The organism is Streptomyces sp. NBC_00376 (assembly GCF_036077095.1).
Classification (GTDB): Bacteria; Actinomycetota; Actinomycetes; order Streptomycetales; family Streptomycetaceae; genus Streptomyces.
In genome coordinates this window covers 748,028-860,537 of the sequence record NZ_CP107960.1, presented here as the reverse complement: position 1 = coordinate 860,537, position 112,510 = coordinate 748,028, and the positions used below count along the sequence as shown (strand labels likewise).

Below are 112,510 nucleotides of genomic sequence, written 5' to 3'. Positions count from 1 at the left end.
TCGGACTGGCCCGTGTGCCGGCTCGCGGCGACGTACGAGGAGGTCGTCGACACGGCACGCACCCTGACCGACGCCCTCACCGGGGACGAACGGGCCCGGGTCCTCGCCACCACGGCCGAGCGGGTCTACGGCCTCTGAGAGCCACCACGGCCGAGCGGGTCCACGGCCTCTGAGAGCCACCACGGCCGAGCGCGTCCACGGCCTCCGACAGGCACCGGACCGACGCTTTTGGCAGGCTGGGACCATGCCCGAACTGCCGGAAGTCGAAGCCCTGCGGGTCTTCCTCGACGACCACCTGGTCGGCAAGGAGATCGACCGAGTCCTGCCGCTCAACGTGAGCGTCCTCAAGACGTACGACCCGCCGCTGTCCGCCCTTCACGGTGGTGCGGTCACCGGCATCGCCCGGCACGGCAAGTTCCTGGACATCGGCGCCGGGCCGCTGCACCTGATCACCCATCTCGCGCGGACCGGCTGGCTGCGCTGGAAGGACGCCTTCCCCGCCGATCCGCCGCGCCCCGGCAAGGGGCCCCTGGCGCTGCGCACCGTGCTGACCGGCGGCGACGGCTTCGACCTCACCGAGGCGGGCACCACCAAGCGCCTCGCCGTGTACCTGGTGCACGACCCGGCCCAGGTGCCGGGCATCGCCCGGCTGGGCCCCGACCCCCTCGCCGACTCCTTCGACCGCGACGCGTTCGCCGCGCTGCTCGCCGGGGAACGCCGCCGGATCAAGGGCGCGCTGCGCGACCAGTCGCTGATCGCCGGCATCGGCAACGCATACAGCGACGAGATCCTGCACGTCGCGAAGATGTCGCCGTACCTGCTCACCGCGAACCTCACCGACGAGCAGATCACCGCGCTCCACACGGCGATGCGCACCACCCTCCAGGACGCGGTGGCCCGCTCCAGCGGACTCGCGGCCGGGAGGCTCAAGGCCGAGAAGAAGAGCGGGATGCGGGTCCACGGGCGCACCGGCGAGCCCTGCCCGGTCTGCGGGGACACCATCCGCGAGGTGTCGTTCAGCGACTCCTCGCTCCAGTACTGCCCGACCTGCCAGACCGGCGGCAAGCCGCTGGCCGACCGCCGCCTGTCCAGGCTGCTGAAATGACCCGCCGCGGGGTGCGCGGGCGGGCCGGTACGCGAAGAAGCGGTGAATCACCAGGCCCCGCACCCCCGTGCGCGCTCTACACTCCGGCCCATGCTGCGCGTACTCGCCGTCGACGACGAAGAACCCGCCCTGGAGGAACTCCTGTACCTCCTGCGCGCCGATCCCCGGATCCGCAGCGCCGAGGGGGCCACCGGGGCCACCGAGGCGCTGCGCCGCATCGGCGCCGCCGTCGAGGCGGGCCCGGACGACCCGGCCGCCATCGACGTCGTGTTCCTGGACATCCACATGGCGGGCCTCACCGGTCTCGACGTCGCCCAGCTGCTGGCCGGCTTCGCCGCGCCTCCCCTCATCGTCTTCGTCACCGCCCACGAGGGCTTCGCCGTCCAGGCGTTCGACCTGAAGGCCGTCGACTACGTCCTCAAACCCGTACGCCGCGAGCGGCTGGCCGAGGCGGTGCGCCGGGTCGCCGAACAGGTGGGCGACCGCTCCGCGCCCGTGCTCGACACCGCGGGCGACCAGATCCCGGTGGAGCTCGGCGGAGTCATCCGGTTCGTCCCGATCGACGACATCGCCTACGCCGAGGCTCAGGGCGACTACGCCCGGCTGCACACCGCCACCGGCAGCCACCTCGTCCGCGTCCCCCTCACCACACTGGAGGAGCGCTGGCGCTCCCGGGGCTTCGTGCGCATCCACCGGCGCCACCTCGTCGCCCTGGGCCGGATCGACGAACTCCGCCTCGACGCGGGCAGCATGAGCGTCCGCATCGGCACCGCGGAGCTCGCGGTGAGCCGCCGCCACACGCGGGCGCTGCGTGATCTGCTGATGCGCCAGACCGGCCGCTGACCAGCGCCGACCAGGATCCGGCCCTTCCCACGGCGGTCCGGCGCCGCATACACTCCGGGCCCATGTCCGCAGAGCCAGCGCCCCGGCGCGAAGTGGTGACGGGGGAGCCCCGGCGGGTGCGCCCGCTGCCGCGCTACCGCACCCAGTCGGAGATCGACGAGCAGACTGCGCTCGGCGGCGCCTACGTCCGTTCGCTGATGCGCAGCCAACTGCGGGCCGGGCTCACCGCGTTCACCGTCCTCGCCGTGGTCGTCGGGACGCTGCCGCTGGTCTTCGAGGCCCTGCACAGCGCCGCGCTCGTCTGGGCGGTCCTCGGCTTCGCCGCCTACCCGCCGCTCACCCTGATCGCCTGGTGGTACGTGCGACGGGCCGAGCGCAACGAACGCGACTTCGCCCGGCTCGTGGAAGGCCGCCCCGCACAGTGAGCCGTACGTACGCGGTGGCGGCGGTCGCCGCCGTCGTCCTCGCGACTGTCCTCGTCGGCGGCTTCGGACTGCGCATCTCCCGCACCACCTCCGACTTCTACGTCGCCTCGCGCACCGTACGGCCCCGGCTCAACGCCGCCGCCATCAGCGGCGAATACCTCTCCGCCGCCTCCTTCCTCGGCATCGCCGGCCTGGTGCTGGTGCACGGCCCGGACATGCTCTGGTACCCGGTCGGCTACACCGCGGGCTATCTGGTGCTGCTGGTCTTCGTCGCCGCACCACTGCGCCGCTCGGGGGCGTACACACTGCCCGACTTCGCCGAAGGAAGGCTGGAATCACGGCAGGTGCGCAGACTGGTCAGCGTCTTCGTGGTCGCGGCGGGCTGGCTCTACCTCGTACCGCAGCTCCAGGGCGCGGGGCTGACGCTCAAGATCCTCACCGGGGCGCCCGGCTGGCTCGGCGACGTGCTCGTGGCTTCCGTCGTCGTCATCGCCGTCGCCGCGGGCGGCATGCGCTCCATCACCTTCGTCCAGGTCTTCCAGTACTGGCTGAAACTGACCGCGCTCCTGGTCCCCGCGATCTTCCTGGTGCTCGCCTGGCAGGGCGACGGGCGCCCCCGCGTCAGCTTCGACGAGCAGCTCTCCGTCTTCCGCGCCGACCACCCGCTGTACGCCACCTACGGGCTGATCGTCGCGACCTTCCTCGGCACCATGGGGCTGCCGCACGTCGTGGTCCGCTTCTACACCAGCCCCAACGGCCGCGACGCCCGGCGCACCACGGTCGCCGTCCTCGCCCTCATCGGCGTGTTCTACCTGCTGCCCCCGGTCTACGGAGCCCTGGGCAGGCTGTACGCCCCCGAGCTGATCCACGGCGGGGACGCGGACGCCGCCGTGCTGCTGCTCCCCGGCCGGATCGTCGGCGGACTCGGCGGGGACCTGCTCGGCGCGCTCATCGCGGGCGGCGCGTTCGCCGCGTTCCTGTCGACCGCCTCCGGGCTCACCATGGCCGTCGCCGGGGTCATCACCCAGGACGTCCTGCCCTCGCGCGGGGTACGGCACTTCCGGCTGGCCACCGTCCTCGCCATGTGCGTACCGCTGGCCGGTTCGCTGATCGTCAGCCGGGTGCCGGTGGCCGACTCCGTGGGCATGGCGTTCGCCGTCTCCGCATCCTCCTTCTGCCCGCTGCTGGTCCTCGGTATCTGGTGGCGGCGGCTCACCCCGCCCGGCGCCATCGCCGGACTGCTGCTCGGCGGCGGCTCCGCGTTCCTGTCCGTCGCCATCACCGTCAGCGGCGCGGTCCGCCCGCCGGGCTGGCCGCACTCCCTGCTCGCCTGGCCCGCAGTCTGGTCGGTGCCGGTCGGCTTCCTCGCGATGATCCTGGTGTCCCTCGCCACCCCCGGCCGGATACCCCCGGGCACCAACGCCGCCATGACCCGCTTCCACCTGCCCGAAGCACTGACGTCGGGGAGGCACCGATGACGAGCGCCGGATACGCCGCACTCGTCCTGCTCGCCCTGCTGCTGCTCGGCGCGGGTTTCCTGCTCGGCCGCCGCACCGCCCGGCCCCTGCGCACCAGCGACGTCGGGACCCCCGTCGAGCACGCCACCTTCGAGACCCTGCACACCGCCTCGCTCGCCGCGCCCCCGCTGCGCGCCGGGCTCACCGAGGAGAGCGCCCGCAGGTCCGCCCGCCGGCTGCGCTCCCTGCTCGGCACGGAGGCGCTCTGCCTCACCGACCGCGACCGGGTCCTCGTCTGGGACGGCGAGGGCGAGCACCACGGCCGCCACGTCATGGACCAGGTGCGCGACCTGCTCGCCAGCGGCCGGGACACCGCCTTCCGCAGCGACTGCGACGACCTGGACTGCCCGCTGCGCTGGGCCGTCGCCGTGCCGCTCACCGTCGACAACCGGGTACTGGGCACCCTGATCGCCTACGCCCCGCGCGAATCCGCGGTGCTGGCGCGCGCCGCCGGAGAGGTGGCCCGCTGGGTCTGCGTACAGCTGGAACTTGCCGAGCTCGACCGCTCCCGCACTCAGCTCATCGAGGCCGAGATCAGAGCGCTGCGGGCCCAGATCTCCCCGCACTTCATCTTCAACTCGCTCGCCGCCATAGCCTCGTTCGTCCGCACGGACCCGGAACGGGCCCGCGAACTCCTGCTGGAATTCGCCGACTTCACCCGCTACTCGTTCCGCAGCCACGGCGACTTCACCACCCTCGCCGACGAACTCCACTCCATCGACCAGTACCTGGCACTGGTACGCGCCCGCTTCGGCGAACGGCTCCTGGTCACCCTCCAGGTCGCCCCCGAGGTACTGCCCGTCGCCCTGCCGTTCCTCTGTCTCCAGCCGCTCGTCGAGAACGCCGTCAAGCACGGCCTCGAAGGGGCCGTCACCTCCAGCCGCATCACCATCAGCGCCCTGGACGCCGGCTCCGAGGCCGAGGTCGTCATCGAGGACGACGGCACCGGAATGGACCCGGAGCGCCTGCGCCACATCCTGCGGGGCGAGGGCGGCCACTCCACCGGAATCGGGCTGCTCAACGTCGACGAACGGCTGCGCCAGGTGTACGGGGACGACTACGGCCTCGTCATCGAGACGGGCATCGGCGCCGGGATGAAGATCACCGTACGACTGCCGAAGTACCGTGCCGGGGTGCACGGTTCCTGACCGGCCGACCGGGTCCCTGTCAGTGGAGATGGATCGCCAGATGCCCCAGCGGCAGCCCCAGTTGCCAGGCCGGCGTCCACACCTGGGCCGCCTCCTCCGCGTCCGGCCCGTCTCCCGCCGGCTCCCAGGGCGGCGGCGCGATGGCGTCGAGGTCGGCCGCGAGCAGCTCGGTCTCCTCCAGCCAGCGCCAGGCCGCGCGGGCCAGGGCCAGATCGGGATCCGGGCCCGCCGTGCCGGACACCGGGGCCGCGTCGAGCGCGTCCAGCCGCTCACGGACCCAGCCGCACCACGTCGCTCCGTAGGCCGTCAGCAGGCGCAGCTCGTCCAGCCGGGCCGCGGGCAGCGCATCGGCCACCGCGCCGTCCGAGAGGAATATGGTGAGAGCGAGGGCATCGCGCCCCGCTCGGTACTCCAGTGTGGACGGCTCCATCAGATCGCCGGTCCGCAGCAGTTCATCGGCGATGTACTCCGCGTACATCCAGGCCATCGGGACCTGCAGCCCGGCCCCACCGGTTCCATCCTGACGCTCCGGGCACATCCCGTCTCGCCTCTTTCTCTGTTCGGTACCGCGCTTCACGGAGCATTGAACCGGGGGAGCGCGCCCCGCGTGGCCAGAAGGACAGGATCCGTCACCACCGGATGCGTCGACGACACGAGGATGCGATGACCGCCGATCCCGGGGAGGGCCCGCACGTGCGCCATGCGCTGGGCGCCTACGTACTCGACGCGCTCCCGGCGGGCGAGACCCGCACGGTCTCCCGCCATCTGCAGTCCTGCGACCGCTGCGCCGCCGACTACGTGGAGGCCGCGGAGGCCGTCTCGCTGCTCGCCCTGCTGCGCGAGGAGGACCTGCTGGAGTAGCCGGGGAGGTTGTGGGAGAGCCGGCGCAGCGCGTAGTAGGAACGCGACTTGACCGTGCCCACCGGAATGCCGAGAACCCGGGCCGTCTCGTCCACGGTGAGCCCGCGGAAGTACATCTGGACGAGGACCGCGCGGTGCTCCGGACCGAGGGTGCGTACCGCGTCGCGTACGTCGAGTGCCGAGACCGTGGCGTCGGCGGGGTCCTCGCCGGCCGGGGTGGTCTCCAGCACGGCGTCGCCGACCTCGGTCGGCCGGGCCTGCCTGGAGCGGCGCGCGTCGATCGCGAGCCGCCGCGCGACCGTGAAGAGCCAGGGCCTCATCGAGTCGTACGGGGCGTCGAAGGCCTCCGGATGCTGCCAGGCCCGGACCAGGGTCTCCTGGAGCAGGTCCTCGGCGCGCTGCCGGTCGCCGAAGGTCAGACCGAGCAGGAAATGCAGGAGGGCGGGCCCGTGTTCCCGCTGCAGATCCGCGAGGGTCCGCTCATCGGTCGTCGTGATGGTCATCGTGAACGCCCTTTCCACCGAGGCCCTGCGGCTTCGCTGCCGACTGGCGTATACGAACGCATCGGGGCGCCGAGGAACAGGCGGTGGGCGGCCTCGTGCGACGAGCGGTCGCACAGTGCGGCGAATGGTGCGGTGAACGGTCGGGCGGCGGCCCGGCAGCCGGCGCCCGATCACCCGATCAGCCCGTCCCCGTCCCCGTTGCGGAGGTGTTCGCCATGTTCGACTTCCGGTACGAGTAGCCGAAGTAGATGACCAGACCGATCAGGAACCAGACCACGAAACGCACCCAGGTCTGCCACTGGAGGAAGGTGATCAGCCAGATCGAGAACACCACCCCGAGCGCCGGGACGAACGGCATCCCGGGGGTGCGGAACGTGCGCGGCAGCTCCGGCTGCTTGTAGCGCAGCACGATCACCGCGATGCACACCACGACGAACGCCAGCAGAATGCCGATGTTGGTCAGCTCGGCGGCCTCGCCGATCGGCAGGAACCCGGCGATCAGGGCCGAGGCGCCACCGACGATCCAGGTCACCCGGGTCGGCACGTGCCGGGTCGGGTGGGTCTTGGCGAACCACTTCGGCAGCAGCCCGTCACGGCTCATCGAGAACCACACCCGGGTCACGCCGAGCATGAAGGTGAACATCACCGTGAGGATGCCGATGATCGCGCCCACCGCGATCACATCGGCGAGCCGGTCGAGCCCCACCGACTTGAAGGCCGTGGAGAACCCGGACTCCGGGTCGATGTCCTTGTAGCTCTGCATTCCCGTCAGTACCAGGCACGCCGCCACGTAGAGCACCATGGAGATCCCGAGGGAGTACAGGATCGCCTTCGGCATGTGGCGCTGGGCGTCCTTGGACTCCTCGGCCGCCGTCGACATGGCGTCGTACCCGAACACCGCGAAGAACACCGTGGCCGCACCGGTGAAGGCTCCGCTGATCCCGAACGGGAAGAACGGGGTGTAGTTGGCGGTGTTGATGTGGAACACACCGACGCCGATGACCAGCAGGACGACGAGGACCTTCAGGACGACCACGACCGTCTCGAAGCGGGCCGCGTTCTTGATGCCGAGGGTGAGCAGGTACGCGACGAGCAGACAGAGCAGCGCGGCGAACAGGTCCACCTTGTGGCCGTCGCCGGTGCCGGGCGCGCCCAGCATCCACTTCGGCACTTCGAGCCCCATCTCCCCGAGCAGGAAGCTGAAGTAGCCGGAGATGCCGATCGCGACCACCGCCACGATCGCCGTGTACTCCAGCAGCAGGTCCCAGCCGATGAACCAGCCCACCAGCTCGCCGAGCACCGCGTACCCGTAGGTGTAGGCGGAGCCGGCCTTCGGGATGAGGCCCGCGAACTCCGCGTAGCTGAACGCGGCCGCGGCACTCGCCACACCCGCGATCAGGAACGAGACCAGGACGGCGGGACCGGCGGTACCGTTCGCCACCGTGCCGGCGAGGGTGAAGATGCCCGCGCCGATGATGCCGCCCACGCCGATGGCCGTGAGCTGCCACAGCCCGAGCGTTCTGGTGAGCTGAGTGGTGGCTTCCCCCGCAGGCCCTTTTTCGTCGATCCGCTCGATCGGCTTGCGGCGCAGCACACCCTCGCCCACTCGGAGCCTTGCCATGAGTCACCTCTCCGCTGACGGCTGTCCCTGACGGGCGCTCATGATGGCCCAGGCGGAGCCGGTGCGGAGGAAGGCGTGCCGTCCGTCGGAGTGAAGGATTCCGCGGCGCCTACGGGACCACCGTGACGGGCCAACGGCCCGCCTTCACCAGCCGGATCGCGACCGAGCCGATGAACCTGTGTCCGGCCGATTCCGACGCGCCCACGACCACGGCGTCCGCCTTCAGTTCGTCCGCCGCGGTCACGAGCCCGTTGTAGGGGTCGCCGCGGAAGGTGTGGAACTCCCAGCGCACGTCCCATATTTCCTTCACCCGTCGGGTCGACTCCCGGATCTCGCTCACCAGTCCCTCCGCGACCTCGCCGGTCGTATCGGCGATCGGTGCACCCAGCGCGGCCCCTGCGGGCAGCACCGGCTGGACGTAGACGAGGGCGAGCATGGCGCCCTGGCGGCGGGCGAGCCCCGCAGCGTAGGCCGCGGCACGCATGGAGGAATCGGACCCGTCGAGGCCTGCGACGATCACTTTCGGGCCGTCTGTGCCACGTTCGAACTTATGAGGCTGCGGTTCTGTCACGGCAGTGAGGCTATCCGCTGCTCGGGCCCACTTTGGAGCGGGCTGCGGCACGGCCTCGGCCGGGGCTGCCGGATGCCCCGCCGGGGATCCCTCCATCGGGTGCAGAACCGTCCGGGGCCGGGCGCTTCGGCCCCGGCGTCGGGACCGGCCCGAAACGCCCGTCGCCCCGGGTCCCGCGACGGGACCCGGGGCGACTTCTCGGTCGGCACCTACCCTGCTGTCAGTGCGAGCGGCGCTCCCTGCGACGGCGTACCACCAGGACGGAGCCGGCGACCGCTGCCACCGCCGACGCCGCCCCGGCGGCGATCTCCACCGTGTTCATCGTGCCGATGCCGCCGCCGAGCCCGCCCTGCGCACCGGCCGGGGCCACCGCGGGACGGGTGGCCGGTGCGGGAGCCGCGGCGATCGTGAGACCGGACTTCGCCGTGGGGTCGGGCGACGTGCTGCAGATGAACGTCACTTCGTAGGAGGCGCCGGGTCTCGCGTCCCAGTCGACCGTGGCCGCTCCTGTGCCACCCGCGGGGATGGTGACGGTGTCGAAGACGGCCGAGCCGGCGGTTGCGGTTGTGGAGCACCCCCGGGCGGCCAGGGTGACCCGGCTTCCCGGCGTGATCACCGACGGGGTGACGGTGAATCCGGTCGCGGAGGACGCGCCTCCCGACGTCGTTCCGTACGCGGCTGCGGACGGAGCGGTCAGGGCGAGAGCGGCGGCGCCTAGCAGGGCGACGGGTGCGACGCCTATTGCGCGCATGGGTGAGCCTCCGGATCCCCGAGGAGCACTTGCGGAACGAGTTTCCACAAAGCGTCAGAAATGCACCTCGACGTGCCAAACGCTAGGAGCCGTGCATACCGCCCGCGATCGGAGTGCGCCACTCGGGCTCCGGGTTCGCCCGAGCGGCGCACTCCGGCCGCGTTCTGACGGACCGCTAGCCGCCCGCGGCGCGGGGGAACAGATCGAGGAACGGTGCCGCGGTGGCCGAGATGCCCCGCCCGAAGGGGGAGTCGAAGTCCCAGATCAGGAACAGCAGAAAGGCGATCAGAACACTGAAGAGGCCGGCCAGCAGGAGTTCGCGGAACGTTCTGCGGATCTGCAACGTGAACATCAGCCCGATGGTCACCAGGGCTCCGATGATCAGGCCGAACCAGACCACGCCCGGCATGGTCGCACCGGCGCTCTGCCCGCGTGCGCTGCGCGAGTCGTCGGCCGCGGCCACCTCGTCGACCAGTGGCTGATATGCCTGCCCCTCGTGGTCGTTCCTCGGCCGGTACTGGGTGACATCGGCGCGCACCTTGGCCAGCAGGCGGGTCCCTTCGGGGGTGAGGCTGCCGTGCTCGCTCATCGCCCGCCACTCGTCGTTGACGACGTGGTGGACGTAGGCGTCGACATCGGCGCGGATGCGGGAGCGCACCTCGGCCGGGTAGACGGCGGAGCGGACACTCACCTCGTGCAGTGCCTGGGCCTCCTGACGTACGTATTCCTGCGCGGCGCCACGTCCCTCCCAGACGCCCGCGATGGCGAGGCCCAGCACGATCGCGTAGACCACGCCGATCATCATCGTCATGTACTCGATGACGTCAGGAGTCTCGGACGGGTCGTCGTCCTCCCCGATCCGGCGGTTGTTGAGTACGGCGATGGTCAGCACGACGGCGCTGGCCGCGACCATGGCGAGGGCGAGAACAAGCCATTCCGACATTGTGATCCTCCGGGGGTCAGCGGGAGCGGGGACGCAGTACGGCGACGGCGAACACCGCGGGCGCCGTGATCAGCAGGGTGAGGTTGACCAGGGAGGTGCCGTGCCGCACGGCCTTGCGCGGCGGCTTGCGGTAGGTGGGCAGCGCCACGGGCCGGGGTGTGGGGCGTACGGACGGCGAGGGGGACGGCGTCGGTGTGGGTGACGGCGTGGGTGTGGGCGCCGGTGCGGGGGGTGGCGGCACGGGCACCGGCTTCGCCCGCGTCGGTGCGGGTGGCGGCGGAGGTGGCGGAGGCGGAGGTGGCGGGGGAGGCGGTGGCGGTGGCGGAGGTGCCGGCCGTGGCGTGGGTGGTGGCGTCGGCTCGGGAACCGGGCCCGCGTGGCAACTGCCGTCGCCCGAGGTGGCGACCGACGAACTGCCGCCGCTCTCACCGATGGAGGCGTACGCGCAGCTGTCCGCGACCGCGGGCACCGGAGCGCCGAGCAGCCAGAGAAGGGCGACGGCTGCCGTGAGCCGTCCTATGAGTGATCCGTACACGACCGGGAGCATGTTCCGGCAGCTCACGGGACACGCGGAGCGAGGGCGGGATTCGCCTGATGGTGGGGACCTGGAGCGGCGGGTGTTTGCCGTCGGGGGAGGGGCCGGGACCAGGCATAACCCGGCAGGGACGGGGCCGGTGCCCGACGTCATGGGTGGTGCGAGTGTCCTTGGCAACTGGGACGAGCCGTACGGAAGTTGACGCGTCCGGCCGGGCCGCCCAGTGAAGTGGCGGTGAAGCGGCCGAACATTGCCTCATTGGTAAAGAATGCTTCCAAAGGCGTCACCGCCAAGGCATTTGTCACCGCCAATCGATCCGGCGGACTCAACTGCCGGTACATCGCCGGCCATCCGGTCCGGAACTGAATCCGCCGATGCGAAACCGGCGCCGTCGCCGGATTCATCAACAACCAAGGCCGCAACGGCGCATGGGGCTGCAGACGCGTCGCAGGGACCGTCCGGCATCGAATGTCACCCGCAGCGACGGCCCGGTTGCACATGCCACTGGTGTGTGACCAATAACGGACGGCTAATTTCCGTTTCCGCTCGCTCTCTTGGCAGTCGATCAGTAGCCTCTGGACAACACTGACCATGAACATGGCCGGATCGCCGTGGCGACTTGTTGGAGACATCGATGGAGCGTCCCGCCTGGGCACCGCGAGGCATTGACATTTCAGTGCCGAGCGTGTCTCGAATGTACGATTTCTATCTGGGCGGATCGCACAATTTCGAGGTGGACCGGGAAGCGGCACGCAAGGCCATGGAGTTCATGCCGGGACTCCCCAAGATCATGCAGGCGAATCGCGCCTTTATGCGGCGAGCCGTGCGTTACGCGGTGAGCGAGGGCATCAGTCAGTTTCTGGACATCGGTTCCGGAATACCGACCTTCGGCAATGTGCACGAAGTCGCCCAGGCGGCCGACCCCGAGGCCCGGGTGGCGTACGTCGACCACGACCCGGTCGCGGTCGCGCACAGCCGGGCCGTGCTCGAAGGAAACGACCGGGCGGTGATCGCCGCCGCCGATCTGCGCAGTCCGCGGGAGATCGTGAAAAGCCCGGAGATCTCCGGACTGCTCGACCTGGACCGCCCGGTGGCCCTGCTGCTGGTCGCGGTGCTCCACTTCATCGAGGACTCCGACGACCCGCAGACCGCGGTCGCCGAACTGCGCGAAGCGCTCGCCCCCGGCAGCATCGTCGTCGTGACCCACGCCTCGTACGAGGGCCTTCCGCTCACCCGGGATGAGGCGGGCGGCGCGGTCGACGTCTACAACAACATCCGCAACCCCCTGGTCATGCGGTCCCGCGACGAGATCGCCCGCTTCTTCGAGGGGTACGAGATGGTGGAGCCCGGCCTCGTGTCGATGCCGAACTGGCGCCCGGACGCCCCGGTGGTGACGGAGCAGGAGGACCCATACACGTTCTCGGGCTTCGCGGGAGTGGGACGCAAGGCGTGAGCATCCCCGCCCAGTCGTCCGGTGCGCCGGACACGGATCCCGACGGCCCCGAGGATCGGCTCCGGCGATTCGCCACGATCTGGAGCCGGGCCATCTTCCCCTCGACGGCCACCTCCTTGACGCGCACCGAGTTCGAACAGCATCTGCTGCCGCTGGCCCGCGAGCTCAGCGACATCCTGCACGCCCGGCCCTTCGACGCGGCGCCCGCGGTCGAGGTGGGGGCCGCCCTGGTCACCGCGCACTGCACCGATCCGGACGCGCTGAGCAGCACGCTCGGCGTCATCGACTCGTACCTGGTGCTCTACTGCGGAAACAACGGCGCCACGGCGTTGTCGACCGAGGACGGCAGAGCCCGCTGCGCGCGGATCCAGCACACCCTCGCGGGCGGCTTCACCCAGGCGCTGCGCGAGCGCACCCTGGCCGAGCAGGAGGCCATCGCCCGATCGGCGCTGACCGCCCGCACCGACGCCGAACACGCGCTGCACGCCACCGAGGCGCGCTTCCGCGCCGTCTTCAAGGACGCGGCCATCGGCATCGGCATCGCCGACCTGGACGGCAAGGTGCTGGAGGTCAACGACACCCTCACCCGGATGTTCGGCGGGCTCGACCACCATGTGCGCAGCCACAGGCTCAACGAGTGGGTCCACCCGGAGGACTCGCCGCACGTGTGGAAGTACTACGACGAGCTGGTGCGCGGCGAACGCGAGCACTACCGGGTCGAGAAGCCGTACTACCGCAACGACGGGACCGTGCTGTGGACCAATCTGACGGTGTCGCTGCTGCGTGACGCCGACGGCAAGCCGCAGTACCAGCTCGCGCTGATGGAGGACACCACCGAGCGCCGGCTGCTCAATCTCCGGCTGCGGTACGAGGCCACCCATGACGCGCTCACCGGCCTGCCCAACCGGACGCTGTTCTTCGAACGGCTGGAGAAGGCGCTGTCCGCCGCCGACAGCAGCCGGTTCGGCCTGTGCTACCTCGACCTGGACGGCTTCAAGGCGATCAACGACAGCCTCGGCCACGCGTCGGGGGACCGGCTGCTGGTCGAGGTGGCCGACCGGCTGCAGAGCTGTGCGACCGCGCCCGGCGAGATGGTCGCCCGGCTCGGCGGCGACGAGTTCGTGGCCCTGACCACCGGACCCGACACCGAGACGGAGGTCGCCGAACTCGCCTGCCGCATCCTCGGCGTGCTCGGCACCCCGATCCGTCTGGACGGCCGCGAGCTGACCGTACGCGGATCCATCGGGGTCGTCGAAGGACCGGCCCGCGAGCGCAACGCCGCCGAGGTGCTGCGCAGCGCCGACATCACGATGTACCGGGCCAAGTCGGCGGGCGGCAATCGCTTCGAGCTCGCCGACGACGAGGCCGACGCACGGGCCATCACCCGGCACGGGCTGACCACCGCGCTGCCCGCCGCCCTGGAGCGCGGCGAGTTCTTCATCGAGTACCAGCCGCTCGTGCACCTCGACGACGGCACGGTGCACGGTGCGGAGGCGCTGGTGCGCTGGTGCCACCCGCAGCACGGGGTGCTCGGCCCGGACCGCTTCATCCCGCTCGCCGAGCACACCGGGCTGATCGTGCCGCTGGGCCGCTGGGTGCTGGAGGAGTCCGTACGCCAGGCCAACTTCTGGCAGGAGAGGCACACCGACGGCGGTCCGCTGCGGATCAACGTCAATCTCTCACCGACCCAGCTGCACCATCCGCGGCTGGTCGCCGAGACGGTCGACGTGCTGGAGCGCTCGGGGCTCGAACCCGGGGCGCTCTGCCTGGAGGTCACCGAGTCCGCGCTCATCGGCGCGGACGACGACCTGCTCAAGCCGCTGCGGCAACTGGCCGAAATGGGCGTGGACATAGCGCTCGACGACTTCGGCACCGGGTACTCGAACCTGGCGAACCTGCGCCGGCTGCCGGTGAGCGTGCTCAAGCTGGACCGTTCCTTCACCATGGGCATGCAGCAGCACCCGGCGGACCCGGTCGATCTGAAGATCGTCGAGGGGATCGTCTCGCTGGCGCACAGCCTGGACCTCGCGGTCACGGTGGAGGGCGTGGAGACCGGCGCCCAGGCGGAGCAGCTGCGCAAGCTGGGCTGCGACACGGCACAGGGCTGGTACTACGCCCGGCCGGGTGCGCCCGACCGGATCCACTCGCTGCGGCTGGCCGACGCCGTGTGAGGCGGCGGGTACGGGGCCTCCGGCCGGCCCCGTACCCGCCCTCGGCGCTCAGGCCCGTCCGGCGGCGAGCAGCACCTTCTGGAGCTCGCGTGCCGCGCGCGGCGGAGCCACGTCGCTGCGGTGCGCGAGCGCGATCGTGCGCCGCAGCCCGGGGCGGGCCAGCGGTGTGGTCCGCAGGTCGTGGCCGGAGCGGACGGCGACCATGCTCGGCACCACGGCGATCCCGAGCCCCGCCCGTACGAAGCCGAGCACGGCGTCCATCTCGCCGCCCTCCACCGTGAACGACGGCTCGAAACCCTCCGCCCGGCAGGCGGCGACCGTCAGCTCCCGCAGGTCGTAGCCGTGCCGGAACATCACCAGGGGCTCGCCCTGGAGGTCGGCGATCCGTACGCTCCCGCCCCGGCCGGGCCGCGGCTCCCGCGCCGAGGACACCACGACCAGGTCCTCCCGGAGCAGCTCCACCGTGGTCAGCGCGGGCGACGCGGCGGGCAGCGGCAGCACCACCAGCGCGAGATCGAGCGCGCCCCGCGCCAGCTCCCGCACCAGGTCGAGCGAGCCGCCCTCCTCCAGCAGCAGCCGGATCCCCGGATGCCGGTCGTGGAAGGCGCGCAGCACGTCGGGGAGCAGGCCGGTGCAGAGGCTGGGCGTCGCACCCAGCCGGACCCGGCCCCGGCGCAGCTGCGCGAGCTCCTGCACCTCGTGGCGTGCGGTGTCCGCGTCAGCGAGGATCCGGCGGGCCAGCGGCAGCAGGGCCTCGCCCGCGTCGGTCAGCGTGATGTTTCCGCGCGCCCGGCTGAACAGCTCCGCCCCCAGCTCGCTCTCCAGCGCCCGGATCTGCTGGGAGAGCGAGGGCTGCGAGACATGCACCTCCTCGGCGGCCCGGGTGAAGTGCCGGGTCTCGGCCACGGCCACGAAATACATCAGCTGCTGGAACTGCATACACCCACCCTACCGAGGTCGATAGCCTCAGCCTATGAACATGAGCTGTTCCATGTCTTGGACTGATGAGGTGGATCGGTTCTAGCGTCGTGTCCATGGCATTGGCAACCCGGACGGACCGACGGCCGTCCATGACGCGTACGCTCTGGGACTCGTCCCTCGGCAAGAAGACGGTCATGGCCGTGAGCGGCCTGATCATGCTCCTCTACTTGGTCGTCCACATGATCGGCAACCTGAAGATCTTCTTCGGGGCCGGCGAGTTCAACCACTACGCGCACTGGCTGCGGACCATGGGCGAGCCCTTCCTGCACTACGAGTGGGCCCTGTGGATCGTCCGCGTCGTGCTCGTCGCGGCGGTGGTGCTGCACGCCGTCTCCGCGTACCAGCTCAGCCGCCGCGACATCAGGGCGCGCCCCGCCAAGTACGTGCACCGCAAGCCGCGTGCCACCTATGCCACCCGCACCATGCGCTGGGGCGGGATCATCCTCGCCCTGTTCATCGTCTGGCACATCCTCGACCTGACGACGGGCACCGTGCACTCCGGCGGATTCCAGTCCGGCCACCCGTACCAGAACGTCATCGACACCTTCTCCACCTGGTACGGCAACACGATCTACATCGTCGCCATGCTCGCCCTCGGGCTCCACGTCCAGCACGGCTTCTGGAGCGCCGCCCAGACACTCGGCGCGGGGAACGCGACCCGTGACCGCGTCCTCAAGACCATCGCCAACGCCCTCGCCGCGGTGCTGACGCTGGGCTTCATCTCCGTACCCGTCGCCGTCATGACCGGAGTCGTGAGCTGACATGACCGACTACTCGCACTACGAGACCGGCGCGCCCGTCGTCGACACCAAGGCCCCCGAGGGCCCCGTCGCCGAACGCTGGGACACCCGCCGCTTCCAGGCCAGGCTGGTCAACCCGGCCAACCGCCGCAAGCACACCGTCATCGTCGTCGGCACCGGCCTGGCCGGCGGCTCGGCCGGCGCGACGCTGGCCGAACAGGGCTACCACGTCGTCCAGTTCTGCTTCCAGGACTCGCCCCGCCGCGCCCACTCGGTCGCCGCCCAGGGCGGCATCAACGCGGCGAAGAACTACCGCAACGACGGCGACTCGATCCACCGGCTCTTCTACGACACCGTCAAGGGCGGCGACTTCCGGGCCCGCGAGTCCAATGTCCACCGGCTCGCCCAGATCTCCGTCGAGATCATCGACCAGTGCGTCGCCCAGGGCGTGCCCTTCGCCCGCGAGTACGGCGGCCTCCTCGACAACCGCTCCTTCGGCGGCGTCCAGGTCTCCCGCACCTTCTACGCCCGGGGCCAGACCGGACAGCAGCTCCTGCTCGGCGCCTACCAGGCGCTGTCCCGGCAGATCGCCGCGGGCAACGTCGAACTGCACGCCCGTACCGAGATGCTCGACCTGATCGTCGTCGACGGCAAGGCCCGCGGGATCGTCGCCCGCGACCTCGTCACCGGGAAGATCGACACCTACTTCGCCGACGCGGTCGTCCTGGCCAGCGGCGGCTACGGCAACGTCTTCTACCTGTCGACGAACGCCATGAACTCCAACGCCACCGCCGTCTGGCGCGCCCACCGCCGCGGCGCCTACTTCGCCAACCCCTGCTTCACTCAGATCCACCCCACCTGCATCCCGCGCACCGGCGACCACCAGTCCAAGCTGACGCTGATGAGCGAGTCGCTGCGCAACGACGGCCGGATCTGGGTCCCGAAGGCCAAGGGCGACGACCGTCCCGCCAACGAGATCCCCGAGGACGAGCGCGACTACTACCTGGAGCGCATCTACCCCGCCTTCGGCAACCTCGTCCCCAGGGACATCGCCTCCCGCGCCGCGAAGAACGTCTGCGACGAGGGGCGCGGCGTCGGCCCCGGCGGCCAGGGCGTCTACCTGGACTTCGCCGAGGCCATCCAGCGGATGGGCCGGGACAAGGTCGAGGAGAAGTACGGCAACCTCTTCGACATGTACGCACGGATCACGGCGGAGAACCCGTACGAGACCCCGATGCGGATCTACCCCGCCGTGCACTACACGATGGGCGGCCTCTGGGTCGACTACGACCTCCAGACCACCATCCCCGGCCTCTTCGCCATCGGCGAGGCCAACTTCTCCGACCACGGTGCCAACCGGCTCGGCGCGTCCGCGCTGATGCAGGGCCTCGCCGACGGCTACTTCGTCCTCCCGTCGACGATCAACGACTACCTGGCCCGCAATCCGCACCATGAGGCGGTCGACGCCTCGCACCCCGCGGTCGAGGAGGCCGTCGCCGACACCGAGGACCGGCTCAACCTGCTGCTCTCCGTCGACGGCGACCGCACCCCCGACTCCTTCCACCGCGAGATCGGTGAACTCATGTGGGAGTACTGCGGAATGGCCCGCACCGAGGACGGGCTGCGCACCGCGCTCGAACGCATCCCGCAGATCCGCGAGGAGTTCTGGCGCCGCATCAAGGTCCCCGGCATCGGCGAGGAGTTCAACCAGTCGCTGGAGAAGGCCAACCGCATCGTCGACTACCTGGAGCTCGCCGAGCTCATGTGCCTCGACGCACTGCACCGCGCCGAATCCTGCGGAGGCCACTTCCGCGAGGAGTCGCAGACCCCGGACGGCGAAGCCGCCCGCCGGGACGAGGAGTTCTCCTATGCCGCCGCCTGGGAGTTCTCCGGCACCGGCGAGGCCCCCGTCCTGCACAAGGAAGACCTCGTCTTCGAGTACGTCCACCCCACTCAGCGGAGCTACGCATGAAGCTCACCCTGCGCGTCTGGCGCCAGAAGAACGCCGACGCACCCGGCGCCATGTCCACCTACGAGGTGGACGGCATCTCGCAGGACATGTCGTTCCTGGAGATGCTCGACACCCTCAACGAGGAACTGATCCTCGCCGGCGACGACCCCGTCGCCTTCGACCACGACTGCCGCGAGGGCATCTGCGGCGCGTGCAGTCTCGTCATCAACGGCGATGCGCACGGCCCCGAGCGCACCACCACGTGCCAGCTCCACATGCGGTCCTTCGAGGACGGCGACACGATCGACATCGAACCGTGGCGCGCCTCCGCCTTCCCGGTCGTCAAGGACCTGGTCGTGGACCGCTCGGCCTTCGACCGGATCATCCAGGCGGGCGGATACATCTCCGCCCCGACCGGCACCGCCCCCGAGGCGCACGCCACCCCGGTGCCCAAGCCGGACGCGGACTTCGCCTTCGAGCACGCCGAGTGCATCGGCTGCGGCGCCTGCGTCGCGGCCTGCCCCAACGGCTCGGCGATGCTCTTCACCTCGGCGAAGATCAACCACCTCAACGTGCTGCCGCAGGGCGCCCCGGAGCGCGAGACCCGGGTCCTGGACATGGTCGGCCAGATGGACAGCGAGGGCTTCGGCGGCTGCACCCTCACCGGGGAGTGCGCCACCGCCTGCCCCAAGGGCATCCCGCTGCCGTCGATCTCGGCCATGAACAGGGAGTGGCTGCGGGCGACCCGTAAGGTCCGCCGCTGAGCGAAGCGCGAGTTCCTGGTCCCGGAGGCCGCCCGCCTCCCGGACCGGGAAGTCTCATCCGCTCCGGCGGATCAGGACGTCACGGAGATGTCGTCGCCGTAGACCGTGCCCTGTCCGTACCAGCCGTGCAGATAGACGGTCACCGTGCCGGACGAACCGGTGGTGAACGTCACCGACTGCTTCGCGTAGCCGCTCGACGAACCCCAGGTGCTCGCCGTCGCGTCGCCGCGCACCCCGAGGTATCCGTAGCTGCCCTGCACCCAACCGCTCAGCGTGTACTTGGTGTTGGGGGACAGGGTGAGGGTCTGCGCACACTCACCGGTCTGCGACGCGGTGGCCGCCGCGGCGAGCGCGTGCGAACCGCCGTGCACCGGTGTGGAGACGACCGCGCCACCGGACTCGCACGTCCAGGGGCTCAGCGAACCCGACTCGAAGTCACCGTTCACCAGGGCGCCGGTGCCGCCGCCCGGGCCCGACACCGTCAGGGTGAAGGCGGCCGCGTGGCTGAGCGTGCCCGAGGCACCGGTCACCTCGATTTGGTACGTGCCCGGTGCCGCGGACGCCGACGCGGCGAGCGTCAGCTTCGCCGTGCCGCCCGCGGTGACCGAGGTGGGGCTGAGCGTCGCCGTCACACCGGCGGGCGCCCCGCTCGTCGTCAGCGCGACGGTCTTCGCGCTGCCGGAGGTGACCGCGGTGTTCACGGTCGCCGTCGTGGAGCCACCGGGGGCGACCGTCGCCGAACCGGGAGCCACCGTCACCGAGTAGTCGTCCGTCACCGGACCCCCGCCGCCCGTGAACGGCGCGAAGGTGTGGCTGAAGTACCACGTGTCCTGTGCGATGCCGGAACAGGTGTCGCTCCCGCCGGTCCCGGGGCAGCCGCCGTTGTCGCGCTGGAGCGCCCAGAACGACAGGGTGCTCAGGCCCTTGGCGACGGCCCAGTTGTAGACCGAGGTGGCGTCGGCCGTGGTGAACGTCTCGGCCGGGCCGTAGTCGTCGATGCCCGGCATCTCGATGACGCCGGTCATGGACCACAGCTGGGCGTCGGTCTTCGACGGGTACAGATCGGCCAGCTGGTCCTTGAGGCCCGTGATCGCCGTCTTGGTGTCCTCGGCCATGTTGTGCGTGGCGCCGTCGTAGTAGTCGAAGGTCATGAGGTTCACCACATCGACCTTGGCGCCGTTGGACACGGCGTTCTCCAGCACCGCGAGACCGCTGTCGGCCAGACCGCTCGTGGTGGTGGGCAGGGTGTACGAGATCTGCACCGAGCGCCCGTTGGCGGCGGCCCAGTCCTGGACCTTCTTGATCGCCTTGTTGCGGCGGTCGATCCCGGCGCTGTTCTCCAGGGAGTTGTCCTCGATGTCCATGTCGAGGCGGGACACGTCGTACGTCGTGATGACCTTCTCGTAGGCCGCCGCGATGGAGTCGACGCTGGTACAGCTGTCGGCGATCTCGGTGCCGCCGTTGTCGGCGGTGTATCCGCCGAACGACGGGATCACGTCGCCGCCGCGCGACCGCATGGTGGTGAAGTCGGCGCCGAACTCGGACTGGGCGATGGGTGTGCTCGAATCACCGTTCCAGTAAGGGGTGCAGGAACCGCGGGCCTCCGTCTGGATGAAGGCCATGGTCAGGTACTTGGCACCGGACGCCTGCGAGAGCGCGGCCGGGCTGTCGCCGTTCCACGCCTCGAAGTACGGGGCGAAGACGTGCGCGGGCAGGGGGGTGGCGGCGGTCTCTGCGGCCTGTGCGCCGGCGCCGGATCCGAGGATCAGACCTGCGGACGCGACGGCGGTGGCCAAGGCGCTCAGGACGGCGCCGACTGTTCTTGGACGTCTCATGGGACAGCTCCCAGCGGGGTGAGGCAACGGGCGGATCGCGCGGCTCGGCCGCGCCCGGGGAGGGGCGCGGCCCGTTCCTGTGATTCCCGGCCGGGGTCACGTGCCGCACGGCGTGGAGCGGCCGTGAGGCATGCCCATAATTGGTCTGGACCAGCTAACTGTCAACGTTCTTTACTGTTTCATTCCCCATTGCTTGCCTGGGTCGACAACTGACGTGGCAAATAGGGGAGTTGGTGACGAATGGGCAGTCAGTCGAGACGGAGCGCAGTCCGGAGGTACGGAGCCGTACGGCTCTCCGGGGACCGGGCCACGTCCATCGGCGTCCCCGCCGCCACGATCCTGCCTCCCCGGTCGCCGCCGCCGGGGCCCAGATCGATCACCCGGTCGGCAGCCGCGACCACCGCCATGTCGTGCTCCACGACCACCACCGTGTCGCCCGCGTCGACGAGACCGTGCAACTGCCGCATCAGCACCTCGACATCGGAGGGGTGCAGTCCCGTCGTCGGCTCGTCCAGCAGGTACAGGGTGTGGCCCCGGCGGGTCCGCTGGAGCTCGGTGGCGAGCTTGATGCGCTGGGCCTCGCCGCCGGACAGCTCCGTCGCGGGCTGACCGAGCCGCAGATAGCCGAGCCCGACGTCGAGCAGGGTCCGCAGACTGCGCTCGGCGGCCGGCGTACCCGCGAAGAACCCGGCCGCCGACTCCACCGTCAGGTCCAGAACCTGAGCGATGTCCAGACCGCGCAGGGTGACCTCCAAGGTCTGCGGGTTGTACCGCGCCCCGTGGCAGTCCGGGCAGGGCGCGTACGTACTGGGCAGGAAGAGCAGCTCCACGGAGACGAAACCCTCGCCCTGGCAGGTCTCGCACCGCCCGCCCGCCACGTTGAAGGAGAACCGCCCGGCCCGGTAGCCGCGCTCCCGCGCCGTCTCCGTCGCGGCGAACAGCTTCCGCACGACGTCGAAGAGCCCGGTGTACGTGGCCAGATTGGACCGGGGGGTACGGCCGATCGGCCGCTGGTCGACCTGTACGAGACGGTCCACCGCCTCCAGCCCCTGCGCCGAGGCGCACCAGGGCGCGGGGCGCTCCGCGGCCGGTTCCGCGGCGCCGGCCTGCCGGTCGGCGAGCGCACCGGCCAGGACCTGGCCGACCAGCGTCGACTTCCCCGACCCCGAGACTCCGGTGACGGCCGTGAAGACGCCGAGCGGGAACTCGGCGTCCACGCCCCGGACATTGTGCCGGTCGACCCCGTTCAGCCTCAGCAGGCCCGACGGCGTACGCACCTTCCGCTGCGGTGCGGGCCCGTCGTCGAAGAGGAAGCGCCGGGTGGCCGACTCCGCCACCTCCGCGAGCCCGGCCGGTGGCCCGCTGTGCAGCACCCGGCCCCCGTGCTCACCGGCCAGCGGCCCCACGTCGACCAGCCAGTCGGCCCGGCGCACCACATCCATCTGGTGCTCCACGACGAAGACCGAGTTCCCGGCCTCCTTCAGCCGGCCCAGCACCCCGAGCAGCGACTCGGTGTCCGCCGGATGGAGGCCGGCCGACGGCTCGTCCAGCACGTAGACGACCCCGAAGAGCCCCGAGCGCAACTGGGTGGCGAGGCGCAGCCGTTGGAGCTCGCCGGAGGACAGGGTCGGGGCGGTGCGGTCGAGGCTGAGATAGCCGAGGCCGAGCTCGGTGACCGTCTCGATCCGGGCGAGCAGATCCGCCGTCAGCACCCGGGCCGTCTCGCTGCCGCCCGCCGCGCGCAGCAGCTCGGCGAGCGAGGTCAGCGGCAGCGCGGCCAGCTCCGCGATCGTACGGCCGGCGAAGGTGACGGCCATCGCCTGGGGGCGCAGCCGGCTGCCGCCGCAGGCCGGACACGGGGCACTGGCCAGGAACCGCTCCGCCTTCGCCCGCAACGTGCGGCTCTTGGAGTCCGCGAAGGTGTGCATCACATAGCGGCGGGCACTCATGTACGTGCCCTGGTAGGGGCGTTGGATGCGCCCCGCCTCCCGTACCGGATGGACCGTCACCACCGGCTGCTCGTCGGTGAACAGGATCCACTCCCGCTCCTCGGTGCCCAGCTCGCCCCACGGCCGGTCGATGTCGTACCCCAGCGCGTCCAGCACATCGCGCAGGTTCTTGCCCTGCCACGCCCCCGGCCAGGCAGCGATCGCACCGTCCCGGATCGACAGCGAGGGGTCGGGGACCAGCAGCTCCTCGGTGGTGCGGTGGATCAGGCCGAGCCCGTGGCACTGCGGGCACGCCCCGGCGGCGGTGTTCGGCGAGAAGGCGTCGGAGTCGAGCCGCTCGGCACCGGCCGGGTAGTCCCCGGCCCGTGAGAACAGCATGCGCAGGAAGTTGGAGAGCGTGGTGACCGTGCCGACGGACGAACGGGCGCCGGGCACCGAGCGGCGCTGCTCCAGGGAGACCGCGGGCGGCAGTCCGGTGACCTCGCCGACCGCGGGCGCGCCGACCTGATGGATCAGCCGGCGCGCGTACGGAGCGACCGACTCGAAGTAACGGCGCTGGGCCTCGGCGTAGATCGTCCCGAACGCGAGGGAGGACTTCCCGGAGCCGGAGACACCGGTGAAGACGGTGAGGGTGTCGCGCGGGATGTCGACCGAGACGTCCTGGAGGTTGTGCTCACGGGCGCCGCGCACCCGGACGTACGGATCGTGGGGGGTGGACATGTGCGCGGGCACTCCGTACGGATCGGGGCAGGGCCGACCCCCTGGGGCCTGTCCGGCGGATCAGGGTCGGACAGGCCCCAGGGGCAAACAGTCTGATTCTAGACATCGAGGGGCGGCCCGTGACTCCGGTGCCCCTGTCGGGCCGGCCCTGCGGATCGGTGAGGAAGCCCTGGCCCTACCGGGAGGGACGCAGTGCGCGCTTGATGGGCCTTCCCACGACGCTGCGGGCGCGCTGGTACGTGGACCGCTGGGCGGGCAGCGAGGCGTTCTTCTGGACCTTGCGCTTGAGCCGGGTGTTCTCGGCGGTGAGTTCGGTCAGCTGGGTCTGGAGCCAGTTCAGTCGCGCCGCCATCGTGGCGGGGTCGGAGCCGACCCAGGGGCGGACGCCGGGCGGGAAGGACAGCCCGCTCATCCGCTTCTCGAAGGCTGCGCCGCCGTCGCCGTGGGTGAAGGTGTTCTCCAGGCCGTTCTTGTCGAGGAAGTTCATGAACCGGTCGAACCGCTCCTGGTGGCCGCGCATCAGCGGCCCGAAGTCCGCCGAGGCGTGGAGGTCGGCGGGGTCGAGGTCGGCCGGGACCTTGGACAGCATCCGGTGCGGGATGTCGAAGTAGCGGCACAGCTCCAGCGTCCGGGAGTCGCCGCAGAGGACCGTGGCCGGCGTTCCGGCCAGCAGCGCCGCGATGTTGCCGTGGATCCGGGACCCGAAGGAGAAATCGAAGCCCCTCAGGTCGTCCATCCAGGTGACCGGGTCGATGTAGACCCGGACCTTGCCCTCCTCGAACATGGGGTGGTCGGGGTGGGTGGGGATGCCGGTCACCGCGGCGTTCGGGTGGGACAGGTCGCGCCAGTGCAGCTGACGGGCGTCGGAGAGGTTCTGGCCGATGAACCGCAGGTGCGGGTAGCGCGCGTGGGCGCGGTCGATGATCTGCCCGAGCTTGTGCTTGCGCACCGCGTCGTGCGATCCGTTGACGGCGACGCGGGACTCGGGTCCGAGCGCCCGTCCGTCCTCCCGGATGGTGAGCCTGCTGCCGTTGAGGAACATCGAGGGGCAGCCGATGACATCGACGTCGCGGAATCCCATGTCCCGCAGATACCGCTCGGTGAACTCGCCGCGCACACCGATGGAGGCGCTGTGGTCGAGTACGGCGGAGACGAACGCGTAGACCGTGGACTGCATCGGCTTCAGCCGGTCCGCGGAGTAGTTGACGCCGGTCTGGGCGCCGACGCCGGGGACCACTACGGGGATCTTCAGCTTCGAGATGAGCTGGGTGAGCCGCTCCAGCTGCCGTTCGAAGGAGGGCCGGAAGGCGTTGGCGAGCGGGATGACGAAGACGTCGTACTCGCTGTTGATCCGGTCGGCGTCGGCGACCTGGGTGGTGATCCCGTTCGACACCACCTGCGAACGCGGCGTCTCAAGGATCTTGTGTGCGGCATCGCTGAAGATCAGGTTGCCCGAGTTGGTGGCGAACACGTCCTCATGGAGAGCGCGCTCGACAGGTACTACGTCGTACGGGCTCTTCCCTGATCGCAGGAGTATTCGCTTCACATCGTTAACGTTGGATGCCACAAAACTGAATATAGCTTTACAAACGCTGGTGCATCCATGCGGATCCTGTACAACCTTTTGCGATCCGTGCGGAACGTGAGGAGCTGATCACCCATCCGTGCGCGCGAGCGGGTGCGCGCGGTGAACGACGAGTGCCGGGCGCGGCGCCCATGGGCTTGCCCGTGCGGCCCTCTTGAGCCTCCGGCGGTGCCGACCGTACGCTGCGTCGTGCGCGCAGGCATGCCTGCCGGGGAGGAGGTGGAAGCGCCGTCATGGCCGACTCGCTGTCCGAGGACGACATTCTCGAAGCGGTCGCCCGGCACATCGGCCGCCCGGGGCAGGGGCCGCAGTTGCGGCGGACCGGCGCCGACATCACCCGGCTTCCGATGCTCGACCTGAGCATCGTCCGCTCCGTGGAGACCCGTAGCACGCACCCGGAGTCCAGACCCGGCAAGTGCGACATATCCGGACGGGAGACGTACGAAGGGGAGCTCGGCGACCATCCGGTCGAACCGCCGAAGGATCCGGCCCGGTCGCGGAAGGTGGAGCTCGTGCTCCACGGTTCCGTACGGACGGTGGCCTGCGGCTGCGACGAAGGACGGCAGCCCTGTTCGCGCTGCCGGGCCAAGGGGAAACTGCGCTGCGAGACCGGACCGTTGTGCCCGGCCTGCAAGGGTGTGGAGCCGTGCACCTGGTGCGACGGCACGGGCGAACGCCGCAAGGACCGGGCGCCGGCCGGATCGTCGCGGGAACGGGGCGCGGCCGGACGGACCACCTGCCTGAAGTGCCGCAAGCCCCGCACCGCCTGCCCGCAATGTCAGGGGTGGGGCACCAAGAAGTGCCCGAAGTGCGACGACACCGGATTCCGGGACTGCCCGGTCTGCGAGGGCGAGAGGTCGACGGAACACACCCCGTGCGACGGAACGGGCCTGGTCACCCTGTGGACGGGCGGCTCGGTCGGGCACGCGCCACAGCGGAACACGGTGAAACTGCCGGACCCGGCACCGCCGCTGCGGGTCCGCCAGCAGGCCGGACGCGCCGGTGCGTGGCAGCGGGCCACGCTGACCTCGGCCGGCGAGCCGATACCCGAGGCGCTGGACCCCGCCCACGTCGAGGCCGTCGAATCGGCACTCGCGCCCCGGCCGGACGAGGTGGCCAGACGGGCCGAGATCGGGTGGCTGCAACTGGTGGCGGTCACGATCCCGGACGATCCCGACCACGTCTTCCATGTCTTTCCCGGACCCGACGGTCCGCAGGTGCTTCCGGTCTGGTCGAGACGCAGGTCGCTGAGGGTGGCCGCGGTGGTGGCCGGGGTCGTCGTCGTACTGCTGCTGGTGGCCGCGCTGGTCTGATTTGCTGGGGGTGTGAGAAGCGACCATCGGCCCCTGGCCGTATTCGACTTGGACGGCACGCTCGCGGACAGCGGCCACCGGCAGCACTACCTGGAGGGGCGCCGGCGCGACTGGGACGGCTTCTTCGCCGCGGCCGTCGACGACCCGCCGCTCGCCGAAGGCGTACGGCTGGCACTCGACAGCGCCGGGAGCTGCGAGGTCAGGTACCTCACCGGCCGGCCCGAGAGGTGCCGCCGGGACACCGTTGCCTGGCTGGCGGAACAGGGACTGCCCGAGGGGCGCGTGTACATGCGCCGCGACGGCGACCGCAGGCCGGCCCGGCACACCAAGCTGGAAATCCTGAAGCGGCTGGGCCGGGAGCGTGAGATCCGGATGCTGGTCGATGACGACGAACTCGTCTGTGACGCGGCCGAGCAGGCCGGTTTCACCGTGGTACGGGCCCGCTGGGCGAAGGCGTCGGCCGCTCTGCGGGACGCGCAGGAGCGAGAGGGCCGTACCTGAACCCGGCGGCGTGCGACCGGACGGACGCGGCCGCGGTCCGGTCGCGCCGCGGCGGCGGTGCGGGGTGGCGGGTGTCAGCTCGTCTCGTCGAGCCGGAAGCCCACTTTCAAGCCAACCTGGTAGTGCTCCACCCGGCCGTCCTTGATCTCGCCACGCACTTGAGTGATCTCGAACCAGTCGAGATTGTGCAACGTTTCAGAAGCTCTTGCGACGCCTCTGCGGATGGCGTCGTCCACGCCCTCGTGCGAGGTTCCGACGATTTCGGTGACCCGGTAGGTGTGATTTGACATCTTATGTCTCCTCTCGTCCTTACTACGGTGCCCCAACCGGCCCGAGTCCGCGAGAGATCGAAGTGGAGAATGCGCTGTGAACGGCGCTTGACCAAATCAATGGTCCATACCAAAATCCAGCCACGCCCGTGCGAGCGCCGCCCGCAGTCCCCCACACCGGGTCCTGAATTAAGCCGTGCCGTTTCGCAGAAGGTGAACCTGGTGAAGAACCGCATACTCGTCGGAGCCGTCGCGCTCGTCTCCACTTTTGCCCTGGGGGGATGTGGCCTGCTCTCCGGATCGGAGGCGTCCGGCAGCAAGAAGGTCACGATCTGGCTGATGAAGGACAGCGTCTCCGCCGATTTCCTGAAGCGGTTCACCAAGGCGTACAAGGACGAGCACCCGTCCGTCGAGCTGGAGTTCAAGTTCCAGAGCTGGAGCGGAATCGGCCCGAAGGTCACCGGCGCACTCAAGGGCGAGGACACCCCGGACGTCATCGAGGTCGGCAACACTCAGGTCGCCCAGTACGCGGAGAGCGGCGGCCTGCGCGATCTCACCCTGGAGTCCGTACGTGACCTCGGCAGCGAGGACTGGCTGCCCGGCCTCGCCGACCCCGGCAGCATCGGCGGCATGCAGTACGGCATTCCCTGGTACGCGGCCAACCGAGTGGTGATCTACAACAAGGAACTCTTCGAGCAGGCAGGCATAAAGAACCCGCCGAAGACCCGGGACGAGTGGATCGCGGACAGCCGGCAGCTGAACCGGAACGGAAATCAGGGGATCTACCTCGCGGGCCAGAACTGGTATGTCCTCGCCGGATTCATCTGGGACGAGGGCGGCGAACTCGCCGAGGAGAAGGGCGGCCAGTGGGAAGGCGCCCTGGACAGTCCCGCCGCGCTGCGGGGCATGAGCTTCTACAAGGAACTCCAGGCGCTCGGTGACGGACCGAAGGACGCCGACGAGGAAAAGCCCCCGCAGGCCGACGTGTTCGCCGAGGGGAATGTCGCACAGATCATCTCGGTGCCCGGCACCGTCGCGCAGATCGAGAAGAAGAATCCCGAACTCAAGGGAAAACTCGGCTACTTCCCGATCCCGGGCAAGACCGCGAATGAGCCCGGCTCCGTCTTCACCGGCGGGTCCGACCTGATCGTCCCGGACAAGGCGGACCAGCGCGCCGAGGGCATCGAAGTGGTCAAGGCGCTGGCGGGCCGGAAGTGGCAGGAAGAACTCGCCAGAACGATGAGCTACGTGCCCAACAAGCCCGACCTCGCCCGCGTCATCCTGGGCCAGGAAGGCACCGCGGCGATGGCCCGCGGCGCCACGAAGGGCCGGGCGACCCCCAACTCGCCGCAGTGGGCGGACGTGGAGGCCGACAACCCGATCAAGCCGTACATGACGGCGGTGCTGGAGGGCGGAGACCCGCAGCGTGCGGCGAGGACCGCCTCGGCGAAGATCACCTCCAAGCTCACCGCGAACTGACCCGCACGACACACCCGGCCGCCCCCGGGATTCAGCCTTCGCACATTTCGGCTCTCCCGAGCGGTCATGTCGAATCCAGCCGGTCACGGAAGAAGTAAGGGGCCGGGCCTTCGCATCCAGTGCGGCGGCCCGGCGGCCGCCCTTGCCGATCCGTCCCCGGAGACCGTCATGAACGCGCTGCCCGTCACCTCCCTCCCCACCGCGCCCGTCGTTCCCGCGCAGCCCGTCGCCCCCGCCCCGCCGCGCTACCGGGTGTCCCTCGCCGCCGACCAGGACGAGGTCCGCGCCGCCCAACGGCTGCGCCACCTGGTCTTCGCCGGTGAGCTGGGCGCCAGGCTCGACGGACCCGAACCCGGCCTGGACAGCGACGCGTTCGACGCGTACTGCGACCACCTGCTGGTCCGGGAGGAGACCACCGGCGACGTCGTCGCCACCTACCGCGTGCTGCCGCCCGACCGGGCCCGGATCGCCGGACGCCTCTACGCGGAGAGCGAGTTCGACCTCGGCCGGCTCGGCCCGATCCGCGACGACCTGGTCGAGGTCGGACGCTCCTGCGTCCACCCGGCCCACCGCGACGGCGCCGTCATAGCACTGATCTGGGCCGGACTCGCCCGCTACATGGAACGCACCGGCCACAACTGGCTGGCCGGCTGCTGCTCCATCCCTCTCGCCGACGGAGGCACCGCGGCGGCCGGCGCGTGGGAGACCGTACGGACGAAGCACCTGGCACCCGAGGACCACTGGGTCACCCCGCACCGCCTCTGGCAGCCCACCACGGCCGCCCAGGCGGTCCCGCCCACCGGGCTCGCCACGCTGCCCCCGCTGCTCCGGGGCTATCTGCGCCTCGGTGCCTGGGTGTGCGGGGCGCCCGCCCACGATCCCGACTTCAACGTCGCCGACCTGTACGTACTGCTGTCGCTGCGCCGCACCGACCCCCGCTACCTGCGCCACTTCCTCGCCCTCGCCCCGCTGCGATGAACCCCTGGCTGCCCACCGCCCCCTGCACCCCGGGCGCCTGCGCCGGTCACGACGGCCGCGTGCGGTGCCGCCCGGCCGCCGCGGCCCTGCTGCTCGCCGGATGCCTGTGCATCATGGCCGGGGCGCTGGGCGCCCCGTTCGTGGCACTGCTCGGCGCGGCACGACGGGAACGGCTGATCCGGCGCTGGGCGTACGGTGTCGTGCGTGCCTTCGGGGTGCGGGTAAGAATCGTCGGTGCCCCTGTGGAACCCGCCGGGGCCCTCGGCACGACGGGCACGCTCGTCGTCGCGAACCACATCTCATGGCTGGACATCCCGCTCGTCGCCGCCGTGTTCCCCGGCCGGATGCTCGCCAAGAGCGAGATCCGCGGCTGGCCGCTGCTCGGCCCGCTCGCCGCACTCGGCGGCACGCTCTTCGTCGAGCGCGACCGTCTGCGCGCCCTGCCCACGACCGTGCGCACCATCGGGGCGGCGCTGCGCGGCGGTTCGCGTGTGGTCGTCTTCCCGGAAGGCACCACCTGGTGCGGGCGCGGCCCCGGAGGCCGGTTCGCACCCGCCGCCTTCCAGGCCGCGATCGACGCGGACGCCGAGGTCCGGCCGGTACGCATCGCCTACCGCGCCACGCCGCCCCGGCGCACCGGGACAGGCCGGACGGGGCACAACGAACCGGTGGAACACAACGCCCCGACGGAACATGACACCCCGTCGGAACGCAACGCCCCGACGGAACACAACGAACCGGCCGGTGCAGCCGCGTTCGTCGGCGACGATCCGCTCGTCGCCTCGTTGTGGCGGGTGGTGACGGCGGCCGGCCTGACCGCCGAGATCCGCGTACTGCCGCTGATCCCGGCAGCCGGCCGGCCGGACCGCCGTGACCTGGCCCGCCGCGCTCAGACCGCCGTCGCCAACGAGAGCGCGAACCGGCCGCCGGAATCCGTCCACCACTGATCCAGCCGCAGCCCGGCCGCGTCCAGTTCCGCCCGGACACCCTCCTTGCGGAACTTGGCCGACACCTCCGTACGCAACTCCTCGCCGGCCTCGAAGGGCACCACCAGATCCAGCTCCGGGATCTTCACGGTGTGCGCCCGACGGGCCCGCAGCCGCATCTCGATCCACTCGTGCCCCGGGTCCCAGAACGCCACGTGATCGAAACCGGCGGGGTCGAAGTCCGCCCCCAGTTCCCGGTTCACGACCCGCAACACGTTCCTGTTGAACTCCGCGGTCACCCCCGCCGCATCGTCGTACGCGGCGACCAGCACCTTTTCCTCCTTCACCAGGTCAGTGCCGAGCAGCAGCGCGTCGCCGGGGGAGAGCAGCGACCGTACGGACTTCAGGAACACGGCGCGCTCGGCAGGCAGCAGATTGCCGACCGTGCCGCCCAGGAACGCGATCAGTCTGGGACCCGGGGTGCCCGGCAGCGCCAGACCGCCGGTGAAATCGGCGATCAGGGCGTGCACGGACAGCTCGGGCCGCTGCGCGAGCAGCGACTCGGCCGCCCCGCGCAGCGCGCTCTCGCTCACATCGACCGGCACGTAACTGTGCAGCGCGGGCAGCGCGTCCAGCAGATGCCGGGTCTTCTCGGACGAGCCGGACCCCAGCTCGATCAAGGTCCGTGCCCCGGAGGCCCGCGCGATCTCGTCGGCGCGGTCGATCAGGATCTCCCGCTCGGCGCGGGTCGGATAGTACTCGGGCAGCCGGGTGATCTCCTCGAACAGTTCACTGCCGTGCGCGTCGTAGAACCACTTGGGCGGCAGTGTCTTCGGGTGCCGGGTCAGACCGTGCAGCACGTCGGCGCGCAGCGCCGCGTCCGTCGCGTCCACCGGCAGGGTGCGGGTCAGCAGAAAGGGACTCACTCGGTGGGCTCCTTGAGCGGGGTCAGCAGTACGTCGGCGCGGGTGGCCGTCAGCAATGTGCGGTCGGGGACCGTGCGCCAGCGCGGATCGTCGTCGTACGGCTCGGAGGCCACGACCGTGCGCAGGCCCGGCCCGGTGAGATACGACAGGGTGTCGCCCCAGGCCGTCGCCACGATCGTCGTGCCGTCGGTGAGCAGCAGGTTCAGCCGGGACTCCGGTGCCGCGGCGGCCACGTCGAGCACGGTGTCGGAGACGGCCTGCGGCAGTTCGTCGCCGTCGGCCAGACGGCGCCGCACAAGGGCCCAGACGAGGGCCGAGTCGCAGCGCGCGGTGAGGGTGAGCAGTTCGGCCGGCGGCAGCGTCGCGGCGAGCGGGGCCACGGAGTGCGGCCAGCCCTTCACCGCACCGTTGTGGCTGAACAGCAGCGGCCCGGCGGCGAACGGCGCGGCCGCCGCCTCGCCGTCGGCGCCCGCCTCGGTGGCGTCACGGACGGCGGCGAGCAGCGCCGTGCTGCGCACCACCCTGGCCAGGTCGGCGAAGGTCTCGTCGCCCCAGACCGGGCCCCGGCGCCGGTAGCGCCCGGGCACCGGATCGCCGTCCGCGTACCAGCCCACGCCGAAGCCGTCCGCGTTGACGGTCCCGTAGCGCTGGTGTCTCGGTTCCCAGGACTGGCGCACGAGCGAGTGCGGCGGCCGCGTCAGCAGCTCACCGAGGGGCACGAGCGGTCCCAGGTATGCGATGTGACGACACATCAGGCATCCCTCGCGGTACGGAAACCGGAGAAGATCTGCCGGCGCACCGGCAGGTCCCAGTTGCGGAAAGTCCCCCGGCACGCCACCGGGTCCACGGCGAACGAACCGCCGCGCAGCACTTTGTGGGCCGGCCCGAAGAACACCTCGGAGTACTCGCGGTACGGGTACGGGGAGAAACCGGGGTAGGCGAGGAAGTCGCTCGACGTCCACTCCCACACATCGCCGATCAACTGCCGTGCACCATGAGGCGACCGGCCATGCGGGTATGCCCCGGCCGGTGCGGGCCGCAGATGGCGCTGACCCAGGTTCGCCAGCTCGGGGGACGGGTCCTCGTCGCCCCAGGGATAGCGCCGCGAACGCCCGGACGCCGGGTCGTGGCGCGCCGCCTTCTCCCACTCGGCCTCCGTGGGCAGCCGGCGCCCGGCCCAGCGGGCGTACGCGTCGGCCTCGTACCAGCTGACATGAAGCACCGGTTCATTGCCGGGCACCGCCTCGGTGACCCCGAAACGACGGCGCAGCCACTGACCGGCGTCCCGGTGCCAGAAGAGGGGAGCGGCCAGTTCGTGCTCACGGACCATCGCCCACCCCTCGGGCGCCCACCAGCGCCGCTCCGTGTAGCCGCCGTCCTCGATGAACGCCTGGTACGCACCGCAGGTGACCGGGGTCGTGTCGATGAAGAAGCCCGGTATGTCGCGCACGTGCGCCGGGCGTTCGTTGTCCAGGGCCCAGGGCTCGGTGGACGTCCCCATGGTGAACGGGCCTCCGGGGACCAGGACTTCGGCCGGAAGGCCCGCCGCTTCCGTGGGGGAAGGTGGCACGGGTGCGGTCAGTACGGCCGGACCCGACCGGAGCTGGTGGGTGATCAGCATCGTCTCGTCGTGCTGCTGTTCGTGCTGGGCGATCATCCCGAAGGCGAACCCGGACCGCACCAGTGGGCGGGCACCGTCCAGTGCGGTGCCGTCGAGGACGTCGAGAGCCCGGCCGCGTACCTCCGCGGCGTACGAGCGCGCCTCGGCCGGGGCCAGCAGCGGCAGCGAGGGGCGGGTCGCCCGGGGATGCTCGAAGGCGTCGTACAGCCCGTCGATCTCCGGGCGCATCGCCTCCCGCCCGGCCACCGCGCGCAGCAGCCACAGCTCCTCCTGATTGCCGATGTGCGCGAGGTCCCAGACCAGCGGGGACATCAACGGCGAGTGCTGGGCGGTCAACTCGGTGTCGTCCACACTGTCGGTGAGCAGTGCGGTGCGTTCCCGGGCGGTGAGCAGCGCGGCAAGAGCGCGCTGCCGGAGCGCCTCGGGGTCCGCCCCCTGGGGCGCGGATCCGGTGGGCGTGGCGGAATCGTTCATGAGCGGGACCCCTCCCAGGGGCGGCCCGGACCGCCGGGCGAGCCCGGCGCGAGCAGTTCGGGAAGATCGTCGGCGGGACATCGGCCCCGGGCGACGAAACGTTCGTTGAAGTCGGCCACGGCGTCCTGCACGGCCTTCGTGGCCCCCATCCGGGGCAGCGCCTCCAGCGCGGCCCCGAAGCAGGTGACCGCCGCGGCCCGCAGTTCGGGATCGGCCAGGCCGTCGCGGGCCGCGCCGACCCAGAGCGGATTGCGCGGCGCCGGCTCCGCCCCGGCCGTCTCGGCCAGCGGTTTCACGGTGCGGTACACGGTCTCGGCGGCCTCCGCGTCGTCGAACAGGGCAGTGGTGACGGCGAGCGGCACCAGCCACCCGTCCGCACCGTGCTGTGCGTCGATCATGCGTAGCTCCAGGTGACCGCGCGGGCGCACGGGCGGGAAGAGCGTGCTGATGTGGTAGTCGAGATCGGCGCGCACCGGTGGTCTGGGTGCGCCGGTCCGGATCCACTCGCGGAACGACAGCCCCTCCGGCACGGGCCAGGGGCCCCCGTCGCTGCGGATGCACATCACCGGGTTGTCCAGCACATGCGCCGCCCACGCGTCGCGCGGTGGCAGCAGGCCGCGCGGCGCCAGGGGCCGCCAGGGATCGAGGTCGGCCCAGAGCGACTGCCGGGTGGACCGCCAGGCCGTCGGACGGCCGAGCCGGAAGGACGAGTTCGCGAACGCCGCCACCAGGACGGCGCCCAGCAGATGGGACAGCTGCCAGCGCCGCCCGTAGCCCAGCGGACCGGGCTCCTCCTCCCCGGCGTCCAGACACACCTGGACGGACGCGGTGGTGCACATCATGGCGCGACCGGCCGGTCCCGACCGGTCGAACGCGACCTCCATGGCGTCGTAGCGGGGCTCGTGCAGCAGACGGCGCGGCGGGTGCCACGGGTCGACGCCGAGACCCACCGGCACGAGGTCCACCCGGTCCAGGGCGTCACGTACGGCGGTGAGATCGGCGGCGGTGGCATCGATACACGCCATCAGGGAATCGGCGGGGCGCGAGCTGAGCTCCAGCTGGCCGCCGGGCTCGAAGGTGAGGGCCGCGCTCAGGGGCAGTGCCCGGAGGATGTCGGCGGCTGCTTCGAGGCGGTGGTGCGGGACCGGGACGCGGGGTTGATCCCGGTCGTGGATGAGCCATTCGAGTTCCACGCCGACCCTTCGGGGCGGTCCCGTCTTGAAGCAGATGCAGCGCAGTAAATCCTCCGCCTCACCCTCGCCGAGGGGCGGGGAATGGCCGGGCGGACCGTGGTCCCCGGGGGTGTCGGACGACATGCCGGGCCTCCTTCTGTCGGTGCCTCCCCACCACCCAAACCCCTGTGGATGGATCGCACAAGGGCGCCCTTCGGATCGGAAATCCGGTTGCGTCCGTACCGCCGGAGCGCCGAACATGCCCCGTATGCACCACACGGGGGAGTACCGATGAGCGCACGACTGCGCGGCATCGCGCGTGAGACCGAGGCCATCGTCGAGGCGGGCCGCTACCGCGCGCCGGACGGGCGCGAGGTGAGTATCGAACGGGCCCTGACCACCGCACTCTCGGGAACCAGGCTGTACGGCCCCGAGCCGGTTCCGGTCGCGGCACTCGACTCCGACCGCACCACGGCCGTCGAGGTCACCGACGAGAGCAGCCTCCGGGCGGCGCGCCGGATGACCGGCGAGGGCCCCGGCAAGGTCGCCGTCCTGAACTACGCCTCCGCCCGCAATCCCGGCGGCGGATATCTCAACGGCGCACAGGCCCAGGAGGAGGCGCTGTGCCGGGGCTCCGCCCTGTACGCCACCTTGCTGCGTGCCCCGGAGTACTACGCCCACCACCGCGCCGAAAGCAGCGCCTTCTACACCGACCGGGTGATTCACTCACCGGGCGTGCCGGTGTTCCGCGACGACCGCGGACGGCTGCTCGACACCCCGTACACCGCCGGCTTCCTCACCTCCCCGGCGCCCAACGCCGGAGTCATCCGCAGCCGCACCCCCGAGGAGGCCCACCGCATCCCCGCCGCGCTCGCGTCCCGGGCGGAGCGGGTGCTGGAGGTCGCGGCGGTGCGCGGGTACCGCAGGCTGGTGCTGGGCGCCTGGGGCTGCGGGGTGTTCCGCAACGATCCGGCGCAGGTGGCGGGGGCGTTCCGGGCGCTGCTCCTGGACGGCGGCAGATTCGCCGGGCACTTCGAGCAGATCGTCTTCGGCATCCTCGACCGCAGCCCCGAATCAGCCACCCGGTCCGCCTTCAGCCGGACGTTCGACCAGGGCCTTCCGGGGCCCTACTGCCAGCCGTAGAGCTCCCGCAGCCGACCCGCGACCAGTTCGAACCTGTTCCGGTCCAGCGCACACGCCTCACGCCGCATCCCGTCCTCGTGCACCCGCAGGACCCGGTCCAGATCGACCCACGAAGGACGGCCGGAGCTGTCCCAGGGACCGGCCCCGAGCGCCACCCACTCGCGGTCCCGGTCGTGCTGCTTGCTGGAGAGCTGCACGGCGAGCAGTGTGCCCGCCGCCTCGCGGGCCACCACCAGGACCGGGCGGTCCTTGCCGCGCCCGTCCATCTCCTCGAACGGCACCCACGTCCAGACGATCTCGCCGGGGTCGGGGTCGCCGTCCCGGTCGGGGGCGTACGAGGTGCGGACCGGCCCCACGTCGCGCGGGTCGGCCTCCGAGGTGGCGGTCGCGCCGGTGCGGCCGGGGAAGTCAGCCGAGGTGTCGATGCTGTCGTCACGGTGCTGGATGGTCATCCCCACACCGTAGGACCTGTACGGCCGATTCCGTGGAGCGGGGCCGGTGCGCGCCCGGACCGGGAACGCACCGGCGACCGCCGCCCGGACCGGTCAGGCGGGCGAGCCGCCCTCCTGATCATCCGTCACCGCGATCCGCTGCTTCCGCGGCGAGGGCGGGGCGGCCGGAGCCGCCCCGTTCGTCTGCGGGTCCGGCCGCGCCGGGTCGTTCTGGCCCATCGTGGCCAGCAACTGCCGGGCGAGCCCCAGGCCAGTGCCGCCCATCGTCAGCGCCTTCGCGAACATGTCCGACATGCCGTCGGCCCCGTTCAGCAGCACCATGTGGTCGACACTGCCGAAGGCACCCGCGCCCGCCTGGACGATCTCGGGCCACTTCTCGGCCAACTGCTGGGCGACGACAGCCTCCTGGTTCTCTGCCAGGGCCGCAGCCCTGGCCTTGATCGCCTCCGCCTCGGCAAGGCCCTTGGCGCGGGCCGCCTCCGCCTCCGCCAGCCCCTTGGCCTGAGCCGCGGCGGCCTCCGCCTCACCCGTGGCCCTGGTCGCCGTCGCGGACGCCGCGCCGCGCGCCTTCGTGGCCTCGGCCTCCGCGAGCGCCGCCGTCTTGACGCGATTGGCCTCCGCGACCGCGGCGAGCTCCGTCTCCCGCGCCTTCGCCTCGGCGGCCGAGATCCGGGCGTCGCGCTCGCCCTCGGCCAGGGTGCGCTTCTCGTACGCCGCGGCGTCCGCAGGCTTTCGGACATCGGCCTGGAGCTGCTGCTCGCGCCGCTGGGCCTCCAGTTCGGCGACCCGGGTCTCCTGGACCACCACCTCCTGCCGGGCCGCCGCGTCGGCGAGCGGGCCCGCCTGGCGGGAGCTGGCCGCCGCCTTGTCGCGCTCGGCCTGGTAGCCGGCCTGCAGGATCTCGCTGTCCCGGGTCGCCTCCGACATCCGGGCGGCGGCCTGCTGCTCCGCCTCGGTGGCCAGCCGGTTGGCCTCGGCCTGCGCGATGCGGGCGTCCCGCTGAACGGCCGCCGCATGCGGCATCGCCAGGTTCTTGATGTAGCCCGTCGGGTCCTCGATCTCATGGATCTGGAGCGAATCGACGATGAGCCCGAGCTTCTCCATCTCGGTCCCGCACGCGGCCCGGGTCTGCCCGGTGAGTTTCTCCCGGTCCCGGATCATGTCCTCGACCGTCAACCCGCCCACGATGGAACGCAGATGACCGGCGAAGACGTTGTGGACCCGCTCCGACATCAGCTTCTGCTGATCGAGGAAGCGCCGGGCCGCGTTGGCGATCGACACGAAGTCGTCGCCCACCTTGAAGATGACGACGCCCCGCACCCGCAGCGGAATCCCCTGATGCGTGACGCAATCGACGGAGAGCTCGGTCTCGTTGAGATCCAGGGACATCTTCCGCACGGCCTGGACCCCGGGCAGGACGAGGGTGCCGTGACCGGTGACGATCCGGAACCCCATGCCCTGTCCCAGGCCCTCGGTCTTGTGCTTGGAACCCGAGATGACCAGTGCTTCGTTCGGTTCGGCCACCCGCCACATCAGCTTGAACAGGCCGAACAACACCATGATGGCGGCGAGTACGAGACCCGCCGTGACGCCGATGACCATCGGCATGCGCCCCCTTATCGCGGCACCCCGCCGGCACCGCTGAACACGGGGGAGTCTTCTCCTGCTCGCGACGGTGCAGAAGACGCGTGCGGATCCTTGCCGAATCCTTGACGAAGAAATCCGTCAAGAACCCCCCGCTCGGGCCTCAACTCCCGTACGCGGGAGCCACATAGACCGTGCGCGGCGGCAGGTGCTCGACCACCGTCACCACCGTGCCCACCTCGATGTGCTCCTGCCCGGAGGCCGGATGCGCGAGAAAGTGCTCGGCGCCGCCCCGGATCTGTACCATCACCTCGCCGACCAGTCCCGGCCCCACCGTCCCGGTCACCCGGCCGAGCAGCCCCACCATCGAGGAATCATCCATGCCCCGGAGCGTACCCACGCACGGCGGGTCTGGAAGACTGCCGGACGCCATGAGCCAGTTACCGAACCAGCCCACCCAGCGCCCCGTCCCCACCAGCGCCGATGTCGCACGGCTCGCCGGGGTCTCCCGGGCCACCGTCTCGTACGTGCTGAACAACAGCTCCACCGTACGGATCAGCGAATCCACCCGCCGCAGGGTCAGGGAAGCGGCCACCGAACTGGGTTACGTACCGCACGCGGCGGCACGGAGCCTGCGCGCCGGACACACCCGCATGGTGCTCCTGCCCACCGTGGCCTTCCCGACCGGTCCGCTGCACCAACGGTTCTTCCACGACCTGGAATCGGGGCTGCGCCGCCTCGACTACACCGTCGTCCAGTACGGCAGCACCGGCCTGGACCCCGACGACGCCCCCCGCGCCTGGGCCGAACTCCGCCCCGTCGCAGTGATCGCCCCCGGCACGATCCCCCTCGGCCCGCAGGGGATATCGGTGCTCAGGCGATCCGGGGCCAAGGCCGTGATCACCCTCGGTCCCCGGCCGGTGCCCGGCGCCCACGCACTGGTGATGGACCAGCGGGAGGTGGGCAGCTGCGCGGTCGGCCATCTGCTGGAACGCGGCCGGCGCCGCATCGGCGTGGTCATGCCCGAGGAGAGCGGCCTCGCCCTGTTCGCCGAGCCCCGGCTGACCGGGGCCCGGCAGGCCGCGCAGCTCCATGGGGCGCGGGCCGAACCACTGCCGCTGCGGTACGACGAGGAGTCGGCCGCCCGGCTCGCCGCCCGCTGGCGCACCCTGGACCTCGACGCCGTGTTCGCCTACAACGACGAATACGCGATGCTCCTGATGCGGGCCCTTCAGGACGCGGGCATCGACGTGCCCCGCGAGGCCGCCGTGATCGGTGCCGACGACCTGATGCTGGGCAGGCTGCTGCGGCCCCGGCTCAGCACCGTACGGATGGAGCTGGCCACGGCCCAGCCACTGGCGGACCTCGTCGACAGGCTGGTACGGAACCCCGGCGGCGCACCCGAGCACCACGACCTGCTGCGGGTCAGGGCGGTCGGGCGCGAGTCGGCCTGAGGCGCCGGGGGCGGGGCCGGGCGCGGCGGCCGGACCGCACCGCGCCCCAGCGCGGCAACGTGCGCCCCACCCGCCGCATGCCTAGCGTCATGACCATGAGCCATCCGCAGAGTTACGAGATCCTGCTGGTCCCGCGATTCGCCGAGGAGACCACCACCGGCGCGGCGGAATCCGGCGCCACCGAATCCGAGGCCGCCGGGCCCGAGGCCACTGCGCCTGAAGCTGCCGGGTCCGAGGCCGCCGGGTCCGAGGCCGAGGCAGAGGTCACCGAGCCCGGCGGGGCCGTCCGCTCGGCGGTCGTGTCGGCGACCGGTGAGACGGGCGCGTCGGGTTACCCCCGGTATTCAGGCGAGGGCGTCGTCGCCGACATCGACCCCGAGACACACGCGGTCGAGGCGCTGCTCGTCGACGGCGCCGAGCTGTCCTTCGGCCTCTCGGCCCGGGTCAAGGAGACGGACGCCGGGACCGGCTCCGACCGCTGAGGCAGCGCCCCCGGCCCCGGCCGGGCACGGCGAAGGGCCCGGCCGGGTCGGCCGGGCCCGTCCCCCCGCGCGCAGAACGCGGGGCGCGCACGAAGCGCCAGGAGCGTGGAGCCTACTGCTGGCCCTTCTGCTGCTCCTCGATCGACTTGCGGACCTCATCCATGTCCAGCTTCCGCGCCTGCCCGATCACATCCTCCAACGCCGCCTCCGGCAGCGCTCCGGGCTGCGCGAACACCGCCACGTTCTCCCGGACGATCATCAGCGTGGGAATGGAGCGGATCTCGAAGGCCGCCGCCAGCTCCTGCTGGGCCTCCGTGTCGACCTTGGCGAAGACCAGGTCGTCGTGGCGCTCCGACGCCGCGTCATAGACCGGCGCGAACTGCCGGCACGGGCCGCACCAGGAAGCCCAGAAGTCGATCAGGACGAAGTCGTTGTCACTGACGACCTGATCGAAGTTTTCCTTGGTGAGCTCAATGGTGCTCATTGTCTGATACCTCTTCCTGTGCCCGCTCGGACCTGTCCCGACAACGGTGTGTGCACCTGCGCTATTCCGCCTGCCCATGTGGCCGCCGCGCACACCCCCGACCAGACTGTCCCCATGACAGATCCTTCACTGAACGCCGAGTACGACGTCGTGGTGATCGGGGCAGGTCCGGTGGGCGAGAACGTCGCCGACCGGGCCCGAGCCGCCGGACTGAGCACCGCGGTCGTCGAGGCGGAACTCATCGGCGGCGAATGCTCCTACTGGGCGTGCATGCCCAGCAAGGCCCTGCTGCGCCCGGTGGTCGCCCGCGCCGACGCCCGCCGCGTCCCGGGCCTCAGCGACGCCGTGCAGGGGCCGCTGGACACCGCCGCGGTCCTCGCCCACCGTGACGCGTACGCATCGCACTGGAAGGACGACGGGCAGGTCGCCTGGCTGGAGGGCATCGGCGCGGACATCTACCGGGGCCAAGGCAGGCTCACCGGCGAGAAGGCGGTCTCCGTCACCGCGCCCGACGGCACCGAGCACCGGCTCACCGCCCGCCACGCCGTCGCCGTCTGCACCGGCAGCCGCGCCGTCGTCCCCGACCTGCCCGGCATCGACGCGGCCCGCCCCTGGACCAGCCGGGAGGCGACGAGCGCCAAGAAGGTGCCCGGCCGCCTCGTGATCGTCGGCGGCGGCGTGGTCGGCGTGGAGATGGCCACCGTCTGGCAGGCCCTCGGGGCCCGGGTGACGATGCTGATCCGCGGCAGCGGCCTCCTGCCGAAGATGGAGCCCTTCGCCGGCGAGCTGGTCGGGCAGGCGCTCACCGAGGCGGGCGCCGACATCCGTACCGGGGTCTCGGTCGCCGCCGTACGGCGAGCGGTCCCGGACGGCCCGGTCACCGTGGAACTGGACGGTGGTGATCACATCGAGGCCGACGAGATCCTCTTCGCCACCGGCCGGGCCCCGCGCACCGAGGACCTCGGACTCGAAACGGTGGGCCTGGAGCCCGGCAGCTGGCTCACCGTCGACGACAGCTGCCGCGTCGACGGCTCCACCTGGCTCTACGCGGTCGGCGACGTCAACCACCGGGCGCTCCTCACCCACCAGGGCAAGTACCAGGCACGCATCGCGGGTGCCGCGATCGCCGCCCGAGCCGCCGGGGCACCGCTGCTGGGGACCGACTGGGGCGCCCACGCGGCCACCGCCGACCACGCGGCCGTCCCCCAGGTCGTCTTCACCGACCCGGAGGCGGCCTCGGTCGGCCTCACCCTCGCCGCGGCCGAGCGGGCCGGCCACCGGGTCCGGGCCGTCGATCACGACCTCGCCGCGGTGGCCGGTTCCGGCCTGTACGCGGACGGATACCGGGGCCGTGCCCGCATGGTCGTGGACCTCGACCGGGAGATCCTGCTCGGCGTCACCTTCGTCGGGCCGGGCATCGGCGAGCTGCTGCACTCGGCGACGATCGCGGTCGCGGGCGAGGTCCCCATCGACCGGCTCTGGCACGCCGTTCCCGCGTACCCGACGATCAGCGAGGTCTGGCTGCGGTTGCTGGAGGCGTACCGGGACGCGTAACCGCCCGGGGGCGGGCCGGTGGTGAGGGCGGCGGCGAGCGGTGACTCGGTGCACGGCGGGGCGGTGAGGGCGGCATGAATGCCTCCAACAAGGCTCGGCTCTACGGGGGTTGGGGTGCGGTGAGCAGTATGGACGTCGGTCCCGTCGTCACGGCCGAACCGTTCCGCAGTACCGCGGTGCCGTCCGCGATCCGCGCGACGGCGCCGAGGCCGTGACTGACCAGCAGCCGCGCCGTCCCGTCCTCCTTCGCCCCGGTGCAGCAGCTCGACGACGCGCGTGCCGATCAGCACTACGCGGAACTGCGTTCCTTCTTCGCCGAAGCCGAAGCCTCGGCGGGACCGACCGGCGCCTGCACCACGATCAGCGCCTCCGGGGCGTCGACCTGGCTGAAGGCCGAGAGCAGCAGGTCGAGCCCGCCGTGGCGGGGGAGCAGAACCGAGATCCGGCGGGCCGTCAGATCGCCGACGCCCAGGCACCCCCACCACGGGGCCGGCTCGGGGAAGTCCGCGCGCAAGGCCGCGTAGGCGCCGCGGGGAACCGGCCGGCGACGACGGGATGCCCGGCGGGCCCCGGATGCAGCCGGTCCAGGCCCTCGGGCCCCAGCAGCGGTCCGGCCTCGCGCGGGCCGAAGACATCGGGCCCGTCGATGTGGTGGAGATTCAAGTCGCCTTGTCCGCAGGGGGGTTCGAGGGAAGGTGATCGAGTGCCTCGGGCAGCACCAGTTCCCGACGGGTCCTCCGTCGAAGTCGCCTTCGTCGTGCGCCCAGCGCCAGCCCAGGGTCAGCGGCCGTAGTGCTCGGCGAGGGCGGACGCCATGGCATCCGCCCAGGGCTTGCCCCTTCTCCGGCTCCAGTCACTCGTCGCCGGGGTCCCGTCGGGAACGCCGGGGCGGCCGGGCATCCGATCGGCGGGCCCGAGGGACCGCACCACCTGTGGCGCCGACGCGCTGTCGAAGGGGTGACGGGCGGGGTCCACATCGTCCCAGGCCAGAAAGCAGGGAGCCAGCTCGACAATCACCGCGCAAGCCTGCATTTCCACCCGACTGTTCCGCAAACGGATTACTGCAGGGCGGGGTCGGGCGCGGGGGACAACGGCTGTCCGCACCGCAGGTTCCACCGGCGGGAACGCCCGCTGAGCGCGGTCAGCGTCAGCGGGGCGACGTCCAGCCGCCAGAACGCCTCCACGGGCAGAGCGAGTGCCGCCACCATCATCGCCCGTACCACCGCGGGTTCGACGACGCCCAGCACACGGTGGCCTCCGGTGCCCTCGGCGGACTCCGTCGTCCCCACCGTCTCCAGCCAGTGTTCGGCCCGGAGGCAGAGATCCAGCAGGGACTCGCCGCCGTGGGGAACCGCCGACGGATCGGTCAGCCAGGCCGACACCGCCTCCGGCTCGGCCGTGCTCACCGCTGCCAGCCGCCGACCGCTCCACCGGCCCATGTCCCAGCCACGGACAGCCGGTTCGGGTTCGGCGCGGAGCCCCAACGCGTCGGCGGTCCCGGCGCACCGTTCGGACGGCCCACGCAGATACCGGTCGGCGGCGGGCACCGCCGCGGCGACGGCCCGCGCCCGGCGGGCCCCGGCCGCGTCGAGCGGCGCGTCACCGTCGAAACGGGCCTCCCGCAGCGCGGCGTTGAGCGCCGGTGAGATCAACATCACCTGTACGGTCATGACCCGGTCAACTCCCTGAACTCTGGCCCCATGGGTGTGTCCACCATGGCATCAGGACGGTCCGGCCGCCGTCGGCACCATGGCAGGGGGCTGCCCCCAAGGAGTATCGTCACGACGAGCATGACGTAGGTGCGACGGAAGTCCGGTGAGAATCCGGCACGGTCGCGCCACTGTGAACCCGTCTCCGCGCGGGAAGTCAGACCCAGCACCTACGTCTCAGGCACCACGATCGGGACGCGTGTTCCCTCAGGAGGTTCTGCCATGGCACAGACTGCTGCCCCCGCCACCGCCGTACCGGCGATCACTCCCATCTCCCTGAAGGCCATCGCCCCTTGGGCGGTCTTCTTCGGCATTCTCATGCTCGTGCTGCTGTACTTCGTCGGCGCCGAACAGGGCGCCACCGCGGTCATCTCCGGCGAAGGTGTCCACGAGTGGGTCCACGACGGCCGCCACCTCCTCGGTTTCCCCTGCCACTGACGTACCGTCCGATCCTGGGGAAACCTCATGAACTCCATATCTGTCAGAGCCCTGCTCGTCCGCGGCATGCTGGCCGGCCTCGCCGCGGGCGCGCTCGCCCTGCTGGTCGCCTACTTCCTCGGTGAGTCGCGTGTGGACGCGGCCATCGCCCTGGAGGAATCGCACAGCCACCACCATGACGGCGGCGAGGAACTGGTCAGCCGAACCATGCAGTCCACCGCAGGCCTCGCCACCGGTGTACTGGTCTTCGGCGTCGCGATCGGCGGCATCGCCGCCCTCGTCTTCTGTTACGCCCTCGGCCGGATCGGCAGATTCGGCCCGCGGGCCACGGCCGCACTGATCGCGGGTGCGGCCCTGCTGACGGTGTACGTAGTCCCGTTCCTGAAGTACCCGGCCAACCCGCCGGCCGTCGGCAACCCCGACACCATCGGCCGGCGTACCGCCCTGTTCTTCCTGATGGTCGCCCTCAGTGTGCTGCTGGCCGTCGCCGCGGTCATCCTCGGCAAACGGCTGGCTCCCCGCCTGGGCAACTGGAACGCGACGATCACGGCATCCGCCGCGTACGTCCTGGTGATCGGGCTCGCCTGCGCGTTCCTGCCCTCGTACAACGAGGTCGGCAAGGACTTCCCGGCCGCACTGCTGTGGGAGTTCCGTCTGAGCACCCTCGCCGTGCAGACCACCCTCTGGGTGGCCTTCGGGCTTCTCTTCGGCTATCTGACGGACCGGCTGCTCGCGCCGGGCACCGGCGCCGTCACCACCGCGAACGGCGGCGCCGGACGGGCGGCCACCGCGGCCGGCTGACCGGCACCGCCCACGCGGGCCGACGACCGGAATCCCGCCGGGACCTCCCGGCGGAGTTCCGGCGTCCCGCCCCGCACAGGCTCACCGCTGGGGCCGCGGGCCCCAGTCGATCCGGTAGTACTTCAGCCGCTCGTCCTGCTTCACCAGGCGCATGCCGACGGCTTCCATGACGCGCTGGGACGCGGTGTTGTCCAGGTCGCTGTCACCGTGCGCACGACTCACCCCCTGCTCACGGGCGAACAGCAGCAGGGCGCGCAGCGCCTCGGAGGCGTAACCCATCCCTCGTGCCGAGGGGACGAGGCCGTAGCCGATCGTGACCTCCCCGTTCTCGTCCGGCGCACCGTGGAATCCCATCCCGCCGATCACCAGCCCGTCGGTGCGGCGCCGTATCTCGTACGAACCGAAAGGGCTGGGATCGCCGGTCGTCGCACAGGTGTCGAGGAAGCGCTCGGCCGCGGCCATCTCGCCGGGGGACGGGTAGCCGGGTGCCCAGCGGTCCCCTTCGCCCGGCGTGCCCGAGAGCACCCGCAGGGCGTCGGAGCCGTTCATCAGGCGGAGCAGGAGGCGCGGAGTGACGATGTGGGTCATGAGGGAGTGAAGTATCACGCGGGGCGGGCAGGCGGCATCCCGATTTGCCGGGATGCCGCCGTGGCGCCGATGCCCGGCTCACGAGCCGACGGACCCCCCGGTGCTCGTCCGCCCCGGGCCGGAGTCGAAGTCACCGGCGAACGCCGCGGCCATCCGCAGATGACCGGCCGCCTCCGCGCCCCGCCCCTGCCGCTCAAGGGTGCGGCCCAGCATCAGCCGCGCGTAGTGCTCCACCGGGTCGAGCTCCAGCACCGCCCGCAGCTCCGTCTCGGCCTTTCCGAGCCGCGCCGAGTGGTAGTAGGTCCGGGCCAGCAGCAGTCGCGGCGACACCTGCTCCGGGACCTCCTCGACCAGCCCCTCCAGGATCCGGGCCGCGGTCATGTACTCCTTCGCCTCGAAGAACATCTGCGCACGGTTCCAGCGGTCGGCAGCCGTGCCGAACTCGTAGTAGGTGTCGCTCACTTGACCTCCTTGGTCACGGACCGCGCCGGGGTGGTGCCCCGTTTCGTCCAACCGCGGGCCGAGCCGCTGCCCGGCCTCCTTGTGATTGCCTGAACCCCACCTGGTGGTTGAATATTCCACTAAATTATCGGCGTGGGTACCGGCGCTCCCGGGCCTGCTCGGGAATAGGTTGAGCGCCATGAGCAATCTCGATCGCCAGGCCGCACTCTCCGTCTGCGGAGGACGGGGCTTCGTCGTCGCCGAGCCCGTACGGGAACTCCTCACCCCCCGCCACGTCCGGCTGGGCGAGTCCACCGAGGTCCGCAGGCTGCTGCCCAACCTGGGCCGCCGGATGGTCGGTGCCTGGGCCTTCGTCGATCACTACGGCCCCGACGACATCGCGGACGAACCCGGGATGCAGGTGCCGCCCCACCCTCACATGGGCCTGCAGACGGTCAGCTGGCTGCACGCCGGCGAGGTCCTGCACCGGGACAGCCTCGGGAGCCTGCGCACGATCCGGCCACGCGAACTGGGGCTGATGACCTCCGGCCGGGCCATCAGCCACTCCGAGGAGAGCCCGAAGGCCCACGCGAGGTTTCTGCACGGCGCCCAGCTCTGGGTGGCGCTGCCGGCCGCCCACCGCCAGGTCGAGCCCCATTTCCAGCACCACACCGACCTGCCGACCGTCTCCGCCCCGGGCCTCGTCGCCACCCTGATCCTGGGCGAACTCGACGGCACCACCTCGCCCGGCACCACGTACACCCCGATCGTCGGCGCGGACGTCGCCCTGGCCGCCGGCGCCGAGGCCCGACTGCCGCTCGACCCCGACTTCGAGTACGCGGTGCTCTCGATGTCCGGCCAGGCCGAGGTCGACGGTGTGCCCGTGGTCCCAGGCTCCATGCTCTACCTCGGCTGCGGCCGCACCGAACTCCCGTTGCGCGCGGACAGCGACGCGGGCCTCATGCTCCTCGGCGGCGAGCCCTTCGAGGAGGAGATCGTCATGTGGTGGAACTTCATCGGCCGGTCCCACGAGGAGATCGAGGAGGCCAGGCAGGCCTGGATGGAGAGCTCCCGCTTCGGCGACGTGAAGGGCTACGACGGCGACCGACTGCCCGCGCCCGAACTGCCGCCCGTCGCGCTGAAGCCGCGGGGTCGGGTGCGCTGAACCGGAGCCCCGGCCGCCACCCCGTCCGGAGCGGGTGGTTGACCGCCAGGGCCACGCCTGCCCGCACGGCCGGCCTGCCGCGCAGGCCCCGCGCGGGCAGGAGCGCGGCAGCGCTTCGACAGATCCGCGCCGTCGAGCACGAGTTCAGTCGGACGATGTGACGGGGGACCACATGCCGAACCACTGCTCGGCGCCGTAGGCCTCATACCGCTCCACCTCGATGAACCCCAGCTTCGCCGCGAGGCGCATCGAGCGGAGGTTGGCGGTCTGGGTGGCGAGCACCACCGGTTCGCCGGGAAGCGCGCCGGCGAACCAGTCGAGTGCCGCTGCGCATGCCTCAGCGGCGTATCCGTGCCCCCACGCCTGCGGCAGGAACAGGTAGCCGAGCTCGGTTTTCCCGGCAGCCTGACGAAGATGCCCCGTGTCCTTGACGAGCGTGATCTGGCCGATCATCGCTCCGCCGAGATCGACTATGAAAAGGCCGGGGCGCCGACTGGGTGTCCCGGGCATCGCGTGCTCGAGCTCGTCACGCGGTCGAGGGCCACCGAGGTAGGTGCCCACCTCCGGCGAGGCCAGCAGTTCGATGAGCGCGGCACGGTCCCGGGCCTCGGGCTCACGGAGCACGAGTCTCCCGGTCTCGATCGGGGCAGGTGGCCAGGGGATGGGTCCGAGCTCGGTCATGCCGGTCAGCCAATCAGCAGACTCGGCAGCGATCAAGATTCGCGGGAGGGCCGCCTGTTCACACTGCAGTCGTACACCCACAGCCCTGGAGTGAACCACGTGGAAGTGCATCCCGCCCGTCGCCGGGCGGCCCGGCCGGCCTCGGCGGCGACTCAAGAACGCCAGATCATGATCGCGTCATGGGCTCTCATGGCCTGCACGGGGGCAGAGACCCTCTCCTCCTGCCCGCGTGCAAGCCGTACCGGCTCCCCGGTTCAGGCAGGTCCTGTCAGGTGCTGCCACACCGTCGGGTCCGTGCGGGGCCCGCCGCGGGTGTCCGCGCCGTACCTGGCGATCTCGGCGTCGAGGTCCAGGGGGCGGGTGGGAGAGGTCATGGCCGACAGTTCGGCGACAACCGCCCCGTCCGGGACCAGCCAGCACACCTCGAAGTCCAGACCGTCCGGGTCACGCGCATAGAGCGCCTTCGTGGAGGCGTGATTGCTCGCCCCGGTCAGCGCACCCGCCTCGGTGAGACGGGCCTGCACACGGCGCAGCTCGGCCAGGGTGTCGACCTCCCAGGCCAGGTGATACAGCCCCACCGTCCCGGCACGGTGGCCGCCGGGCGCCGTGTCCCGGGCCTGGAACAGTCCCAGGTCGTGGTCGTTGGCGGAGTCCGCCGCCTGAAGGAAGGCGGCCCCGGGGAACGCCTGGGGCAGCGCCCTGAAGCCGAGGACGTCACAGTAGAAGGCCGTACTGCGCGCCACATCGGACACGAACAGCACGGCGTGGTTCAGCCGGTGGATCGGCATGGTCGGGATCGGCTCCATTCGCGAAAGGGTCTGCGGTCACAATGAAGTATTCGGTGCCGGTCACTCGGCCCCGCACCGGGATGGGCAGCCGTTCCAACGGGCAACACACCGGCCGGCATCGACTCCACGGGAGAACGGGCCATCGGTCGCCAATGGCACCTCATGAGGGTGCAGGGCCCAAGTGTCCTCGGGGTGGCGGACCAGGTGCGGGGCGAGTGTGCCGGTGATGATCCGGGTGAGCCGGACCGGGATCTGCTGGAACTGATTCCTCTCGTACTCATGCCGGTCCGACGGCGTGTGCGGATGTTCAGAGTGGCGAGCCGTTGTGTCCGCCGAACCATGCCCGGGTTTCCGGCTGGTTGGGTCGGACGAGGGCGAGGATCGCGGGCACCAGCCAGGCGACCCCGAGAATGGGCATCACCTCGAAGAACACCACGGTGAAAGGCAGGGCGGTCCAGCCGTACGCGAAGGCCGAGGTCCGCAGGCCGGGGTTGCGGGTGGGGAACTTGAGGGCGGTGATGACGCCCCAGGCCGCGACGGCCAGCACGAGGATCCCCGCGAAGACGACCTGCCCCGAATGCGCCTCGCCCTGCGTCGCGCCCCACGGATTCGGCTCGCCCTCGCCCCAGATCGACGTGGCGATCGCCACGCTGTTGCTCACCAGGGCGAGCCCGAGCACGGCCTGCATGCCGCCGAGGACCATCATCAGGACCCGCAACTTCCGTACCGGGTCGGGCATGGGGACCCCGGGGGGAGAGGGGGGACCACCGGGCCCCCAGGGCCGCCCCTGTCCCGGGCCATCGCCGTCGGCCGGACCGGGATTGCCGCTCGCCCGGCTGCGCTCTCCGTGCCGCCCGTTCCCGGGCCCGTTCGGGTCATCAGGTTCCATCTCGGCTCCCTCCATGACAAGCGTGACGCGCCCACGACATACTGCGGTTGCGCGGGGATCGGCCGTCGAGTGCGCGTCCGGCGAACACAACGCGTGGGGAGTCCGCGGCTTTCGTCGATACCGAGGGGCAGGGGGACTGTGGTCGGGGGACGCATCGTCCGGGTCCGCCGCGCGGGCGGCGGAGCGGCGCCCTCCGCAGCAGGCGGAGCCGGAGGGTACTGATCCTGCGGAACGCGCTGATCACGCTCGCCTTCGTCGGAGTCGCGGCGATCGGTGATCTGCTCCACATCGGCGACGGGGCGAGGGCATTGGTCGGGTTCGCCGCGTTCCTGATGCTGCTGCGGCTCTTCGGCCTGCTGGGCCAGAACGACGGGCTCGTGGTGAACGACCTCGGCATCGGAGTCGGCTCCGCCATGAACCTGGCGGTGCTGCGCTGGGCCGACGCCGATGCGGTCGAGCTCGGGCAGGAGGCGGGAGAAACCGTGCTGACGGTGCGGATGCCCCGGGGCCACCGGCTGCCCGAGGCGTTCCTGAAACCTCGGTGGGTACGCAGGAGCAAGGACGGAACCATCCACATCCGGACCGCTTGGCTGACTCCGAGCCCCGGCACGGCGCCCCTTGCCGAAACGGTCCGCTCCTTCGCCACCCGCCACGAGGTACCCGTCACCGAGAACCACGACGGCTCCTAGACGGATGAGCCCGATGTGACCAGTGATGGAAGGCGATGGGTGGGCGGCTCACCGATACGCCGATCTTGTTGCTGAACCAGATGTCAGGGCGGTCGTCCCGTCCATCGCGTTCCTCCGGTCCCGTCGTCGATCTCCGCATAGAGTGCGGTCAGGAAGGTTACCAAGTCGGCTGTCAAAAAAGGGACTTGGATGCCTTCGGCCGGTCCGCACACCCGATGTCCGGGCCCATCGCTCGAATCAGCTCTCCCATGCGTCGACTGAACGGAGTCCCACAGTCATGCCGGACACAACCACCGCCCGCCTCGGCCGTCGTGAGGTCCTGGCCCGCTTCCAGCAGGCGATGCTCGACAAGTCCGCGGACGACCTGGCCGACCTCTACGCGGTCGATGCCGTCCATGAGTTCCCCTTCCTCTCTCCCGGTATGCCCGCGCGTTACGAGGGGCGCGAGGAGATCCGTGCGGGCTATCGAGCGGCCTGGGGCGCAAGTCCGGTGCAGCCGCAGGAGATCCGCGAAGTCGGTGTGCACGAGAGCACCGACCCCGAGGTGATCACCGTCGAGCAGGTCGTCACCGGGACCGTGGCCACGACGGGCAAGTCCTTCAGAATCCCCGGCCTTCTGGTGATCCGGGTCCGAAGCGGTCGGATCGTGCATGCCCGCGACTACATGGACGGGCTCGGCGTGGCTCACGCCATGGACCGACTGGACGCCGTGGTCGCCGGCCTCGGTGACCGCGGCTGAGGCTCCGACCGCGGACGCATTCCTCCAGTTGCCGTACTGGGCATGGCTGGGTGTGGCGTCGTACGGGCACGCGTCCCGGCCGCCCTGCGCGCAGTTGGACCTCGCCTCCGCCTGCTCGCCCGGGTCGGGTTGTCAGTGGGTGAGGTCAGGGTCACGCCCATGGCCAACCGTTCTTACCTCTATTCAGCGGGCACGTTGCCGACCGCGGCGACGAATCCGGAGAAGAACCGGTGCATCTCCGAGCACAACTGGAGCATTCCGCCGGCGCACAAGCTGCTCGTCGGGCGTGGGACGGAGACAGTCCCGTCCATGCTCTGGAACATGCGTATAGGCATCGCGGCTGACTTCGCGGGCGGCGCCGCCCTGCTGGGCGATCTCCTGCGCGTGCTCGGGCAAGGGCTCGCGGGCGACGGCGACTTCGCCGAGTGCGTCGCCAGGACCACGGCTCACCTGGACAAGCAGCGGGACACGTACTTCGTGCTGGAGACGGGGGAGATGGTCGCGCTCGGCGACGAGGATCCCGAGGAGGCGGTGCGGTACCTGGTCTCCCGCACCATCCCCGACGCCGTGGCCCGTGCCGAGGCGGCGATCGCCGGGGAGGACGACGAGTGGCTCGCGTCCCTCCGGGCCGACTGGCAGAACCACTTCGCTTCCTTCTACAGCGAGGCGCTCTACTTCTCGTTCCCCGACGAGTAGGACGAGTAGCGGGGGCACGGGGGCCGTGCGGTTCGATCGCGTCGGCCTCTCAGCTTCCTCTCAGCCGGTGTCGCGCAGCCTTGAGGTGACAACCTTCACGCACCGGATGAGGGGGAACCCATGGCCTCCCGAACCGTCGAGCTGCCGGTCGCCCCGACAGGTGACCGTGCCGGACCGAGGAGAACGGGCAGCGCGCACGGGCTGAACCAGTTCTTCGAGGCCGCCTGCGACCGCACACCGTCGGCCGTCGCGCTCGAATGCGGTGCACACCGGCTGAGCTACGCGGACCTCGACGCCCGGGCCAATCGGATGGCCCACCACCTGCGCCGGCTCGGGATGGGGCCGGGCAGGCTCGTGGCACTGATGCTGCCGCAGTCCGTTGAGACGTATGTGTGTCTGCTGAGCGTCTGCAAGGCCGGGGCGGCGTTCGTGCCGATCGACCCTGCCGCGCCGCCCGACCGGGTCGCCTTCATCCTGCGGGACGTCCGCGCCGCCCTGATGCTGACCACGTCCGCTCTCGCCTCCGGCGCCGACTGGGCGGGGCGGTGCCGGGTGTGCCCGGTGATCGAGGTCGACGCATGCGCCGGGGATCTCGCCCTGCTGCCGCCCTCGCGCCCACCTGTCGAGGACCGGGGCGTGCAGGACCCACTGGCGTACATCATGTACACGTCCGGCTCCAGTGGCAGGCCCAAGGGCGTGGAGATCGCCCGGTCGAGCATCTGCAACTTCCTGCGCGTCGTGTCCCCGGTCTACGGTGTCCGGCCGCAGGACCGGGTCTACCAGGGCATGGCCATTTCGTTCGACTTCTCCATCGAGGAGATCTGGCCGACCTGGGCGGCCGGCGCGACGCTGGTGGCCGGACCGGCCGGCCCCGGACGGCTCGGTGCGGAGCTCGCCGATTTCCTCCAGGAGCGCGAGGTGACCGTCCTGTACTGCGTACCGACGCTGCTGGCGACCATTCCTCGTGATCTCCCGCGGATCCGTAGCGTCGTCGTGGGCGGTGAGGCATGCCCCGCCGCACTCGTCGAGCGATGGAGCAGACCGGGGCGGCGCATGCTCAACACGTACGGGCCGACCGAAGCCACCGTGACCGCCACCTGGCAGGAACTCCTGCCGGGCCGGCCGGTCACCATAGGCCGGCCCCTGCCGACGTACTCGGTCGTCCTCCTCGACGAACGGCGCCGCCCCGTGCCGCACGGCGACATCGGCGAGATCTGCCTGGGCGGACCCGGACTGGCCAGGGGCTACGTGGGACGGCCCGACCTGACCGCCGACCGCTTCGTCGAACATCCCCTGGCCTCCGGAACCGGAAGCGGCCTTCTCTACCGCACCGGCGACCTCGGCCGGATGACCGCCGACGGGGAGCTCGAGTACCTCGGCCGGTCCGACGCGGAGGTGAAGATCCGCGGGTACCGAGTGTCGCTGGAGGAGATCGACAGCGTACTGATGGAGGACCCCGGCATCGCCCAGGCGGGCACCGCCCTCGTGAACGCACACGACGGCGAGGGCTTCCTCGCCGCCTACGTGGTGCGCACCGAGGACCACGAAGCCGGCGACGAGGATCTCACCGCCCGGCTGCACGAGCGCCTGCGTCGGTCGCTGCCCGCCTACATGTTGCCGTCGACCCTGGACTTCCTCGGCCGGCTGCCCGTCATGCCCAGCGGCAAGACCGACCGCACACGTCTTCCCACACCGGCCGGCCGCCGGTTCGCCGGGAGCGGCCGCGTGGTGCCTGTCCGCGGGGACCTGGAGACGACCGTGCGCGACGCCTGGGCGGAGGTACTCGGCATCGGCCCCGGGGAGTTGTCGGCCCAGGCCGACTTCTTCACCGAGCTCGGCGGCCATTCGCTGCTCGCCGCCCGTGCCGTGTCGGTGCTGCGCGGCCGGAACGGCACGGCCGGTGCCACGCTGCGGGACATGTACGAGCACCCCACCGTGCGGGCGCTCGCGGCACACCTGCGTCCGTCGGCGGGCCCCTCTTCCGGCCCGGCGGCGGGGCAGCCCCGTCCCGCCCCTGTCCGGCACGGCCGAGGACGGATCGCCCGTGCAGGACTGGCCCAGGCGGCGGTGCTGTACGGGGTGCTCCTGCTCCTCACGGGCCCTGTGGCCGTCTCGTACTCGATGCACCACGGCAGGGTGTCGGGCTGGGGAGCGGTGGGGCCCGCCATAGCCGTGCTGGCCGGTTACACCGTCGTCCGCTGGCTCCTGCCCGTCGCTCTCGCCCGGCCGCTGGCGGCGGGCATCAGGCCCGGCGACTACCCGTTGTGGGGAGCGACGTACCTGCGGATCTGGGTGCTGGACGTGCTGTTGCACGGCATCGGCCCCCTGCGGACCCTCAGCGGTTCGCCCATGATGGGCCCCTACCTGCGGCTCCTGGGCGCGCGCATCGGTCCCGGCACCGCCATCGCCACCGCCCTGATCGGCCTGCCCGCGATGCTGCGCATCGACCGGGACGCCGCGATCGGCTACGGAGCCACGCTGCGCCCCTGGCAGGTCGCCGACGGCCGGGTCACGGTCGCCCCGATCATCATCGGCGAGCGGGCGTTCGTGGGAGCCAACGCGGTCTGTGAGCCCGGCGCCCGCCTGGGACCCGGCGCCGCCCTCGGTGAGCAGTCCGTGGCGGGCCCGGACGAGGCGGTCCCCGCGGGTGCCCGCCGCGCCGGATCGCCCGCACGCCCCGTCACCGCACTGTCACCACCCGTCGAGGCGATGCTGCGGACCCGGGGCCGGACGGACCGCTGGCGACCGCCCCAACTGCTCGCCGTCCTGCTCGGTCTGGTCCTGATCGAGGCCACCGTGGTCGGCACGGCCCTGCCGAGTGTCGCCCTGTTCTGGTGGGGCTGGTCGCACGGCGGCATGGCCGCCGGACTGGCCGCCGCCGCGCTGTCCGGCCCTGTCTTCGTGGTCACGGTGTGCCTGATCGTCGCCGTCGGCAGGCGAACGGCCCTGCCGAGGACACCCCCGGGAAACCACCCGGCGCGCTCGGCGCTCGGCGTACGCAAGTGGATCGCGGACAAGCTGCTGGAACTCAGCCTCCTGTTCACCAACTCGCTCTACGCCACGCTCTACACGGCCCCGTGGCTGCGGCTGCTCGGCGCCCGCGTCGGCCGGAACGCCGAGGTTTCCACCGTGTCGCACATCGACCCGGACCTCCTCGCCCTCGGCGACGGCAGCTTCGTCGCCGACATGGCCGGAATCGGCGTCGCGTCCTTCGCGGCCGACCGCATGACGTTCGCGCCCACCGGCGTCGGTGAACGTTCCTTCGTGGGCAACGCTGCGCTCGTCCCCGCCGGAACACGTGTCGGTCCCGGGAGTCTGATCGGTGTGGGCACGGTCCCCTCCACGGACCAGGTGCCCGCCGGCAGTACGTGGCTGGGTTCGCCCGCACTGCGACTCCCCGTACGTCAGGAGAGCGGGGCATACCCCGAGGAGCTGACGTTCCGGCCCTCCCACAGGGCCGTGCTGGTCCGTCTCGCCATCGAGTTCTTCCGGGCCACCATGCCCGCCTCGGTCCTGACCGCCGGCGCCTGCCTGTACCTGCTGGCCCTGGCCGCCACCGCGCGCCGGACAGGGCCGGTCGTGCCGCTGCTGGTGTCGCCCCTGCTCGCCATGGGCGCCGCGCTGGCCGTCATCGTTTACTGCGTGCTGGCCAAGTGGGCGGTCGCCGGACGGTACCGGCCACGGGTCGAGCCCCTGTGGAGCCTGTTCGTGCGCCGCACGGAGTTCGTCACCGGCCTCTTCGAGGCGGCGGCCGTCCCGGTGGGCGTGGGCACCCTGGTGGGGACGCCGTTCCTGCCCCCGGTGCTGCGCGGGCTCGGTGCCCGAATCGGACGGCGCACCTGGATCGGCACCACACACCTCACGGAGTTCGACCTGGTGGAGGTGGGCGACGACGCGGCAGTCGGCATGAACGTCTCGTTGCAGAGCCATCTGTTCGAGGACCGCGTGATGAAGATGTCGACGGTGACCATCGGCGCCGGGGCGAGCATAGGCCCGCGCAGTGTCGTGCTCTACGACACGGTGGTCGGCGCCGGTGCCCGGCTCGGGGCCCTGTCGCTGGTCATGAAGGGCGAGCGGCTGACACCGGGAACGGACTGGCAGGGACTTCCGGCCGAAGGGGCCGCCCCGGCGTCCACCGGCAGCACGGCCACGCCCACGCACCGGGAGAGCACGCCATGACACGCTCCGGGCACCGTCCGCCGGCCCTCGTCTACCGGGGGCCGGCCTCACGGCCCGGCTGCCCCGAGGCGGTGGCGGCCCTCCTCGCCTCGGCCCCATGGAACCTGGACGTCCGCTTCACCGGGCCCCACGAGGCGCTTCCGCTGACGGCCCGGACCCTGTCCCACGCCGCGCTGTACGCCCAGCCCGGCGGCGGCACGCTCCCGTCCGCGTACCGGAGACTGCGACGGCAGCGCGGGGCGGTGCGCGACTTCGTCCACGACGGCGGGCGCTACCTCGGCTTCTGCCTCGGCGGATACCTCGCCGGATCCACTCCGGGGTTCGGTCTCCTGCCCGGTGACGCCGACCAGTACATCGCCTCCCCGGGTGCCACGGTCCACGACGAGCGCGACACGGTGATCGAGGTGTTGTGGCGGGGCCGCCCACGTACGGTGTTCTTCCAGGACGGCCCGTTCTTCGTCCTCGACGAGAGCGCCGCAGCCGCCGTCGGCGCGCGGATCATCGCCACCTACGACAACGGCAACACGGCCGCCCTCGTGGCCCGCTACGGCAAGGGACGCGTTGCGGTCACCGGACCGCACCCCGAGGCGACGCCCGACTGGTACACGGACCACGGTCTGCCGGTCCAGCACACACGGGACCTGGCCGAGGAGCTGGTGGAAGCGGTGATGGGGGAGTGAGACGCAGACATGCGACCGGTCCGCGCCCCGGGGCACGGACCGGCCGCATGCACTGTTCGTGATGGCTGTTCCTGCTTCCGTCACTCAGCTGAGGGGCCGGTCGGTGACACGCGAAGTACGGGCCAGACGCTCCCGTTGTCCGGTGTCCGTCCGCCGTCGTCCTCCGGGCCGCCTGTCGTCCAGCCGCTCGTCGGATTCCCGCGGGTCGCGGCCGCGGTCGCGCCGCGTGCGCTCCGGGACTTCCTCGTCCCTGCCCCGGTGTCCGTCTCTGAGGTCGCTCATCGTTCCTCTCCTCGTCTTGCCTGTCAGTGTCCGACTGACGACTCCAGCCTGTGACCGGGGCGCTGAGAGGAGGCTGAGAGGCGGCCCGTTTCTCAGCGTCCTTTAAGGAACAGCCGTTCCGGCCCGGCGCTAAGGTGGAAAAAGAGGTCACCATGCGGATGCTGATCACCGAGGACGAGCCCGCGCTCGCCGATGCGATCGCCGACGGGCTGGCCGCAGAGGGGTTTGTCGCCGACATCGCGCACGACGGGGCGGACGGCCTGTGGCGTGCCCTGCACGAGCCCTACGACATCATCGTGCTGGACATCATGCTGCCCGCACTGTCCGGATACGAAGTCCTGAAACGGCTGCGCGCGGCCAAGGTCTGGACACCGGTGCTGGTACTCACGGCAAAGGACGGCGAGTACGACGAGGCGGACGCCCTCGACCTCGGCGCCGACGACTACCTCAGCAAACCGTTCTCCTACGTGGTGCTCGTCGCCCACCTGAGAGCCCTGCTGCGCCGCGGCGCACCCGCCCGGCCCGCCGTGCTCCGCGCCGGCGACCTCACCGTGGACCCCGCCGGTCACCACTGCCGTCGCGGCGAACGCGAAATCGACCTGACGGCAAGGGAGTTCGCGCTGCTGGAATACCTGCTCAGGCATGCCGGCGAGGTGATCAGCAAGGCGGACATCCTCACCCACGTCTGGGACGAACACTTCGACGGTGACACCAACATCGTCGAGGTGTACATCGGCTATCTCAGACGCAAGATCGATGCCCCGTTCGGCCGCCGGACCATCGAAACCGTCCGCGGTGCGGGCTACCGGCTCCACAGCACCGCTGGATGACCGATGGCCGCCGATGTCCGCTCCTGGTGGTCCCGACGGTCGCTGCGGCTGCGGCTGACCGCCGCTGCGGCCCTGGTCATGGCGGCCGGGCTGGCCGGAGCCGCCGTCCTGCTCGTCGTCTGGCTGCACGGCAGTCTGATCGCCGGTCTCGACCAGACCGCCTTCCAGCGCGCGCAGGTCGTGGCGGCGGACGCGGACACCAACCAGATCGGCCCGGAGGTACCGGCCACCTCCCACGCTGAGGCCGCCGTACAGATCGTCGACGTCAAGGGGAAAGTGGTCGCCAGCTCGGCCAACCTGCGCGGCCTGCCACGGGTGTTCACCTTCCCGGCCAGCCGCTCCGGCACCCCGCGGGCCCACACCGTCCACGACCTTCCCGAGCACGAGTACGGGAACTGGCGCGCCGTCGGCGTCCCTGCGGGCACGCCTGGCAACCCCGTCACGGTGTACGTGGCCCTGCCCACCGAAAGCGTCGACCACGGACTTGCGCAGCTCACCGCGGGCCTGGCCACCGGCGTGCCGGCGGTCGTCGCCCTGCTCACCGGAGTCGTATGGCTGTTCACCGGGCGCGCGCTGCGGCCCGTGGACGCCATGCGCGCCCAGACGGCCGAGATCACCGAGTCCGACCTGAGCCGCCGCCTCGACGTACCGCCGGCCGACGACGCGCTCGGCCGGCTGGCCGCCACCTTCAACGACCTGCTGGGCCGTCTGGATGCCGCGACCCGGCGACAGCGCCGGTTCATCGCGGACGCCGCCCACGAACTGCGCAGTCCCCTCAGCACCCTGCGCACCCGCCTCGAAGTCGCCGACCGGCACCCGGAATCCACCAACTGGCAGACCCTCGTACCCGCCCTGCTCCGGGAGACCGAGCGGCTGAACGGTCTCGTCGACGACCTCCTGCGGCTCGCACGGCTCGACGCCCGGCCCCGGCTGCGGACCAGTCCCGTGGACCTGGACGAGATCGTCTTCGCCGAGGTACGCGAGGCCCGCAGCCGCACCGGACTCGTGATCGATCAGCACGCCGTCGGCGCGGCACGCCTGACCGGCGACGAGGACGCCCTCGCCCGCGTCGTGCGCAACCTCCTGGACAACGCGCTGCGCCATGCCTCGACCCGGATCGACATAAGCCTCCGTACGCTGCACGACACCGCGCGACTGGTCGTCGCCGACGACGGCCCCGGCATTCCCGGGGCGGACCGGGAACGCGTCTTCGACCGGTTCACCCGCCTGGACGACGCCCGGGCCCGGGACACCGGCGGCAGCGGCCTCGGCCTCGCCATCGTCCGCGACATCGTCGAGGCCCACCACGGCACCATCCACATCGAGGACAACCGGCCGGGTACCCGGCTGATCGTCCTGCTGCCGGTCGCAGGACGGTAGGTGTCGCAGGCCCCCGTTTGATAGGCAAGTCGATGCTTGCCTATGGTGTGGGGCGTGGCGGATGATGTCTTCAAGGCGCTGGCCGACCCGACGCGTCGGCGCATCCTCGACGAGCTGGTGGAACGGGACGGCCAGACCCTGTTCGAGATATGCACACGGCTGGTGACCAAGCACGGTCTGGGGCTGTCCCGCCAGGCGATCAGCCAGCATCTGGCCGTACTGGAGTCCGCGGGCCTGGTCCGTACGCGGCGCCAGGGCCGCTACAAGTTCCACGACCTGAACACCCAACCCCTTGAGCGCATCGTGACCCGGTGGCTCAGGCCCGGCAATCCGGAGAGCACCCCATGAGGATCCACCTGTCCAGTGTCTTCGTCGACGACCAGGACAAGGCCCTGCGCTTCTATACGGACGTGCTGGGCTTCGTGAAGAAGACCGAGGTCCCGTTGGGCAAGGACCGGTGGCTGACCGTGGTCTCGCCGGAGGACCCCGACGGCACCGAGCTGCTGCTGGAGCCCGACAGTCATCCCGCGGTGAAGCCGTACAGGACCGCGCTGGTCCAGGACGGCATCCCGGCCGCGTCCTTCGCCGTGGACGACGTGAACGCGGAGTTCGACCGGCTGCGCGGGCTCGGGGTGCGTTTCACCCAGGACCCGCTGGAGATGGGCCCGGTCACCACCGCCGTGCTGGACGACACCTGCGGCAACCTGATCCAGATCGTGCACAGCAAGTAGGACCGGAGCGGACCGTACGGACGGTGGCTGTCGTCAATCGCGCGTCAAGGGCCGGACCTGCGGGATCAAGGGATCGCTAACGGAGAGGTCCGGCCCCGCATGAGCGGGCATAGCGTCGTTGCATGCCCCGGATCGCCAGTGGTCCGGGGGCGATGTACCCGTCTCCACGAGGAGTGCCATGAACGACAGCCGGCCTGCCGAGGACCCCGACCCCCTTCGACCGAGCCGGACCGGAGCACTGTTCGTTCCGGTCCGGCCGGGGCCCGTGGGCCACTGCGCCCGCCTCTTCCGTACGCCCCTCGGTGTACGCACCGCCGTCGCCTTCACCGATGACCGGCGGCTGACCCGCACCCTCGGACAGCACCAGCCCTGGATCCGCCTCTCCGAGCCCGCAGTGCGCGCCCTCGTCGCACCTTTGGGGGTCGTCGATCTCCTCGTCGATCCACTGTTCGCCGTCCCGGGGCCCGATGCCGCCGCCCCTGTTGCGCGGCGCCCCCGCCGAACGGCCCTCGTGCCACAACACGACCGGCGGACGGCAGCCGTCTCCTGCGGCAACCTCCTGATCGGCTGAGGGAACACCATGACCACAACACTGCGCGGGCTGCCGGCTCAGTCTCCGGCTTCGGTTCCGCCCGATGAACGGGCCGCCGCTGGACTGTCCGTCTGGCCCGCGTCGGCGCGGCTCACCTCCCATGGCGATGTCGCGGTGGGAGGCGTCCCGCTCGTCGAGGCGGCCGAGCGGTTCGGCACACCGGTGTACCTCCTCGACGAGGGCGAAGTACGCGAACGCTGCCGTACCTATCTGCGGTCCTTTCCGGACACCGACGTCGTCTACGCGGCCAAGGCGTTCCTCTGCCGCGCACTTCTGCACTGGGTGCGGGAGGAGGGCCTCGGTCTGGACGTCTGCTCCGCTGGCGAGCTGGAGTCCGCCGTGACCGCCGGCTTCCCGCCCGACCGCATCGTGCTGCACGGCAATGCCAAGAGCCCGCACGACCTGGAGGCCGCGCTGCGCCTTGGCGTCGGACGGATCGTCATCGACAGCGCGTGGGAGATCGCCAGGCTGTCCGCGCTCATCCCGGACGGCGCCCGCCAGAAGGTGCTGGTACGGGTGGTTCCGGGCGTGAGCGCGGGCGGCCACGCCGCGATCCGCACCGGTACGGACGACCAGAAGTTCGGACTGTCGATCAACGACGGGAGCGCCGCGCACGCCGTCGCCCGGATCCTCGACCAGCCACGGCTCGAACTCGTGGGCCTGCACTGCCACATCGGTTCGCAGATCACCACCGTCAAGCCCTACCTGACCGCGCTGCGACGCGTCGTCGGGCTGCTCGCCCAGATCCGCAACCAGCACGGAACGGCGCTGCCCGAACTGGACCTCGGTGGCGGACACGCCGTCGCCCACCGGCCGGGGGAGGCCGCGCTCGACATCCCGACCCTCGGCGCCCGGATCCGTCGCGAACTGGCCGCGAACTGCGCCGCGGCCGGCATCCCCGTGCCCCGGCTCACCGTCGAACCCGGCCGTGCGCTGGTCGGGCCGGCAGGCGTCGCGCTGTACCGGGTGCTCGCGGTGAAGAGGACCGGCGACCGCACCTTCGTGGCCGTGGACGGCGGAATGAGCGACAACCCACGGCCCGCGCTGTACGGCGTACGTTACGCACCCCGGCTCGTCGGACGACGCTCGACGGCGGGGCCCTGCACCACGACCGTCGTCGGCCGGCACTGCGAGGCGGGCGACGTGCTCGCCGCCGATGTGACCATGCCCGGCGACATCCGCCCCGGGGACCTGGTGGCCGTTCCGGTCGCGGGCGCGTACCACCTCTCCATGGCATCCAGTTACAACGCGGTCGGCCGTCCGCCGGTGGTCGCCGTCACGGACGGCCGCGCACGGCTGCTGGTCCGCCGTGAATCCCTCGCCGACATCAACGGCCGCGACATCGGTCTGTGAGCCGTGGCCCTTTCCCGGGCATGCCGCGAAAGGGCCCGGTCGCCGGCAGCAGTCGTGGTGGATCCACCGGCCCGGTCCGGCCTAACGGGCCACGGCCTCGGCGACGGCATCGGTGTGGTGGCAGGCGATGTCGCCGCCGGGCACACTGTCCGTGCACAACTGCCGCTGTTCCGGGCCGAGAAGCGGATGCGCCGGGCACCGGGACCGGAACACGCAGCCGCGCGGTGGGTCGGCCGGGCTGGGCAGATCGCCGGACAGCCGGATCCGTCCGCTACGGTCCGCCGTCGGGTCCGGTTGCGGGACGGCCGACAGCAGCGCCCGGGTATAGGGATGCCGAGGGGCGTCGAAGACCTCGGCGGTGTCTCCGTACTCCATGATCCGGCCCAGGTACATCACCGCGATGCGGTCGGCGAAGTGGTCGACCACGGACAGGTCATGGGCGATGAAGAGGTACGCCACCCCGGTGTCCCGCTGGATGTCCTCCAGCAGATTGATCACCTGTGCCTGCACCGAGACGTCCAGCGCGGACACCGGCTCGTCGCAGATGATCAGCTGTGGGTCCAGGGCGAGGGCACGGGCGATGCCCACGCGCTGTTTCTGGCCGCCGGAGAACTCGTGCGGGAAGCGGTTGTAGTGGTCGGGGCGCAGTCCGACCCGGTCCATCAGGTCCCGCACCTTGGCCTTGACGCCGCCGGCCGGTGTGATCCGCTGGGCCACCAGCGGTGCGGCGATCGCACCGCCCACGGACTGGCGCGGGTTGAGCGAGGAGGAGGGGTTCTGGAACACCATCTGCACCCGGCGCCGGTACTCCTGCAGTTCGGAGCGGCGCAGTTCGGCGATCTCCCGGCCCTCCAGCCGAATGCTCCCGGAGGTGGGCTCCAGCAGCCGCATGAGCAGCCGGGCGGTGGTCGACTTGCCGCAGCCGGACTCGCCGACCAGCCCGAGGGTCTGGCCGGCCCCGACCGAGAAGCTGACACCGTCGACGGCTTTGATCACGCCGCCGCCGGACCGGAAGGCGCCGGGGCGGAACGCGCCGGATCGGATCGGGAAGTGCTTGGTCAGATCGGTGACCTGCAGCAGCGGTGTCATCGGGTCGCCTCTCCGGCCGGTTGCGGGCTCTTCAGGTGGCACCGCGAAAGGTGCCCGTCGTGACCGGTCAGGGCCGGCCGCCGGGTTCCGCAGGCTCCGTCCGGCACCAGGTGCGTCTTCGGGCAGCGGTCCGCGAACAGACAGCCCTCGGGCAGCGCCAGCAGCGACGGCGGGAAGCCCGGGATCGGGCTGAGCCGCTCGGAGCGCCGTGCCAGTGAAGGCATGGAGGTCAGCAGCCCCTGGGTGTAGGGGTGTTGTGGTTTGCGGAACAGGTCGGTGACGGTCGCCCGTTCCACGCACTGGCCGCCGTACATCACCACGACCTGGTGACACACCTCGGCGACCACACCGAGATCGTGGGTCACCAGGATCACCGAGGCCCCGGTCTCGGCCTGCAACTCGCCCAGCAGATCGAGGATCTGGGCCTGGACGGTGACGTCCAGCGCGGTGGTGGGCTCGTCGGCGATCAGGAGCTCGGGTTCGCAGACCAGCGCCATGGCGATCATCGCGCGTTGCCGCATGCCGCCGGAGAACTCGTGCGGGTACGCGGAGTACCGGCGTGCCGGATCGGGGATCCCGACCCGGCCGAGCATGTCGACGGCGACGGCCGCCGCGGCCTTCCTGGACACGTCGTTGTGCACCCGGTAGGCCTCGGCGATCTGCGCTCCGACCGGGTAGAAGGGGTGCATCGCCGAAAGCGGGTCCTGGAAGATCATCGCGATCCGCTTGCCACGATAGGCCCGCATACCTGCCTCGCCGAGCACATTGAGATCCTGCCCGTCCAGCAGGATCTGCCCGGTGACGGTGGCCGAGGTGCCCTTGAGCAGGCCCATCAGGGCCTGACTCGTGACGGTCTTCCCGGACCCGGATTCGCCGACGACACCGACGGTCTCCCCGCGCGCCAGGGTCAGGTCCATCCCGTTGACCGCGTGCACCACGCCGTCGTCGGTCGGGAAGCTCACCCGCAGATCGCGGACGGCCAGCAGGGGAGCCGGCTCGGGCGTGGTCATCAGGCCATCCTCACTCGCGGGTCTATCACCGCGTAGGCGATGTCGACCAGGACGTTCGCGACGACGATGAAGAACGCGGCCATCATGGTGATGGCCATGGTGACCGGCAGGTCGCCGGCCTGTGCCGCGTGCACCGCGGTGAATCCGACACCCGGCACCGAGAAGATCTGCTCGGTGAGCACGGCGCCGCCCAGAAGTCCGCCGATGTCGAGGCCCAGCATGGTGACCACCGGGGTGATCCCGGCCCGCGTGCCGTGCTTGAACACGATGCTCCGCCGGGACAGGCCCTTCGAGCGAGCGGTCCGCATGAAGTCCGCGCCACCCGGCTGCGCCTTCCAACCGCGCTGCGCCCACGCCGCACCGCAGTGCCGGACCGCACGGCCCGAGCTGCGCGAGATCAGCGGGTCCCGGGTCGCCTGCGTACGAACGGAGGAGCTGTGAGCGACATCCTGATCAGGGCCGAGGGGCTGCGGAAGGTGTTTGCCAAGGACCTGGTCGCCGTCGACGACGTGAGCTTCACCGTCGCCCGGGGCGAATCACTGGCGGTCGTGGGGGAGTCGGGCTCCGGCAAGACCACGGTCGCCCGCATGCTGCTCGGACTGGAGCACCCCGCCGGCGGAACGGTCACCGTCTGCGGCAGGGTCCGCGACCGCCGCGCCACCTCCGCCGAGCGCCGCCGCCGGGCCAGGGAGATCCAGATCGTCTTCCAGGACCCGTACTCCTCGCTCGACCCCCTGCAACGCATCGGCACGGTCATCGGGACCAGCCTCGCCCTGCACTTCCCGATGACGGAGACGCAACGGCGAGCCCGGACGCTGGAACTCCTGGAATCGGTGGGGCTGGCCGAACGGCATGCCGGAATGCTGCCCCGCCAGCTCTCGGGCGGACAGCGCCAGCGCGTCGCCATCGCGCGTGCGATCGCCGTCGAACCGCAGGTGCTCGTCCTGGACGAGGCGGTGGCGGCGCTCGACGTGTCCATCCAGGCCCAGATCCTCAACCTCCTCGCCGACATCCGTGAGCGGAGCGGAATCAGTTATGTCTTCATCTCCCACGACCTGGCCGTCGTCCATCAGATCAGTGACACCGCGATCGTGATGCGTGGCGGCCGGGTGGTGGAACGCGGCCCGACACCACAGCTGCTGCGCGCGCCGGAGACGGACTGCACCAAGGCCCTGCTGGCCGCGGTGCCCCACCCGGGCTGGAGGCCGCAGCGGACCCGCCGCTGAAACCCCTGCCCGGTCGGCGGTGCGCAGCGGCGCCGACCGGGCGCGGGACGAGTGGATGTGTTTCTCGGTACGCGGGCCGTGCCTGCACAATTCGACTCGTGACTGATGACGATTCGTACCTGTGGCTGGAAGACATCGACGGCGAGGCCGCGCTCGCATGGGTGGCCGAGCGGAACGCCGAGACGGCGGCGGCGCTGACCGCCGACGCCGGGTTCGCCGACCTGAAGGAGCGCCTGAGAGAGGTGCTGGACGCCTCGGACCGGATTCCCTACACCGTCCGGCGCGGCGCGTTCCTCTACAACTTCTGGCAGGACGCCGGGCAGGTGCGTGGTGTGTGGCGGCGCACGACGCCGGAGCAGTACCGCAAGGAATCGCCCGACTGGGAGGTCCTTCTCGACGTCGACGCGCTCGCCGCGGCGGAGGGCGAGAAGTGGGTGTGGGCGGGCGCGCAGGTGCGCCGCCCCGACCACGACCGGGCACTGGTGTGCCTGTCGCGCGACGGCGGTGACGCCGTCGTGGTCCGTGAGTTCGACCTCGCCACCCGTACCTTCGTCGAGGGCGGGTTCCGCGTGGGGGAGGCGAAGACGCGGATCGGATGGATCGACGCCGACACCGTCTTCATCGGCGCGGACCTCGGTCCCGAATCGCTGACCGAGGCCGGCTATCCGCGCACGGTACGCAGATGGCGCCGCGGCACACCCCTGGAAGATGCCGCGCTGGTCTTCGAGGCCGGGACGGGAGACGTGGCGGCATGGGGACGGCACGACAGCACACCCGGCTTCGAGCGGGACTTCGTCTCCCGGTGGCTGGACTTCTTCCGCAGCGAGACCTACCTCGTGACCTCCGACGCCTCGCTCGTCAGGATCGACGTCCCCGACGACGCCAACGCCTACGCCCACCGCCGCCATCTGATCGTCACCCTGAAGTCCGACTGGCTCGGACAGCCGGCGGGCTCCCTGCTGGCGTTCGACTTCGACGCCTTCCTGGCCGGTGACCGCACCGCACAGGTGCTGTTCACCCCGGACGAGCGGACGGCTCTGGCCGGGCACTCCTGGACCCGCCGCCATCTGATCCTGGAGACGATGTGCGACGTCAGCACCCACATCGAGGTCCTCACCCCCACCCCCGGGGGCGGATGGGAGCGCAAGCCGCTCGCGGACGTCCCGGCACTCTCCCGCGTCACGGTCGTGGACACGGACCCCGACGTCTCCGACGAGTACTTCCTGGACGTGTCCGGGTTCCTCCAGCCGTCCGCCCTCCACCACGGGCGGATCGGCGCCGAATCCGAGATCCTCAAGCAGGCTCCGGCCCGCTTCGACACGGCCGGCCTGACGGTGGAGCAGTTCTTCGCGCCCTCCCAGGACGGCACCCGGGTGCCCTACTTCGTGATCGGCCCCGGACACTCTCCCGCCACCCCCGGCCCCACGCTGCTCTACGGCTACGGCGGCTTCGAGGTACCGCTCATCCCCTCCTACGACGCGGTGACGGGCCGGGCGTGGCTGGAGCGCGGTGGCACCTACGTGATCGCCAACATCCGGGGCGGCGGCGAGTACGGGCCGGACTGGCACCAGGCCGCGCTGGGCGCGGACCGGCCGCGGGCCTTCGAGGACTTCGCGGCCGTCGCGACGGACCTCGTCGCACGCGGTATCACCACCCCGGCCATGCTGGGCGCCGCGGGAGGAAGCAACGGCGGCCTGCTCATGGGCGCGATGCTCACCCGCTACCCGCATCTGTTCGGCGCGATCGTCGCCCAGGTACCGCTGCTGGACATGCTCCGCTTCCACAAGCTCCTGGCCGGCGCGTCCTGGACCGCCGAGTACGGCAACCCGGACAACGAGGCCGACCTCCCGCACCTTCGCGAGCTCTCCCCGTACCACCGGCTCACCGCGGACCGGGTCTACCCGCCGGTACTCCTGACCACCTCCACCCGTGACGACCGGGTCCACCCCGGCCATGCCCGCAAGACGGCGGCACGGCTGCGCGAACTCGGCCACCCGGTCCTGTTCCACGAGAACACCGGAGGCGGGCACGCGGGCGCCAGCGACAACGAACAGTCCGCCCACAACGAGGCGCTGACGCACACCTTCCTGTGGCAGCACCTGGCGCCACCGGCATAGTCGGCGTCCCGGTTCGTTCAGGCCAGGACGACCGGGTTGCAGAGCGCCGCCATCTGCCCGTCGGGATGGCGCACCTCGATACGGACGAACGCGGAGTCCGCCGTACGGGTGCGCCACTCCACGGTGCCCGCTCCCGATCCGGGCAACGACGCGCGATGCGCCACGCCCTGCTCGGTGTGGAAGACGACCGTGCCCGAGGGCACACCCCGTACGTCCACCCGCACCACGGCCGGTGCGTCGCCCGCCATCAGCCGCTCACCGATTCCGGCGCTGCGGCCACCGGCCGAGGCGGTGCACGACAGCTCGACGGCGGCCGATCCGGCGATCCAGCTCCGGCCGGCCCGGATCCCGGCGAGGACCGCTTCGGCGCTCAGCTCCTCGGCCAGCACGACGGTGTGCGGGACCCCCATCTGGCCCGTCAGATGCGTATCGCTGTTGCCCATGGCCGGCCGCCAACGCCCCCGGTGGATGTCCGCGGCCAGGCCGCGCCCCCACTCGGCCAGGGCCGCCTCGTTGTCGGCGTTCCACGGCACGTCCGAGCTCCACGCCCCGTTCCACACCTCGACCACATCGAACCCCTGGTACGGATACATGAAGGTGCCCGAGGCGTACGGTGCGTGCGGATGGGCGGCCACGCACAGCCCACCGGCCCGGTGCACCTCGTCCAGATGCCCTCCGATCCGCCCGTCCCGCACCCCGTACCGCCAGTCGACGACCTGGCCGGGGCGGATACCCAGCGCGAGCCAGTGTCCCGTCCGGGTGGTGACCTCTTCGCCGAGGATCACCAGCAGATCGTCACCGGCGGGCCGGCACCAGACGCCGTGCGCCTCGGCGGTGTTGTGTTCGGTGGTCGCCAGGAAATCGAGCCCCGCCAACCGGGCGGCGGCCGTGAGCTCCTGCGGTGTCAGCTCGCCGTCCGAGTGCACCGAATGCACATGACAGTCACCGCGGTACCAACCGCGCCCCCGGCCGGCCACCCGTACCGGCGGAGCCTCCGGCGGAAGATTTCGTATCCCATTGTCCATCCGTGTGCGACCTCCGCCGTCCTTGTCGAGCCTGTGCCAGGGGATTTCTTTGCCCGATGGCTATCATTTGGTATACAAAAAAGCCATGCCTGGTTCCGCTTCTCCCCACAGCTCCCTGCCGTCGCCGCACCCGCATCCCGAGCGCTGGTGGGCCCTGGGCGTTCTGGGGCTGGCCCAGCTGATGATTCTGCTGGACAGCACGATCGTGAACGTGGCCCTGCCGTCGCTGCAGAGCGAACTGGACATGAGCGACGGCGACCGCCCCTGGGTGGTCACCGCCTACACCGTCGCGTTCGGCGGGCTGCTGCTGCTCGCCGGGAGGCTCGCCGACCACCTCGGACGCAAGCGGGTGTTCACCGCCGGCCTGCTCGGGTTCGCGGTCGCCTCCGCCGCGGCGGGCGCGGCACCCACCGCGCAGGCCCTCTTCGCCGCCCGTGCCGTGCAGGGCGCCTTCGCCGCACTGCTCGCCGCCTCCGCCCTCGCGCTCGTCGCGACCACCTTCACCGACCCCGGCGAGCGACGCCGTGCGATCGCCGTCTTCGGCGCCCTCGGCGGGGCCGGAGCATCCCTGGGTGTCGTGCTGGGCGGGGCGCTCACCGAGTGGTTCGGATGGCGCTGGTGCCTTCTGGCCAATGTGCCGATCGCCCTCACCGCGCTCCTCGGCAGCGCCTGGATGCCCCCGGACCACTCGCAGCGCCTGCACGGACGCATCGACGTCGCCGGTGCCGTGCTGGGCTGCGGCGGGCTGACGGCCATGGTGTACGGCTGCAGCCAGGCCGAGGCGCACGGCTGGTCGGCCCCCTCGGTGCTGGGCACCCTCGTCGGCGGCGCCGCACTGCTCGTCGCCTTCGCGTACTGGCAGACCCGCGCCGCGGCGCCCCTGCTGCCGCCGCGGCTGATGCGCGACGGTCGCCGTGTGGCGTCGCTGGTGGCCGGGGGAGCGCTCATGATGGGACAACTCTCCGTCTCCCTGTTCCTCACCTACTACCTGCAGACCGTCCTGGACTGGTCCGCACTGGCCGGCGGTCTCGGCTTCCTGCCGGTCAGCCTCGTCACCACCGCCACGGCCACCCAGATCGGCACGCGGCTGCTGCCCCGGTTCGGTCCCCGCGTGATGATGACGGCGGGTCTGTCCATCTCGGCCTGCGGTCTGCTCCAGCTCGCCCTCCTGACACCGGACTCCAGCTATGCCGCGAACGTCCTCCCCGCGCTGGTCACCTTCAGTGTCGGGAACGGTGCCAGCTTCCTCGCCATCATGACCGGGGCGACCTCCAACGTACCCGCGCAGGACGCCGGAATCGCCTCGGCCTCCGTCAACTCGGCCCAGCAGGTGGGTGGTTCCATCGGCTCCGCCGTCTTCAACACCGTCGCGGCGAGCGCCGCCACCGCGTTCCACGGCAGCGCGCGGGCGGCCACACTGCACGGCTTCACCGCCGCCGTCTGGTTCCCCCTGATCGCTCTGCTGCTCGCAGCCGTCGTGACGGCCGTGCTCGCCCGTACGCCCGCACGGCCCACCCTGCCCGGGCCCGGCCGCCCCGCGAGCCGCAGAGCCATAGATGCCGACAATGCGATCTATGGGAAGTGAGTCTTGGACTCTATCGGTGCGGGCAGGGCATCGTGGGATACGCCGGTCCGCCCGCGCAAGCGCAGGCGACCGGCCGCCCGCCCGCACCGCCGGGCACACGAGCACCGACGGAGTACCCCATGACCATCACGTCACCTTGCCGCGGCCCGTCCGCGGAAGGAGCGCCGTTCCGGGCCGTCTGCACACGGGAGGCGATCCCGTCGTCCGTGCCGTTCCTGCGCCGTTTCGCCGGGGCGGCCGTCGACCGGTGGGAACTCTCCGGCGATGTTCGCGAAGCCGTGGCCATCGTGGTCGCCGAACTCGTCACCAATGCCGTCATCCATGCCACCAGCGACGACGTCACCCTCTGCCTGCACATCCGTGACGGCGTGCTGAGGATCGAGGTCCGGGACCGGGGGCACTGGCGGCCGGAGGGACACGACCGTCCCGGTCCGGCCCCCGCCGACGCGGAATGCGGTCGCGGGCTGGACATCGTCGCCGCGTACAGCGGCGATCCCGCCGTCCGCACGACCGCCGCGGGCACCACCGTGTCCACCGATCTGCGGCTGCTGCCGCAGACGGCCTGAAACCCGGCGGGGCCGGCCCACCGGGTCCCAGAAGGTGCGGGAGGAGCGGGCGCTGCGGGGGTGCCCTCGCAAGGCCCTGGGCCGTTTCGTATCGGATCATCGGGCGGACCAGAGGATGATGCCCGCGACGTGTAGTCCTGCTGGGCAATTGCGGGTGCGTCACCGCCTGTCCGGCGGTGAGAACGAGGGCGAGGCAGAGCGCTGATGCGGTCAGTCACACGGACATCTTCAACGACCGCCTCGGTCAGCGGCAGTGATCCAATCGAAACTGCCTGGATCGGGTAGACCAGCACGGTATCCAACCCTACGAATGACTCGACCATCCCGTCCCAGGAACGTAGGGCCGATTGATCACACTCAAGCGCGTTGTCCGAAGCGGCGGTTACGATCCCGGTCATGCGTCTTGAAGATCAGCTGGACAGGCTGGCGGAGCTGGGGCTGCCGCTCGCGGCCGGCCGGACCGTGGACGAGTTGCTGTACTCGTGGCCGCGGGAGGCGTACGAATGCAAGCCCTTCGACCTGGTGCTGTTCGCACTGGGCTGCGCGGTCGAGGACGAGCCGTGGGAACGGTGGTTCTGCGACCGGGCGTGGCACTTCGACACCGAGTGCGTCCGAGGCCCGGGTTCGTACGTGGCGATCGCCCGGCAGCTGTGCCGGATCACTGGCCTGCCAGATGCCCTGTCCGGCCTGCGGGACCACGTCGACCTCGGCGCGGAAGAGGCGTGGATCGAGTACTCGGCCGACGGCCGGCGGGTCAACTGGCCCATCGAAGTCAGGGACGACTGGGCCGACCTGATGGTGGTCGGCTATCTCATCGACGAACTGGAACACGGGGACCGGCGCTTCCACGTCCGGCACAATGGCCAAGCCATGACGCTCTTCTTCCTCGACGACAACGCGGCCGCACGGCTCAACGCGCTGACCGACGGACAGGCGGTCTCCCCGTTTCCTGGGTAGTGGGCCCCGCTCGCCCGGGACTCCGCACGCCGCATGGGCCGGTACGTGGACACTGCGGTCGTCGAGCTGCGCGTTGGACGGCTGGAGCGCGTCTCCTTGACGGGCGTGTCTGTCCAGTCAGTGATCACTGATGCGATGTGCGACCGGATCGAGCCGCCGATGCCGACCGATCCGATCCGTGGACGGCGGTGGGCCGACCACGGCCGGACCCTGGAAGCCTTCGCGGGGAAGTTCCGTACCTGCTCGCCCCGGCGCGACCTGCCCGAAGAGTTCGGGCCCCTTCAGACCGTACACAAACGCCTGACCAGGTGGGCCGTGAACGGCACGTGGAAGTGGAAGGAGGCGCCCGGCGCGCCGACCCGCCACACCTGGATCGACACACTCCGCAGGCGACTGATGCAGCCGACCGCTTACCGGTTGAGCCTGTTCGTGCCCGACGGACGACGCGGTGGGCCGGGTGGAGTGGACCATGTCGGTGGATTCCACGACTACCGTAATTGGCCTCAGAGCCGTCCGTGACGGTGATCGCGATGATGCCCCGGCAGGAGAGGGCGGTCTCGGCCGGAGTCGCGAGGTCCGGGGCATCATCGCGCATGGTCGTCTCGTCTGCAGCGTGTTGAGTGTCGGATGACGAAGCTCCGCTGCATCGCTGGACCCGGCTATGTCAATTCGAAGGGTCCAGGCCCCGTGTGAGCTCCGCCAGGGAGATGGGTGAACCGAGGATCCGCTCGGCCGCGCGATGCCCTGACCGGAGCGCGCCGTGGACAGTAGCTGGTTCGCGCCCGCAGGTTGCTTCTCCCGCAAAGTGGAGAACGCCGTCGACGGGTTCTGCCATCGCATCGTGATCGTCGTGCGAGGAGCCGACGGCGACGTAGGAGTACGAGCCGAAGGCGAGAGGGTCGGTGCCCCAGCGTGTGATCCAGTGCGCCACTGGCCCGGGGACGGACTCACCGTAGATGTTGCGGAGGGAGCCGAGCACCGACGAGACCACCTCTTCGTCGGTCTTCTGTTCGATCTCCTGCCCCCAAGCGCCGCCGGCGAAGGTCAGCAGCATCGGCTTGCCGCTCACCACGGAGACGTCGTACCAGGAGTGCCAGGGGACGCCGGCCCGGCCGTGCTGCCGGATCGCGTAGACGTCGTCCTGCCAGAAACGGCTCGGAAACTGAAGGAAGACCTTGTTGAACACGCCCATTCCGAGTCGAGCGATCGGCCCCGCAACGGCGTCGGGCAGAGCGGGCGTGAACTCGATCGCCCCTGCTTTGAGCACGCCCAACGGCACCGTGACGATCACATGGGCCGCGTCGAAGGACTCGTCCTCCGTGTCGACTCGCACCCCCGTGGCCGACCTGGTGATGGCGGTCACGGTCGTTCCCAAACGAACGTCGAGGCCTTCTGCGAGAGTCCGGGGAAGCACATCGTAGCCACCCGGAAAGATCACTTCGTCACCTTCGATGGCGTCCTCGTCGAGGGCGTGAGCGGCGACCTGTTCGACCTCTGCGCCGCATTGTTCTTCCGTGCGATGCCGATAGAACGCGCGGACCCGTTCAGCGCGTTCGGGTTCCCACCCGGTCGCGGCAAGGGCGCGCTCGGCCGCGTCGGCGTAACTCTCGTCGTGACCGGACGCCGCGATGGTCAGCTGGAAAAGGTCATCTGCCGTGTTGACGTCGACGGTCCACTGCCGTGTCGCGTCGTCGTCCAGCAGGCGCTGCGATTCGTCGTAGTCGGCGATCGGCCGCCCGCCGGCCTGGAAGCTCCCGACCGTGAACTCGCGTGTCTCCATCCCGAGCGCGGTGACAAGTCCGGTGAGCGGGTTGCCAGTGAGGCCATGGATCCATGAGGCGCCACGGTCGACTGAGAACCCTGCCGTGCGGTCCGTCCAGATCCGCCCACCGATACGGTCTCGTGCCTCGAGCACGACTACATGCTGTCCTGCGGCGTGAAGCAGTCGAGCTGCGGTGATGCCGGCGATACCCGCGCCGACGACGACAGTGTGCATCATCTTCTCTCTTCTGCAGGGAGTTTGAAGTGGGACCTGCATGTCAGCTGTCGGAGGCTCAGCACCTCTCTGATGGAGGGTGACGTCACCGTGGAGATGGGGCTCCTGACGCATCTCAGCGCCGCTGTGTCGTTGTCCGGATGCACGAGACGGTTCCTTCCGGGCGGCTGGCCACGCCCTGACCAGTGCGGTCAATGGTGTTGGTGCAAGGGGTGCTTGGGCGGGGGCCAAGGAGGCTGAGTGAAGCCGATGCCGATCGAGCGAACGGGCTCGATGGGAAAGCAATGCGGCGTACGGGGTCGGTGGCTCGGTGAGGTCGCCTGCTGGCAGACCGGGCATCGCCTCGGCGCCGTATCGCGAAGCGCCGACAGGCAGCCCGGTATCACCAGGTGCGGCCGTGGCCGAGTTGGGTGAGGGCCAGGTCGAGCATGTCGGCGAAGAAGTCGGCCGCAGCGGTGTCGATGCACAGCGGAGGCTTGATCTTCAGGATGTTGAGGTGGTCCCCCGTGGGCTGGACGACCACGCCGAGGTCGAGCATGCGGTCGCAGAGTTCGGCGGTCTCTTCGGTGGCGGGTTCCAGGGTGGAGTGGTCCCGGACGAGTTCGAGGCCGAGGTAGAGGCCCGAGCCGTGGACGGCGCCGATGATGCCGTAGCGGTCGGCCAGGGCTTCGAGCCGGTGCTTCAGATGGCTGCCGACGCGTACCGCGTTGCCCTGGAGGTCCTCGTCGCGCAAGGTGTCCAGGACGGTGAGGCCCACGATGCTGGAGACCGGGCTGCCGCCGGTGGAGGCGAAGAAGTAGCCCTGGTCGCGGTACCGGTCGGCGACCGCTCTGGACGTGATGACGGCGCCGAGCGGGTGCCCGTTGCCCATGGCCTTGGCGACGCACACGATGTCGGGGACGACCTGTTGCTGCTCGAAGCCCCAGAACCAGTGTCCCAGGCGGCCGTAGCCGACCTGGACCTCGTCGGCGACGGCCAGACCGCCGTGACGGCGCACCGCCGCGTATACCTCGGCGAGATAACCGTCGGGCAGGGCGACGCCACCGGCGTTGCCGTAGAAGGTCTCGCTGATGAACGCCCCCGCCGGGCGGCCGGAGTCGGCCAGTTCGTCGATCAGCGCGACGGCCTGGGGCGCGTAGCGGGTGGCGTCCGTCCCGCGGTGCCGGCCGCGGTAGGAGTTGGGCGAGTCGACGGTGTGGACCCAGCTCGGACGGGTGGCGAGGGCGTTGGGGTTGTCCTGGAGCGAGGTGGAGACCGAGTCGGAGGCGTATGTCCAGCCGTGGTAGGCCTCGCGCAGTGCGACGACATCGTGCTGTCCGGAGGCCCCGATGGCCAGCCGGAGGCCCAGGTCCACCGCCTCGGAGCCGGAGTTGACGAGGAACACCGTGTCCAGGGGATCAGGGAGGAGGGTGGCGAGGCGTTCGGTGAACTCCACCACCGAGGCGTAGTGGAAGCGCGAGTTGGTGTTGAGCCGTCGCAGTTGCCGGAAGGCCGCCTGCTCGACGCGGGGGTGGGCGTGGCCCAGCGGGGTGACGTTGTTGACGATGTCGAGGTACGAGCGGCCGTCGGTGGACAGGAGATGGTGGCGCCAACCACGCTCGATACGGGGAGGGCTGGCGTAGTAGTGCTCCTGCACGGTCGCGAACACGGCGTCACGCCGGTCGAGCAGGTCCCTCTCGCCCGTACCGTCGGAGTCGACCGGGAGACCGAGAAGCGGGGCGGGGTCGGCGGTGAGCGCGAGCCAGCCGGTGGCGTGTTCGGGCCGGACCAGGCGAGGGACGGCAGGGCTGTCGGCGGCGCTCAGCGCGATGTGGAGGGCGGTTCCGGAGGGGACGCGGGCGACGTCCTCACCCGCCTGCACCGTCGCACCGGTGGTGACCGCCGGGTGGATCGTGCGGGGAAACGACAGCGTCAGCACCTGCGCGCCGTAGGCGAGCTCCACGCGGCCCGGCTCCGCGGCGAGGACCTTCCCCGCGTCGGGGGCCTGCGCCATGGTGTCCCGGCCGAGCCATACGTCGATGCCGGTGGGCACCGTGGCGGCGGACACCGCTGACAGTACCGGTGTCCGAGTGAGCCGCGCATGGGCGTACCGGGTGGCGACCGCGACAGCTCCGTCCGTGAGTGCGGAGGCCGCCAGCCGGTCCTCGGTACCGGCTTCGAGCCAGGCTCCCCGGTCCATGGAATCGGCATCGGTGGACAGGTTGAGGAGGGTGATGTCGGCGGCGGCGAGGTCTCGCAGGAGCGGGCGCACCGGTGCAGCGGCCTGCGTGGTTCGGGCAGGCGTGTCGGCCATGCCGGTCGCGTCCCTGACGAGGCGGCTCATCACCGGCATGGGCAGCCAGGTGGCCTGTTCGAATATGCGCCATTCCCGGTCGAGGGCGGTCTCGGCGTAGGTGTTGTCCTCGTCGACGGCGGCTTGCTGCCGCCCGCTGGCCACCAGGACGGCGGCGCGCAGGATCACGAGCGGCCACAACGCCTCCGCCTCCTCGGGGGAGAGCGGCCGAACGGCGTGGAAGGCGCGGACGGCCGGCAGCAGATGGTGAGGCTCGACACCGTCGTGGTGGAGCATTGAGGACAGTGACACGGCAAGCTCGGAGACTGCCCAGCTCTTGGTCACGTCACCGAAGTCAATGACCCCGTCCGGCATCGGCGGACAGGTGTCGGGGCAGCGGATCAGATTGTCGTCGGTGAGATCCAGGTGCACCGCCTGCAACGGCAGCGCGGCGGCGAGCTCCTGGACACGGGCCCATGCCTCGGCGGTCGCGGCCTCGACGGCATTGCGCCGGTCGGGCTCGTCGATGTGCCCGGCGAGCCTGGCGACGACACGGTCGGCATACTGCAGGTCCCACTGGAGCACGCGCTCAATGCCCGGGTGCCGGAAGTCGCGCAGGGTGGTGCTGACCTTGCCGGCGATCGTGCCCATGGCCGCCACCGTGGTCGGGGACAGGTGCCGTGGTCCCGAGAGAGTCCCGCCGGGCAGGTAGCGCAGCAGTCTCGCGACGGCCGGACCGTTCTCGGTGTCCACCGTCGTGCGACGCGGGGAGCCGTCGGGGCGGCGCAGGACGGTGGCGATGCGCAGCTCCGGGCGGGCCGAAGCGATCAGGTCGGCTGCCGCGTCCTGGGCTTCGATCTCCGTGGTGCCGAAGGCGGAGTTGGCGATCTTCAGGATCGCGGCGGGCGTCCTGTCGTCGTCGTGCAGCAGGAAGTTGGCGTCCTGCTGGCTGCCCAGTGCCTGCCCGCGAGCAGTCATGTCGAGGTGTTCGGCGGCGATGAGCTCAGCCTCGGCCGGCGTTACGCGGGGTGCGGGTAGGGCGTCCTCGGCGAAGAAGTCGATCGTGCGGTGCTTGTCGGGCAGCATGCAGGGTTCCTCGGCTGGTGCGGACAAAGAGGGCTGGGACGCTCGGACGCCTCAGTCGACATGCCACAGGAAGCGGTGAGTGTGAATGCCGAAGTAGGGGAAGTTCTCCACGGATGTGACACCCTCGACGGGTCGCACGACGTCGTTGATGAAGTCCAGAAGGTCCCGAGGCTTGCTGCACACCACCTCTGCGAACAGGTCGAAACCGCCGGCGGTCAGGACCGTGTACACGACTTCGTCGTGCCGGGACAGTTCGTCGGCCACTGACCGTGGATCGCCGTCGATGCGCAAGCCCAGGAGGGCCATGGTCTGCTGGCCCATGGTCATTGGGTCGGTCACTCCGACGACCTGAACCGCCTTGGTGTCGATCAACCGTTGCAGCCGGAGCCTTGCGGCCGAGGGCGACAGCCCCACCTTCGGCCCCAGATCTGCGTAAGGGATCCGGCCGTCGACCTGCAGTTCCCGCAGGATGGCCCGGTCGGTGTCGTCCATGAAGAACCTCTCTCCTGCGTGAATGGCAGGCACTGCACCTTTTTCAAGCATGGTGCCGGACTCATGTGCTCGATTCAAGTGTGTAGGCGATTGAATCGAGCGAATCGCGCTGCGGGTTCTAGTACTGCAACGGTGTTTGTCGTGACGGGTGGTCAGTCGGTGGGGCGTGGCCTCGTTGTTTGTAGTGGCTGGTTCGGGCTTGGTGTTGTCGTTTTCGGCGCCAGGTCGACCAGTGCAGGATGTGGTCGACGGGTGCGTGCCGTCGGTTGGTGAGGCGGTGGATCAGGCGTCTGATCTCGGCGAGGCTGAGGTGGATGAGCTGGGAGGATCCGTTTCTGCTTTCCCGGTGTCGAGCTGGCGGGCCCGCAGGACGGTGAGGCAGGCGTGGGCGGCCATGGCCAGGGTGATGTGGCGGTGCCAGCCGGGGTAGCGGCGGACCTGGTAGTCGTCCAGGCCGCACTCCTGCTTCGCGGTCTGGAAGCATTCCTCGATCGCCCAGCGGCTCCCGGCGATGTGGATCAGCTCGTCCAGGGTGGCGTCGGCCGGGCCGTAGGCGATGTAGTAGGAGAGCTCTTGGGGACGGGCAACGCTGCGACGGGCGATCACCCAATGCCGGCGGTCGGGCCGGTGCCAGGGGCGGACTTCGACGCGTGCCCAGTCATAGACGCGGGGCCCGTGGGAGCCCTGGCCGCACGAGCGGCGTTTCCATTTCTGCCGGGGCAGGGCGGGAAATAGATCGCTCACGGGGTGGTCGATGGCCCAGCGGGTGACGACCGTGTCGTGGCGGGTGGTGGCCATGACGTGGAAGACGTCCGCCTGTTCCAGCTCAGAGCGCCAGCCCTTGCTGTAGCCGTAGCCGGCATCTGCGGTCACCCAGCGGAACGGGATCTTGCCGGCGATCGCGCGGCGGACCATCTCCTTGGCCATCGCCACCTTCGTCGCGAAGCCGACCTCGTCGTCAATGCCGGCCCGGCGGCACCGCTCTCGGTCGTCCGTCCAGGAGGCAGGCAGATACAGACGGCGGTCGATCAGCGTTCGTCCGAGCGGGGCCGCATAGGCGAGGAAGACACCGACCTGGCAGTTCTCCGTGCGGCCCGCGGTGCCGGAGTACTGCCGTTGCACCCCGGCCGAACCGGTGCCCTTCTTCAGGAAGCCGGTGTCGTCCACGATCAGCACCGCACCAGGATCGCCGAGATGCTCGACCACGTAGTCACGCACATCGTCCAGAACCTCGTCGGCGTCCCACTCGATCCGGTTCAACAGCCGGTGGATGCGGTCCGGACCTGCGTGGCCGGCTTCTTCGGCCAGCGTCCAGCCGTTCTTCCGCTGCAACGGGGCTACGAGTCCCCGCATATAGGCAAGAGCTGACTCACGAGGCTCCGATCTGCCGAATCGGTGAAGAAACCGCCCTTGCACCGCACCCAACTCACCGGCCCACGACCTGACCTCAGCAAGATCCCCACCCATGACAACACCAACGATCGACCTGCCTACCCGTCACAGCAAACACCGTTGCAGTACTAGGCACTGTTTCTCGGATCTCCTGACGCGGGTGGGGTGTTGGGGGCAGGCTGGCTGTATGGGCCGTGGTGATCTGACGAATGCGGAGTGGGATCAGCTGGAGTCGTACCTACCTCCTGGTGGTGCGCGTGGAGGTCGGTGGAGCGACCACCGCCGGGTCATCAACGGGGTTCTCTACCGGGTGCGGACCGGCGTGCAGTGGCGGGATCTGCCGGAGCGGTTCGGGCCGTGGGAAACGGTCTATAAGCGGCATCGCCGCTGGTCAGCCGATGGAACGTGGCAGATGCTGCTGTCTCGCATCCAGGCAGCCGAGGACGCGGTGGGCGCGATCGACTGGGACGTGTCGGTGGACTCGACAGCCGTGCGGGCCCACCAGCACGCCGCCGGCGCGAGGAAAGCGGCCCCGGCCGCCGTTCCTCAAAAGGGGGCCGGGCGGGGGACGAACCAGGTCGATCCGGTCTTGCGGAATCTGGCAGTCCGCCTGGAGGCGGTGGTCAGATCGGCGAGTGTCTGGGGCGTTCCCGCGGCGGATTCACCACCAAGATCCACCTCGCCGCCGAGGGACGCTGCAGGCCCCTCGCTTTCGTCCTGACTCCCGGACACTACGGTGACGGACCCCAGCTCGAGCGGGTGCTGGAGCAGGTCTCCGTCCCCCGGGCCGGAGTCGGACGGCCCCGCACCCGGCCCGACCATGTTCTGGCGGACAAGGCGTACACGTCCCGGAGCAACCGCCGTTACCTGCGACGACGCGGAATCCGGAACACCATCCCCGAACGCATCGACCAGCAACGGAACCGACACAACCGTGGTTCACGCGGCGGCCGCCCCACCGGGTTCGACAGTGAGCGCTACAAGAAGCGCAACACCGTCGAACGCGCCATCAACCGGCTGAAGGGCTTCCGCGCCGTCGCCACGCGCTATGAAAAACGCGCCTACATCTACCTCGGCACCGTCACCCTCGCGGCTCTCATGATCTGGCTTCGCACGTGATCCGAGAAACAGTGCCTAGTGAGCACCCAAGAGTCCTGACGCTTCTCGAACGTGCTGCCAAGGCGCGGCCGATGCGGTCGACGGACAAGACCGCGTGCGGGCACCACGAAACCGCGCGGTCCCCCAGGGGGCCGGGAAACCTGGGACGGTCGACAGCGGCCGGCCGCCCCGTCCCCTCGGCGGCCGGGGCGATGACCGAGGCGCGGACGGATGACTGGACGCGATCGATCCGGGGTGGTGCCCGATCCGGGGCACCGGATGGCGGTGCTGCTACCGCCTCGTCCAGAACCACGTCCAGGCCGGCGGAACCCTCCCGGAGACTGCAGGCGACGTCGTCGTCCAGGGCGAGGACCTCGAGCACCTGCGGGTACCCCGGAGGCATGCTGAGCATCTGGAAGGCGGAGGACGCCCTGTCGGGCCGTCAGGACAGTGCTGACGGGGTGTGGTGGTCATGGCTCGACAACGTCCGCAAACGCGCCGCCGAACTCCCCGGGCAACGCCGGACAGACCCCGACCGACTCGGCATGCGCTGCAGTCGCAACCAGCGGGAATGTCCTGTTGATCTCCGTGTTCACGAAAGTCGATGTCGACGCGTCACTGGTGGAGGCCGTCCAGCAACATGTCCGCCAAGCGCTCCGGCAGGTCCGGCTCGATCGGGCGGTGGCCGAGCAGGGAGCGGGTCTGGAGCGGGGAGCAGAGCAGTTCCAGAGCCAGGGCCGTGTTCGTGTCCGCCGGGAGTTCTCCGCGTTCGACGGCTCGGCTGATGATGACGCCGGCCTGATCGAGGCGGGACTGCCAGAAGGTCTGCCAGGCCTCGGCGAGGTCGGGGTCGTCTGAGCCGAGCGAGGCCGCCCGGGTGACGGCGCGCCCGGTCGGGGTGGCGAGGTAGTCGGCCAGCGCGCGGGCGAAGGTGGCCAGGTCGGTGCGGACAGCTCCGGTGTCGGGGACTGGGATGCCCTCGTTGCTCCAGGTGAGCATGGCGTCCAGCACGAGCTTCTCCCGATTGCCCCAACGTCGGTACACCGTGGTCTCGTTGACCCCTGCGCGAGCCGCGACCTCGGCGATGCTGAGCCGGGCGATGCCCTCCTCTGCCAGCACCTCCATGGCGGCTGCCAGGACGGCCTGGCGGACGCGCGCGGCGCGGCCGCCAGGGCGGCGGCGGATCGGTTCCGGTGCTTGCTCGGTCATGTGTCGATCACCTCGGCCACCACCTTAACGCAAGACGACTTGCGTTAATTGCAGCTTGGGCACATAGTCACTAATGCAAGAATTACGGCTTTAAGAGCAGCAGGAGGCACCACCATGTCCTTCACCTGGCCCCTGGACCCGCAGGACCTGTTCGTCGAGCGCTACCCGCAGATGACCCTCGGCCTCCCCATCGACGAGGTGGACGCGGTCCGCGCCGCCGTCACCGAGATGTGGCCCGACCGGCCCGGCGGCTGGGTGTACGAGTGGTCCGCCCTCGCCGCCCGGCACGCCGAGGCAGGGCGCCACCGTCTGGCCGCGCAGGCTTACGGCTGGGCCAAGTTCCCCTCGCTCGCCGACGGCCCGAAGCGCACCGCGCTCGCCCGCCAGGTCGAGCAGTACGTCCTCGCTGCCCCCGGCTTCCCGGTGGAGCTCGAGCGCCGCACGCTCACCGTCCCGTACCGCGGCGGCCACGCCACCCTGCCGATACACCTGATGGCCGCCCCCGGCCTGTCCGCCGACGCTCCGATCGTGTTGGCCAGCGGCGGGGTGGACTCCTGGAAGACCGACCTGCACGGCATGTGGGAGCAGCTCGCGTTCGCCCTGCCGGCACGACTCCTGTTGTTCGACCTCGCCGGCACCGGCGAGACCGCCCACCTGCCGATGACCTCGGACGGCGGGGCCGAGGTGATCGCCGGGCTGGTCTCCGTCGCCCGCGCGGCCGGCAACGGGAAGGTCGGCCACTTCGGCATCTCGATGGGCGGTTACTACTCCGCCCGGAGCGGACTGACTGGTGCGGTGGACGCCTCGGTGGTGCTCGGCGGCCCGGTGGAGCGCTCCTTCGCCCCGGGCCGCGGCTTCGCCTTCGGCATGGACGGCATCGTCGGCAACGCCCTGGGCTTCGACGCCATGCCGAGCGCGGCCGAGCGCGATGAGGCCTTCGCGGCCTTCGACCTGCGCCCACTGCTGGACCAGGACGCCAATGGGCCGATGCTGGTGGTCAACGGCACCGAGGACGTCCACGTCCCAATGGCCGACACCCTGGTGTTCGAGGGCCGCCGGGACACCCGGGTCGAGCTGATCCCGGACACCGGTCACTGCGCCATCTCGCGCTTCGGCGAGGCCATGGCCGTGATCGCTCCATGGCTGAAGGACACCCTGATCGGCTGATCCGGCGCTCCTGCCACGGACAGCTCACCGTGGCAGTCGGTGCAGGACGTCGATGGCTTTCTCCGCCTGGCTGCTCCGGACGAGCAGCCAGGCGCGGGTGAGTGTCCGGACGGCGAACGGTATCTGGGAAATGATCTCCAGCCGGCCGGGAATGCAGGCCGGAGTGCGGGTTGATCGCTGCTGGTCAAAGGATTGTGCCGGTCGCACCCAGTGCCCATCGGCCGGCCCAGTGGGCAGGACTGCCTTCCCTGCCCGCGTGGGCCCCGATGCCACTGAGGTGTGGGTACCGCCCCGGATCCAGCGGATGCCCGGAGAGGGCGGCTGCACCACCGGCAACGTCCTGGACCCGAAACCCGTCTCCGCACTGAATGGGGTGCCTGGCTCCCTCGGGCCACGGGCCCGCGTGCCCACCAGGATCGAACAGCCGGCGCGTCCGCCGCAACGCGCGCTGGTTCGGACCAGGGCGATCCGTACTGGCTGCGGGACAGCACCACCACGCCTGGCCGCAGCCAGACCCTCTCTACGAGATTGGACGGGAGATCGTCCGGGCCGTCAGTCCGCCCCGGGACCGGCCGATGGCGTGGTCGTCCGGCTCGCCGGCCGGGGCCTCCTTCTGCGGGCCCCGGCCGCGTGCTGGTGGGCACGTACGATTGAGACCACCGAGACAGCCCAGCTAGTTCCGTTCGATCAGCAGCCCCGACCGCCCGGTGATGTTCCCGTCCTCGGCGATCCGCTCACCGCGCAGCCACGTCCCGCGGACGACACCATGCAGCGTCTTACCCGCGTACGCGGTGATCGGGTTGCGGTGGTGCAGCCGGGCGGGGTCGACGGTGAAGGTCTCCTCGGGGGCGAGGACCGCGAAGTCGGCGTCGTAGCCGGGGGCTATGGCGCCCTTGCCGGTCAGTCCCGCCAGCCGGGCGGGGCCGGCCGACATCCAGCGCACGACGTCCTCCAGGCTGTGGCCGCGCTCGCGGGCAGCGGTCCAGATGGCGGGCAGACCGAGCTGGAGCGAGGAGATGCCGCCCCAGGCCGTACCGAAGTCGGGGGTCTTGAGGTCGGTGGTGCAGGGCGAGTGGTCGGAGACGACGCAGTCGAGTGTGCCGTCGGCCAGGCCCTGCCAGAGGGCGTCCTGGTTCTCGCGCTCGCGGATGGGCGGACAGCACTTGAACTCGGTCGCGCCGTCCGGGACCTCCTCCGCGGTGAGGGTGAGGAAGTGCGGGCAGGTCTCGGCGGTGATGCGGACCCCCTCGCGCCTGGCCGCGGCGATGAGCGGCAGCGCGTCGCTGGAGGAGAGGTGCAGCACGTGGACCCGGGCGTCGTGCTCCCGGGCGAGCCGGATCAGCAGGGCGATGGCGTCGTGCTCCGCCGCGCGGGGGCGGGAGGCGAGAAAAACCGCGTAGGCGGGGCCGCTGCCCTGCGGGGCGGCGGCCAGATGGCCCGGGTCCTCCGCGTGCACGATGAGCAGCCCGTCGAAGGAGGCGATCTCCGCGATCGCGGCGGCCAGCCGGGCCGGGTCGAGCTCCGGGAACTCCTCGACCCCCGAGGGCGAGAGGAAGCACTTGAAGCCGAACACCCCCGCCTCGTGCAACGGCCGCAGGTCCTTGAGGTTGGACGGGATCGCGCCGCCCCAGAAGCCGGTGTCTATGTGCGCCTTCGCTCGGGCGACCTCCTGCTTGACCCGCAGGTTGTCGACCGTGGTGGTCGGCGGCAGCGAGTTGAGCGGCATGTCGATGAGGGTGGTGATGCCACCGGCGGCGGCCGCCCGGGTGGCGGTCCAGAAGCCTTCCCACTCGCTGCGGCCGGGGTCGTTCACATGGACGTGCGAATCGACGAGGCCGGGCAGCACGGCGTCGTCGCCGACGTCCTCAAGACGCGCCCCGGCCGGCACCTCGGCGGCGTGCGGCAGCACGTCCACGATCCGGCCGTCGGCGACGGCCACGGACGCGGGGCGGGCACCCTCGGGAGTGATGACGCGCGTGGAGCGCAGTACGAGCTGTACGTCGGGCAACGGATGCCCCTCCTCCTGTGTTGTTTCTCCGTCCACCGCCGCTCCCCGGCCGGATGCCCGGGGAGCGGCGGCCACTACGCGCCGGTCGGTTCCGGCATGGCCTGCGGCGTCACACCCGCGGCGGCCAGTTGAGGATCTTCTTCGGACGAGGCGTCGCGTACGTGCGCACCTTGGAGGTGCTCAGGCCGAGGCGGACCAGGGACTCGGCGATCGTCACGGCGGCGGTCACCCCGTCGACGACGGGAACCCCGGTGCGCTCGATGACGCGCTCGGTGAGACCGGACATGCCGCCGCACCCCAGACAGATCACCTCGGCGTGGTCCTCCTCCACCGCACGGGCGGCCTGCTCGACGATGGCGTCCACGGCGGCCTTCTCGTCCCGCTCCAGGTCGAGTACGGCCATTCCGCTGGCGCGCACGGAGGCGCACCGGGCGCTCAGACCGGCGGCGTGGAGGCGCTCCTCGATCAGCGGGACCGTACGGTCCAGGCTCGTGACCACGGAGTAGGTGCGGCCCAGGAACTGGGCGGTGCTCGCGGCCGCCTCGGTGATGTCGACGACCGGTACGTCGAGCAGCTCCTGCAGCCCTTCCCGGCCGTGTTCGCCGTACCCGGCCTGGATCACGGCGTCGAACGGCTCCGGATAGGCGCGGACGGCCTCCATCACGGCGATGGCGGCGAGGTAGCTCTCGTAGTTGCCCTCGACCGACTCCGCACCGAAGGCAGGGGTCAGCGGAACGATCTCGGTACCGGGTGACGCCACACCGGCGGCCTGCTCACCGATCGAGTCGGTGATGGACTGCGTGGTGTTGACGTTCACGACGAGGATGCGCATGGTTCGGCTCTCTGCTGGATGGTTCACTCGGCGGCGACCGCGATGGACTCGCCGTCCACGTCGCGGGTCTGCATGCTGCGGTCGGCGACGGCCGCGTACAGCACGGCGGCAAGGATGGCGCCGACGAACCACGAGAATCCGGCCACGGCGCTGAAGAACGGCACCAGCGCGACGACGACGGCGATCGCGGCGCTGGGGACGAAGGCCCAGACGGCCCGGGGGTTGAAACCGTGGCGGTAGTGGTAGTCGCCCTGCGCGGCGTCGGTGTAGAGGTCGGGCACGTTCACCCGGGCCTTCCGTAGCAGCCAGTAGTCGGCCATGATCACACCGAAGAGCGGCCCGAGCAGGGCCCCGAGCCCGCCGAGGAAGTAGTTCACCACGACCGGGCTGTTGTAGAGGTTCCACGGCAGGATCACCAGGCCCACGACGGCGCTCACCATGCCGGCCCGGCGGAAGTTCAGCCGCTGCGGGAAGAGGTTGACCAGGGCGTAGATGGGTGCCACGAAGTTGGCCATCAGGTTCACCGCGACGGTCAGGGCGATGAGCGCGAGCGAGGCGATGGCCAGGAGGAACATGTTCGGAATCGTCCGCACGATGTCCGTGGGGCTGGTGATGACGTGCCCGTCCAGCTTGAACTGCGCTCCGCTGAGCACCGCGACGATCACGGCGAAGAACAGCATGTTCACCGGGATACCGATCACGTTTCCGCGGACGATGGAGCCGCGGCTCCGGGCGGACCTGGTGAAGTCGCAGAAGTTCAGCACGAACGTTCCGTAGATCACCACCCACAGCGCGGCGCCCTGCAGGATCTGGAGCCACATCTCGCCGCCGCTGAGCGGGGAGTCGATGGACATCGAGATCGAGCCGTCCGCCCGCCAGAACATCCAGGCCGCAAGCGCGCACATGGTGATCAGGGTCGTGGGTGCGGCGAAGGCCATGTACCGCCGGATCATCTGCATCCCGTAACTCACGATGAGGACCTGGAGGGCCCACAGCGCCAGGAAGGTGATCCAGCCGAGCGTCGACTGGCCGAGAACGGAGTTGGTGTCCAGGGACTTGAGGCCCGGGAACATCGTCACGAGGAGCGTGCCCAGCACGGACGACGCGAGGTAGGTCTGGATACCGAACCAGGCGATGGCGACGAGGCCACGCACTAGTACTGCAACGGTGTTTGCTGTGACGGGTAGGCAGGTCGATCGTTGGTGTTGTCATGGGTGGGGATCTTGCTGAGGTCAGGTCGTGGGCCGGTGAGTTGGGTGCGGTGCAAGGGCGGTTTCTTCACCGATTCGGCAGATCGGAGCCTCGTGAGTCAGCTCTTGCCTATATGCGGGGACTCGTAGCCCCGTTGCAGCGGAAGAACGGCTGGACGCTGGCCGAAGAAGCCGGCCACGCAGGTCCGGACCGCATCCACCGGCTGTTGAACCGGATCGAGTGGGACGCCGACGAGGTTCTGGACGATGTGCGTGACTACGTGGTCGAGCATCTCGGCGATCCTGGTGCGGTGCTGATCGTGGACGACACCGGCTTCCTGAAGAAGGGCACCGGTTCGGCCGGGGTGCAACGGCAGTACTCCGGCACCGCGGGCCGCACGGAGAACTGCCAGGTCGGTGTCTTCCTCGCCTATGCGGCCCCGCTCGGACGAACGCTGATCGACCGCCGTCTGTATCTGCCTGCCTCCTGGACGGACGACCGAGAGCGGTGCCGCCGGGCCGGCATTGACGACGAGGTCGGCTTCGCGACGAAGGTGGCGATGGCCAAGGAGATGGTCCGCCGCGCGATCGCCGGCAAGATCCCGTTCCGCTGGGTGACCGCAGATGCCGGCTACGGCTACAGCAAGGGCTGGCGCTCTGAGCTGGAACAGGCGGACGTCTTCCACGTCATGGCCACCACCCGCCACGACACGGTCGTCACCCGCTGGGCCATCGACCACCCCGTGAGCGATCTATTTCCCGCCCTGCCCCGGCAGAAATGGAAACGCCGCTCGTGCGGCCAGGGCTCCCACGGGCCCCGCGTCTATGACTGGGCACGCGTCGAAGTCCGCCCCTGGCACCGGCCCGACCGCCGGCATTGGGTGATCGCCCGTCGCAGCGTTGCCCGTCCCCAAGAGCTCTCCTACTACATCGCCTACGGCCCGGCCGACGCCACCCTGGACGAGCTGATCCACATCGCCGGGAGCCGCTGGGCGATCGAGGAATGCTTCCAGACCGCGAAGCAGGAGTGCGGCCTGGACGACTACCAGGTCCGCCGCTACCCCGGCTGGCACCGCCACATCACCCTGGCCATGGCCGCCCACGCCTGCCTCACCGTCCTGCGGGCCCGCCAGCTCGACACCGGGAAAGCAGAAACGGATCCTCCCAGCTCATCCACCTCAGCCTCGCCGAGATCAGACGCCTGATCCACCGCCTCACCAACCGACGGCACGCACCCGTCGACCACATCCTGCACTGGTCGACCTGGCGCCGAAAACGACAACACCAAGCCCGAACCAGCCACTACAAACAACGAGGCCACGCCCCACCGACTGACCACCCGTCACGACAAACACCGTTGCAGTACTAGGCACTGTTTCTCGGATCACGTGCGAAGCCAGATCATGAGAGCCGCGAGGGTGACGGTGCCGAGGTAGATGTAGGCGCGTTTTTCATAGCGCGTGGCGACGGCGCGGAAGCCCTTCAGCCGGTTGATGGCGCGTTCGACGGTGTTGCGCTTCTTGTAGCGCTCACTGTCGAACCCGGTGGGGCGGCCGCCGCGTGAACCACGGTTGTGTCGGTTCCGTTGCTGGTCGATGCGTTCGGGGATGGTGTTCCGGATTCCGCGTCGTCGCAGGTAACGGCGGTTGCTCCGGGACGTGTACGCCTTGTCCGCCAGAACATGGTCGGGCCGGGTGCGGGGCCGTCCGACTCCGGCCCGGGGGACGGAGACCTGCTCCAGCACCCGCTCGAGCTGGGGTCCGTCACCGTAGTGTCCGGGAGTCAGGACGAAAGCGAGGGGCCTGCAGCGTCCCTCGGCGGCGAGGTGGATCTTGGTGGTGAATCCGCCGCGGGAACGCCCCAGACACTCGCCGATCTGACCACCGCCTCCAGGCGGACTGCCAGATTCCGCAAGACCGGATCGACCTGGTTCGTCCCCCGCCCGGCCCCCTTTTGAGGAACGGCGGCCGGGGCCGCTTTCCTCGCGCCGGCGGCGTGCTGGTGGGCCCGCACGGCTGTCGAGTCCACCGACACGTCCCAGTCGATCGCGCCCACCGCGTCCTCGGCTGCCTGGATGCGAGACAGCAGCATCTGCCACGTTCCATCGGCTGACCAGCGGCGATGCCGCTTATAGACCGTTTCCCACGGCCCGAACCGCTCCGGCAGATCCCGCCACTGCACGCCGGTCCGCACCCGGTAGAGAACCCCGTTGATGACCCGGCGGTGGTCGCTCCACCGACCTCCACGCGCACCACCAGGAGGTAGGTACGACTCCAGCTGATCCCACTCCGCATTCGTCAGATCACCACGGCCCATACAGCCAGCCTGCCCCCAACACCCCACCCGCGTCAGGAGATCCGAGAAACAGTGCCTACGGCCGGTATCTTCGCCCCCCTGATGCCGAAGGCGATGCGGCTCATCACGGGGAAGGGCACGCCCGTCTTGTGGCCCATGAAGCCCGAGAGGGTCAGCAGGAGGAAGAGCAGCACCGAAGCGAGCGCGAAGGCGGCCAGGATGCCCCACACGTTCAGCCCGAGCGCGAAGAGCCCGATGGCGAATGCGTAGTTGCCGAGGCTGTGTACATCGTTGGCCCAGAGGGTGAAGACGTTGTAGGCGCCCCAACGGCGCCCTTCCTTCTTCGTCGGGGCGAGATCGTACGTGTACAGACCAGAACTGGCGGTGCCGTCGGTCTCCACGGACGATCGGTCATCCACGGCAGTCATATGGAGCTCCGGGGAGTGGCGATGGGGGAATGTTTCAAAGTTTCCACATAATGGAAGTGAACTTCCGTTGGCCAAAAACGTAGTTTTAGCCAACTCCACCGTCAAGGGTTTGGAGGTAATGACTTCGGCAAGCGGACATACCGTCCGCGATCGAGGCGAATGCGCTCCGGTGGTGACGTATGCGTGACATGCCGGGCCGGGTAAATCAGGGCAAGTCTTCAGATATTGGGGAGTGTTGTGTTGTGAATCGCCGTGTGTGGGAGTGGTGAAAACACTCCCACGCACGGCGAAGAGGCAGTGTGATCGGCGCCCGGAGGGCAGCCGGCGGAGCCGGGTGAGCAGGGGTTACGCGGCCGTCGGTGCGCCGGGGACGCGACGGCTGCCGCCGTTGTGCTCCTGCCACAGCCGGTACACATCGACAGCGGCGTCGTTCGGCTCGTGGCGCATGGGGAGGCGCCGCTCGGTGTAGTCCTTGGCGAATTCACCGTAGAAGGTGTCGAGCTCGAAGTACTTGCGGTCGTCCACGTAGTGCGGCTCGTAGGCATCGCGGGTGGTGAGGAAGACGACCTCGTCGGGGGAGCAGTAGTACAGCGATCCCAGGCACATCGGGCAAGGGTGGGCGAGCACGTAGATGGTCGTGCCGACCAGGTGCTCGGTGCCGAGCTTCTGGCAGGCGTCCCGGATGGCGAGGATCTCTGCGTGGGCGGTGGGGTCGTTGGTCTGGGCCACCATGTTGGGGCTCTCGGCGAGGATCTCGCCGTCCTTGACGATGACGGTGGCGAAGGGGCGTCCGCCCTCCTCCACGTTCTTGCGGGCGATGTCGATGGTGCGCTGGGCGACGTCCATGGTGGAGCCTCCGGTGAGAGACGGCTGGCGCCGGTGTCGGTTCCGGTGTCGGTGAAGAGGTCGGCGGGCGTGGCCGGCGTGGCCGTGCGGCATGGGTCGGCCCCGCCCGTCATGAGCTGATGTGCTGTCAGAAGGGCTTGGTCGGAAGGTACTTGCCGTCCAGGGTGATCACGGCGCGCTCGCCGCCCTCGGGGTCGGTGACCTTCTTCACGTCGAGCTTGAAGTTGATCGCGGAGATGATTCCGTCGCCGAACTGCTCGTGGACCAGGGCCTTGAGGGTGGTGCCGTAGACCTGGAGCATCTCGTAGAAGCGGTAGATGGTCGGGTCGGTGGGGATGCCGCCGGGGATCGAGCCGCGGGTCGGGATGGTCTGGAGCAGCATGGCCGCGTCCTCGTCCAGGCCGAGGAGCTCGGCGACGGCCTCGGCGGAGGCGGCCGGGAGGGCGTGCTGGCCGAGGACGGCGGCGGTGACGAACGCGACGGACAGTCCGGCGGCGTCCGCGATCTGCTGCCACGACAGGTCCTTGCGGACCTTGGCCTCGACGGCGGCGGCGGCGAGCAGCTGGCGGGCGGTGGGGTCGAACTGGGCATGCACCATGAGGGGGGTTCCTTTCGGTTCGGTGCACCGGCCTCGGGGTGCGGCCGGGTGGGTCTGTGTGTGGGGGGTGTGGGGGAGCGGCGGGTGGTTGTGGGGGTGATCAGGCCGCTACCAGGGCGGCGTCGACCGGATCGACGGTCCCGGTGGCGATGTCGAAGACCCAGCCGTGCAGTGTGAGTGTGCGGTGGGCCAGGGCGCGGGCCACGGAGGGGTGCGTGGTGAGGTTCTGCAGTTGTGCGGCCACGTTGGCCCGCACCAGGGCGGCCACCTTGGCCGGTCCGGACTCGGCCGGTGCGGCGGCGGCACGGGCCCGCGCGGCATCCGCGTGCCGCAGCCAGCTGGCGACGACCGGCGCCGCGCTCAGGTCGTGCCCCTCCGCCAGGGCGGTCATCGCGCCGCAGGAGGAGTGGCCGCAGATGACGACGTCGGTCACGTGCAGCACGGTGACGGCGTACTCGATGCTGGCAGCGATGCCGTCCGGGCCGACGGCGTGGGCCGGGACCAGATTGCCGGCCGTGCGGATGACGAACAGCTCGCCCGGGTCGCTCTGTGTGATCAGTTCGGGGACCACTCGGGCGTCGGAGCAGCCGATGAACAGTGTCTTCGGCCGGTGAGTGGTGGCCAGGTCGGCGAAGAGCTCCGCCTTTGCCGGAAAGACATCGCGGCGGAAACGCGCGAGGCCGTCCGTGAGGTCGTGCATCGGTCACTCCCTTCGGTGAATGTCGGCCCGACGGGCTGACGAGATCCACCATGCATGAGCTCCGCCTATAGTGTCCAAGTCTTGCTATCCATAATTTCCATAGGTCATATCAATGGCTTAAGGGTGCGAGAGGGCGGGCCCGCCGACCAGGGGTCCATAGTTGGCGAGATGCCCTCGTGGGGATATCGATTGGGCTTCTCTATACTCGGAGCATGGGTCCGGAACTACGTCACCTCCGCTATCTGATCGCGGTGGCCGAGCACGGCAACTTCACGCGCGCCGCCGAAGAGCTGCGCATCTCCCAGCCGACGCTGTCGCAGCAGATCAAGCAGCTGGAGCGCGTCGTGGGTGTCCAGTTGCTCGACCGCAGCGGCCGCAGTGTCCGCCCCACCGACGCGGGCGAGGCCTATGTGCACTACGCGCGGCGGGCGCTGCGCGAGCTGGCCGCCGCCGACCGTGCCGTACTCGATGTCGCCGACCTTTCCCGTGGGCATCTGCGCCTCGCGGTGACGCCGACGTTCACCGCGTACCTGATCGGCCCACTGGTGGAGGCGTTGCGCACGCACCATCCCGGCATCACGCTGGATCTGCGGGAGATGACCCAGGACCGCATCGAGGCGAGCCTGCTGGCCGACGATCTCGATCTCGGGATCGCCTTCGCGGGAACCCATCTGCCCGGCATCACCGCGACCGCGCTGTTCACCGAGACCCTCAGCCTCGTCGTCACCACGGACCGCGCCCAGGACCAAGGCGACCGGCCGCTGCCGGTACGTGACCTGGTGGACCAGCAACTCGCGCTGCTCAGCGGCGACTTCGCCACCCGGATCCATATCGACGGCTACTTCGCGCAGCATCGTGTCAGCCCGCCGATCGCCGTGGAGGCCAACACCATCCAGGCCCTGACGGAGATCGTCCGGCGCACCGGCCTGCTGGCCACCGTGCTGCCCGACGCGGTGACGGACGACCACCCGCATCTCCGGCCGATTCCCATCGACCCTCCGCTGCCCGCCCGCGTCGCCACCCTGCTGCACCGGCAGAGCGCCTACGAGAGCGCCGCCGCGCGCGCCTTCACTCGGATCGCCCACGACCTGGTCCGCGCGCGCGGCTACGCACCGGCCTGAGAATCCCGTCCCGTGGACGGCGAACCGAACAACGACTTCGAGTGATGAGAGAATTGAGGACATGACAGGGTCTGGGGAGTTCGAGCCCGAGTCGGAGCGGGTCACGCGCCTGCTGCGTGACGAGATCATCGACGGTGTGCGTGAGCCGGGCAGCAAACTCGTCGAGCGCGAGCTCGCCGCGGAGCTCGGTGTGAGCAGGCTGCCCATCCGAGAGGCCCTGAAGGCGCTGGTCACCGAGGGGCTGGTCACGCCGAGGCCGCGGACCTGGGCCGTCGTACGGGAGTTCACGCCGGCGGACGTCGAGGACCTGGACGAGGTACGCGCGGCGCTTGAGACGCTGACCTTCCGGCTCGCCGCCCAGCGGCGCACCCGCGCGGGACTGGAGAAGCTCCGTTCGGATCTCGACGCCGAGCTGAAGGCGGCGGAGAAGGGCGACGCCGTACGGGCCCACCGCGCCGCCGCCGACTTCCACGAGACGGTGACCGAGCTCGCCGACAACGAACTCCTGAACGAGCTCCAGAGCACCCTGAGAAGCAGGATGCGCTGGCTGCTGGGGCAGCACGACGACCTGGCGGGCGTCGCGCAGGAGCACGAAGGGCTGTACCAGGCGATCGCGGAGCGGGACGTCGCGACCGTCGAACAGCTGGCCAGTACGCACCTGGTGACAGGCCGCAACGCGGCCGCCGCGCGACGCAAGTCCAAGGGCTGACCGGAGCGGCCCCGCCGGGGCGGCGCGCCCGTCGGCGGGCGCGCCGCCCCCAGGGCCTTTCGTCCGGATCACCCCGGGCTCGCGTGCCCCGGTCCGATCCGGACGACAGACTCTGGCGCACTCAGACGTAGACGATGCCGTCCGGGACATCCGGGCGGATCTCCGTGCCGATGTTCCGGTCGAGGAGGTCGTCGAGCCGTTCGAGGGGGCCGATGAGAGCCCGCCCGCCGGCCTGGGCGACCCGTACGGCGGCGTCGACCTTCGGCTTCATCGACCCCTCGGCGAAGGCCAGCCGGGAGATCGCCTCCGGTGAGGCCGTTAGAATGTCCCGCTGCTCGGCCGTCCCCCAGTTCTCGCTGACGAAGTCACCGTCCGTCAGCATCACCAGCATGTCCGCCTTGAGTTCCGCGGCCAGGGCCGCCGAGGCGAGGTCCTTGTCGACGACCGCCTGCAGGCCGGTCTGCCGCCCCTTGCTGTCGGTCCGTACGGGCACGCCGCCACCGCCGACGCAGACGACGAGGTGCTGGTTCTCCAGCAGTGTGCGCACAAGCGGCGCCTGGACGATGCGTACGGGCGAGGGGGAGGGCACGACCCGGCGGAAGGCGGCGCCGTCGCGCGCGATGGTCCAGCGGTACTCGGCCGCGGCCTCGGCCGCGTCCTGCGCCGAGTACTGGGGGCCGATCAGCTTGGTGGGGTGCTCGAACGCGGGATCGTTCTCGTCGACCACGGTGGTGGTGAGTACCGCCGCGACCTCGCGTTCACCGGCGAGCGCGTTCGACAGCTCCTGCTGGATGACGTAGCCGATCATCCCCTGCGTCTCCGCGCCGAGTATGTCGAGAGGGTAGGCCGCGACGTCCTGGTACGCGAGATTCTGCAACGCGAGAAGTCCCACCTGCGGCCCGTTGCCGTGGGTGATGACGACCTCGTGCTCGCGGGCCAGGCCCGCCAGGGCCTCGCAGGATGTTCTGACGTTCGCCCGCAACCGGTCGGCCGTCATCGGCTCCCCCCGCCGGGCCAGCGCGTTGCCACCGAGAGCCACCACGATGCGCATGGAATTCCTCCTCAGACGTGTAGTAGGGCTTTGTTAGGTACCCCGATTGATCATCTCCAGATAGGTTGTGATGTTCTTTCAGGTGTGACGCCCGAGGAGATGGACACGGTCCGCACACGCTTGGAGGCGTTCGCGGCGGAGATGCTCGGTTCTCTGGCCCGGCGGGATCAGCGAGCCAAGGGCGAGCTGTACCTGCGCGGGCTGATGCTGGACGGCAAGCGCAAGTCGATGCAGCCGATGGCCGAGCGCCTGGGCGTGGACCACCAGCAGCTCCAGCAGTTCGTGGCCTCCTCGACCTGGGACTGGGCCAAGGTCCGTGAGCGGCTGGCTCGTTGGGCTGCCGCTCACATCTCGCCGGAGGCGTACGCGATCGACGATGTGGGCTTTCCCAAGGACGGCTACGACTCACCGGGTGTGGCGCGGATGTACTGCGGTGCGCTGGGAAAGCGCGGCAACTGCCAGATCGGCGTCAGCGTCAATCTGGTCAGCGACCACGCTTCCTCGGCGGTCAACTGGCGCCTGTTTCTGCCCGAGAGCTGGGACGACACCAAGAACACCGGCGATGCGCTGCTGACCGGGGCGATCCAGCGCCGACGCGCCAAGGCGGCCATCCCCGACAGCGAGCGGCACAGGGAGAAGTGGCGCCTGGCCCTGGACATGCTCGACGAGGTCCGCGAGGGCTGGGAACTTCCTGACCTGCCGGTGGTCGCCGACGCCGGATACGGCGACGCGACCGGCTTCCGCGAGGGCCTGACCGAGCGCGACCTGGCCTACGCCGTCGCGGTCAAGGGCACCACCACCGCCTACCCGGGCGACGCCGTCCCCGAGCGCCCGCCCTACAGCGGCCAGGGCCGCCCGCCCGGACCGGCCTACCCCGGTCAGCACAGCACTCTGCGCCAACTCGTCCTGGACACAGGGCGATCGGCGGCACGAACCGTGACCTGGCGCCAGGGAAGCAAGACCACGAAGCACAATCCCCGCGCCGAGATGCGCTCGCGGTTCCTGGCACTGCGGGTCCGACCCGCAAACCGGACGATCCGCCGCGCCGTCGACGGCTCCCTGCCCGAGTGCTGGCTGCTGGCCGAATGGCCGCCCGGCGCCGCCGAGCCCACCGACTACTGGCTCTCCACCCTGCCTGCCGAGACCCCGCTGCGCGAACTGGTCCGCATCGCCAAGATCCGCTGGCGCGTTGAACACGACTACCGCGAGCTCAAGGACGGTCTGGGCCTGGACCACTTCGAGGGCCGCAACTTCCCCGGCTGGCACCGCCACGTCACCCTCGCCTCCCTCGCCCAGGCGTTCTGCACCATGCTCAGGCTCGACCCAAAGCGCCTGCGCCGGCCTGACCCTCTACGCGGTCCTCCGCGCGCTTCAGGCCCTCCTGGCCACCTGGACCGGCGCCTGCTCGATATGCGGCCAACCCGCACCAACACCAGAACCACACCACAGGACCTAACAAAGCCCTAGTAGGCCTCTGTATCGCCAAATGGTATACCAGAAGCAGTGCAGCGCCGGGGAACACCGTGGACCGGCGGAGTCCCGACAAGGAGGGTGCGCATATGACGTCCACCCGGTGCGACGCCGCCGTACTGCGCGCACTGTCCGCGGACGCGGTGCTCCTGGACCAGCTGCGGACACCCGGTGCCGACGGTCGTGTCGACACCGTGTTCCGGCACGTCATCAATGTGCTGACCTCCGATGGGCAGCTCATCGCACTCGCCTCCCGGTCGAGCGGTGACGCCCCCCGGACCCTTGTCGTCGACGTCGAGGACTGGAGCGGCAGCGCCGTCGAGGCCGGGCAGGTGGTGCGGTTTGCGGCGGGGGTGATCCTGCTCCCCGCCCCCGCGGGGGATTTCCGGATCGACATCCGAGCGGCGCGTCGATGGAATCCCATCCCCGTGTCGCTGGGACACCTCGGCGATGACCACCTCGCCGTGGCCACCCGCGCCCTCGGCCACCTGCTGCGTTCCCACGGAGTGCCCGGCGGCATGCTCGCCGGCCCACCGGACGCCCCGCCGATGGACGCGGCCGTCGGCCGGGCACTCGTCGCCGGACGGGACGCGTTCGTGCACGCGGTGCGGCTCCAGGACGACGAGGGCACACGCCGCGCCGTACTCGGCCTCCTGGGACTGGGGCCGGGCCTGACCCCGGCCGGCGACGACTTCCTCACCGGACCGGCCCTGCTTTCCGCGCTGACCGGCACCCGCCTGCGTCCCTTCGCCCGCACCCTCGCCGCAGTGCTCGGCGACCACCCCGGGCGGACAACGCTGCTGAGCCTGACGACCCTGCGCGAAGCCCTGGCCGGGCGCGTACGCGACCCCTGGCCGGCGGTACTGCACGCCCTCGCCGCGACCGCCGGCCGCAGCGAGGCTCAGGTCACCGAAACCCTCCGCAACCCGGTCCGCCGCGCGCTGGCCATCGGCCACACCTCCGGCACCGACACCCTGTCCGGCCTGCTGACCGGACTCCACCTGGAAAGAGAACTGCGAGGTTCGCTGTGAGCATCACAGCAGTCATCAAGAAGAACACCTATTTCGACTCGGTGTCGCTGATGTCCATCTCCACCAAGGCCAACACCCTGGACGGGGTGGACCAGGCCTTCGTGGCCATGGGCACCGAGATGAACAAAGGCGTGCTGAACAACCTCGGTCTCCTCACGACCGAGCTCGAGGCCGCCACCAACGGCGACCTCGTGATCGTCCTCGTAACGCGTGAGGACACCGACACCGAACAGGTGCTGACCGAGGTCGAAGCCCTCCTCGTGCACAAGAAGCCGGCCGGCGGGGCCCACACGGTCACCCACCGGACGGTCGCGGCGGCCGCGGCGGACAACCCGGACGCCAACCTCGCGGTGATCGCGGTCAACGGCGCCTACGCCGGACGCGAGGCCCGCAAGGCCCTGGAGAACAACCTGCACGTGATGCTCTTCAGCGACAACGTCACCGTCGAGGAGGAGATCGCCCTCAAGCGGTACGCCCATGACCACGGGCTGCTCATGATGGGACCGGACTGCGGCACCGCCATCATCAACAACGTGGCCCTGTGCTTCGGCAACGCGGTACGCCCCGGAAGCGTCGGAGTCGTCGCCGCATCGGGCACCGGCGCGCAGGAGGTCAGCGTCCGCATCCACGCGCTGGGAGCGGGGATCTCCCAGCTCATCGGCACCGGCGGCCGTGACCTGAGCGAGCAGGTCGGCGGCATCATGATGATCGACGGCATCCGCGCACTGGCCGCCGACCCGGCGACCGATGTGATCGTGCTCGTCTCCAAGCCGCCGGCTCCGGCCGTGGAGAAGAAGGTCCTCGCCGAGATCGCCACCGCCGGCAAGCCCGTCGTCGTCTACTTCGTCGGTGGCTCCCGCGACGCCGTCGCCGAGGCGGGCGGACACTTCGCCGCCGGCAGCCAGGACGCGGCCCTCCAGGCCGTCCGCCTCGGAGTGGACCCCCACGCGGACGTCGAGCCCATCGACAGCGAGCGGGTGGACGAGGTCGTCTCCCGCCTCGCACCGCAACAGCAGTTCGTCCGCGGACTGTTCTGCGGCGGCACCCTGTGCGACGAGTCGATGTACTCCCTGCTTGAGATCAGCGACAACGTGTGGAGCAACATCCAGAAGAGCCCCGAGCGCCGCCTCACCGCCGGCAGCCCCAGCACCGGACACACCTTCCTCGACTTCGGCGACGACGACTTCACCAACGGCCGCCCGCACCCGATGATCGACCCCTCCCTGCGCCTGGCCCGCCTGGTCGAAGAGGCCAAGGACCCCCAGGTCGCCGTCATCGTCATGGACTTCGTACTCGGCTTCGGCGCCCACGAGGACCCGGTCGGCGTCACCCTGCCGGCGATCGCACAGGCCCAGCAGATCGCGGCCCAGGACGGCCGCCACCTGGAGATCGTCGGCTACGTCCTCGGCACCGACCTCGACACCCCGGCCCTCGACGAGCAGGTCGCGGCCCTGGCGGCCGCCGGAGTGAGCGTGACCCGAAGCAGCACCGAGACGGGCGCCTTCGCCCGTGAGATCGCCAGGAAGGTACAGACCGCATGACCAGCCCCATCACCAATCTCTTCGCAGCCGACCTCGATGTCATCAACGTCGGGCTGGCCATGTTCGAAGGGGACATCGCCGCCCAGGGCGCGAACGTCACGACGCTCGACTGGGCCCCGCCCGCCGGCGGCAACCCGGAGATCCTCGCCGTACTGGACGGCCTGGAGGAGACCGCCGTCGCGGCGCGCATCGAGGCGGCCAACGCCGAGGCCGTCGGACGCATCACCAACTCCCGCCCCATGCTGGTCGGTTTCGGCCGCGCCCTCGACGTCGTGCCCGGTATGACCCCGACGACGATCCTGCATGCGGGCCCGCCCATCACCTGGGAGCGCATGGCCGGTGCGATGAAGGGCGCCGTCACCGGAGCCCTCGTCTTCGAGGGCCTGGCCGCCGACCTCGACGAGGCGGCCGCCCTCGCGGCATCCGGCGAGATCACCTTCTCGCCCTGCCACGAACACAACTGCGTCGGCTCGATGGCCGGTGTCACCTCCGCCTCGATGTACATGCACATCGTCCACAACGAGACGTACGGCAACACCGCGTACACCAACCTGTCCGAGCAGATGGCGAAGATCCTGCGGATGGGCGCCAACGACCAGTCGGTGATCGACCGCCTCGTCTGGATGCGTGAGGTCCTCGGCCCCATGCTCAAGGAGGCCATGGAGATCGGCGGTCCCGTCGACCTGCGTCTGCTGCTCTCCCAGGCCCTGCACATGGGCGACGAGTGCCACAACCGCAATGGCGCCGGCACCCTCCTGCTCATGCAGGCGCTCGCGCCGTCGCTCCTGCAGACCGGCTTCACGACCGAGCAGAAGAAGGAGGTCTTCGACTTCATCGCCAGCTCGGACTACTTCTCCGGACCCACCTGGCTGGCCATGGCCAAGGCGGCCATGGACGCCGCCCACGGCATCGAGGGTTCGACGATCGTCACCACGATGGCCCGCAACGGCATCGAGTTCGGCATCCGGGTCAGCGGCCTCCCCGGCAACCAGTGGTTCACCGGCCCCGCCCAGCCGGTCATCGGGCCGATGTTCGCCGGCTACAGGCCCGAGGACGCGGGCCTGGACATCGGTGACAGCGCGATCAGTGAAACCTACGGCTTCGGTGGTTTCGCCATGGCCACTGCACCGGCCATCGTGCCGCTCGTCGGCGGCACCGTGCAGGAAGCCATCGGCTTCACCAGGGACATGGGCGAGATCACGACGACCCAGAACCCCAATGTCACCATCCCGATGCTCGACTTCCAGGGCATCCCCACCGGCATCGACATCCGCAAGGTGCTCTCCACCGGAATCCTGCCGGTCATCAACACCGCCATCGCCCACAAGGAAGCGGGCATCGGCATGATCGGCGCCGGCATCACCCACCCGCCCGTCGAAGTCTTCGACCAGGCCCTCGTGGCCTTCGCAGCCAAGCTGTCCTGACCGCGTGCCAGCCCACCCAGGAGACCAGCCATGAGCAGTCGTCAACCCGCAGCGCAGGACACCGCGGAAGCGGATGCCGCACTCGACTCCGAGTACGAGCACACTCCCGTTCCCGTGGAGCGCCGCAAATCCCTGCTGACCGTGTCGGCCGTCTGGTTCGGATTCCCGATGATCCTGACCAACGCCGTCCCCGGCGGGGTGGTCGTCGCCGTCCTGGGCTTCTGGCGTGGGCTGGCCGCCATCCTCGCCGCCAACCTCGTCATGCTCGTCTACGTCGGACTGCTGAGCCACCGGGCCGGCAGCACCGGCGAGAGCTTCGCCCTCCAGGCCACCCGGACGTTCGGCAGGATCGGCTACGTCATCGCGTCCGGCTTCCTCGCCACGATCGTCGTCGGCTGGTTCGCCTTCAACACCGGCGCCACCGGTGCCACCCTCCACCAGGCCTTCGGCTGGCACGAGCAACTCGTCGCGGTACTGGCCGGGGCCGCGTTCATCGCGATCACGTATCTGGGCATCCGCGCCCTGTCATGGCTGGGCGCGGTGGCCGCCCCCCTGTTCATCGTCGTCGGCGTGATCGCCCTCGTCATCGTGGCCAGGGACCACGACCTCGGCGCGGTCTTCGACTACCAGGGCGCCCCGGGGAACGGCACACTGACCTTCGGCGCCGCGGTCTCGCTCATCATGGCCACCTTCGCCGACTCCGGCACCATGACCGCCGACTTCACCCGCTGGTCCAGGAACGGCAGGGAAGCCGTCCTCGCCACCGCCACCGCGTTCCCCATAGCCAGCCTCGTCGCCCAGATCACCGGCGGCCTGGTCGTGGCGGCCGGAGCGATAGCCTCGGCCCGGACCGTGGGCGGAAACTTCCTGCCCATCCTCACCAGCGGCCACGGAGCCCTCCTGAGCACTCTCGCCGCGGTGTTCGTCTTCGTCAACCTCGGCTCGGTCTGCAGCCACTGCCTCTACAACGGCGCCCTGAGCTGGTCGCACCTGACCAACACCCGGATGCGTCTGATGACCCTGGTCCTGGGCATCATCGGAACCGCCGCCGCACTCGCCGGGGTCTGGAACCACTTCCTCGACTGGCTGGTCGTCCTCAGTGTGTTCGTCCCGCCCCTCGGCGGAGTGCTCATCGCCGACCAGGTCCTCCTGCGCCACCGGCTGAAGGACCGCCCGGACGCGGCGGTGCGCCCCACCGCCTTCATCGCCTGGGTCGCGGGTGCCGCCGCAGGCGGACTCGTCCACCGGTTCGCACCACAACTCTCCGACGCGGTGAGCGGCCTCGTCGTGGCGCTGCTCGTCTACGTTGTGATCGAGCGCACCGCCCTTGCCCGTCCCGCCGCGGTGCAGACCACGTAGGTCATCCGAAAGAGCGGTCCAACTTCTTTGCATAGCAACGGAGTTGGACCGTTCGCATCCCGCTGTCCGGCTGTCACTTGCTCAGCAGCCGGGCGATCTCGTCGAACCCGCGCTGCCGGGCGTGCTGGAGTGCGGTCGTGCCGGTCCTGTCGGCGATGGACGGATCGGCGCCTCCCGCCAGCAGGAGTTCCACGGTCTTCTGGTGGTCCCTCCCGCCGTCGCCGAGGATGACGGCCTCCAACAGGGCGGTCCAGCCGAGGTTGTTGACGTGGTTGACGTCGACCTCGATGTCCGGGTCGGTGGTCACCTCCCGGACGTAGTCGACGTGGCCGTGTTCGCCGGCCGGGATGAGGGAGGTTCCTCCGTACCGGTTGACGACGGTGTAGTCGGGGTCGGCCGCCGCCAGGGTCCTGGCCATGGCCGCGCTGCCGGTCACGCCCGTCACCAGCCACGGTGTGTCGTGCTGCTGGTCGAGGGCGTCCGGGTCGGCACCGGCGTCGACGAGGATCTCGGCGGCCTTGACGTGATCGCCGGTGGCCGCGAGGAGAAGCGGGGTGCGGCGGTCATTGTCGCGGGTCTCCAGATCGGCGCCCCGCTCGATCGCACCGCGCACCGCGCCGACGTCACCGGAACGTGCGGCCTCCAGCAGCTCCCGGTCGGCGGCCGACTGCTTCCCGGACGCCCCGGTGGGGGACAGCGGGCCGGATCCGGTGACCGAGGGCTTCTGCCGGGCGGCATCGCCGTCGGACGGGGCGCCGCACGCGGTCGCCAGCGCGGCCAGGCCGAAGAGCGGGACGATCAGGAGGGCGGCGCGTCGTGTCGGAGACATGGTTCCTCTCAATCCATGGGGTGGCGGGCCCCGGATGGTGCGGGTCCCGCATCGTCCATGTTGGGGGCGCCCGGAGACCCACGCCGTCGCTGAACCGGATGGCGATGCGCGGACGTCGGGGCGACGGTGGTGTCGACCGATCGGATGATGCGGGGCGCGAGCACCTTGCCCACTTCGTATACCAAGAGGGTCGAGCTGGTAAGTCATTAGTGAGGAAACAGCTTATTCCGCGCAGGGTTTCGGGTGAACCCTTGCCTCGCCATGCATCTTGGCATACAAAATGGCTCCCGGTTGTGTATCGGATACATCGGATACGAGGAGCCCGCCATGTGTGTCGAGTCCGTCCCGCCCCCCTCCAGCCGGCTCACGCGCCGTGGTGTGCTGGCAGGGGCCGCAGCGCTGGCGGGAACAGCAGCCGCCCTGTCGGTGGCACCGTCCGCGGTGGCGGCGCAGCCGAGAACACCGGGCAGCACGGCCGCGCACTCGGGCGACCTGGTCGTCGAGGGCGGCACGCTGCTCGACCCGGAGACCGGACACGTCACCGAGGACGCGGTCGTCGTCATCCGCTCCGGCACGGTGCGGGCGGCCGGCCCGCGCGACCGGGTCGAGATCCCGGACGGCGTTCCGGTCCTGGACGCGCACGGCAGTTGGGTGCTTCCCGGTCTCGTCGACGCGCACATCCACCTGAACACCGCCGCCGAGGCGCTCGACGCCGTCCGCCAGGGCGCCACCAGCGCACGCAGCGGCTCCACCAACTTCTACCAGGACATCGCCGTACGGGAACTGGCCCGCCAGGCCCCCGCCCTGGCCCCGCGACTGCGGACAGCGGGCATCTTCGTCACCCCCGACCTGGGTGACACCATCCTGGCCGACACGGACCTCACACCCCTCGCGCGTTCGAAGGACGGCGTCCGTTCCGCCGAGGCGCTGCGCCGGGTCGTCGAGGTGAACGTCGCCCGCGGCGCCGACGTGATCAAGACGCGCGTCAACGAGCGCGCGGGTCTGCCGGAACAGGACCCGCTGGCCCAGGTCTACTCGTACGAGCAGCTCTCCGAGGTCGTGGCGGCGGCACGACGCAGCAGCAAGGGCGTGCTGTGCCACAGCTACAGCGAGCGCGGCTGCGACGACGCGGTCCGGGCCGGCGTGCGCTCCCTGGAGCACGGGGTTTTCGTGGGCGAGCGCACCCTGCACGACATGCGGCGCAGGGGCACCGCCTTCACGCCGACGCTGAGCGCGATCGCCGGACTCGCCGACTCGTCGAACCCGGTGCTGGCCGAGCGCGGGCGTGCGTATCTGCCGGTCCTGAAGGAAGCGGTGCGAACGGCCCACCAGATGGGGATCCTGGTGGTGGCGGGCACCGACTCCTCCGGCGGCAAGGTCAAGCCGATCGGACGCGAGGTGGAGCTGATGCACGCGGCGGGTCTCACGACGCTCGACGCGATCCGCACGGCCACCACCCGGGCCGCCCGGCTCCTCGGCCTGGAAGAGACGGTGGGCCGGCTCGGCCGCGGCTTCGCGGGCGACGTGATCGTGGTGGACGGCGACCCGCTGGCCGATGTGACTGTGCTCAAGCGGCCGCAGCATGTGGTGCGGGCGGGCCTGGTGGTCCGGGGCGCATCCGCATCCTGACGTCAGCCGATCCGGGTCAGGCCGTGCCGGGCGGTGAACCGATCCGGATCAGGCCGTGCCGGACGGCGAACCGGTCCCGATCACGCCGTGCCGGACCGCGAACCGATCCGGATCAGACCCTGCCGGGCCGTGAACCGGACCGGCTCACCGTCCACCGTCACCCTCCGCGCCCATGGCGCGGCGACCTCAAGACCGGTTGCCGCGCTCAGGCCCGACAGGGCGACAACGCGCCGCTCCCGGTCCAACTCCGCAGCCAGCATGCCGAGTTCACGGTCGGCGCGGACCAGTGGCTTACGGCCGTGCAGCAGCACCGTTCCGCCGGCGAGCAGCAGCCGCTCCATGCCGTCCGTCGCTTCCGCGTACGCCACGCGTGCGTCGGAGGCGTACGGGCCGAAGGCCCGCTCGTCGCCCGCCCCGTCGGCGTGCAGGTACCACCCGGAGCTCCGGCCGGCCCCGAAACGCAGCGCGGACGCGCCGACACCGGTGCGCACCCGCGTCACCTCGGCGTTGTCGCCGGAGCCCTCGCGGGTCGGGAGCAGCAGTGTGTCCAGACGGGCCGTTCCCGAGGCCTTCAGGGTGTAGGAGACGTACTTCGCCTCCGAGACGGTGTAGAAGGCCGGTGAGTAGTAGCCGTCATCGAGCCCGGCCGCGAGCGGGCCCGGATCGGACGGAACGATGCGGATGTTGGCACCCGTGGTGAAGGCGCTGCTCGCGGCCTTGCTCGTGGGGTCGACCGAGAGACGGGCATCGGGCAGGGAGTGCCACGTCTGCTGGTACGAGTGCTCGGCCAGGTCGTGCGGAGTGAGTACGTCGGAGACGATCCAGAAGCGCCCGCGGACGAACAGCACCGTGCGGCCGTGCCGGGCGGCTGCCGAGGCGTCGGTCCACCCGTCCGCCAGGTCGAACCACGGGCTGTGCGCCTGGCTCAGCCCGGCCGCGGCGTCGAGCACCTGCGGGACGCCGTCGACGGTGACCGTGTTGCGGGACCGGGAGTCGAAGCGCAGCCAGTTCGACTTGGGGTCGCTGCTGTAGCTGAAGGCGCCCATCTCGGGCAGCAGCGGCCTGCCGTACGCGTACACCGCCACATCGAGGTCGTCGCGCACCGAGTGCGGACCGCGGTCGGCGGAGAACCGCAGGTACAGATCCTGCTCGGCCCAGCCGGTGCGCTGCACGGCGGTCCGGGTCACGGGGTAGATCACCGAGGTGTGGCCCGGAGCCCGGCCCGAGGTGCCCCCGGTGGCCACATGGCGCAGCTCCTCGTCGGCCAGCAGATCGGCCAGGACGGTGAGGCCCGGCGACCAGTCGGCGGTGCCCGAGTCCCCGTACGACGGGTCGCGGACGTCGGGGTACGCCTGGTCGGCGAGGTACCACGACAGGGCGCGCAGATCCTCACCGGCCGCGAAGCTCTCCCCATTGGCCTTGAGCAGGGCGGCGTTCTTGCCGAAGGTCTGGGCGACCCCCATCGCGTAGCCGGAACTCGCCTCGACGTAGCCCCCGTCCGGGTACAACGCGGAGCGCAACTGATCGCCGAGGAACGTCTGAGCATCGGCCAGCCACTGCGAACTTCCCTTGAACTCCGGGAAATACAGAGCGAGTCCGAGCAGCGTGCTCCGGATCGAGATCATCCAGTTGGGGGTGTTGGAGGTGGTCGTCGCCAGATAGCGGGCACCGGCCACGAAAGCCCGCAGAAGCGTGATGTTGGTCCCTGCAGTGAGGGAGGAACTGGTGCGCAGCACGTCGTACGCATAGGTCCAGTTGAGGTATCGCCAGCAGGCGTCCAGATTGCGCGGGAAGCCCGGCACCCCGCCGGGATAGCCTGCGGCATCCTGGATGAAGTCCGTCATCAGGGCGAGCAGCCCGGCGGCGAGCCTCTCGTCCCCCGAGGCGCGGTACGCGTCGGCCACGGGGCCCGCGAAGTAGAAGCGCGGCAGCTGGTAGCTGTACTCGGGGTCGGAGCCCGCCGGCCCCTTCCAGTCGAAGCCGCCCGGGTCGCCCTGCCACGAGAAGGTGTTCTGCACGGTGTTGTTCCAGGTGCGCTTCGCCTCGTCGAAGGCCTCCTTCTCCTGGAAGAGGACCACCTGCTTCGGTGCGTCCGCCGTGGCGTTGCGGCCGGTCAGTCTGAGCACGGCCTTCGTCGGTGCGGAGGCGAGAGCGCTCAGATCGAAGCTCAGGTAAGCCTTGCGGGTCTGCGGCCCGTACGGGCCCGTACCCTCGTCCCGCACCTGCAGCTTCGGCTCGCCGCCGAGGACCGTACCGGCCAGGTCACCGTTGGTGATGTAGGTGTCATGGGCGGCCGCCAGGTCATGGACCGTACCGTCGGCCAGCGTCACCGACAGCACGGGACCGCCGCTCGCGGCCTGACGCGAGCGGAACTCGGCTGTGGTCGCCTCCTTGTGACGAGCCATCAGCATGAAGCCGACCCAGCCCGAGCCATGGGCGGAGCGGGCGTTGCGGGTGACGTCGGCGGTCGACTCCGCCTCGGTTCCGGCCACGGTGAGCGTGGAGATGTATGCCTCGCCGGTGCCCAGGGTCCAGAAGTGGTCGAGGAACAGCTCTTCCTGACCGGCGACGAAGATGTTGTTCTGTACCCAGGGCGGCGGAGTGCGTCCCTCGCGGGTGCGGTAGTAGGCCAGCAGGGCGGCCGAAGCCCGTTCGTACGCCCCGGACTTCGCGGCCGTCTCGACCTCGGCGAGCGCACCGAACGTCGCGTAGTCGAGCGCGGGCTCCTTCGTCCAGGTGCTGGTGGCGGGGTTCCAGACACCGAAGAACTCGTCCTCGGACGGCACCGGTGCGGCGGCGGCCGGGATCGACGCGAACAGCCCGCCCGCGCTGACGGCGAGTGTTGTGGCGATGGCTGCGCGCAGCACAGCCCTGCGGCCGAACTCCATGGCTGCTCCCGAGATCCAGTGATGCACGAAACTGCGCGCCCGGTCACCGTGTGTGACCGCCGCCCCTCTGCTGCCGTTACGAGATGCAGGGAATCTAGAGCGCTTACTATCGGCGGTCAAGGCTCCCGACCTCGGTGATCGGCCGCTCCATGGCGGGGTGAACCCTCGTCTCCGGAAGGGTGGTTGGAAACGCTTACTGTCGTGTGACGGAGGCAGAGATCGAACGGTCACGTGAGGCTTGCGGCCTGTTTCCCCCGGGCGGGGCAGACGGACGACGAACCGCTACAGGCCCAATTCGGGGTAATGGCCGCGTTGATACGTCGACAGATCGGAGATGGCAAGCTGTGCCGCACCCCGGCAGATCACGCAGGCACGGCTCCGCCGGCACTCCCGGCAGTTCTTCCGCCCATGGGTTTCGTCGTGAACCCAGCCGCGTCCCCCGCACCCGGGACACCAACCCAGACCGTCGCACTCGTAGCACAGCACGAATCCGGCCGTGACCGTCTCGGCCGTGCGCACCGGCTCCGGCCACTGGAACTCCTCCGGCTCGTACAGGGCCATCGCCGGCGTCTGCCCGCTGAACGACACGTTGGGTCCGTGGTCGATCGCACGGACCTCGATGCTGCAACCGTCGTGGCGGCCGGTGACCATGATTCGGGGCGTCCCATCGGCGTCCTCCTGCGACGTCGCGCACTCCCAGCCCGCCGATTCGAGCAGGACGACCGCGCGAGACGCGATGGCGGCGCCACTGACATTCGCGCGGCGCTTACCGACGAAGCAGCCGGCCGAGTACTGGTGGCGGAGCGGTTCATGCCAGTCGACGATGCGCGGCTCGTCGAGAAACAGCAGGCGCAGATCACTGCCGGGAGCCAAGTCGTATATCAGCTCGACCAGTTGCGCCCGCAGGACTCGGCCCAGCCGGTCCAGCTCTTCCCGCGCACCCGGTATGGGACCCATGACGCCCCCTCTCGCCCGGCCCTGCCATCGCCAGGCATCCCGCTCGACCACCGGGATTCTATTCGGCGTTCGTATGAATCGGGCCTGCCGCGCTGTGGCACAGTTGCCTTGAGCGGGTCGGAGCGTACGGGGCGTCGGGTCGGCGGGTGGTCGGCGGACTCCGAGAGGCGGTGCCGCCCCGAACCGACGGAACGAGGACGGTATGTTGCCGGTAGCCACGCAGGCCGAGGCCCGTGCGCAGTTGCTGCGGCACTTCACCGGGACGCTCCGGGCACTGCCCGCCGAACTGGCCCTGGCGCTATGGCATCCGGACCTCCCCAAGGCGAGGTTTCACGACGGCGTCACCCTGCCCGCGAACCGGATCGACGACGACACCGTCCTGTTCGCGTCCTTCGACATCAGGTATTGGGTGCTCGGAACCACCCCCGACACCTGCGACCAGTATTTCGACGCGGTGATGCGTGTCTGGAGTGATCAGGGCTGGCCGACGCGGACCTTCAGCACCTCGCGCCCGCTCGCGGGAAACGCGGGCACCCCCGACGGGTACGGATTCAGCCTCACGCAGAGTGTCAACGGGTACCTGAGCATGGCCGGGTCGACACCGCTCTTCGTGGCCGACTCGGACACCGGAGACCCGTTCCCGACCCGGATCGACCACCCGGCCGCATCGCGGAACTGAGCACCGCCCATGTGATCGCGGGGTGCTCGGGCAGGAGCGCCGCGCATCGGTCCCGGAGCGGGCCGGCCGGTCGCACGGAGGCCTGCGCCCGCTTCGTTGTGGGGTGTCCCGCACCACCTGTCCGCGCGAGCTATAAGCTGCACATGCCCCGCGGGGGAAGTCCGGTCGAAATCCGGCGCTGACCCGCAACGGTAGGCGGAGCCCGACATCGGGCCCCGTGAGCCCGATTACCCGCGGTGGTGAAGGCTCCTGTCAATTCGCCGTGGACTGCGAGTGGTGCTGCGCAGGGCGCTTCGCGCCCGGGCTGCTCCTTTGATCACGTAGGTGCACGGCCCGAGGCGAAAGCGACCGCCCGTGGCCACACCCCTCGACCGCAAACCCGCCGTGCCTCTGCGCACCTCCCGCGCCGCGGCCGGGCCCGCGCCGCCCCGGCGCGTGTCGCTGCCACTGCTGCTGGCCACCCTGTGCGCCGTGCTCCTGGTCTCGCTCGTCTGCGGGGCGGGGATCGGGGCGTCGGGGCTCTCCTGGGGCGAAGTGCTGCACTGCCTGTGGGCCGGGCTGACCGGCGGCCGGATAGCCCCCGATCAGGTACCGGCGTACACCATCGTCTGGGAACTGCGCTTTCCGCGCGCCGTGCTGGCCGCGGTCGTCGGGGCCGGACTCGCGTCCATCGGCGTCGCCGTGCAGGCCATGGTCCGCAACGCCCTCGCCGACCCGTTCGTCCTCGGCATCTCCTCGGGCGCGGCCGTCGGTGCCAATGCCGTGCTCATCTTCGGCGCCTTCGGCGCGCTGGGCATCTGGGCGCTCTCCACGGCGGCGTTCCTCTCCGCGCTCCTCGCCATGATGCTGGTGTACGCGATCGCACGCACCGCCCGCGGTCTGACCCCGCTGCGGCTCGTCCTGACGGGCACCGCGATGTACTACGGCTTCTCGGCCGTCACCACGTTCATGGTGTTCGCCGCCGAACGTGGCGAGGCCGCCCGCTCCGCGATGATGTGGATGCTCGGCAGCCTCGGCGGCGCCACCTGGTCCTCCGTGCCGATCGCGGCGGGGGCCGTGTTCGGCGGCCTCGCCCACCTCGCCTGGTCGGCGCGCCGGCTCAACGCCCTGGCCATGGGCGACGAGACCGCCGCCGCACTGGGCGTGGACGCGGGACGGCTGCGCAAGGAGCTCTTCCTGGTCTCCGCGGCCGTCACCGGGGCGGTCGTCGCGGTGAGCGGCGCGATCGGCTTTGTCGGCCTGATGGTGCCGCACGCCGTCCGGCTGCTGGTCGGCGCCGACCACCGCCGGCTGCTGGCCGTCGCACCACTGGCGGGCGCCGTTCTGCTGATCTGGGTGGACATCCTCTCCCGTGTGCTGCTCGCGCCCGCCGAACTGCCGGTGGGCGTGCTCACCGCGGTCATCGGCGTGCCGTGCTTCGTACTGCTGATGCGCCGCCGCTCCTACACGTTCGGAGGCGCGTGATGCGGATCGACATCGATGCCCTGACGGTCGAGATCGCCGGCGCACGGCTGGTGGAGGACGCCACGCTGGGAGCGGGGGAGGGGCAGCTCGTCGGCCTGGTCGGCCCCAACGGCAGTGGGAAATCAACCCTTCTGCGCTGCGTCTACCGGGCGCTGCGCCCCTCCTCGGGGACGGTGCGGCTCGGCGGCGAGGACCTGTACGCCATGAGCGCGCGCGAAGGGGCCCGCCTGCTTGCCGCACTGCCCCAGGAGGCGGTCGCCGAGTTCGACTTCACGGCCGCCGAGGTCGTGGCGATGGGTCGGCTGCCGCACCAGCGGTCGATGGGCCGCACCACCGACGAGGACCGGCTGGTGTGCGAGACCGCCCTGGCGGACGTCGGCGCACGCCACCTCGCCGAGCGCGGCTTCCTCACACTCTCCGGCGGCGAGAAACAACGGGTGCTGATCGCCCGCGCACTGGCCCAGCGCCCCCGGCTGCTGGTGCTCGACGAACCGACCAACCACCTGGACATCGCACAACAGCTGGAAGTGCTGGCCCTGGTCCGCCGCAGCGGACTGACCGTCCTCACCGCGCTGCACGACCTCAACCTCGCCGCACTCCACTGCGACCTGCTCCATGTCATCGACAACGGCCGGATCGTCGCGTCCGGCGCCCCGCACGACGTGCTCACCCCCGCGTTGCTGGCCGAGGTCTTCGGCGTACGGGCACACCGCGTCCCGCATCCGGAGACCGGCGCCGTACAGCTGCTCTTCGACCGCCTCCGCCCCGCACGATCCGACTCCTGAGGAGCCGCTCCCACCATGCCCGACCTCGCACGCCCCGCCGCATTCGCCCTCGCGGCCGCCCTGCTCCTCACCGGCTGCGGTGCGGACGTTCCCAGCCGCCAGGAAGAGAAGACCGCTGCCCGGAACGGGGACGGCCACTACCCGGTGACCATCGAGAACTGCGGAGAGAACAAGACGTACGACAAGGCCCCGCAGCGCGTGGTCACCAATGACGTCGGCATCACCGAGATCATGTTCGCGCTCGGACTTGAGGACCACATGGCGGGCTATGTGATGCCCGAGGACAAGGGCGACCTCACCTCCGTTCCCTGGAAGGACGGCTACCGGAAGACCAAGTGGCTCTCCAAGGACCGGATCAACAAAGAACTGGTCATCGACGCCCGCGCCGATCTGGTCTTCGCCGGATGGAACTACGGATTCAGCGAAGGAGACGGATTCACCCCCGCCGAACTCCGGCGGGTGGGCATCGACTCGTACCTGCTGAGCGAGTCGTGCCGCAACGGCCGGGGGAAGGCTCGCGGCGTGATGGCACCACTCGACGCGCTGTACACCGATCTGCGGAACCTGGGCAGGATCTTCGATGTCGAGGACCGTGCGGAAAGCCTCGTCGCGACGTTCCGGAAGCAGGTGACCGAAGCGCGGGCCGGGGCACCGAAGGGCGCCGACCGCCCACGGGTCTTCCTCTACGACGACGGGCAGGACAAGCCGCTGACCTCCGGTGTCTACGCCGGACCGCACGACATCATCACCAAGGCGGGCGGTGATCACATCATGAAGGACCTCAAGGACAGCTGGGTCACCGTGGGCTGGGAGACCGTCGTCGACCGCGATCCCGAGGTGATCGTGATCAACGACTACGGTGACACCGGTGCGGAGCAGAAGAAGAAGTTCCTGAAGTCCTATCCGCCGCTGGCCAACGTGTCGGCCGTCAAGAACGACCGGATCTTCGTTCTCGACTACGCGGATCTGGTGGAAAGCCCACGCAATCCGGCGGCCGTCGGCTCACTTGCCGCATATCTGCAGAAAGTGACCTCCTGAGTGAGGCTCCGGGGCGGCCACCTGGCCGCTGCCCGATCACGGCCGGACAGTAGAGTTCGGCTGCGTCATCCACTGAACACCGAGGTACCGTCCGTGACTCTCGCACCACCCGAACAACCCGCCCCACCTGCGGTGACCGTCGTGGGAATCGGCGCCGACGGATGGGCGGGACTGCCCGAAGCGGCGCGCACGGAGCTCGTCGACGCACAGGTCCTCATCGGCGGCGAGCGGCAGCTCGGCCTGCTCCCGCCGTCCTGCCGGGGACAACGGTTGCCGTGGCCCTCGCCGTTGCGGCCCGCCGTCCCCGGCCTGCTCGCCGCGCACGCCGGGAGCAGGATCGCCGTGCTCGCCAGCGGCGACCCCATGTTCTACGGCATCGGCCGGGCCCTCACCGAAGTGCTCGGCACCGATGCGCTGAGGATCCTGCCCCACCCGTCCTCGGTGTCCTACGCCTGTGCCCGGATCGGCTGGCCGGTGGAGGACACCGAGGTCGTCACCCTGGTCGGCCGCCCCGCCGCCCGGCTGGCCGCCGCCCTGCACGACGGCCGGCGGGTCCTGGTCCTGAGCGCGGACGCCGCCACCCCGGCCGCGGTGGCCGGGCTGCTGTGCGAACAGGGCTTCGGGCCGAGCCGGCTGCGCGTGCTCGAACAGCTCGGCGGAGCGGGCGAAGCCTGCCTGGAGGGCACCGCCGACCACTGGCCGCACCCACCGGGCGACCCGCTGAACATCATCGCGATCGACTGCCGGCGCACCCCCGAGGCCCTGCGCCTCGGCGCCGTACCCGGTCTGCCGGACACGGCGTACGAACACGACGGACAGCTCACCAAGCGGCACGTCCGGGCCGCGACGCTCGGTGTGCTCGCACCCGCCCCCGGCGAACTCCTGTGGGACATCGGCGGAGGCTCGGGATCCATCGCCATCGAATGGATGCGGACCCACCCCTCCTGCCGCGCGATCACCGTGGAACGCGACCCGCAACGCGCCGGGCGCATCGCACGCAACGCCGACCGGCTCGGCGTGCCGGCCCTGCGCGTGCTCACCGGACCGGCCCCCGGCATCCTGGCCCAACTGCCCACGCCCGACGCCGTGTTCATCGGTGGCGGGCTGACGGTTCCCGGCCTGCTCGAGACCTGCTGGGACGCGTTGCCGCCCGGCGGGCGACTGGTCGCCAACACGGTCACGCTGGAGTCCGAGGCGTTGCTCGCCGAGGCGCACCGCACACACGGCGGCGAACTGGTCCGGCTGGCGGTCGCGCACGCCGTGCCGGTCGGCGGGTTCACCGGCTGGCGGCAGGCCATGCCCGTCACCCAGTGGTCCGTACGCAAACCCCTGACCAGTCCCCAAGCGGCACACTCGGCAACCGAGCCCGCGCAACACCCAGGAGACAACTCATGACCGTGTACTTCATCGGCGCGGGCCCGGGGGCCGCCGACCTGATCACCGTGCGCGGCGCCCGCACCCTCGCCTCCTGCCAGGTGTGTCTGTACGCGGGCAGCCTGGTGCCCCGGGAACTGCTCGCCGAATGCCCCCCGGACGCCCGCCTGGTGGACACCGCGCAGCTCGACATCGACCAGATCGCCGCCGAGCTGCTGGCCGCGCACGAGGCCGGTCACGACGTGGCCCGGCTGCACTCGGGCGACCCCTCGGTGTTCAGCGCGGTCAACGAGCAGATGCGCCGGCTCGACGAGGCCCGGGTGCCCTACGAAGTGGTGCCCGGCGTACCCGCGTTCGCGGCCGCGGCGGCGGCGCTCAAGCGGGAACTGACCGTGCCGACCGTCGGCCAGACCGTCATCCTCACCCGGATCGCCCACCGCGCGACCGCGATGCCGAAGGGCGAGGACCTGGCCACCCTGGGCCGCAGCGGCGCCCTGATCGTGCTGCACCTCGCCGCCAGGTACGTGGACCGCGTCGTCGAG

Annotated in this window: 105 protein-coding genes, 4 pseudogenes and 2 riboswitches (2 of these 111 cut by a window edge); of the genes and pseudogenes, 58 read left to right on the top strand and 51 right to left on the bottom strand. The window is 70.5% G+C overall.

Annotated elements, in window-relative coordinates; all coding sequences use genetic code 11:
- From OG842_RS04050 to OG842_RS04025, 6 genes are all read left to right on the top strand, one after another.
- On the top strand, positions 1 to 138 hold the 3' end of the coding sequence (locus tag OG842_RS04050; protein WP_266727497.1) for an amidohydrolase family protein. Its footprint begins 717 nt before the window's first position; only the last 138 of its 855 coding nucleotides appear in the window; its start codon lies off the left edge, out of view; the stop codon is at positions 136 to 138.
- A gap of 106 nt (positions 139 to 244) precedes the next feature.
- Entirely contained in the window at positions 245 to 1,105 is an 861-nt protein-coding gene (locus OG842_RS04045) for an Fpg/Nei family DNA glycosylase (protein WP_266727495.1), read from the top strand.
- Positions 1,106 to 1,195: 90 nt separating this feature from the next.
- A complete protein-coding gene (locus OG842_RS04040) occupies positions 1,196 to 1,948 on the top strand; it encodes a LytR/AlgR family response regulator transcription factor (RefSeq protein WP_266727493.1) in 753 nt (250 codons plus the stop codon).
- A gap of 62 nt (positions 1,949 to 2,010) precedes the next feature.
- Entirely contained in the window at positions 2,011 to 2,373 is a 363-nt protein-coding gene (locus OG842_RS04035) for a hypothetical protein (RefSeq protein ID WP_266727491.1), read from the top strand.
- Positions 2,370 to 3,851, top strand: coding sequence for a sodium/solute symporter (locus OG842_RS04030; RefSeq protein ID WP_266727489.1), 1,482 nt, complete (start codon positions 2,370 to 2,372; stop codon positions 3,849 to 3,851). Before OG842_RS04035 ends, OG842_RS04030 begins: the two co-directional genes overlap by 4 nt.
- Positions 3,848 to 5,038 (top strand): sensor histidine kinase, encoded by a 1,191-nt coding sequence (locus OG842_RS04025; protein ID WP_266727487.1) that lies wholly within the window; start codon positions 3,848 to 3,850, stop codon positions 5,036 to 5,038. The genes OG842_RS04030 and OG842_RS04025 overlap by 4 nt, the downstream gene beginning before the upstream one ends.
- A gap of 19 nt (positions 5,039 to 5,057) precedes the next feature.
- On the opposite strand, the gene OG842_RS04020 is transcribed toward OG842_RS04025, so the two are convergent.
- Complete coding sequence (locus tag OG842_RS04020; RefSeq protein WP_266727485.1) at positions 5,058 to 5,576, bottom strand: hypothetical protein; 519 nt, start codon at positions 5,574 to 5,576, stop codon at positions 5,058 to 5,060.
- A 125-nt stretch (positions 5,577 to 5,701) separates the two neighbouring features.
- Here OG842_RS04020 and OG842_RS04015 point away from each other — a divergent pair, with 125 nt between their 5' ends.
- Positions 5,702 to 5,899 (top strand): zf-HC2 domain-containing protein, encoded by a 198-nt coding sequence (locus tag OG842_RS04015; RefSeq protein WP_266727483.1) that lies wholly within the window; start codon positions 5,702 to 5,704, stop codon positions 5,897 to 5,899.
- Here OG842_RS04015 and OG842_RS04010 read toward each other — a convergent pair.
- From OG842_RS04010 to OG842_RS03985, 6 genes are all read right to left on the bottom strand, one after another.
- Positions 5,833 to 6,402, bottom strand: a complete 570-nt coding sequence (locus tag OG842_RS04010) for a sigma-70 family RNA polymerase sigma factor (RefSeq protein WP_266727481.1) — start codon at positions 6,400 to 6,402, stop codon at positions 5,833 to 5,835. The genes OG842_RS04015 and OG842_RS04010 overlap by 67 nt on opposite strands.
- 178 nt (positions 6,403 to 6,580) lie before the next feature.
- On the bottom strand, positions 6,581 to 8,023 hold the full coding sequence (locus OG842_RS04005) for an amino acid permease (protein ID WP_266727479.1): 1,443 nt from the start codon (positions 8,021 to 8,023) through the stop codon (positions 6,581 to 6,583).
- 109 nt (positions 8,024 to 8,132) lie between these two features.
- Positions 8,133 to 8,594: a universal stress protein gene (locus OG842_RS04000; protein ID WP_266727477.1), complete on the bottom strand. Its 462-nt coding sequence runs from the start codon at positions 8,592 to 8,594 to the stop codon at positions 8,133 to 8,135.
- A gap of 220 nt (positions 8,595 to 8,814) precedes the next feature.
- Positions 8,815 to 9,345 (bottom strand): hypothetical protein, encoded by a 531-nt coding sequence (locus OG842_RS03995; protein WP_266727475.1) that lies wholly within the window; start codon positions 9,343 to 9,345, stop codon positions 8,815 to 8,817.
- 175 nt (positions 9,346 to 9,520) lie between these two features.
- The gene (locus tag OG842_RS03990; RefSeq protein WP_328512080.1) at positions 9,521 to 10,288 is read right to left on the bottom strand and encodes a bestrophin-like domain; all 768 of its coding nucleotides are present in this window, start codon (positions 10,286 to 10,288) and stop codon (positions 9,521 to 9,523) included.
- A 16-nt stretch (positions 10,289 to 10,304) separates the two neighbouring features.
- Positions 10,305 to 10,436 (bottom strand): hypothetical protein, encoded by a 132-nt coding sequence (locus OG842_RS03985; RefSeq protein WP_266727472.1) that lies wholly within the window; start codon positions 10,434 to 10,436, stop codon positions 10,305 to 10,307.
- Between the two features lie 1,021 nt (positions 10,437 to 11,457).
- Between OG842_RS03985 and OG842_RS03980 the strand changes: the two genes are divergently transcribed.
- A complete protein-coding gene (locus OG842_RS03980; RefSeq protein WP_266727471.1) occupies positions 11,458 to 12,276 on the top strand; it encodes an SAM-dependent methyltransferase in 819 nt (272 codons plus the stop codon).
- Positions 12,273 to 14,447, top strand: coding sequence for a putative bifunctional diguanylate cyclase/phosphodiesterase (locus tag OG842_RS03975; RefSeq protein WP_266727470.1), 2,175 nt, complete (start codon positions 12,273 to 12,275; stop codon positions 14,445 to 14,447). Before OG842_RS03980 ends, OG842_RS03975 begins: the two co-directional genes overlap by 4 nt.
- A 48-nt stretch (positions 14,448 to 14,495) precedes the next feature.
- On the opposite strand, the gene OG842_RS03970 is transcribed toward OG842_RS03975, so the two are convergent.
- Entirely contained in the window at positions 14,496 to 15,386 is an 891-nt protein-coding gene (locus OG842_RS03970) for a LysR family transcriptional regulator (RefSeq protein ID WP_266727468.1), read from the bottom strand.
- Between the two features lie 95 nt (positions 15,387 to 15,481).
- Between OG842_RS03970 and OG842_RS03965 the strand changes: the two genes are divergently transcribed.
- Genes OG842_RS03965 through OG842_RS03955 form a run of 3 tightly spaced genes read left to right on the top strand, consistent with a single transcriptional unit; the run spans position 15,482 to position 18,883 of the window.
- Complete coding sequence (locus OG842_RS03965; protein WP_266727466.1) at positions 15,482 to 16,189, top strand: succinate dehydrogenase; 708 nt, start codon at positions 15,482 to 15,484, stop codon at positions 16,187 to 16,189.
- Between the two features lies 1 nt (position 16,190).
- Entirely contained in the window at positions 16,191 to 18,140 is a 1,950-nt protein-coding gene (locus OG842_RS03960) for a fumarate reductase/succinate dehydrogenase flavoprotein subunit (protein ID WP_266727464.1), read from the top strand.
- Entirely contained in the window at positions 18,137 to 18,883 is a 747-nt protein-coding gene (locus OG842_RS03955) for a succinate dehydrogenase/fumarate reductase iron-sulfur subunit (RefSeq protein ID WP_266727462.1), read from the top strand. The genes OG842_RS03960 and OG842_RS03955 overlap by 4 nt, the downstream gene beginning before the upstream one ends.
- Before the next feature lie 71 nt (positions 18,884 to 18,954).
- Here OG842_RS03955 and OG842_RS03950 read toward each other — a convergent pair whose 3' ends face one another.
- The 3 genes from OG842_RS03950 to OG842_RS03940 form a co-directional block, all read right to left on the bottom strand.
- Positions 18,955 to 20,718, bottom strand: a complete 1,764-nt coding sequence (locus OG842_RS03950; RefSeq protein WP_266727460.1) for a glycosyl hydrolase family 18 protein — start codon at positions 20,716 to 20,718, stop codon at positions 18,955 to 18,957.
- Between the two features lie 248 nt (positions 20,719 to 20,966).
- The gene (gene uvrA / locus OG842_RS03945) at positions 20,967 to 23,387 is read right to left on the bottom strand and encodes an excinuclease ABC subunit UvrA (RefSeq protein ID WP_266727458.1); all 2,421 of its coding nucleotides are present in this window, start codon (positions 23,385 to 23,387) and stop codon (positions 20,967 to 20,969) included.
- Between the two features lie 175 nt (positions 23,388 to 23,562).
- Complete coding sequence (locus OG842_RS03940; RefSeq protein ID WP_266727457.1) at positions 23,563 to 24,954, bottom strand: polysaccharide pyruvyl transferase family protein; 1,392 nt, start codon at positions 24,952 to 24,954, stop codon at positions 23,563 to 23,565.
- A 251-nt stretch (positions 24,955 to 25,205) separates the two neighbouring features.
- Between OG842_RS03940 and OG842_RS03935 the strand changes: the two genes are divergently transcribed.
- Positions 25,206 to 26,285 carry a hypothetical protein gene (locus OG842_RS03935; protein WP_266727455.1) on the top strand — a complete coding sequence of 360 codons (1,080 nt, stop codon included), beginning with the start codon at positions 25,206 to 25,208 and terminating at the stop codon, positions 26,283 to 26,285.
- 12 nt (positions 26,286 to 26,297) lie between these two features.
- Positions 26,298 to 26,786, top strand: coding sequence for a phosphatase domain-containing protein (locus tag OG842_RS03930; protein ID WP_266727453.1), 489 nt, complete (start codon positions 26,298 to 26,300; stop codon positions 26,784 to 26,786).
- Between the two features lie 74 nt (positions 26,787 to 26,860).
- Here OG842_RS03930 and OG842_RS03925 read toward each other — a convergent pair whose 3' ends face one another.
- Positions 26,861 to 27,076, bottom strand: a complete 216-nt coding sequence (locus OG842_RS03925) for a dodecin (RefSeq protein ID WP_093546549.1) — start codon at positions 27,074 to 27,076, stop codon at positions 26,861 to 26,863.
- A gap of 201 nt (positions 27,077 to 27,277) precedes the next feature.
- Here OG842_RS03925 and OG842_RS03920 point away from each other — a divergent pair, with 201 nt between their 5' ends.
- From OG842_RS03920 to OG842_RS03910, 3 genes are all read left to right on the top strand, one after another.
- Positions 27,278 to 28,534 carry an extracellular solute-binding protein gene (locus OG842_RS03920; protein WP_266727452.1) on the top strand — a complete coding sequence of 419 codons (1,257 nt, stop codon included), beginning with the start codon at positions 27,278 to 27,280 and terminating at the stop codon, positions 28,532 to 28,534.
- Between the two features lie 168 nt (positions 28,535 to 28,702).
- Entirely contained in the window at positions 28,703 to 29,512 is an 810-nt protein-coding gene (locus OG842_RS03915; protein ID WP_266727450.1) for a GNAT family N-acetyltransferase, read from the top strand.
- Positions 29,509 to 30,459 carry a lysophospholipid acyltransferase family protein gene (locus tag OG842_RS03910; RefSeq protein ID WP_266727448.1) on the top strand — a complete coding sequence of 317 codons (951 nt, stop codon included), beginning with the start codon at positions 29,509 to 29,511 and terminating at the stop codon, positions 30,457 to 30,459. Before OG842_RS03915 ends, OG842_RS03910 begins: the two co-directional genes overlap by 4 nt.
- Here OG842_RS03910 and egtD read toward each other — a convergent pair.
- The 4 genes from egtD to egtA are packed head-to-tail and all read right to left on the bottom strand — an operon-like array spanning position 30,402 to position 34,775.
- Positions 30,402 to 31,364, bottom strand: coding sequence for an L-histidine N(alpha)-methyltransferase (egtD, locus tag OG842_RS03905; RefSeq protein ID WP_266727446.1), 963 nt, complete (start codon positions 31,362 to 31,364; stop codon positions 30,402 to 30,404). The genes OG842_RS03910 and egtD overlap by 58 nt on opposite strands.
- Entirely contained in the window at positions 31,361 to 32,116 is a 756-nt protein-coding gene (gene egtC / locus OG842_RS03900; protein ID WP_266727445.1) for an ergothioneine biosynthesis protein EgtC, read from the bottom strand. Before egtC ends, egtD begins: the two co-directional genes overlap by 4 nt.
- On the bottom strand, positions 32,116 to 33,459 hold the full coding sequence (gene egtB / locus OG842_RS03895) for an ergothioneine biosynthesis protein EgtB (protein WP_266727443.1): 1,344 nt from the start codon (positions 33,457 to 33,459) through the stop codon (positions 32,116 to 32,118). The genes egtC and egtB overlap by 1 nt, the downstream gene beginning before the upstream one ends.
- Positions 33,456 to 34,775: an ergothioneine biosynthesis glutamate--cysteine ligase EgtA gene (gene egtA / locus OG842_RS03890; RefSeq protein WP_266727441.1), complete on the bottom strand. Its 1,320-nt coding sequence runs from the start codon at positions 34,773 to 34,775 to the stop codon at positions 33,456 to 33,458. Before egtA ends, egtB begins: the two co-directional genes overlap by 4 nt.
- 147 nt (positions 34,776 to 34,922) lie before the next feature.
- Here egtA and OG842_RS03885 point away from each other — a divergent pair, with 147 nt between their 5' ends.
- The gene (locus tag OG842_RS03885) at positions 34,923 to 35,774 is read left to right on the top strand and encodes a TIGR02452 family protein (protein ID WP_266727439.1); all 852 of its coding nucleotides are present in this window, start codon (positions 34,923 to 34,925) and stop codon (positions 35,772 to 35,774) included.
- Here OG842_RS03885 and OG842_RS03880 read toward each other — a convergent pair.
- The 3 genes from OG842_RS03880 to OG842_RS03870 form a co-directional block, all read right to left on the bottom strand.
- On the bottom strand, positions 35,759 to 36,226 hold the full coding sequence (locus tag OG842_RS03880) for a type II toxin-antitoxin system PemK/MazF family toxin (RefSeq protein ID WP_266727437.1): 468 nt from the start codon (positions 36,224 to 36,226) through the stop codon (positions 35,759 to 35,761). The genes OG842_RS03885 and OG842_RS03880 overlap by 16 nt on opposite strands.
- Positions 36,227 to 36,319: 93 nt before the next feature.
- Positions 36,320 to 37,834, bottom strand: a complete 1,515-nt coding sequence (locus tag OG842_RS03875; RefSeq protein ID WP_266727435.1) for a flotillin family protein — start codon at positions 37,832 to 37,834, stop codon at positions 36,320 to 36,322.
- Between the two features lie 139 nt (positions 37,835 to 37,973).
- Entirely contained in the window at positions 37,974 to 38,192 is a 219-nt protein-coding gene (locus OG842_RS03870) for a hypothetical protein (RefSeq protein ID WP_266727433.1), read from the bottom strand.
- Between the two features lie 49 nt (positions 38,193 to 38,241).
- Here OG842_RS03870 and OG842_RS03865 point away from each other — a divergent pair, with 49 nt between their 5' ends.
- Together OG842_RS03865 and OG842_RS03860 are read left to right on the top strand one after the other, a co-directional pair.
- Positions 38,242 to 39,264 carry a LacI family DNA-binding transcriptional regulator gene (locus tag OG842_RS03865; RefSeq protein ID WP_266727431.1) on the top strand — a complete coding sequence of 341 codons (1,023 nt, stop codon included), beginning with the start codon at positions 38,242 to 38,244 and terminating at the stop codon, positions 39,262 to 39,264.
- A 95-nt stretch (positions 39,265 to 39,359) separates the two neighbouring features.
- Positions 39,360 to 39,746: a hypothetical protein gene (locus tag OG842_RS03860; RefSeq protein WP_323185699.1), complete on the top strand. Its 387-nt coding sequence runs from the start codon at positions 39,360 to 39,362 to the stop codon at positions 39,744 to 39,746.
- 112 nt (positions 39,747 to 39,858) lie between these two features.
- On the opposite strand, the gene trxA is transcribed toward OG842_RS03860, so the two are convergent.
- Complete coding sequence (gene trxA / locus OG842_RS03855; RefSeq protein WP_266727428.1) at positions 39,859 to 40,230, bottom strand: thioredoxin; 372 nt, start codon at positions 40,228 to 40,230, stop codon at positions 39,859 to 39,861.
- Positions 40,231 to 40,344: 114 nt separating this feature from the next.
- Between trxA and OG842_RS03850 the strand changes: the two genes are divergently transcribed.
- Positions 40,345 to 41,784: a dihydrolipoyl dehydrogenase family protein gene (locus OG842_RS03850; RefSeq protein WP_266727427.1), complete on the top strand. Its 1,440-nt coding sequence runs from the start codon at positions 40,345 to 40,347 to the stop codon at positions 41,782 to 41,784.
- Positions 41,785 to 42,073: 289 nt separating this feature from the next.
- Here OG842_RS03850 and OG842_RS03845 read toward each other — a convergent pair whose 3' ends face one another.
- From OG842_RS03845 to OG842_RS03835, 3 genes are all read right to left on the bottom strand, one after another.
- Positions 42,074 to 42,298, bottom strand: a complete 225-nt coding sequence (locus OG842_RS03845; protein ID WP_266727426.1) for a hypothetical protein — start codon at positions 42,296 to 42,298, stop codon at positions 42,074 to 42,076.
- A 266-nt stretch (positions 42,299 to 42,564) separates the two neighbouring features.
- Positions 42,565 to 42,801, bottom strand: coding sequence for a hypothetical protein (locus tag OG842_RS03840; protein ID WP_266727425.1), 237 nt, complete (start codon positions 42,799 to 42,801; stop codon positions 42,565 to 42,567).
- 41 nt (positions 42,802 to 42,842) lie between these two features.
- A complete protein-coding gene (locus OG842_RS03835) occupies positions 42,843 to 43,454 on the bottom strand; it encodes a histidine phosphatase family protein (protein WP_266727423.1) in 612 nt (203 codons plus the stop codon).
- 109 nt (positions 43,455 to 43,563) lie between these two features.
- Positions 43,564 to 43,712: riboswitch (adenosylcobalamin (AdoCbl) riboswitch) on the top strand.
- A gap of 3 nt (positions 43,713 to 43,715) precedes the next feature.
- Here OG842_RS03835 and OG842_RS03830 point away from each other — a divergent pair.
- Positions 43,716 to 43,931, top strand: a complete 216-nt coding sequence (locus tag OG842_RS03830) for a CbtB domain-containing protein (protein WP_124720415.1) — start codon at positions 43,716 to 43,718, stop codon at positions 43,929 to 43,931.
- Positions 43,932 to 43,958: 27 nt separating this feature from the next.
- Entirely contained in the window at positions 43,959 to 44,732 is a 774-nt protein-coding gene (locus tag OG842_RS03825) for a CbtA family protein (protein WP_266727421.1), read from the top strand.
- A gap of 81 nt (positions 44,733 to 44,813) precedes the next feature.
- Here the strand turns inward: OG842_RS03825 and OG842_RS03820 are convergent, their stop codons facing one another.
- Positions 44,814 to 45,320, bottom strand: coding sequence for a GNAT family N-acetyltransferase (locus OG842_RS03820; RefSeq protein WP_266727419.1), 507 nt, complete (start codon positions 45,318 to 45,320; stop codon positions 44,814 to 44,816).
- A 78-nt stretch (positions 45,321 to 45,398) separates the two neighbouring features.
- Complete coding sequence (locus OG842_RS03815; RefSeq protein ID WP_266727417.1) at positions 45,399 to 45,782, bottom strand: tetratricopeptide repeat protein; 384 nt, start codon at positions 45,780 to 45,782, stop codon at positions 45,399 to 45,401.
- Between the two features lie 178 nt (positions 45,783 to 45,960).
- On the opposite strand from OG842_RS03815, the gene OG842_RS03810 reads away from it, so the two are divergent.
- Entirely contained in the window at positions 45,961 to 46,926 is a 966-nt protein-coding gene (locus tag OG842_RS03810) for a pirin family protein (protein ID WP_266727415.1), read from the top strand.
- A 144-nt stretch (positions 46,927 to 47,070) separates the two neighbouring features.
- On the opposite strand, the gene OG842_RS03805 is transcribed toward OG842_RS03810, so the two are convergent.
- From OG842_RS03805 to OG842_RS03795, 3 genes are all read right to left on the bottom strand, one after another.
- Entirely contained in the window at positions 47,071 to 47,607 is a 537-nt protein-coding gene (locus tag OG842_RS03805; RefSeq protein WP_266727413.1) for a GNAT family N-acetyltransferase, read from the bottom strand.
- A gap of 254 nt (positions 47,608 to 47,861) precedes the next feature.
- The gene (locus tag OG842_RS03800; protein WP_266727411.1) at positions 47,862 to 48,413 is read right to left on the bottom strand and encodes a VOC family protein; all 552 of its coding nucleotides are present in this window, start codon (positions 48,411 to 48,413) and stop codon (positions 47,862 to 47,864) included.
- 289 nt (positions 48,414 to 48,702) lie between these two features.
- On the bottom strand, positions 48,703 to 49,134 hold the full coding sequence (locus tag OG842_RS03795) for a hypothetical protein (RefSeq protein ID WP_266727410.1): 432 nt from the start codon (positions 49,132 to 49,134) through the stop codon (positions 48,703 to 48,705).
- 458 nt (positions 49,135 to 49,592) lie between these two features.
- Here OG842_RS03795 and OG842_RS03790 point away from each other — a divergent pair, with 458 nt between their 5' ends.
- The 5 genes from OG842_RS03790 to OG842_RS03770 all read left to right on the top strand — a co-directional run bounded on the left by OG842_RS03790 (position 49,593) and on the right by OG842_RS03770 (position 56,267).
- Positions 49,593 to 49,973 (top strand): hypothetical protein, encoded by a 381-nt coding sequence (locus OG842_RS03790; RefSeq protein ID WP_266727409.1) that lies wholly within the window; start codon positions 49,593 to 49,595, stop codon positions 49,971 to 49,973.
- Positions 49,974 to 50,250: 277 nt separating this feature from the next.
- Positions 50,251 to 50,712, top strand: a complete 462-nt coding sequence (locus tag OG842_RS03785) for a nuclear transport factor 2 family protein (protein WP_266727407.1) — start codon at positions 50,251 to 50,253, stop codon at positions 50,710 to 50,712.
- 159 nt (positions 50,713 to 50,871) lie between these two features.
- Entirely contained in the window at positions 50,872 to 51,408 is a 537-nt protein-coding gene (locus OG842_RS03780) for a DUF7822 domain-containing protein (RefSeq protein ID WP_266727405.1), read from the top strand.
- A gap of 120 nt (positions 51,409 to 51,528) precedes the next feature.
- Positions 51,529 to 55,587, top strand: coding sequence for a Pls/PosA family non-ribosomal peptide synthetase (locus tag OG842_RS03775; RefSeq protein ID WP_266727403.1), 4,059 nt, complete (start codon positions 51,529 to 51,531; stop codon positions 55,585 to 55,587).
- A complete protein-coding gene (locus OG842_RS03770) occupies positions 55,584 to 56,267 on the top strand; it encodes a BPL-N domain-containing protein (RefSeq protein WP_266727401.1) in 684 nt (227 codons plus the stop codon). Before OG842_RS03775 ends, OG842_RS03770 begins: the two co-directional genes overlap by 4 nt.
- A gap of 84 nt (positions 56,268 to 56,351) precedes the next feature.
- On the opposite strand, the gene OG842_RS03765 is transcribed toward OG842_RS03770, so the two are convergent.
- Positions 56,352 to 56,549 carry a hypothetical protein gene (locus tag OG842_RS03765; RefSeq protein ID WP_266727399.1) on the bottom strand — a complete coding sequence of 66 codons (198 nt, stop codon included), beginning with the start codon at positions 56,547 to 56,549 and terminating at the stop codon, positions 56,352 to 56,354.
- 152 nt (positions 56,550 to 56,701) lie between these two features.
- Between OG842_RS03765 and OG842_RS03760 the strand changes: the two genes are divergently transcribed.
- The 6 genes from OG842_RS03760 to lysA all read left to right on the top strand — a co-directional run bounded on the left by OG842_RS03760 (position 56,702) and on the right by lysA (position 61,435).
- Complete coding sequence (locus tag OG842_RS03760; protein WP_266727397.1) at positions 56,702 to 57,379, top strand: winged helix-turn-helix domain-containing protein; 678 nt, start codon at positions 56,702 to 56,704, stop codon at positions 57,377 to 57,379.
- Between the two features lie 3 nt (positions 57,380 to 57,382).
- Positions 57,383 to 58,759: a HAMP domain-containing sensor histidine kinase gene (locus tag OG842_RS03755; RefSeq protein WP_266727395.1), complete on the top strand. Its 1,377-nt coding sequence runs from the start codon at positions 57,383 to 57,385 to the stop codon at positions 58,757 to 58,759.
- A gap of 54 nt (positions 58,760 to 58,813) precedes the next feature.
- Positions 58,814 to 59,107, top strand: a complete 294-nt coding sequence (locus OG842_RS03750; RefSeq protein WP_266727393.1) for an ArsR/SmtB family transcription factor — start codon at positions 58,814 to 58,816, stop codon at positions 59,105 to 59,107.
- A complete protein-coding gene (locus OG842_RS03745; protein WP_266727391.1) occupies positions 59,104 to 59,490 on the top strand; it encodes a VOC family protein in 387 nt (128 codons plus the stop codon). The genes OG842_RS03750 and OG842_RS03745 overlap by 4 nt, the downstream gene beginning before the upstream one ends.
- A gap of 178 nt (positions 59,491 to 59,668) precedes the next feature.
- Positions 59,669 to 60,061 (top strand): SAV_915 family protein, encoded by a 393-nt coding sequence (locus tag OG842_RS03740; RefSeq protein WP_266727389.1) that lies wholly within the window; start codon positions 59,669 to 59,671, stop codon positions 60,059 to 60,061.
- Positions 60,062 to 60,070: 9 nt separating this feature from the next.
- Complete coding sequence (gene lysA / locus OG842_RS03735; protein ID WP_266727387.1) at positions 60,071 to 61,435, top strand: diaminopimelate decarboxylase; 1,365 nt, start codon at positions 60,071 to 60,073, stop codon at positions 61,433 to 61,435.
- A gap of 81 nt (positions 61,436 to 61,516) precedes the next feature.
- On the opposite strand, the gene OG842_RS03730 is transcribed toward lysA, so the two are convergent.
- Genes OG842_RS03730 through OG842_RS03720 form a run of 3 tightly spaced genes read right to left on the bottom strand, consistent with a single transcriptional unit; the run spans position 61,517 to position 63,842 of the window.
- Complete coding sequence (locus OG842_RS03730; protein ID WP_266727385.1) at positions 61,517 to 62,524, bottom strand: ABC transporter ATP-binding protein; 1,008 nt, start codon at positions 62,522 to 62,524, stop codon at positions 61,517 to 61,519.
- Entirely contained in the window at positions 62,521 to 63,534 is a 1,014-nt protein-coding gene (locus OG842_RS03725) for an ABC transporter ATP-binding protein (protein ID WP_266727383.1), read from the bottom strand. The genes OG842_RS03730 and OG842_RS03725 overlap by 4 nt, the downstream gene beginning before the upstream one ends.
- Complete coding sequence (locus OG842_RS03720) at positions 63,534 to 63,842, bottom strand: ABC transporter permease subunit (RefSeq protein ID WP_266727381.1); 309 nt, start codon at positions 63,840 to 63,842, stop codon at positions 63,534 to 63,536. Before OG842_RS03720 ends, OG842_RS03725 begins: the two co-directional genes overlap by 1 nt.
- Positions 63,843 to 63,971: 129 nt before the next feature.
- On the opposite strand from OG842_RS03720, the gene OG842_RS03715 reads away from it, so the two are divergent.
- On the top strand, positions 63,972 to 64,760 hold the full coding sequence (locus OG842_RS03715) for an ABC transporter ATP-binding protein (RefSeq protein ID WP_266727379.1): 789 nt from the start codon (positions 63,972 to 63,974) through the stop codon (positions 64,758 to 64,760).
- An 89-nt stretch (positions 64,761 to 64,849) separates the two neighbouring features.
- Entirely contained in the window at positions 64,850 to 66,877 is a 2,028-nt protein-coding gene (locus OG842_RS03710; protein ID WP_266733418.1) for a prolyl oligopeptidase family serine peptidase, read from the top strand.
- A gap of 17 nt (positions 66,878 to 66,894) precedes the next feature.
- On the opposite strand, the gene OG842_RS03705 is transcribed toward OG842_RS03710, so the two are convergent.
- Entirely contained in the window at positions 66,895 to 67,902 is a 1,008-nt protein-coding gene (locus OG842_RS03705) for a CehA/McbA family metallohydrolase (protein ID WP_266727377.1), read from the bottom strand.
- An 85-nt stretch (positions 67,903 to 67,987) separates the two neighbouring features.
- Between OG842_RS03705 and OG842_RS03700 the strand changes: the two genes are divergently transcribed.
- The 4 genes from OG842_RS03700 to OG842_RS45140 all read left to right on the top strand — a co-directional run bounded on the left by OG842_RS03700 (position 67,988) and on the right by OG842_RS45140 (position 71,529).
- A complete protein-coding gene (locus OG842_RS03700; protein ID WP_266727375.1) occupies positions 67,988 to 69,487 on the top strand; it encodes an MFS transporter in 1,500 nt (499 codons plus the stop codon).
- A 119-nt stretch (positions 69,488 to 69,606) separates the two neighbouring features.
- Entirely contained in the window at positions 69,607 to 70,053 is a 447-nt protein-coding gene (locus OG842_RS03695) for an ATP-binding protein (RefSeq protein ID WP_266727374.1), read from the top strand.
- A gap of 396 nt (positions 70,054 to 70,449) precedes the next feature.
- Positions 70,450 to 71,010 carry a hypothetical protein gene (locus tag OG842_RS03690; protein ID WP_266727372.1) on the top strand — a complete coding sequence of 187 codons (561 nt, stop codon included), beginning with the start codon at positions 70,450 to 70,452 and terminating at the stop codon, positions 71,008 to 71,010.
- Positions 71,011 to 71,043: 33 nt separating this feature from the next.
- Positions 71,044 to 71,529, top strand: a complete 486-nt coding sequence (locus OG842_RS45140; RefSeq protein WP_443063964.1) for a transposase — start codon at positions 71,044 to 71,046, stop codon at positions 71,527 to 71,529.
- A gap of 145 nt (positions 71,530 to 71,674) precedes the next feature.
- Here OG842_RS45140 and OG842_RS03680 read toward each other — a convergent pair whose 3' ends face one another.
- The 4 genes from OG842_RS03680 to OG842_RS03665 all read right to left on the bottom strand — a co-directional run bounded on the left by OG842_RS03680 (position 71,675) and on the right by OG842_RS03665 (position 78,323).
- Complete coding sequence (locus OG842_RS03680; RefSeq protein WP_266727370.1) at positions 71,675 to 73,009, bottom strand: flavin monoamine oxidase family protein; 1,335 nt, start codon at positions 73,007 to 73,009, stop codon at positions 71,675 to 71,677.
- Between the two features lie 379 nt (positions 73,010 to 73,388).
- On the bottom strand, positions 73,389 to 76,364 hold the full coding sequence (locus tag OG842_RS03675) for an aminotransferase (RefSeq protein ID WP_266727368.1): 2,976 nt from the start codon (positions 76,362 to 76,364) through the stop codon (positions 73,389 to 73,391).
- A 51-nt stretch (positions 76,365 to 76,415) separates the two neighbouring features.
- On the bottom strand, positions 76,416 to 76,856 hold the full coding sequence (locus tag OG842_RS03670) for an Lrp/AsnC family transcriptional regulator (RefSeq protein WP_266727366.1): 441 nt from the start codon (positions 76,854 to 76,856) through the stop codon (positions 76,416 to 76,418).
- Between the two features lie 282 nt (positions 76,857 to 77,138).
- Entirely contained in the window at positions 77,139 to 78,323 is a 1,185-nt protein-coding gene (locus tag OG842_RS03665) for an IS701 family transposase (protein WP_266726591.1), read from the bottom strand.
- Between the two features lie 112 nt (positions 78,324 to 78,435).
- On the opposite strand from OG842_RS03665, the gene OG842_RS03660 reads away from it, so the two are divergent.
- A protein-coding gene (locus OG842_RS03660) for an IS5 family transposase (RefSeq protein WP_443063955.1) occupies positions 78,436 to 79,367 on the top strand; the annotation gives its coding sequence in 2 pieces (ribosomal slippage) (positions 78,436 to 78,814 and positions 78,814 to 79,367; 933 coding nt in all).
- A gap of 594 nt (positions 79,368 to 79,961) precedes the next feature.
- On the opposite strand, the gene OG842_RS03655 is transcribed toward OG842_RS03660, so the two are convergent.
- Positions 79,962 to 80,555, bottom strand: coding sequence for a TetR/AcrR family transcriptional regulator (locus OG842_RS03655; RefSeq protein ID WP_266727364.1), 594 nt, complete (start codon positions 80,553 to 80,555; stop codon positions 79,962 to 79,964).
- 114 nt (positions 80,556 to 80,669) lie between these two features.
- On the opposite strand from OG842_RS03655, the gene OG842_RS03650 reads away from it, so the two are divergent.
- The gene (locus OG842_RS03650) at positions 80,670 to 81,722 is read left to right on the top strand and encodes an alpha/beta hydrolase (RefSeq protein WP_266727363.1); all 1,053 of its coding nucleotides are present in this window, start codon (positions 80,670 to 80,672) and stop codon (positions 81,720 to 81,722) included.
- A gap of 544 nt (positions 81,723 to 82,266) precedes the next feature.
- On the opposite strand, the pseudogene OG842_RS45135 reads toward OG842_RS03650, so the two are convergent.
- The 4 genes and pseudogenes from OG842_RS45135 to OG842_RS03635 form a co-directional block, all read right to left on the bottom strand.
- A pseudogene (locus tag OG842_RS45135) lies at positions 82,267 to 82,370 on the bottom strand (IS5-like element ISMt1 family transposase); the annotation flags it as partial.
- A 25-nt stretch (positions 82,371 to 82,395) separates the two neighbouring features.
- A complete protein-coding gene (gene allB / locus OG842_RS03645; RefSeq protein ID WP_266727361.1) occupies positions 82,396 to 83,730 on the bottom strand; it encodes an allantoinase AllB in 1,335 nt (444 codons plus the stop codon).
- A gap of 109 nt (positions 83,731 to 83,839) precedes the next feature.
- Positions 83,840 to 84,562 (bottom strand): aspartate/glutamate racemase family protein, encoded by a 723-nt coding sequence (locus OG842_RS03640; RefSeq protein ID WP_266727359.1) that lies wholly within the window; start codon positions 84,560 to 84,562, stop codon positions 83,840 to 83,842.
- 23 nt (positions 84,563 to 84,585) lie between these two features.
- Positions 84,586 to 85,731 (bottom strand): annotated as a pseudogene (locus OG842_RS03635) (cytosine permease); the annotation flags it as partial.
- A gap of 41 nt (positions 85,732 to 85,772) precedes the next feature.
- Between OG842_RS03635 and OG842_RS03630 the strand changes: the two are divergent.
- Positions 85,773 to 86,957 (top strand): IS701 family transposase, encoded by a 1,185-nt coding sequence (locus OG842_RS03630; RefSeq protein WP_266726591.1) that lies wholly within the window; start codon positions 85,773 to 85,775, stop codon positions 86,955 to 86,957.
- Between the two features lie 179 nt (positions 86,958 to 87,136).
- Here the strand turns inward: OG842_RS03630 and OG842_RS03625 are convergent.
- From OG842_RS03625 to OG842_RS03605, 5 genes and pseudogenes are all read right to left on the bottom strand, one after another.
- Positions 87,137 to 88,068, bottom strand: a protein-coding gene (locus OG842_RS03625) for an IS5 family transposase (RefSeq protein WP_443063955.1) whose coding sequence is annotated in 2 segments (ribosomal slippage) — positions 87,137 to 87,690 and positions 87,690 to 88,068 — 933 coding nt in all. Because the reading frame shifts where the segments join, the coding sequence is not laid out codon by codon here.
- Between the two features lie 59 nt (positions 88,069 to 88,127).
- Positions 88,128 to 88,475 (bottom strand): annotated as a pseudogene (locus tag OG842_RS03620) (cytosine permease); the annotation flags it as partial.
- 345 nt (positions 88,476 to 88,820) lie between these two features.
- Positions 88,821 to 89,321 (bottom strand): nucleoside deaminase, encoded by a 501-nt coding sequence (locus tag OG842_RS03615; protein ID WP_266727354.1) that lies wholly within the window; start codon positions 89,319 to 89,321, stop codon positions 88,821 to 88,823.
- Positions 89,322 to 89,448: 127 nt separating this feature from the next.
- The gene (gene cynS, locus OG842_RS03610) at positions 89,449 to 89,919 is read right to left on the bottom strand and encodes a cyanase (protein ID WP_266727352.1); all 471 of its coding nucleotides are present in this window, start codon (positions 89,917 to 89,919) and stop codon (positions 89,449 to 89,451) included.
- A 100-nt stretch (positions 89,920 to 90,019) separates the two neighbouring features.
- Positions 90,020 to 90,619: a carbonic anhydrase gene (locus OG842_RS03605; RefSeq protein WP_266727350.1), complete on the bottom strand. Its 600-nt coding sequence runs from the start codon at positions 90,617 to 90,619 to the stop codon at positions 90,020 to 90,022.
- Positions 90,620 to 90,831: 212 nt separating this feature from the next.
- Here OG842_RS03605 and cynR point away from each other — a divergent pair, with 212 nt between their 5' ends.
- Entirely contained in the window at positions 90,832 to 91,740 is a 909-nt protein-coding gene (gene cynR / locus OG842_RS03600) for a transcriptional regulator CynR (RefSeq protein WP_266727349.1), read from the top strand.
- Positions 91,741 to 91,801: 61 nt separating this feature from the next.
- Positions 91,802 to 92,449 (top strand): GntR family transcriptional regulator, encoded by a 648-nt coding sequence (locus OG842_RS03595; protein WP_266727347.1) that lies wholly within the window; start codon positions 91,802 to 91,804, stop codon positions 92,447 to 92,449.
- A gap of 121 nt (positions 92,450 to 92,570) precedes the next feature.
- Here OG842_RS03595 and OG842_RS03590 read toward each other — a convergent pair whose 3' ends face one another.
- Positions 92,571 to 93,500 carry a carbamate kinase gene (locus OG842_RS03590; protein ID WP_266727345.1) on the bottom strand — a complete coding sequence of 310 codons (930 nt, stop codon included), beginning with the start codon at positions 93,498 to 93,500 and terminating at the stop codon, positions 92,571 to 92,573.
- 84 nt (positions 93,501 to 93,584) lie between these two features.
- Between OG842_RS03590 and OG842_RS03585 the strand changes: the two are divergent.
- The 5 genes and pseudogenes from OG842_RS03585 to OG842_RS03565 all read left to right on the top strand — a co-directional run.
- Positions 93,585 to 94,874 (top strand): annotated as a pseudogene (locus tag OG842_RS03585) (IS701 family transposase); the annotation flags it as partial.
- Between the two features lie 185 nt (positions 94,875 to 95,059).
- Positions 95,060 to 96,001 (top strand): oxamate carbamoyltransferase subunit AllH family protein, encoded by a 942-nt coding sequence (locus tag OG842_RS03580; protein WP_266727343.1) that lies wholly within the window; start codon positions 95,060 to 95,062, stop codon positions 95,999 to 96,001.
- A complete protein-coding gene (gene fdrA / locus OG842_RS03575) occupies positions 95,998 to 97,542 on the top strand; it encodes an acyl-CoA synthetase FdrA (RefSeq protein ID WP_266727341.1) in 1,545 nt (514 codons plus the stop codon). Before OG842_RS03580 ends, fdrA begins: the two co-directional genes overlap by 4 nt.
- Positions 97,539 to 98,966: a DUF1116 domain-containing protein gene (locus OG842_RS03570; protein ID WP_266727339.1), complete on the top strand. Its 1,428-nt coding sequence runs from the start codon at positions 97,539 to 97,541 to the stop codon at positions 98,964 to 98,966. The genes fdrA and OG842_RS03570 overlap by 4 nt, the downstream gene beginning before the upstream one ends.
- A 30-nt stretch (positions 98,967 to 98,996) precedes the next feature.
- Positions 98,997 to 100,325: a cytosine permease gene (locus OG842_RS03565; RefSeq protein WP_266727338.1), complete on the top strand. Its 1,329-nt coding sequence runs from the start codon at positions 98,997 to 98,999 to the stop codon at positions 100,323 to 100,325.
- Between the two features lie 73 nt (positions 100,326 to 100,398).
- Here the strand turns inward: OG842_RS03565 and OG842_RS03560 are convergent, their stop codons facing one another.
- Complete coding sequence (locus OG842_RS03560) at positions 100,399 to 101,022, bottom strand: ankyrin repeat domain-containing protein (protein WP_266733417.1); 624 nt, start codon at positions 101,020 to 101,022, stop codon at positions 100,399 to 100,401.
- Positions 101,023 to 101,481: 459 nt separating this feature from the next.
- Between OG842_RS03560 and OG842_RS03555 the strand changes: the two genes are divergently transcribed.
- Entirely contained in the window at positions 101,482 to 102,783 is a 1,302-nt protein-coding gene (locus OG842_RS03555; protein WP_266727336.1) for an amidohydrolase family protein, read from the top strand.
- 80 nt (positions 102,784 to 102,863) lie between these two features.
- On the opposite strand, the gene OG842_RS03550 is transcribed toward OG842_RS03555, so the two are convergent.
- Entirely contained in the window at positions 102,864 to 105,671 is a 2,808-nt protein-coding gene (locus OG842_RS03550; protein WP_266727334.1) for a heparinase II/III family protein, read from the bottom strand.
- A 282-nt stretch (positions 105,672 to 105,953) separates the two neighbouring features.
- Positions 105,954 to 106,628 carry a hypothetical protein gene (locus OG842_RS03545; RefSeq protein ID WP_266727332.1) on the bottom strand — a complete coding sequence of 225 codons (675 nt, stop codon included), beginning with the start codon at positions 106,626 to 106,628 and terminating at the stop codon, positions 105,954 to 105,956.
- A gap of 202 nt (positions 106,629 to 106,830) precedes the next feature.
- Here OG842_RS03545 and OG842_RS03540 point away from each other — a divergent pair, with 202 nt between their 5' ends.
- The 6 genes from OG842_RS03540 to cobM form a co-directional block, all read left to right on the top strand.
- A complete protein-coding gene (locus OG842_RS03540; RefSeq protein WP_266727330.1) occupies positions 106,831 to 107,307 on the top strand; it encodes a hypothetical protein in 477 nt (158 codons plus the stop codon).
- Positions 107,308 to 107,406: 99 nt separating this feature from the next.
- A riboswitch (cobalamin riboswitch) is annotated at positions 107,407 to 107,560 on the top strand.
- Positions 107,561 to 107,661: 101 nt separating this feature from the next.
- Complete coding sequence (locus tag OG842_RS03535; protein ID WP_266727328.1) at positions 107,662 to 108,771, top strand: FecCD family ABC transporter permease; 1,110 nt, start codon at positions 107,662 to 107,664, stop codon at positions 108,769 to 108,771.
- Positions 108,771 to 109,556, top strand: a complete 786-nt coding sequence (locus tag OG842_RS03530; RefSeq protein ID WP_266727326.1) for an ABC transporter ATP-binding protein — start codon at positions 108,771 to 108,773, stop codon at positions 109,554 to 109,556. The genes OG842_RS03535 and OG842_RS03530 overlap by 1 nt, the downstream gene beginning before the upstream one ends.
- Positions 109,557 to 109,571: 15 nt before the next feature.
- Complete coding sequence (locus OG842_RS03525) at positions 109,572 to 110,594, top strand: ABC transporter substrate-binding protein (protein ID WP_266727324.1); 1,023 nt, start codon at positions 109,572 to 109,574, stop codon at positions 110,592 to 110,594.
- A gap of 93 nt (positions 110,595 to 110,687) precedes the next feature.
- Positions 110,688 to 111,989 carry a precorrin-6y C5,15-methyltransferase (decarboxylating) subunit CbiE gene (gene cbiE, locus OG842_RS03520; protein WP_266727322.1) on the top strand — a complete coding sequence of 434 codons (1,302 nt, stop codon included), beginning with the start codon at positions 110,688 to 110,690 and terminating at the stop codon, positions 111,987 to 111,989.
- On the top strand, positions 111,986 to 112,510 hold the 5' portion of the coding sequence (cobM, locus tag OG842_RS03515) for a precorrin-4 C(11)-methyltransferase (protein ID WP_266727321.1). It continues 225 nt past the right edge of the window; only the first 525 of its 750 coding nucleotides appear in the window; it begins with the start codon at positions 111,986 to 111,988; its stop codon lies beyond the right edge, outside the window. Before cbiE ends, cobM begins: the two co-directional genes overlap by 4 nt.

Coding starts and splice junctions, on each gene's coding strand:
- OG842_RS04045 (WP_266727495.1), top strand. CDS start 245: ATGCCCGAACTGCCGGAAGTCGAAGCCCTGCGGGTCTTCCTCGACGAC.
- OG842_RS04040 (WP_266727493.1), top strand. CDS start 1,196: ATGCTGCGCGTACTCGCCGTCGACGACGAAGAACCCGCCCTGGAGGAA.
- OG842_RS04035 (WP_266727491.1), top strand. CDS start 2,011: ATGTCCGCAGAGCCAGCGCCCCGGCGCGAAGTGGTGACGGGGGAGCCC.
- OG842_RS04025 (WP_266727487.1), top strand. CDS start 3,848: ATGACGAGCGCCGGATACGCCGCACTCGTCCTGCTCGCCCTGCTGCTG.
- OG842_RS04020 (WP_266727485.1), bottom strand. CDS start 5,576: ATGTGCCCGGAGCGTCAGGATGGAACCGGTGGGGCCGGGCTGCAGGTC.
- OG842_RS04015 (WP_266727483.1), top strand. CDS start 5,702: ATGACCGCCGATCCCGGGGAGGGCCCGCACGTGCGCCATGCGCTGGGC.
- OG842_RS04010 (WP_266727481.1), bottom strand. CDS start 6,402: ATGACCATCACGACGACCGATGAGCGGACCCTCGCGGATCTGCAGCGG.
- OG842_RS04005 (WP_266727479.1), bottom strand. CDS start 8,023: ATGGCAAGGCTCCGAGTGGGCGAGGGTGTGCTGCGCCGCAAGCCGATC.
- OG842_RS03995 (WP_266727475.1), bottom strand. CDS start 9,345: ATGCGCGCAATAGGCGTCGCACCCGTCGCCCTGCTAGGCGCCGCCGCT.
- OG842_RS03990 (WP_328512080.1), bottom strand. CDS start 10,288: ATGTCGGAATGGCTTGTTCTCGCCCTCGCCATGGTCGCGGCCAGCGCC.
- OG842_RS03980 (WP_266727471.1), top strand. CDS start 11,458: ATGGAGCGTCCCGCCTGGGCACCGCGAGGCATTGACATTTCAGTGCCG.
- OG842_RS03970 (WP_266727468.1), bottom strand. CDS start 15,386: ATGCAGTTCCAGCAGCTGATGTATTTCGTGGCCGTGGCCGAGACCCGG.
- OG842_RS03965 (WP_266727466.1), top strand. CDS start 15,482: ATGGCATTGGCAACCCGGACGGACCGACGGCCGTCCATGACGCGTACG.
- OG842_RS03960 (WP_266727464.1), top strand. CDS start 16,191: ATGACCGACTACTCGCACTACGAGACCGGCGCGCCCGTCGTCGACACC.
- OG842_RS03955 (WP_266727462.1), top strand. CDS start 18,137: ATGAAGCTCACCCTGCGCGTCTGGCGCCAGAAGAACGCCGACGCACCC.
- OG842_RS03950 (WP_266727460.1), bottom strand. CDS start 20,718: ATGAGACGTCCAAGAACAGTCGGCGCCGTCCTGAGCGCCTTGGCCACC.
- uvrA (WP_266727458.1), bottom strand. CDS start 23,387: ATGTCCACCCCCCACGATCCGTACGTCCGGGTGCGCGGCGCCCGTGAG.
- OG842_RS03935 (WP_266727455.1), top strand. CDS start 25,206: ATGGCCGACTCGCTGTCCGAGGACGACATTCTCGAAGCGGTCGCCCGG.
- OG842_RS03925 (WP_093546549.1), bottom strand. CDS start 27,076: ATGTCAAATCACACCTACCGGGTCACCGAAATCGTCGGAACCTCGCAC.
- OG842_RS03915 (WP_266727450.1), top strand. CDS start 28,703: ATGAACGCGCTGCCCGTCACCTCCCTCCCCACCGCGCCCGTCGTTCCC.
- OG842_RS03910 (WP_266727448.1), top strand. CDS start 29,509: ATGAACCCCTGGCTGCCCACCGCCCCCTGCACCCCGGGCGCCTGCGCC.
- egtC (WP_266727445.1), bottom strand. CDS start 32,116: ATGTGTCGTCACATCGCATACCTGGGACCGCTCGTGCCCCTCGGTGAG.
- egtB (WP_266727443.1), bottom strand. CDS start 33,459: ATGAACGATTCCGCCACGCCCACCGGATCCGCGCCCCAGGGGGCGGAC.
- egtA (WP_266727441.1), bottom strand. CDS start 34,775: ATGTCGTCCGACACCCCCGGGGACCACGGTCCGCCCGGCCATTCCCCG.
- OG842_RS03885 (WP_266727439.1), top strand. CDS start 34,923: ATGAGCGCACGACTGCGCGGCATCGCGCGTGAGACCGAGGCCATCGTC.
- OG842_RS03880 (WP_266727437.1), bottom strand. CDS start 36,226: ATGACCATCCAGCACCGTGACGACAGCATCGACACCTCGGCTGACTTC.
- OG842_RS03875 (WP_266727435.1), bottom strand. CDS start 37,834: ATGCCGATGGTCATCGGCGTCACGGCGGGTCTCGTACTCGCCGCCATC.
- OG842_RS03870 (WP_266727433.1), bottom strand. CDS start 38,192: ATGGATGATTCCTCGATGGTGGGGCTGCTCGGCCGGGTGACCGGGACG.
- OG842_RS03865 (WP_266727431.1), top strand. CDS start 38,242: ATGAGCCAGTTACCGAACCAGCCCACCCAGCGCCCCGTCCCCACCAGC.
- OG842_RS03860 (WP_323185699.1), top strand. CDS start 39,360: ATGAGCCATCCGCAGAGTTACGAGATCCTGCTGGTCCCGCGATTCGCC.
- trxA (WP_266727428.1), bottom strand. CDS start 40,230: ATGAGCACCATTGAGCTCACCAAGGAAAACTTCGATCAGGTCGTCAGT.
- OG842_RS03850 (WP_266727427.1), top strand. CDS start 40,345: ATGACAGATCCTTCACTGAACGCCGAGTACGACGTCGTGGTGATCGGG.
- OG842_RS03835 (WP_266727423.1), bottom strand. CDS start 43,454: ATGACCGTACAGGTGATGTTGATCTCACCGGCGCTCAACGCCGCGCTG.
- OG842_RS03830 (WP_124720415.1), top strand. CDS start 43,716: ATGGCACAGACTGCTGCCCCCGCCACCGCCGTACCGGCGATCACTCCC.
- OG842_RS03825 (WP_266727421.1), top strand. CDS start 43,959: ATGAACTCCATATCTGTCAGAGCCCTGCTCGTCCGCGGCATGCTGGCC.
- OG842_RS03820 (WP_266727419.1), bottom strand. CDS start 45,320: ATGACCCACATCGTCACTCCGCGCCTCCTGCTCCGCCTGATGAACGGC.
- OG842_RS03810 (WP_266727415.1), top strand. CDS start 45,961: ATGAGCAATCTCGATCGCCAGGCCGCACTCTCCGTCTGCGGAGGACGG.
- OG842_RS03805 (WP_266727413.1), bottom strand. CDS start 47,607: ATGACCGAGCTCGGACCCATCCCCTGGCCACCTGCCCCGATCGAGACC.
- OG842_RS03800 (WP_266727411.1), bottom strand. CDS start 48,413: ATGGAGCCGATCCCGACCATGCCGATCCACCGGCTGAACCACGCCGTG.
- OG842_RS03795 (WP_266727410.1), bottom strand. CDS start 49,134: ATGCCCGACCCGGTACGGAAGTTGCGGGTCCTGATGATGGTCCTCGGC.
- OG842_RS03785 (WP_266727407.1), top strand. CDS start 50,251: ATGCCGGACACAACCACCGCCCGCCTCGGCCGTCGTGAGGTCCTGGCC.
- OG842_RS03780 (WP_266727405.1), top strand. CDS start 50,872: ATGGCCAACCGTTCTTACCTCTATTCAGCGGGCACGTTGCCGACCGCG.
- OG842_RS03775 (WP_266727403.1), top strand. CDS start 51,529: ATGGCCTCCCGAACCGTCGAGCTGCCGGTCGCCCCGACAGGTGACCGT.
- OG842_RS03770 (WP_266727401.1), top strand. CDS start 55,584: ATGACACGCTCCGGGCACCGTCCGCCGGCCCTCGTCTACCGGGGGCCG.
- OG842_RS03765 (WP_266727399.1), bottom strand. CDS start 56,549: ATGAGCGACCTCAGAGACGGACACCGGGGCAGGGACGAGGAAGTCCCG.
- OG842_RS03760 (WP_266727397.1), top strand. CDS start 56,702: ATGCGGATGCTGATCACCGAGGACGAGCCCGCGCTCGCCGATGCGATC.
- OG842_RS03755 (WP_266727395.1), top strand. CDS start 57,383: ATGGCCGCCGATGTCCGCTCCTGGTGGTCCCGACGGTCGCTGCGGCTG.
- OG842_RS03745 (WP_266727391.1), top strand. CDS start 59,104: ATGAGGATCCACCTGTCCAGTGTCTTCGTCGACGACCAGGACAAGGCC.
- OG842_RS03740 (WP_266727389.1), top strand. CDS start 59,669: ATGAACGACAGCCGGCCTGCCGAGGACCCCGACCCCCTTCGACCGAGC.
- lysA (WP_266727387.1), top strand. CDS start 60,071: ATGACCACAACACTGCGCGGGCTGCCGGCTCAGTCTCCGGCTTCGGTT.
- OG842_RS03730 (WP_266727385.1), bottom strand. CDS start 62,524: ATGACACCGCTGCTGCAGGTCACCGATCTGACCAAGCACTTCCCGATC.
- OG842_RS03725 (WP_266727383.1), bottom strand. CDS start 63,534: ATGACCACGCCCGAGCCGGCTCCCCTGCTGGCCGTCCGCGATCTGCGG.
- OG842_RS03720 (WP_266727381.1), bottom strand. CDS start 63,842: ATGCGGACCGCTCGCTCGAAGGGCCTGTCCCGGCGGAGCATCGTGTTC.
- OG842_RS03705 (WP_266727377.1), bottom strand. CDS start 67,902: ATGGACAATGGGATACGAAATCTTCCGCCGGAGGCTCCGCCGGTACGG.
- OG842_RS03700 (WP_266727375.1), top strand. CDS start 67,988: ATGCCTGGTTCCGCTTCTCCCCACAGCTCCCTGCCGTCGCCGCACCCG.
- OG842_RS03695 (WP_266727374.1), top strand. CDS start 69,607: ATGACCATCACGTCACCTTGCCGCGGCCCGTCCGCGGAAGGAGCGCCG.
- OG842_RS03690 (WP_266727372.1), top strand. CDS start 70,450: ATGCGTCTTGAAGATCAGCTGGACAGGCTGGCGGAGCTGGGGCTGCCG.
- OG842_RS45140 (WP_443063964.1), top strand. CDS start 71,044: ATGGGCCGGTACGTGGACACTGCGGTCGTCGAGCTGCGCGTTGGACGG.
- OG842_RS03680 (WP_266727370.1), bottom strand. CDS start 73,009: ATGATGCACACTGTCGTCGTCGGCGCGGGTATCGCCGGCATCACCGCA.
- OG842_RS03675 (WP_266727368.1), bottom strand. CDS start 76,364: ATGCTGCCCGACAAGCACCGCACGATCGACTTCTTCGCCGAGGACGCC.
- OG842_RS03670 (WP_266727366.1), bottom strand. CDS start 76,856: ATGGACGACACCGACCGGGCCATCCTGCGGGAACTGCAGGTCGACGGC.
- OG842_RS03665 (WP_266726591.1), bottom strand. CDS start 78,323: ATGGGTGGGGATCTTGCTGAGGTCAGGTCGTGGGCCGGTGAGTTGGGT.
- OG842_RS03655 (WP_266727364.1), bottom strand. CDS start 80,555: ATGACCGAGCAAGCACCGGAACCGATCCGCCGCCGCCCTGGCGGCCGC.
- OG842_RS03650 (WP_266727363.1), top strand. CDS start 80,670: ATGTCCTTCACCTGGCCCCTGGACCCGCAGGACCTGTTCGTCGAGCGC.
- OG842_RS03640 (WP_266727359.1), bottom strand. CDS start 84,562: ATGCGCATCCTCGTCGTGAACGTCAACACCACGCAGTCCATCACCGAC.
- OG842_RS03630 (WP_266726591.1), top strand. CDS start 85,773: ATGGGTGGGGATCTTGCTGAGGTCAGGTCGTGGGCCGGTGAGTTGGGT.
- OG842_RS03615 (WP_266727354.1), bottom strand. CDS start 89,321: ATGGACGTCGCCCAGCGCACCATCGACATCGCCCGCAAGAACGTGGAG.
- cynS (WP_266727352.1), bottom strand. CDS start 89,919: ATGGTGCATGCCCAGTTCGACCCCACCGCCCGCCAGCTGCTCGCCGCC.
- OG842_RS03605 (WP_266727350.1), bottom strand. CDS start 90,619: ATGCACGACCTCACGGACGGCCTCGCGCGTTTCCGCCGCGATGTCTTT.
- cynR (WP_266727349.1), top strand. CDS start 90,832: ATGGGTCCGGAACTACGTCACCTCCGCTATCTGATCGCGGTGGCCGAG.
- OG842_RS03595 (WP_266727347.1), top strand. CDS start 91,802: ATGACAGGGTCTGGGGAGTTCGAGCCCGAGTCGGAGCGGGTCACGCGC.
- OG842_RS03590 (WP_266727345.1), bottom strand. CDS start 93,500: ATGCGCATCGTGGTGGCTCTCGGTGGCAACGCGCTGGCCCGGCGGGGG.
- OG842_RS03580 (WP_266727343.1), top strand. CDS start 95,060: ATGACGTCCACCCGGTGCGACGCCGCCGTACTGCGCGCACTGTCCGCG.
- OG842_RS03570 (WP_266727339.1), top strand. CDS start 97,539: ATGACCAGCCCCATCACCAATCTCTTCGCAGCCGACCTCGATGTCATC.
- OG842_RS03565 (WP_266727338.1), top strand. CDS start 98,997: ATGAGCAGTCGTCAACCCGCAGCGCAGGACACCGCGGAAGCGGATGCC.
- OG842_RS03555 (WP_266727336.1), top strand. CDS start 101,482: ATGTGTGTCGAGTCCGTCCCGCCCCCCTCCAGCCGGCTCACGCGCCGT.
- OG842_RS03550 (WP_266727334.1), bottom strand. CDS start 105,671: ATGGAGTTCGGCCGCAGGGCTGTGCTGCGCGCAGCCATCGCCACAACA.
- OG842_RS03545 (WP_266727332.1), bottom strand. CDS start 106,628: ATGGGTCCCATACCGGGTGCGCGGGAAGAGCTGGACCGGCTGGGCCGA.
- OG842_RS03540 (WP_266727330.1), top strand. CDS start 106,831: ATGTTGCCGGTAGCCACGCAGGCCGAGGCCCGTGCGCAGTTGCTGCGG.
- OG842_RS03530 (WP_266727326.1), top strand. CDS start 108,771: ATGCGGATCGACATCGATGCCCTGACGGTCGAGATCGCCGGCGCACGG.
- OG842_RS03525 (WP_266727324.1), top strand. CDS start 109,572: ATGCCCGACCTCGCACGCCCCGCCGCATTCGCCCTCGCGGCCGCCCTG.